The 115,343-nt window shown below is 70.1% G+C and carries 96 protein-coding genes, 3 tRNA genes, 2 other RNA genes and 1 riboswitch (1 of these 102 running past the window's edge); of the genes, 40 read left to right on the top strand and 61 right to left on the bottom strand.

Going from position 1 to position 115,343, the window contains the following annotated elements; translation table 11 throughout:
* The 5 genes in view from hisH to M9914_09155 are tightly spaced (each overlapping or abutting the next) and all read left to right on the top strand, a layout consistent with a single transcriptional unit that may run on beyond the window.
* On the top strand, positions 1-585 hold the 3' portion of the coding sequence (gene hisH / locus M9914_09175; protein ID MCO5174349.1) for an imidazole glycerol phosphate synthase subunit HisH. Its footprint begins 54 nt before the window's first position; 585 of the gene's 639 nt are visible here — the last part of the coding sequence; the start codon falls outside the window, past its left edge; the stop codon is at positions 583-585.
* Entirely contained in the window at positions 582-1,265 is a 684-nt protein-coding gene (locus M9914_09170; protein ID MCO5174348.1) for an SPOR domain-containing protein, read from the top strand. Before hisH ends, M9914_09170 begins: the two co-directional genes overlap by 4 nt.
* Entirely contained in the window at positions 1,262-2,182 is a 921-nt protein-coding gene (rapZ, locus tag M9914_09165; protein ID MCO5174347.1) for an RNase adapter RapZ, read from the top strand. The genes M9914_09170 and rapZ overlap by 4 nt, the downstream gene beginning before the upstream one ends.
* A complete protein-coding gene (gene yvcK, locus M9914_09160; GenBank protein MCO5174346.1) occupies positions 2,179-3,528 on the top strand; it encodes a uridine diphosphate-N-acetylglucosamine-binding protein YvcK in 1,350 nt (449 codons plus the stop codon). The genes rapZ and yvcK overlap by 4 nt, the downstream gene beginning before the upstream one ends.
* Complete coding sequence (locus tag M9914_09155) at positions 3,525-5,597, top strand: hypothetical protein (protein ID MCO5174345.1); 2,073 nt, start codon at positions 3,525-3,527, stop codon at positions 5,595-5,597. Before yvcK ends, M9914_09155 begins: the two co-directional genes overlap by 4 nt.
* Positions 5,598-5,649: 52 nt before the next feature.
* On the opposite strand, the gene murA is transcribed toward M9914_09155, so the two are convergent.
* Positions 5,650-6,945, bottom strand: coding sequence for a UDP-N-acetylglucosamine 1-carboxyvinyltransferase (murA, locus tag M9914_09150; protein MCO5174344.1), 1,296 nt, complete (start codon positions 6,943-6,945; stop codon positions 5,650-5,652).
* Between the two features lie 305 nt (positions 6,946-7,250).
* Between murA and M9914_09145 the strand changes: the two genes are divergently transcribed.
* Positions 7,251-7,460 carry a transcriptional regulator gene (locus M9914_09145; GenBank protein ID MCO5174343.1) on the top strand — a complete coding sequence of 70 codons (210 nt, stop codon included), beginning with the start codon at positions 7,251-7,253 and terminating at the stop codon, positions 7,458-7,460.
* Positions 7,461-7,478: 18 nt separating this feature from the next.
* Positions 7,479-9,329, top strand: a complete 1,851-nt coding sequence (locus M9914_09140) for a PQQ-binding-like beta-propeller repeat protein (GenBank protein MCO5174342.1) — start codon at positions 7,479-7,481, stop codon at positions 9,327-9,329.
* Positions 9,330-9,473: 144 nt separating this feature from the next.
* Here M9914_09140 and cimA read toward each other — a convergent pair whose 3' ends face one another.
* From cimA to ilvB, 5 genes are all read right to left on the bottom strand, one after another.
* Positions 9,474-11,123 (bottom strand): citramalate synthase, encoded by a 1,650-nt coding sequence (gene cimA, locus M9914_09135; GenBank protein MCO5174341.1) that lies wholly within the window; start codon positions 11,121-11,123, stop codon positions 9,474-9,476.
* Positions 11,124-11,132: 9 nt separating this feature from the next.
* Complete coding sequence (locus M9914_09130) at positions 11,133-12,689, bottom strand: 2-isopropylmalate synthase (protein ID MCO5174340.1); 1,557 nt, start codon at positions 12,687-12,689, stop codon at positions 11,133-11,135.
* Positions 12,690-12,792: 103 nt separating this feature from the next.
* The gene (gene ilvC / locus M9914_09125; protein ID MCO5174339.1) at positions 12,793-13,791 is read right to left on the bottom strand and encodes a ketol-acid reductoisomerase; all 999 of its coding nucleotides are present in this window, start codon (positions 13,789-13,791) and stop codon (positions 12,793-12,795) included.
* A gap of 84 nt (positions 13,792-13,875) precedes the next feature.
* Entirely contained in the window at positions 13,876-14,391 is a 516-nt protein-coding gene (gene ilvN, locus M9914_09120) for an acetolactate synthase small subunit (GenBank protein ID MCO5174338.1), read from the bottom strand.
* Complete coding sequence (gene ilvB, locus M9914_09115) at positions 14,388-16,094, bottom strand: biosynthetic-type acetolactate synthase large subunit (GenBank protein MCO5174337.1); 1,707 nt, start codon at positions 16,092-16,094, stop codon at positions 14,388-14,390. The genes ilvN and ilvB overlap by 4 nt, the downstream gene beginning before the upstream one ends.
* A 407-nt stretch (positions 16,095-16,501) precedes the next feature.
* Between ilvB and M9914_09110 the strand changes: the two genes are divergently transcribed.
* The 5 genes from M9914_09110 to lon all read left to right on the top strand — a co-directional run bounded on the left by M9914_09110 (position 16,502) and on the right by lon (position 23,245).
* On the top strand, positions 16,502-16,822 hold the full coding sequence (locus tag M9914_09110) for a stage V sporulation protein S (protein MCO5174336.1): 321 nt from the start codon (positions 16,502-16,504) through the stop codon (positions 16,820-16,822).
* A gap of 88 nt (positions 16,823-16,910) precedes the next feature.
* Positions 16,911-18,245: an RsmB/NOP family class I SAM-dependent RNA methyltransferase gene (locus M9914_09105; protein ID MCO5174335.1), complete on the top strand. Its 1,335-nt coding sequence runs from the start codon at positions 16,911-16,913 to the stop codon at positions 18,243-18,245.
* 36 nt (positions 18,246-18,281) lie between these two features.
* Positions 18,282-19,334, top strand: coding sequence for an MBL fold metallo-hydrolase (locus tag M9914_09100; protein ID MCO5174334.1), 1,053 nt, complete (start codon positions 18,282-18,284; stop codon positions 19,332-19,334).
* Complete coding sequence (locus tag M9914_09095; GenBank protein ID MCO5174333.1) at positions 19,331-20,707, top strand: MBL fold metallo-hydrolase; 1,377 nt, start codon at positions 19,331-19,333, stop codon at positions 20,705-20,707. Before M9914_09100 ends, M9914_09095 begins: the two co-directional genes overlap by 4 nt.
* A gap of 138 nt (positions 20,708-20,845) precedes the next feature.
* Positions 20,846-23,245: an endopeptidase La gene (gene lon / locus M9914_09090; GenBank protein MCO5174332.1), complete on the top strand. Its 2,400-nt coding sequence runs from the start codon at positions 20,846-20,848 to the stop codon at positions 23,243-23,245.
* A gap of 9 nt (positions 23,246-23,254) precedes the next feature.
* Here the strand turns inward: lon and M9914_09085 are convergent, their stop codons facing one another.
* From M9914_09085 to M9914_09070, 4 genes are all read right to left on the bottom strand, one after another.
* Entirely contained in the window at positions 23,255-23,938 is a 684-nt protein-coding gene (locus M9914_09085) for an inosine/xanthosine triphosphatase (GenBank protein ID MCO5174331.1), read from the bottom strand.
* Complete coding sequence (locus M9914_09080) at positions 23,939-24,976, bottom strand: class I mannose-6-phosphate isomerase (protein ID MCO5174330.1); 1,038 nt, start codon at positions 24,974-24,976, stop codon at positions 23,939-23,941.
* The gene (locus tag M9914_09075; GenBank protein ID MCO5174329.1) at positions 24,976-26,346 is read right to left on the bottom strand and encodes an FAD-binding protein; all 1,371 of its coding nucleotides are present in this window, start codon (positions 26,344-26,346) and stop codon (positions 24,976-24,978) included. Before M9914_09075 ends, M9914_09080 begins: the two co-directional genes overlap by 1 nt.
* Before the next feature lie 78 nt (positions 26,347-26,424).
* Complete coding sequence (locus M9914_09070; GenBank protein MCO5174328.1) at positions 26,425-27,996, bottom strand: ABC transporter substrate-binding protein; 1,572 nt, start codon at positions 27,994-27,996, stop codon at positions 26,425-26,427.
* Between the two features lie 246 nt (positions 27,997-28,242).
* On the opposite strand from M9914_09070, the gene M9914_09065 reads away from it, so the two are divergent.
* The gene (locus M9914_09065) at positions 28,243-28,872 is read left to right on the top strand and encodes a histidine phosphatase family protein (protein MCO5174327.1); all 630 of its coding nucleotides are present in this window, start codon (positions 28,243-28,245) and stop codon (positions 28,870-28,872) included.
* A gap of 55 nt (positions 28,873-28,927) precedes the next feature.
* Here M9914_09065 and M9914_09060 read toward each other — a convergent pair whose 3' ends face one another.
* From M9914_09060 to M9914_09045, 4 genes are all read right to left on the bottom strand, one after another.
* The gene (locus M9914_09060; GenBank protein MCO5174326.1) at positions 28,928-29,818 is read right to left on the bottom strand and encodes an ABC transporter permease; all 891 of its coding nucleotides are present in this window, start codon (positions 29,816-29,818) and stop codon (positions 28,928-28,930) included.
* A gap of 98 nt (positions 29,819-29,916) precedes the next feature.
* Entirely contained in the window at positions 29,917-30,972 is a 1,056-nt protein-coding gene (locus M9914_09055) for an ABC transporter permease (protein MCO5174325.1), read from the bottom strand.
* Positions 30,973-31,169: 197 nt separating this feature from the next.
* The gene (locus M9914_09050) at positions 31,170-32,738 is read right to left on the bottom strand and encodes an ABC transporter substrate-binding protein (GenBank protein ID MCO5174324.1); all 1,569 of its coding nucleotides are present in this window, start codon (positions 32,736-32,738) and stop codon (positions 31,170-31,172) included.
* Between the two features lie 232 nt (positions 32,739-32,970).
* The gene (locus M9914_09045) at positions 32,971-33,669 is read right to left on the bottom strand and encodes an ABC transporter ATP-binding protein (protein MCO5174323.1); all 699 of its coding nucleotides are present in this window, start codon (positions 33,667-33,669) and stop codon (positions 32,971-32,973) included.
* A gap of 84 nt (positions 33,670-33,753) precedes the next feature.
* Between M9914_09045 and M9914_09040 the strand changes: the two genes are divergently transcribed.
* Positions 33,754-34,461 carry a Crp/Fnr family transcriptional regulator gene (locus M9914_09040; protein ID MCO5174322.1) on the top strand — a complete coding sequence of 236 codons (708 nt, stop codon included), beginning with the start codon at positions 33,754-33,756 and terminating at the stop codon, positions 34,459-34,461.
* Positions 34,462-34,539: 78 nt separating this feature from the next.
* Here M9914_09040 and M9914_09035 read toward each other — a convergent pair whose 3' ends face one another.
* Positions 34,540-35,196: a GNAT family N-acetyltransferase gene (locus M9914_09035; GenBank protein ID MCO5174321.1), complete on the bottom strand. Its 657-nt coding sequence runs from the start codon at positions 35,194-35,196 to the stop codon at positions 34,540-34,542.
* Complete coding sequence (locus M9914_09030) at positions 35,193-35,759, bottom strand: phosphoglycerate mutase family protein (GenBank protein MCO5174320.1); 567 nt, start codon at positions 35,757-35,759, stop codon at positions 35,193-35,195. Before M9914_09030 ends, M9914_09035 begins: the two co-directional genes overlap by 4 nt.
* Before the next feature lie 152 nt (positions 35,760-35,911).
* Here M9914_09030 and M9914_09025 point away from each other — a divergent pair, with 152 nt between their 5' ends.
* Together M9914_09025 and pruA are read left to right on the top strand one after the other, a co-directional pair.
* Positions 35,912-36,856: a proline dehydrogenase family protein gene (locus M9914_09025; GenBank protein ID MCO5174319.1), complete on the top strand. Its 945-nt coding sequence runs from the start codon at positions 35,912-35,914 to the stop codon at positions 36,854-36,856.
* 67 nt (positions 36,857-36,923) lie between these two features.
* Complete coding sequence (pruA, locus tag M9914_09020; protein ID MCO5174318.1) at positions 36,924-38,471, top strand: L-glutamate gamma-semialdehyde dehydrogenase; 1,548 nt, start codon at positions 36,924-36,926, stop codon at positions 38,469-38,471.
* On the opposite strand, the gene M9914_09015 is transcribed toward pruA, so the two are convergent.
* From M9914_09015 to M9914_08995, 5 genes are all read right to left on the bottom strand, one after another.
* Positions 38,468-39,271 carry a hypothetical protein gene (locus M9914_09015; GenBank protein MCO5174317.1) on the bottom strand — a complete coding sequence of 268 codons (804 nt, stop codon included), beginning with the start codon at positions 39,269-39,271 and terminating at the stop codon, positions 38,468-38,470. The two genes, pruA and M9914_09015, sit on opposite strands and share 4 nt — an antisense overlap.
* A 133-nt stretch (positions 39,272-39,404) precedes the next feature.
* Positions 39,405-40,082, bottom strand: a complete 678-nt coding sequence (locus M9914_09010) for a hemolysin III family protein (GenBank protein ID MCO5174316.1) — start codon at positions 40,080-40,082, stop codon at positions 39,405-39,407.
* The gene (locus M9914_09005) at positions 40,079-41,383 is read right to left on the bottom strand and encodes a nitrate/sulfonate/bicarbonate ABC transporter ATP-binding protein (protein MCO5174315.1); all 1,305 of its coding nucleotides are present in this window, start codon (positions 41,381-41,383) and stop codon (positions 40,079-40,081) included. The genes M9914_09010 and M9914_09005 overlap by 4 nt, the downstream gene beginning before the upstream one ends.
* Positions 41,384-41,387: 4 nt before the next feature.
* The gene (locus tag M9914_09000) at positions 41,388-43,142 is read right to left on the bottom strand and encodes an ABC transporter permease subunit (protein ID MCO5174314.1); all 1,755 of its coding nucleotides are present in this window, start codon (positions 43,140-43,142) and stop codon (positions 41,388-41,390) included.
* 78 nt (positions 43,143-43,220) lie between these two features.
* Positions 43,221-43,979, bottom strand: coding sequence for a sulfite exporter TauE/SafE family protein (locus M9914_08995; GenBank protein ID MCO5174313.1), 759 nt, complete (start codon positions 43,977-43,979; stop codon positions 43,221-43,223).
* A 139-nt stretch (positions 43,980-44,118) separates the two neighbouring features.
* On the opposite strand from M9914_08995, the gene M9914_08990 reads away from it, so the two are divergent.
* Positions 44,119-44,766: an SOS response-associated peptidase gene (locus M9914_08990; GenBank protein MCO5174312.1), complete on the top strand. Its 648-nt coding sequence runs from the start codon at positions 44,119-44,121 to the stop codon at positions 44,764-44,766.
* A gap of 329 nt (positions 44,767-45,095) precedes the next feature.
* Here M9914_08990 and M9914_08985 read toward each other — a convergent pair.
* From M9914_08985 to M9914_08935, 11 genes are all read right to left on the bottom strand, one after another.
* Positions 45,096-45,170: transfer RNA gene (locus M9914_08985), tRNA-Thr, on the bottom strand.
* A gap of 79 nt (positions 45,171-45,249) precedes the next feature.
* A tRNA-Phe gene (locus M9914_08980) sits at positions 45,250-45,325 on the bottom strand.
* A 70-nt stretch (positions 45,326-45,395) separates the two neighbouring features.
* Positions 45,396-45,471, bottom strand: a tRNA-Asp gene (locus M9914_08975).
* Positions 45,472-45,712: 241 nt separating this feature from the next.
* Positions 45,713-47,644 (bottom strand): 1-deoxy-D-xylulose-5-phosphate synthase, encoded by a 1,932-nt coding sequence (dxs, locus tag M9914_08970; protein ID MCO5174311.1) that lies wholly within the window; start codon positions 47,642-47,644, stop codon positions 45,713-45,715.
* A gap of 13 nt (positions 47,645-47,657) precedes the next feature.
* Positions 47,658-48,410, bottom strand: coding sequence for a hypothetical protein (locus M9914_08965; GenBank protein MCO5174310.1), 753 nt, complete (start codon positions 48,408-48,410; stop codon positions 47,658-47,660).
* 136 nt (positions 48,411-48,546) lie between these two features.
* Positions 48,547-49,770 carry a phosphoribosylamine--glycine ligase gene (purD, locus tag M9914_08960; GenBank protein MCO5174309.1) on the bottom strand — a complete coding sequence of 408 codons (1,224 nt, stop codon included), beginning with the start codon at positions 49,768-49,770 and terminating at the stop codon, positions 48,547-48,549.
* Positions 49,767-50,489: a phosphoribosylglycinamide formyltransferase gene (gene purN / locus M9914_08955; protein MCO5174308.1), complete on the bottom strand. Its 723-nt coding sequence runs from the start codon at positions 50,487-50,489 to the stop codon at positions 49,767-49,769. The genes purD and purN overlap by 4 nt, the downstream gene beginning before the upstream one ends.
* Positions 50,486-51,517 (bottom strand): MBL fold metallo-hydrolase, encoded by a 1,032-nt coding sequence (locus tag M9914_08950; GenBank protein ID MCO5174307.1) that lies wholly within the window; start codon positions 51,515-51,517, stop codon positions 50,486-50,488. The genes purN and M9914_08950 overlap by 4 nt, the downstream gene beginning before the upstream one ends.
* Entirely contained in the window at positions 51,514-52,293 is a 780-nt protein-coding gene (locus tag M9914_08945; protein ID MCO5174306.1) for a fumarylacetoacetate hydrolase family protein, read from the bottom strand. The genes M9914_08950 and M9914_08945 overlap by 4 nt, the downstream gene beginning before the upstream one ends.
* A 34-nt stretch (positions 52,294-52,327) precedes the next feature.
* Complete coding sequence (locus M9914_08940; protein MCO5174305.1) at positions 52,328-54,385, bottom strand: ATP-binding cassette domain-containing protein; 2,058 nt, start codon at positions 54,383-54,385, stop codon at positions 52,328-52,330.
* Positions 54,386-54,557: 172 nt separating this feature from the next.
* Entirely contained in the window at positions 54,558-55,655 is a 1,098-nt protein-coding gene (locus M9914_08935) for an ABC transporter ATP-binding protein (GenBank protein MCO5174304.1), read from the bottom strand.
* Positions 55,656-55,753: 98 nt separating this feature from the next.
* Between M9914_08935 and M9914_08930 the strand changes: the two genes are divergently transcribed.
* Positions 55,754-56,020: a type II toxin-antitoxin system Phd/YefM family antitoxin gene (locus M9914_08930; GenBank protein MCO5174303.1), complete on the top strand. Its 267-nt coding sequence runs from the start codon at positions 55,754-55,756 to the stop codon at positions 56,018-56,020.
* Positions 56,021-56,072: 52 nt separating this feature from the next.
* Positions 56,073-56,387, top strand: coding sequence for a type II toxin-antitoxin system RelE/ParE family toxin (locus tag M9914_08925; protein ID MCO5174302.1), 315 nt, complete (start codon positions 56,073-56,075; stop codon positions 56,385-56,387).
* 92 nt (positions 56,388-56,479) lie between these two features.
* Here M9914_08925 and ssrA read toward each other — a convergent pair.
* From ssrA to M9914_08910, 3 genes are all read right to left on the bottom strand, one after another.
* Positions 56,480-56,836, bottom strand: a transfer-messenger RNA (tmRNA) gene (gene ssrA / locus M9914_08920).
* Between the two features lie 91 nt (positions 56,837-56,927).
* Positions 56,928-57,206, bottom strand: coding sequence for a hypothetical protein (locus M9914_08915; protein MCO5174301.1), 279 nt, complete (start codon positions 57,204-57,206; stop codon positions 56,928-56,930).
* 6 nt (positions 57,207-57,212) lie between these two features.
* A complete protein-coding gene (locus M9914_08910) occupies positions 57,213-57,503 on the bottom strand; it encodes a DUF1778 domain-containing protein (protein ID MCO5174300.1) in 291 nt (96 codons plus the stop codon).
* Between the two features lie 136 nt (positions 57,504-57,639).
* Here M9914_08910 and M9914_08905 point away from each other — a divergent pair, with 136 nt between their 5' ends.
* Positions 57,640-59,184, top strand: coding sequence for an ABC transporter ATP-binding protein (locus M9914_08905; protein ID MCO5174299.1), 1,545 nt, complete (start codon positions 57,640-57,642; stop codon positions 59,182-59,184).
* 45 nt (positions 59,185-59,229) lie between these two features.
* On the opposite strand, the gene M9914_08900 is transcribed toward M9914_08905, so the two are convergent.
* The 3 genes from M9914_08900 to M9914_08890 form a co-directional block, all read right to left on the bottom strand.
* Positions 59,230-60,423, bottom strand: coding sequence for a homoserine O-acetyltransferase (locus tag M9914_08900; protein ID MCO5174298.1), 1,194 nt, complete (start codon positions 60,421-60,423; stop codon positions 59,230-59,232).
* A gap of 25 nt (positions 60,424-60,448) precedes the next feature.
* On the bottom strand, positions 60,449-61,777 hold the full coding sequence (locus M9914_08895; protein MCO5174297.1) for an aminotransferase class V-fold PLP-dependent enzyme: 1,329 nt from the start codon (positions 61,775-61,777) through the stop codon (positions 60,449-60,451).
* A gap of 407 nt (positions 61,778-62,184) precedes the next feature.
* Positions 62,185-62,306, bottom strand: a riboswitch (SAM riboswitch).
* Positions 62,307-62,406: 100 nt separating this feature from the next.
* On the bottom strand, positions 62,407-63,078 hold the full coding sequence (locus M9914_08890; GenBank protein ID MCO5174296.1) for a hypothetical protein: 672 nt from the start codon (positions 63,076-63,078) through the stop codon (positions 62,407-62,409).
* 119 nt (positions 63,079-63,197) lie between these two features.
* Here M9914_08890 and M9914_08885 point away from each other — a divergent pair, with 119 nt between their 5' ends.
* A complete protein-coding gene (locus M9914_08885; protein MCO5174295.1) occupies positions 63,198-64,319 on the top strand; it encodes a DegT/DnrJ/EryC1/StrS family aminotransferase in 1,122 nt (373 codons plus the stop codon).
* 103 nt (positions 64,320-64,422) lie between these two features.
* Here M9914_08885 and M9914_08880 read toward each other — a convergent pair whose 3' ends face one another.
* On the bottom strand, positions 64,423-65,745 hold the full coding sequence (locus tag M9914_08880; GenBank protein ID MCO5174294.1) for a hypothetical protein: 1,323 nt from the start codon (positions 65,743-65,745) through the stop codon (positions 64,423-64,425).
* A gap of 91 nt (positions 65,746-65,836) precedes the next feature.
* The gene (locus M9914_08875) at positions 65,837-66,322 is read right to left on the bottom strand and encodes a hypothetical protein (GenBank protein MCO5174293.1); all 486 of its coding nucleotides are present in this window, start codon (positions 66,320-66,322) and stop codon (positions 65,837-65,839) included.
* A gap of 220 nt (positions 66,323-66,542) precedes the next feature.
* Here M9914_08875 and M9914_08870 point away from each other — a divergent pair, with 220 nt between their 5' ends.
* The 4 genes from M9914_08870 (at position 66,543) to M9914_08855 (ending at position 70,253) form a co-directional block, all read left to right on the top strand.
* Positions 66,543-67,331: a class I SAM-dependent methyltransferase gene (locus M9914_08870; protein MCO5174292.1), complete on the top strand. Its 789-nt coding sequence runs from the start codon at positions 66,543-66,545 to the stop codon at positions 67,329-67,331.
* A 147-nt stretch (positions 67,332-67,478) separates the two neighbouring features.
* The gene (locus tag M9914_08865; GenBank protein MCO5174291.1) at positions 67,479-68,321 is read left to right on the top strand and encodes an inositol monophosphatase; all 843 of its coding nucleotides are present in this window, start codon (positions 67,479-67,481) and stop codon (positions 68,319-68,321) included.
* 161 nt (positions 68,322-68,482) lie between these two features.
* A complete protein-coding gene (locus M9914_08860; protein ID MCO5174290.1) occupies positions 68,483-69,412 on the top strand; it encodes an acetamidase/formamidase family protein in 930 nt (309 codons plus the stop codon).
* A gap of 88 nt (positions 69,413-69,500) precedes the next feature.
* Positions 69,501-70,253, top strand: a complete 753-nt coding sequence (locus tag M9914_08855; protein ID MCO5174289.1) for a hypothetical protein — start codon at positions 69,501-69,503, stop codon at positions 70,251-70,253.
* Between the two features lie 28 nt (positions 70,254-70,281).
* On the opposite strand, the gene M9914_08850 is transcribed toward M9914_08855, so the two are convergent.
* Positions 70,282-72,516 (bottom strand): S8 family peptidase, encoded by a 2,235-nt coding sequence (locus tag M9914_08850; GenBank protein MCO5174288.1) that lies wholly within the window; start codon positions 72,514-72,516, stop codon positions 70,282-70,284.
* Positions 72,517-72,870: 354 nt separating this feature from the next.
* On the opposite strand from M9914_08850, the gene M9914_08845 reads away from it, so the two are divergent.
* From M9914_08845 to M9914_08820, 6 genes are all read left to right on the top strand, one after another.
* Complete coding sequence (locus M9914_08845; GenBank protein MCO5174287.1) at positions 72,871-73,302, top strand: MbcA/ParS/Xre antitoxin family protein; 432 nt, start codon at positions 72,871-72,873, stop codon at positions 73,300-73,302.
* On the top strand, positions 73,299-73,778 hold the full coding sequence (locus M9914_08840; GenBank protein ID MCO5174286.1) for an RES family NAD+ phosphorylase: 480 nt from the start codon (positions 73,299-73,301) through the stop codon (positions 73,776-73,778). The genes M9914_08845 and M9914_08840 overlap by 4 nt, the downstream gene beginning before the upstream one ends.
* A gap of 175 nt (positions 73,779-73,953) precedes the next feature.
* Positions 73,954-74,511, top strand: coding sequence for a hypothetical protein (locus M9914_08835; protein ID MCO5174285.1), 558 nt, complete (start codon positions 73,954-73,956; stop codon positions 74,509-74,511).
* Positions 74,512-74,839: 328 nt separating this feature from the next.
* Positions 74,840-75,613: a hypothetical protein gene (locus M9914_08830; protein MCO5174284.1), complete on the top strand. Its 774-nt coding sequence runs from the start codon at positions 74,840-74,842 to the stop codon at positions 75,611-75,613.
* Positions 75,614-75,825: 212 nt separating this feature from the next.
* The gene (locus tag M9914_08825) at positions 75,826-76,227 is read left to right on the top strand and encodes a hypothetical protein (GenBank protein ID MCO5174283.1); all 402 of its coding nucleotides are present in this window, start codon (positions 75,826-75,828) and stop codon (positions 76,225-76,227) included.
* A 79-nt stretch (positions 76,228-76,306) separates the two neighbouring features.
* A complete protein-coding gene (locus M9914_08820) occupies positions 76,307-76,870 on the top strand; it encodes a TetR/AcrR family transcriptional regulator (protein MCO5174282.1) in 564 nt (187 codons plus the stop codon).
* Here M9914_08820 and M9914_08815 read toward each other — a convergent pair.
* Positions 76,822-77,586, bottom strand: a complete 765-nt coding sequence (locus M9914_08815; protein ID MCO5174281.1) for a cyclase family protein — start codon at positions 77,584-77,586, stop codon at positions 76,822-76,824. The two genes, M9914_08820 and M9914_08815, sit on opposite strands and share 49 nt — an antisense overlap.
* 108 nt (positions 77,587-77,694) lie before the next feature.
* Here M9914_08815 and M9914_08810 point away from each other — a divergent pair, with 108 nt between their 5' ends.
* Positions 77,695-77,961: a ribbon-helix-helix domain-containing protein gene (locus M9914_08810; protein MCO5174280.1), complete on the top strand. Its 267-nt coding sequence runs from the start codon at positions 77,695-77,697 to the stop codon at positions 77,959-77,961.
* Positions 77,962-78,005: 44 nt separating this feature from the next.
* Here M9914_08810 and M9914_08805 read toward each other — a convergent pair whose 3' ends face one another.
* From M9914_08805 to M9914_08760, 10 genes are all read right to left on the bottom strand, one after another.
* Positions 78,006-78,218: a hypothetical protein gene (locus tag M9914_08805; protein ID MCO5174279.1), complete on the bottom strand. Its 213-nt coding sequence runs from the start codon at positions 78,216-78,218 to the stop codon at positions 78,006-78,008.
* A gap of 211 nt (positions 78,219-78,429) precedes the next feature.
* Complete coding sequence (locus M9914_08800) at positions 78,430-80,532, bottom strand: DUF4900 domain-containing protein (protein MCO5174278.1); 2,103 nt, start codon at positions 80,530-80,532, stop codon at positions 78,430-78,432.
* The gene (locus M9914_08795) at positions 80,523-81,410 is read right to left on the bottom strand and encodes a prepilin-type N-terminal cleavage/methylation domain-containing protein (GenBank protein ID MCO5174277.1); all 888 of its coding nucleotides are present in this window, start codon (positions 81,408-81,410) and stop codon (positions 80,523-80,525) included. The genes M9914_08800 and M9914_08795 overlap by 10 nt, the downstream gene beginning before the upstream one ends.
* The gene (locus M9914_08790) at positions 81,410-81,826 is read right to left on the bottom strand and encodes a hypothetical protein (protein ID MCO5174276.1); all 417 of its coding nucleotides are present in this window, start codon (positions 81,824-81,826) and stop codon (positions 81,410-81,412) included. The genes M9914_08795 and M9914_08790 overlap by 1 nt, the downstream gene beginning before the upstream one ends.
* Positions 81,827-81,886: 60 nt before the next feature.
* The gene (locus M9914_08785; GenBank protein ID MCO5174275.1) at positions 81,887-82,288 is read right to left on the bottom strand and encodes a hypothetical protein; all 402 of its coding nucleotides are present in this window, start codon (positions 82,286-82,288) and stop codon (positions 81,887-81,889) included.
* Between the two features lie 338 nt (positions 82,289-82,626).
* Positions 82,627-84,474: a DUF4900 domain-containing protein gene (locus M9914_08780; protein ID MCO5174274.1), complete on the bottom strand. Its 1,848-nt coding sequence runs from the start codon at positions 84,472-84,474 to the stop codon at positions 82,627-82,629.
* Entirely contained in the window at positions 84,471-85,418 is a 948-nt protein-coding gene (locus M9914_08775) for a prepilin-type N-terminal cleavage/methylation domain-containing protein (GenBank protein MCO5174273.1), read from the bottom strand. Before M9914_08775 ends, M9914_08780 begins: the two co-directional genes overlap by 4 nt.
* Positions 85,393-85,848 (bottom strand): prepilin-type N-terminal cleavage/methylation domain-containing protein, encoded by a 456-nt coding sequence (locus tag M9914_08770; protein ID MCO5174272.1) that lies wholly within the window; start codon positions 85,846-85,848, stop codon positions 85,393-85,395. The genes M9914_08775 and M9914_08770 overlap by 26 nt, the downstream gene beginning before the upstream one ends.
* Entirely contained in the window at positions 85,845-86,294 is a 450-nt protein-coding gene (locus tag M9914_08765) for a prepilin-type N-terminal cleavage/methylation domain-containing protein (GenBank protein ID MCO5174271.1), read from the bottom strand. Before M9914_08765 ends, M9914_08770 begins: the two co-directional genes overlap by 4 nt.
* Positions 86,295-87,641: 1,347 nt before the next feature.
* The gene (locus M9914_08760; GenBank protein MCO5174270.1) at positions 87,642-88,022 is read right to left on the bottom strand and encodes a prepilin-type N-terminal cleavage/methylation domain-containing protein; all 381 of its coding nucleotides are present in this window, start codon (positions 88,020-88,022) and stop codon (positions 87,642-87,644) included.
* Between the two features lie 309 nt (positions 88,023-88,331).
* Between M9914_08760 and ffs the strand changes: the two genes are divergently transcribed.
* An RNA gene (gene ffs, locus M9914_08755) (signal recognition particle sRNA small type) lies at positions 88,332-88,428 on the top strand.
* A gap of 19 nt (positions 88,429-88,447) precedes the next feature.
* Here the strand turns inward: ffs and M9914_08750 are convergent.
* Entirely contained in the window at positions 88,448-88,975 is a 528-nt protein-coding gene (locus M9914_08750; GenBank protein ID MCO5174269.1) for a low molecular weight phosphotyrosine protein phosphatase, read from the bottom strand.
* 669 nt (positions 88,976-89,644) lie between these two features.
* Between M9914_08750 and M9914_08745 the strand changes: the two genes are divergently transcribed.
* The 5 genes from M9914_08745 to M9914_08725 all read left to right on the top strand — a co-directional run bounded on the left by M9914_08745 (position 89,645) and on the right by M9914_08725 (position 91,947).
* On the top strand, positions 89,645-90,166 hold the full coding sequence (locus M9914_08745; GenBank protein ID MCO5174268.1) for a helix-turn-helix domain-containing protein: 522 nt from the start codon (positions 89,645-89,647) through the stop codon (positions 90,164-90,166).
* Positions 90,167-90,240: 74 nt separating this feature from the next.
* Positions 90,241-90,489 (top strand): type II toxin-antitoxin system Phd/YefM family antitoxin, encoded by a 249-nt coding sequence (locus tag M9914_08740; protein ID MCO5174267.1) that lies wholly within the window; start codon positions 90,241-90,243, stop codon positions 90,487-90,489.
* A gap of 62 nt (positions 90,490-90,551) precedes the next feature.
* Entirely contained in the window at positions 90,552-90,902 is a 351-nt protein-coding gene (locus tag M9914_08735; protein ID MCO5174266.1) for a hypothetical protein, read from the top strand.
* A gap of 147 nt (positions 90,903-91,049) precedes the next feature.
* The gene (locus tag M9914_08730; protein ID MCO5174265.1) at positions 91,050-91,577 is read left to right on the top strand and encodes a nucleotidyltransferase domain-containing protein; all 528 of its coding nucleotides are present in this window, start codon (positions 91,050-91,052) and stop codon (positions 91,575-91,577) included.
* Positions 91,555-91,947, top strand: a complete 393-nt coding sequence (locus tag M9914_08725) for a DUF86 domain-containing protein (protein ID MCO5174264.1) — start codon at positions 91,555-91,557, stop codon at positions 91,945-91,947. The genes M9914_08730 and M9914_08725 overlap by 23 nt, the downstream gene beginning before the upstream one ends.
* Positions 91,948-92,241: 294 nt before the next feature.
* Here M9914_08725 and M9914_08720 read toward each other — a convergent pair whose 3' ends face one another.
* From M9914_08720 to M9914_08685, 8 genes are all read right to left on the bottom strand, one after another.
* Positions 92,242-94,590 carry a bifunctional (p)ppGpp synthetase/guanosine-3',5'-bis(diphosphate) 3'-pyrophosphohydrolase gene (locus M9914_08720; protein ID MCO5174263.1) on the bottom strand — a complete coding sequence of 783 codons (2,349 nt, stop codon included), beginning with the start codon at positions 94,588-94,590 and terminating at the stop codon, positions 92,242-92,244.
* 51 nt (positions 94,591-94,641) lie between these two features.
* Complete coding sequence (locus M9914_08715) at positions 94,642-95,775, bottom strand: LptF/LptG family permease (protein MCO5174262.1); 1,134 nt, start codon at positions 95,773-95,775, stop codon at positions 94,642-94,644.
* Entirely contained in the window at positions 95,772-98,006 is a 2,235-nt protein-coding gene (locus tag M9914_08710) for a hypothetical protein (protein MCO5174261.1), read from the bottom strand. The genes M9914_08715 and M9914_08710 overlap by 4 nt, the downstream gene beginning before the upstream one ends.
* A 25-nt stretch (positions 98,007-98,031) precedes the next feature.
* Positions 98,032-98,703, bottom strand: a complete 672-nt coding sequence (locus tag M9914_08705; GenBank protein ID MCO5174260.1) for a hypothetical protein — start codon at positions 98,701-98,703, stop codon at positions 98,032-98,034.
* Between the two features lie 479 nt (positions 98,704-99,182).
* Positions 99,183-100,421, bottom strand: a complete 1,239-nt coding sequence (locus tag M9914_08700) for an insulinase family protein (GenBank protein MCO5174259.1) — start codon at positions 100,419-100,421, stop codon at positions 99,183-99,185.
* Positions 100,418-101,656 carry an insulinase family protein gene (locus tag M9914_08695; GenBank protein ID MCO5174258.1) on the bottom strand — a complete coding sequence of 413 codons (1,239 nt, stop codon included), beginning with the start codon at positions 101,654-101,656 and terminating at the stop codon, positions 100,418-100,420. The genes M9914_08700 and M9914_08695 overlap by 4 nt, the downstream gene beginning before the upstream one ends.
* A 78-nt stretch (positions 101,657-101,734) precedes the next feature.
* Positions 101,735-102,568, bottom strand: coding sequence for an indole-3-glycerol phosphate synthase TrpC (gene trpC / locus M9914_08690; GenBank protein MCO5174257.1), 834 nt, complete (start codon positions 102,566-102,568; stop codon positions 101,735-101,737).
* 122 nt (positions 102,569-102,690) lie between these two features.
* The gene (locus tag M9914_08685) at positions 102,691-103,017 is read right to left on the bottom strand and encodes an acylphosphatase (GenBank protein ID MCO5174256.1); all 327 of its coding nucleotides are present in this window, start codon (positions 103,015-103,017) and stop codon (positions 102,691-102,693) included.
* Between the two features lie 341 nt (positions 103,018-103,358).
* Here M9914_08685 and M9914_08680 point away from each other — a divergent pair, with 341 nt between their 5' ends.
* A complete protein-coding gene (locus tag M9914_08680; protein MCO5174255.1) occupies positions 103,359-113,543 on the top strand; it encodes a translocation/assembly module TamB domain-containing protein in 10,185 nt (3,394 codons plus the stop codon).
* A gap of 158 nt (positions 113,544-113,701) precedes the next feature.
* On the top strand, positions 113,702-115,285 hold the full coding sequence (gene pckA / locus M9914_08675) for a phosphoenolpyruvate carboxykinase (ATP) (GenBank protein MCO5174254.1): 1,584 nt from the start codon (positions 113,702-113,704) through the stop codon (positions 115,283-115,285).
* The last annotated feature ends 58 nt before the right edge of the window (positions 115,286-115,343 follow it).

Genomic DNA, 115,343 nt, shown 5'->3' with positions numbered 1-115,343 from the left:
GAGCGCGCCTTGGCGGTCGCCGGGCTCGCGCCCAGGGTCGTGTCGGAACCCGCTGCCGTCGGCGAGCCGGACCTGCTCGTCCTCCCCGGCCAGGGGCACTTCGGGCAGGTGGCTCGCGCTTTCAGGGCCTCCGGCTTCGAGGCGGCGGTGCGGGAGCACGTGGCGAGCGGCCGGCGGTTCCTCGGCATCTGTGTGGGCCTCCAGCTCCTGCTCGAGGGGTCTGACGAGGCGCCCGGGGAGCCCGGGCTCGGCCTCCTGCCCGGCTGGGTCAGGCGCTTCCCGCAGGGCGTCGCGCCGGTGCCCCAGATGGGTTGGAACCGGCTGACGAAAGGCTCCGACTTCCCGCTCCTGGCCGGGGTCGACACGGGGGCGTACGTGTACTTCGCGAACTCCTACTACGCCGACGTCGGGCTCGAGGACCGCCCCGCGGCCAGCGCCACCACCGAGTACGCCGGCGTGAGCTTCCTCTCCGCCTTCTCCCTAGCCAACGTCCACGCCACGCAGTTCCACCCCGAGAAGAGCCAGGCCGTCGGGCTGCGGGTGCTCTCCAACCTCGCCTCCGGCACGCCCGGAGCCGCCGCGTGAGCGCACGAGCGGCGGCGTGGCTGCTGCTCGTGGCGCTGCTCGGCGGGTGGGCGGCGGCGCAGGAGGGCGGCCCCCGTGCCTGGGCCGTGCAGACCGTCGCGCTGCGCGACTACCGCGAGGCCCAGGCGGCTGCGGCGGAGCTGCGCCTCAGGGACTTCGACGCGTACACGGAGTTCGCCATGCAAGACGGCATGCAGTTCGTGCGGGTGCGCGTCGGCTGCTTCACGAGCCGCGAGGCCGCGGAGGCCATGGCCGACGCGTTACGGGGTCGCATCACGCGGGAAGCCGCCGTGGTCGAGTACACGGACGGCGGCCCGGCGCGCTCATGCGCGACGAGCACGGTCGGCTTCGTCAAGCCGTCGGAATGGGAGCCCGTGCGCGAGCCGGGCGCGGTCCCGGCCTTCAACGTCAAGGTGAGCGGCCTGGGCGCGCGCGTGATGCACGACGGCAGTCGTTGGCGCCTGGAGCAGGGCTACGGCCCCATCCCCCCGGTCGGCGAGCTGCCGAGCGCCGAGTTCACCGAGGCCGTGCGGGGCGGGGTCCGCTTCGTGGCGGAGGTCGTCGACGGCCACACCCATATCGTCTGCCCTGGCCGCCTGCTTGCGCAGATCGGTGAGGTCGCGATCGTCGAGCAGGGCGACCTGCTCGTGGCGTGCGACCTCAAGAGCGAGGCGCCATGAGCCGCGGCGAGCAGGTGACCGAGAGCGGAGCGGAGCAGGAAGTGGCGGCCCGTCCCCTAGTCGTCCTCACGGGCCTGAGCGGCGCTGGCAAGACCTCGGCACTCCATGCCCTCGAGGACCTCGGCTTCTACACGGTCGACAGCCTGCCTCCCAAGCTGTGGGCGACGTTCGTCGGCACGCTCGGGGGCGACTGGAAGGGCATCTGCATCAGCATCGACATCCGCGTGCGCGAGCTGCTCGCGGACGTCCCTGACGCCGTGGCCGAGCTCAAGGAGCGCGGCCTCACGCCGCGCCTCATCTTCCTGGACGCTTCTGACGAGGTGCTCGTGAAGCGCTACAACTTCACGCGCCGCGCGCACCCCATGGCGGCCGGCACGCTCACGGCCGACCTCGCGGCCGAACGCGTCGCACTGCAGCCCCTGCGGGCCCTGGCCGACGACGTCATAGACACCTCGAACACGGACGTCCGGACGCTCACGCAGCTCCTGTGGGACCGCTTCTCGGGCGGGGTCGGCACGCTGCTGCGGCTCGTGTCCTTCGGCTTCAAGCGCGGCATACCCACGGATGTCGACGTCGTACTGGACGTGCGCGGCATGCCGAACCCCTACTACGCCGAGAGGCTGCGGCGCCTGCCAGGCACGAACGCCGACGTGCAGGAGTACGTGTTCACGCCGGAAGCGTTGGAGCTCTACCACCAGATCCGCATGCTCGTGCGCTCGCTCGCGCACTTGGCGGAGAGCTCCGGCCGCAACACGTACACCGTGGCCGTTGGCTGTACGGGCGGTCAGCACCGCTCGGTCGCGGTGGTGGAGCGGTTGAGCCAGGACCTGGCCGGCGCGTACCGCAGCAAGCCGCAACACCGCGACCTCGCCGCCGCGCTCGAGGAACACGGACCCGGCAACGGGGGGGCTCCTTGAGGCGTCCGGCCGCCCTGGGCAGGTTCCTCCTGTGGCTGGCGCCCGGCATGGGCGTCAAGCGCCACCTCGCGGTCGCCATGGCCGGCGGCATGCTCGCGCTCCTCGGCGTGGTCGCGTGGAGCCTGTGGGCCTTCGACGAGGAGCGCAGGCAAGTGGCGGAGCCTCTCGAGCGGGCGCTCGGGTCCGGCGCCTGGGACGCCTTCGGTGGTTGGATCGCGGCCGGCACGGCGCTCGCCGGCATCGTGATCGTGGTGATGGCGGTCGGCCGCCTCAACCGGTCGCTACTCTCCAACTGGCTCCCCCACCCGGACGACGTGGCGCTGCTCCTCAACCGCAAGGTGGTGCTCGCCAAGGGGCCGCGGATCGTCGCGCTCGGCGGCGGCACGGGCCTTTCCAACCTCCTGAGGGGTCTGCGCAAGCACACGACCAACCTGACCGCCGTCGTGGCCGTGAGCGACGACGGCGGCAGCTCCGGGCGCCTGCGGGTCGCGTTCGACATGCCGGCGCCGGGCGACCTCACCGACTGCATGGCCGCGCTCTCCGATAACGAGTCGGAGCTCGCCCGCCTCCTGCAGTACCGGTTCACGAGGGGGGAGGAGCTGCGCGGGCATACCTTCGGCAACCTCCTCATCACGTCCGTCACGGAGGTGGAGGGCGACTTCGGGAACGCGCTGCGGTCCATCAACCGCCTGCTCGACCTCTCGGGCAGGGTGTACCCTGCGACTGCACAGCCCGTGACCCTGGTGGTCGAGAAGGAGGGCGGCGAGACGGTGAGGGGGGAAGTCAACTTGCGTTCGGTGAAGGGCGCCGTGGTGCGCATGCGAACGGAACCTGATCAGCCGGAGGGTTTGCCCGAGGTGGAGCGTGCGATCCGCGCAGCCGACCTCATCGTCCTCGGACCGGGAAGCCTCTTCTCCAGCACCATCCCCCCGCTGCTCGTGCCGTCGGTGCGCGAGGCCATCAACAAGAGCCGCGCCACGCTCGCCTACGTGTGCAACATCATGACCGAGGCGGGCGAGACGGACGGCTTCGATGCCTTCGATCACGTCGTCGCCATCGAGAAGCATGGGGTGAGGGCGCCTGACGTGGTCCTCTGGAACTCCTCGCCCGTCGACCAGGCGCGCCTGGCCAAGTACTCGGAGGAGGGTGCCGAGCTCGTTGGCCGCGCGCGTTCCAGCCTGGACCTGGCCGGCGTCTTCGTTCTCGAGCTGCCGCTACTCGGCAGTGGCGCCTACGCGCAGCACGACAGCGACAGGTTGGCGACGGTCCTCGCCGATCTGGCCACGAGGGGCGACAGGTCGCTCAAGGTAGGTAAGACTGTGCGGGTGACCGGAGTGACCCCGTGATCCTCCCCGCCATCCTTGCCCTGGTAGCCCTCAGCGTCGCCGACCCGAGCGGCGACGCGTTCGGCGACGGCACCCTGACGCCCCCCACCGCGCCCGTCTACGCCGATACGGCCGTCTTCGACATCCGGGCCGTCGACCTCACCGCCGTCTCCGGCGGCACGCGCTTGAGCGTCGCCCTCGGCTCGCTCGGTTCGGCGGGCGGCGGCGCCGGCGCAGGCGCCGCGCGTAGCGAGGATGCGCCTGCGCCGGTAGACGAGGAAGGCGATCCCGCGCCGCCGGACGGCGGCCAGCAGGACGAGCTGGTGGCGGAGGTGCCACTGACCGGGTTCTTGCCCGCGGTCGTCGATGTCTACCTGGTAGGCGCCGGCCCGGGTTTCACCGCGACGCTCCCGGGACCGGACCTGGACTTCCCGACCGGCACGGCGTGGCAGTACGCCGTGCGGATCAGCAGCGACGGCGCCTACCTGGTCGCCTATCCCGGCACGCCCGTGGCGCCGGAGGCCAGCGGGGGCACAGCGCCGGGTGACGACCCCACGGCGGTGGACACGGGTGAGGACGCGGCGACCGGTGGAGGCGATGAGACGGGCCAGGGGGTCGCCGAGCCCGGGCCCGGCGACATGCCGAGGCTCGCGCTGGCGGTCAACCGGCGTGGGCGCGACCTGGTCGTCTACCTCCCCGTCACGGTGGCCGATGACACGCGCGTCCAGGCCATGTCCGGCGTGTACGACCCGTTCTCCTCGACGGGCTGGCGCGGTCTCAGCCCCACGCCGTCCCCCTGGGCTTTCTCCGGCGCCAACGCGCAAGTCAGCCCCGTCATAGACCTGCTGTCCGCCGACCCCGAGGCCCAAGCGTCCGCCATCGCCACGGGCGTGCTGCCACGGCAGTCCGAGGCCAGGGCGATCAAGTTCACGCCGTGGCCGTACGTGATGGTGATCGGCCTGCTCCTCGCCCTGGGCGGCCTCGTCTCGCGTAGCCGCGTCAAGGTCGGCGAGAAGGACGCCGTCGGCGCTGCGGCCGTGACCGCCGATGCCGCGACGGCGGCCGGTGTGGCGACGGCCGGAGCGGCGACGGACGCCGGTGCGCTGACGGACGCTGATGCGCTGGTGGACGCCGATGCGCTGACGGACGCTGATGCGGCTATGCCCGCTGCAGCGGCGACCGCTGTTGTAATGTACCCGGCTGTCACGGACCCGACCGTCACGGACGAGGGTGCCGCGGCACCCACCGCCTCGGAGGCCGGCGGCACGGACGCTTCGGTGCCCGTGGAGGCCGCTCCGGCGGACGTGATGGCCTCGGACGCGGCGGAGAGCGGTTCGCCGGAAGGCGAGCCGGACCCAGCGTTCGGCGGCGAGTGGGAAGATCCCTCGGACGTCGACCCCCTCGCCGGGTTCGCGGCGGCGCCACGGGCCGCCGCGGGTGAGGATGGCGCCCCCGATCACGGCCTCGATGATCCCCGCGACGGCGATGACGACGATGACGACGACCTCTACGACCCGGTGGCCACGGCGGCCGACGTCCTGGCCGCGGAGGTCGCAGCGGCCGACGAGGCCGGCGCCGCCGACCAGGAGCTACTGGTCGACGACACCGACGAGCTCGTGCTCGACACGGGCGAGCGCGAAGCCGCCTTCATCGGGCTGTTCGGGCAAGAGGGCGACCCGGCAACAGCGCCGGCCGCCGAGCCTGGCGAACAGCTTCCCGGCCCGGCGCCGGAGCATCATGCGACGGGGCCCGAGCCGGAGCCCGAGCCTACGGAGGCGCAGGCGGCGGAGAGCGCCAAGGACCCGTTCGGCACCGAGGCAGGCAACACGTTCTTGCTGCCCATCGACGACCCGAGCGCCGTCGAGGACTTCATCGACGAGCTGGGCGGCGAGGAGAGCTTCTGGCACCCGAGCACACGCTCCGCCTATCGGCCCCCGACCCTCGAGACCGCTCCTGAGCTCGCTGAGGTCGCCGAGGGTGCCGAGGACGCCGAGGCGACTAGGGCCGCCGCGGCGTCGCCCGGCGACGCACCGGCGCCCGGGCCCGGCACCGGCGGCAGCGAGCCGGACGAGGACGCCGACCCGGCCTAGGAGCGCGCTCCGGGGGCGCCTCGTTACTTACCTGTCGTCACTCACTCGTCGCTCAGTTGCCGTACGTCCCGGTAGCGGTCGACGCCTGCTTGGCCACGGCGAGTTCCACCCGCGCGCCGAGCGAGCGCAGGCGCTCGGCGACGCGCTCGTAACCGCGGTCGACGTAACGCATGCCGCTGACCTCGCTCAACCCTTCCGCGGCCAGTGCGGCCACGATCAGGGCTCCGCCGGCGCGGATGTCGGCGGCGTGCATGGCCGTGCCTTTGAGGGGCCCGCCGCGGATCTCCAGGCACTGGTCCTCCAGGACGAGCCTGGCACCCGCGCGCACGAGCTCGTCGACGTGCGTGAAGCGGTCGGGGTACACGTGGTCGCGGACGTGGCTCAGGCCCGGCAGCGTGGCGAGGTAGGCGGAGAACGGGGCCTGCAGGTCCGTCGGGATGCCGGGGTATTCCCGCGCCTCCACGTCGATCGGGCGCAGGGGTCCGGTGGCGTCGATGCTCACGCTATCCTGGCCGCGCGTGACGACGACCCCAGTGCGCTCGAGGGCGTCGAGGACGGCGCTCATGTGCTCGGGCGCCGCGTCCGTCACGGTGATCCGTCCGCGCGTCGCGGCCGCGGCGAGGAGGTAGGTCCCCGCCTCGATGCGATCGCCGATGGGCCGGTAGTCGACGCCTCGGAGCCGCTCGACGCCCCGGATACGGACGGTGCTCGTGCCGGCACCCTCGATGTCGGCGCCCATGGCGCGCAGCATGTTGGCGAGGTCCGGGACCTCGGGTTCGCGGGCGGCGTTCTCGATGACGACCTCGCCGGCGGAGAGCGCCGCGGCTAGGATGACGTTCTGCGTGCCGCCGACGGTCGGGGACTCGAACGCGACCGTGCCGGACAGCTTGCCGTGCCGGAACGCGTAGAAGTCGCCGTCCTCCTCCTGGATGCTCGCGCCGATGGCCTCGAAGGCCGTGATGTGGCGATCGACGGGGCGGGGGCCGAAGGCGCAGCCGCCGGGCATGCTCACCCGGGCTTCGCCCGTGCGGCCGAGGAGGGCGCCCATGATCACGAACGAGGCGCGCATCTTGCTGACGAGCGAGTACGGCGCGTGGTGCGAGACGAGGTTAGCGGCGTGGAGGTGGAGGTCGTGCCCCTCCCAGCGCGTGGCCACGCCTACGTGGCGCAGGATCTCCTCGCTCACGAGCACGTCGGAGAGCTGCGGGACGTCCCGCAGCACCACCTGCTCGTCGGTCAGGAGGGCGGCCAGCATGAGGTAGAGAGCCGAGTTCTTGGCTCGGTAGGCCGCTATCTCCCCTATGAGGGGCGTTCCTCCTCGCACCAGTAGGATGTCGTCTTGCGGCATCTCGTTCTCCAAGGGGCGCGCTTCTGGCGCGCTCGCCGACTAGTCGAACGCCGGTCGCGCCGGCGAGGGGGCGTTGGCAGGTAGAGTCATCTCAGCACGATGTGCAAGTTACACACGACCCTCAGGGGCAGTGTATGCTGCTAGGTACGTCGCGTCAAGGACATGCTCATGTTGCTGTAGACTTAGGAGCGGTCCACGCTACGCCGCATGGGGAACCATGCGTGGCGGACGCTGTTCGTGGTCCGCAACCGCACGCGCTCCGGTCAGTTCACGCCCGGGCGCGGCGGCCCTTCGGAGGGAAGGCCTTGGCCAAGCGCGAGAAGAGCAAGCGGCTCCAGGTAGTCATAACCGAAGAGCAGGACTCGCTCCTCACCAAGACGGCGTACCAACTCTCCAACCCGGAACGGTTGGTCTCGAAGTCCGAGGTCGTGCGCCTGGGCATCGAGATGCTCAACCGGGCCGTGGAGCAGGGCGAGCTCGACCCAGAGATCCTGAGAGCCCTCGACGAGGCCTAGACCGGTCCTGGCGTAGGCATGTTCGAGCCTGGAGAGAGAGTCGACGACCGTTACGAGGTCCTCGGTCCCCTAGGGGTCGGGGGCATGGCGCACGTGTTCCGCGCGCGCGACACCCACCTCGAGCGCACCGTCGCGCTCAAGGTCCTCCGCCCGCACCTGACGGAGGCTGACAGCGAGAGGTTCAGGCGCGAGATCCGCGCGCTGGCACGGCTCAATCACCCCGGCATCGTGGCCATCTACGACCTCGGCCTCGGGAAGCACGTCTACTTCGCCATGGAGCTCATCGAGGGCGGCCCCATGACCGACCTGGGTCCGTACGAGGGCGATCCCGAGAGCGTCGACCGGCTCCTCGGCGCCGCGATCACGGTGGCCGAGGCCCTCGGCTACGTGCACCGCCTCGGCATGGTCCACCGCGACCTCACCCCCCGCAACATCCTCGTGACGGCGCACGGGACCCCCAAGGTCATGGACTTCGGCCTCGTGCAGCTCACCGAGACGTCTAGGGCGCTCACCCGCACGGGCTTCACCCTCGGCACGCCGCAGTACATGGCCCCGGAGCAGGCCACGGGCGAGCCCACCGGCGCCGCGACCGACCTCTACGCGTTCGGGGCCGTGCTGTACCGTGCCGTGACGGGCAAGGCGGCGTTCGACGCCGACAACGACCAGGCCGTCCTCTACCAGCACGTTTACGGCACCCCGACCCACCCGCAGGAGCTCAACCCTCAGGTGCCCGACTCCCTGGCGCGCCTCATACTGGCGCTGCTGGAGAAGGACCCCAACAAGCGCCCGACCTCGGGTTGGGCGGTGGCGGACACGCTGCGCGCCGTCCGGGCCGCGGAGCTGCAGCGCGCCCCCCAACGCGCCCAGGCCGGCCCTGGGCGCACGGGGGCGTACCCGACCGGCCCGGCGAACGCCGCCGCGCTCCAGCGCCTCTGGACGGTAGCGCTCGACGAGGGGCCGCAGTTCCCGTCCGGCCTCTCCTCCTCCGCCGGCTTCCTCCTCGTGGGGCAGCGCTCGGACTCGCTGGCCGTAGTGCGCCCGGCGGACGGTGGGCTCCAGACCTCCTTCGCGTTGCACGACGAGGCGAGCCAGCCGCCGCTGGTCATAGGCGACACGCTGTACGTCGTCAGCCGCGACGGGGCCATCAGGGCCGTCGCCTGGCCCCGCGGGGAGGTGGCGTGGCAACGCCTCGACGACGAGGTCGTCGGCGCGGCGCCGTACGGCGGCGACCTCCTCCTGGCGGTGGCGGACGGGGTCGCAAGGTGGACGCCTGCGGGCGACGAGCGCTGGCGCGCCGCGCTCGGCGCCCCCCCGGCGGCCGCGCCCACCCTGCATGCCGGCCTGACCCTCGTCCCGACGCGCGACGGCTGGCTCCACGCCGTTCGCACGGAGGCGGGCGCCCCCGCCTACAAGGTCGAGGTGGGCGCTATCACGGCGCCGCCCTCCGCGGCGGGCGGCCTCCTGTTCATCCCGGTGAGGCAGGGCGAGGTCCACGCGTTCGACCTGGCCAAGCGCGAGGTCGTCTGGAGCTACGACCTGGAGGGCGAGCAGTGGAGCACGCCCGTCGCTTGGCAGCAGTACGTGTACGTGGTGTCGTGGGGGCAACGCCTGCACTGCCTGGCGGCGCGCAGCGGCGACGACGTCTGGACCCGCCCGCTGCCCGCCCCCGTCACGGCCCCGCCCGTGGTGGCGGCCGGCAACCTCTACGTGGTCACGGAAGGGGGCGACCTGATCGTGCTCGACGCCCGCAGCGGCCGCGTGCTGCTGCTCGACCGGGTAGCCAACGCGGCCATCCAGGCGCCGCCGTTGCCGCTCGGCGAACGCCTCTTCGTGGCGGCGCTCGACGGGACCCTGGCCGCGTACGGCTAGCCGCGGCTGGTAGCCGGACCCTAAGCGCCGTAGCGGCCGGCCCGGAACTTCGGGCCGGCCGACTCGTCACTGCTGGTGGAGAGGTCTTGGGAGCGGCGGGCGGCCCTTCGCAGCCCTACCGCCTCGTCACCGCGAGCGAGAGGCTCAGGCGCTGGCGGCCAGCCCGTGATCGCGGTCGGTCAACACGGGCGCCACGCCGTCCGTCACGAGCTTGTACTCGTAGGCGTCGAGCAGCGCCTCGTACGAGGCCTCGATGATGTTCGTGCTCGCGCCGACGGTGCTCCAGGTCGTGGTGCCGTCGCCCATCTCCACCTGCACGCGCACGACGCTCGCCGTGCCCGTCTCGGGGCCGGAGAGCACGCGCACCTTGTAGTCGCGGAGCGTGAGGCCGCGCAGGGCCGGATAGAAGGAGCCGAGCGCCTTGAGGAGGCCGCGGTCGAGGGCGTTCACGGGCCCGTCGCCGGAGGCTGCGCTATGCTCCTCATGGTCGCCGACGCGTAGCCGAACGGTGGCCTCGCAGCGTGGGGCTCCGACCGTCTTGTCGATCATCACGGTGAAACCGTCGATGTGGAAGTAGGGCTCGAAGCCGCCCTGGAGCTTGCGCGTGAGGAGCTGGAAGCTCGCCTCGGCCCCCTCGAAGGCGTAGCCCCGCGCCTCCAACTCCTTGATGTGGGCGACCACGGCGCGCGTGTCCGTGCTGCCGGACGTGAAGGCGCCCCCCTCCCTCCCCTCGCCGGCCGCCTCGCCCCACTCCGCGAGCTTGGCGACCACGTTGGCGCGACCCGACAGGTCGGAGACGAGGACCCTGCGCCGGTTACCGACGCTCTCCGGCTCCACGTGCTCGTACGTCTGCGGGTGCTTGTTGACGGCCGAGACGTGGATGCCGCCCTTGTGGGCGAAGGCGCCGTCGCCGACGTAGGCGGCGCGTACGTTTGGCGCCAGGTTGGCGCGCTCGTCGACGTAGCGCGACAAGCCCTTGAGCTCCTCGAGCCGCTGCGGTTGGGGCCTGCCGAGCTTGAGGGCCAGGTTGGCGATGATGCTGACGAGGTTGGCGTTGCCGCAGCGCTCGCCATAACCGTTGATCGTGCCCTGGACGTGCGTGGCGCCTGCCTGCACGGCCGCGAGCGAGTTGGCGACGGCCAGCTCGCCGTCGTTGTGGGCGTGGATGCCGACCGGCACGGGGCTGAAGCCCACCACGGCCCGCGTGGCCGCGTGGACGCGCTCGGGCAGCGAGCCGCCGTTCGTGTCGCAGAGCACGACCCGCTCCGCCCCGCCGGCTAGTGCGGCCCGCAGCGTGGCGACGGCGTAGTCCGGGTCGGCGGCGTGACCGTCGAAGAAGTGCTCGGCCAGGTAGAGCACCCTTCGCCCCTGCGCGCGCAGGTACGCGACGGACGACTCGATCATCGCGAGGTTCTGCTCCAGGGTCGCTCCGAGCGCGTGCTCGACGTGGTACGTCCACGACTTGCCGAAGATGGCCAGCACCTCGGTCCCTGCGTCGAGCAGGGCCCGTAGGTTGCCGTCATCCTCGGGAGCGGCGTCCTTGTGCCGCGTGCTGCCGAAGGCGGTCAGCTTCGCGTGCTCCAGCCGCACGCCCTTCATCTCGTCGAAGAAGCGCGCGTCCTTGGGGTTGGAGCCGGGCCAGCCGCCCTCGATGAAGTCGACGCGGAACGCGTCGAGACGCTTCGCTATCGCCACCTTGTCGTGCTCCGTGAAGTGCACGTCCTGACCCTGCGTGCCGTCACGCAAGGTCGTGTCGTAGATCTCGACCCTGGCGGCCGTCGGATCGGCGCTCATGTGCTCACCTCAGGGTAGGGCCATGGTGACGGCTTTCGCCTCCACCTTGGCGCGGCCGACGCCGGCCGCCAGCTTGTTGATGACGTCGACGTAGGCGAGCACCGAGGAGTGGACGACGTCCGTCGAGATGGCGCGGCCGTATAGCGTCCGCCCGTCCGCCGTGGCCCGGATGGTGACCTCGCCGAGGGCGTCGGTGCCGCTGCCGATGGCCTTCAGGTCGTAGCTCTCGAGCTCGAACGGGATGGGGGCGAGCGTCGCGAGCGCCTTGTAGGCGGCGTCGACCGGCCCGGAGCCGGTGGCGGTCGCCTCGAGGAGCTCGGCGGGCGTGCGCAGCCGCACGAGCGCCTGCGGCGTCATGCCGCCCATGCCCGACTGGAACTGGAGGTGGTCGAGCTTGTACGTCTCGGCGACCTTGACGATCTCGTTCTCGACGAGCGCGCGCAGGTCGTCGGTGGTGACGCTCTGCTTGAGGTCCGCGAGCTCCTTGAACTGCTTGAACAGCTCGTTGAGCTGCTCCGCGGAGAGGTCGACGTAGCCGAGCTCACCGAGGCGCTGCCTGAAGGCGTTGCGCCCCGAGTGCTTGCCCATCACGAGGACGCCGGCCTCACGCCCGACGAGCTCGGCGTTCATGATCTCGTAGGTGCTCTTGTTCTTGATGACGCCGTCCTGGTGGATGCCGGCCTCGTGGGCGAACGCGTTCTCCCCGACGATGGCCTTGTTCGGCTGCACGAGCATCCCCGTGTAGCGCGACACGAGGCGGGATACCCGGTAGAGCTCGCGGGTGTTGATGCCGATGTCGTGCCCGAAGTGGTCGCGGCGCGTGTAGAGGGCCATGGCGACCTCCTCGAGCGACGTGTTCCCCGCCCGCTCGCCGATGCCGTTGACGGCCACCTCGACCTGCGTCGCGCCGTTCTCGACGGCCGCCAGCGTGTTCGCCGTGGCGAGCCCGAGGTCGTCATGGCAGTGGGTCGAGATGCTGACGCCGCGCGCCTCGGGCACGTTCGCGAAGATCGACCGGATGAGCGCACCGTAGTCCTGCGGCGTGCCGTAGCCCGTCGTGTCGGGGATGTTCACGGTCGTGGCGCCCGCCGCGATGGCCGTGCGCACGAGCTGGTACACGAACTCCGGGTCGGCGCGCATGCAGTCCTGGGCGGAGAACTCGACGTCGTCCGTGAACGTCTTGGCGTACTCGACCATCTCCTGGGAGAGCGCGAGGACCTCCGCGCGCGTCTTGCGCAGCATGTACTCGAGGTGCACGTCGCTCGCGCTGGTGAAGATGTGGATGCGCCCGCGGTCCGCGGGCTCGATGGCCTTCGCGGCGCGCTCGATGTCGAGCTTGTGCGTCCTGGCCAGCGCCGCGATGACGGGACCCCGGACCTCGCGGGCGATCTTGTCGACGCACTCGAAGTCGCCCTCCGACGTGATGGGGAAGCCGGCCTCGATGATGTCGACGCCCAGCTTCGCCAGCGCGAACGCGATCTCGAGCTTCTGCTGCGTGTTGAGCGCGACGCCAGGGCTCTGCTCCCCGTCGCGCAACGTCGTATCGAAGAACTTGATGTACGACATGCCCTCTACCTCTTCCCTGCTCGTTCGCCGCGGCCGGACGCCGGCGCGCGGGCCGTCGAGCGGTGTACTCACCTACGCACGCCCAAAGCGGGCGTGCCCCTCGTCAACGCTTGCCTCCTATGAACGGCATCATCTTCCGTAGTCGGGCGCCGGTCCGAGCGAGGAGGTGCGCTTCCGTCGCCTTGCGGCCGGCCTTGAGCCGCGCTTGGCCGGTGACGTTCTCCATGAGGAAGTCGCTCGCGAAGGCGCCGCCCCGGATGTCGGCCAGCACGCGCTTCATCTCCGCCTTGGTCTGGTCCGTGACGATGCGCGGGCCCGTGCGGTAGTCGCCGAACTCCGCCGTGTTGCTCACCGAGTAGCGCATGCGCTCCATGCCGCCCTCGTAGATGAGGTCGACGATCAGCTTCATCTCGTGGACGCACTCGAAGTAGGCGATCTCAGGGTCGTAGCCGGCCTCGACGAGGGTCTCGAAGCCCGCCTGCATGAGGTGGGTGACGCCGCCGCAGAGCACGGCCTGCTCGCCGAAGAGGTCCGTCTCCGTCTCCTCGCGGAAGCTCGTCTCGAGCACGCCGGCGCGTGTGCCGCCGATGGCCTTGGCGTACGCCAGACCCAGGTTCTTGGCGTTGCCGCTGGCGTCGACGTGGATGGCGAGCAGGCACGGCACCCCGCCCCCCTCGGTGTAGACGCGCCGCACGAGGTGCCCCGGGCCCTTCGGGGCGACCATGAAGACGTCGACGCCCTCCGGAGCCGTGATCTGGCCGAAGTGGACGTTGAAGCCGTGCGCGAACAGGAGCGCGTTACCCGGCCGCAGGTGCGGCTTGATCTGGGCCTCGTACACGGCCTTCTGCACCTCGTCGGGCAGCAGGACCATGATCAGGTCGCCGGCCGCGGCGGCGTCCGGCACCTCCATGACCTTCAGGCCCGCCGCCTCTGCCTCGGCCCAGGACGCCGAGCCGCGCCGCAGGCCGACGACGACGTCCGCGCCGGACTCCTTGGCGTTGAGGGCGTGGGCGTGCCCCTGGGAGCCGTAGCCGAGCACGGCTATCGTCTTGCCGGAGAGGTGCTGGAGGTTGGCGTCAGAGTCGTAGTAGATGTTTGCCATGTGTCTTAAGTTCTCCTCGTGCCGCTGGCGGCGGCGTGGTGACGTGGGGTCCTAGGGTCTTGGGGCGATAGCCGAGCAGGTCGGTCAGCCGGCCGCCGTGCGTTCCAGGGCGATCCTGCCGGTGCGGATGAGCTCGACGATCCCGAACGGGCGCATCTGCTCTATGAAGGCGTCCATCTTGTGCTCGTCGCCCGTCACCTCGAAGACGAGGGCGGTCCGGGCGACGTCGAGGATGCGGGCCCTGAAGTCCTGGGCGATCTGGCGGATCTCGACGCGCTCGTCGGGGTTCTTCACGGCGACCTTGAGGAGCATCAACTCGCGGTCGACGGACCGGCCGGTCGTGTGGTTCACGACGGTGAGCACGTCGATGAGCTTCTGGAGCTGCTTCTCGACCTGCTCGATGGTGTCGTCGGGGCCGCTCACCACGAACGTCGTCCTGCTGACGCCCGGGCGCTCCGACTGCGCGACGGAGAGCGACTCGATGTTGAAGCCGCGGCGCGCGAAGAGCCCGGCGATGCGCACGAGTACGCCGGGCTTGTCCCTTACGGCCACGCTGAGCACGTGGCGCTTGCTGCGCGACCCGTTGGCGGAGCCGCTCACCGAGCCACCGGTTCCGGCTCACGGACCTCATGGGCGTCGGGCTCCTGGTCGCCGAGGATCATCTCGTCGACGCCCGCGCCCGCAGGCACCATCGGGAAGACCTTCTCCGCCTCGTAGACGAAGAAGTTGAGGAGCACGGGCTTCTTGGCCGCGACGGCCGCTCGGATGGCGCTCTTCGCCGTGTCGCGGTCGTGGATGTTGTGGCCCTCGATGCCGTACGCCTCGGCGAGCTTGGCGAAGTCCGGGTTGGAGTCGGCGAGGTAGATCTCGCTGTAACGCTGGGCGTGGAAGAGCTCCTGCCACTGGCGGACCATCCCGAGGACGCCGTTGTTGAGGATGGCGATGACGACGGGGAGGTTCTCCTTGTACAGGGTGGCCAGCTCCTGGATGTTCATCTGGAGGCTGCCGTCGCCCGCGACCAGGACCACCGTCTCGCCCTTGCGCGCGATGGCGGCGCCGATGGCGGCGGGGAGGCCGAAGCCCATGGTGCCGAGGCCGCCCGACGTGATGAACGAGCGCGCCTTGGTGGTCGGGAGCATGCGCGCGGCGAACATCTGGTGTTGCCCGACCTCCGTAGCCACCACGCACTCCCCAGCGGTCGCCTCGCGCAGCATCGCGAGGACCTCCTGCGACACGAGCGGCTTGTCGAGCGTGTACTTCTCGGGGTACGTGGCCTTCCAACCGGCGAGCGTCTCGCGCCACTCGCCGATGTCGAGCGGCCCGAGCTCCTGCGTGAGGCGCGGCAGCACGTCGCGCAGGTCGCCGACCACCGGCACGTGTGCCTTGACGAGCTTGCTGATCTCGGCCGGGTCGATGTCGATGTGCACGACGGTGGCGTTGGGAGCGAACCGGCTGATCTTGCCCGTCACCCGGTCGTCGAAGCGCAGGCCCGCCCCGAGGATGAGGTCGCAGTGGCTGATCGCCTTGTTCGCGGACACGGTGCCGTGCATGCCGGGCATGCCGAGGGACTCGTCCGCGGCCGGCGGGTAGGCGCCGATGCCCATCAGCGTCGTGATGACGGGGATGCCGGTGCGCTCCACCAGCTCGGCCACCTCGCGCGGCGCGACCTGGCCGCCGCCGCCGACGATCATCACGGGGCGCTTGGCGGCCCGGATGGCCTCGGCCGCTCTGCGGATCTGGCCGGCGTGCCCGACGATCGTCGGCTTGTAGCCGGGCAGGTCGATCTCGGCGTCGAGGGAGCCGTCGTACTTGGCCAGCTGCACGTCCTTGGGAACGTCGACGAGCACCGGGCCGGGCCTGCCGGTGGAGGCGATATGGAACGCCTCGGCGAGCACCTGGGGGAGCTCCTCGACGCGCTTGACGAGGTAGTTGTGCTTGGTGACGGGGCCCGTGATGCCGTAGACGTCGGCCTCCTGGAACGCGTCGGTGCCGATGAGGCCGCTGGCGACGTTGCCGGTGATCGCCACCACGGCCGAGGAGTCCATCATGGCCGTCGCGAGGCCGGTCACCAGGTTGGTCGCCCCCGGGCCGGACGTGGCGAAGCAGACGCCGACCTTGCCGCTCGCACGGTAGTAGGCGTCGGCCATGTGCGCGCCGCCCTGCTCGTGCCTGACGAGGACGTGCTTGATCGGCGAATCGTAGAGCGCGTCGTAGATGGGCATGATGGCGCCGCCTGGATGACCGAATATCACCCCCACGCCATGCCTCTCGAGGAGCTTCATCACGACTTCCGAACCTGTCATCCTCTTACCTCCGAGGGCAGCTGCCGTCGTTGCCTCTATAGCGAGACGTCCGAAACGAAAAACCCCGCCGTGCTCGAATCCGGCGGGGCTCAGTGGCAGTCTTGACGTTGACTAGCCGGCACGACCCCGCGAGCTGGTAATTAGTAGGCCCCAGCTGGTGATCGCTCCCGACAGAGAAACCGTCATTGGCGGGCACTATACGTGCGTTCCGCTCACGGTGTCAACCCGCCCGGCGAGTTCACGCCGTGGCGCTCGGCGTTCCTGGCGCCTAGCGCTTGGTGGCGGTGTATAGCCGTTCGCATAAGCGTCCGCGCGAGGGCGCCCTCGCGCGGCGAAGTGACGGCGACACATGGCTCCGGGCTTCGCTTGGCGCACAATCAAGCAGTCCTGCTGCTGGGAGGTCCGCCATCGAAATCCTACGCGTCTCCGGATCGTCTCGCCCGAACTCCGTGGCCGGCGCCATCGCGGCGCTCCTACGGAGCGAGGGCGAGGTGGAAGTCCAGGCCATCGGCCCGCAGGCGGTCAACCAGGCCGTGAAGGCCATCGCCATCTCCCGCTCCTACCTCGAGAACGACCGGCTGGACCTGTACGCCGTTCCGTCGTTCGTGCGGCTCGAGCTGCTCGGCGAGGAGCGGACGGCGGTGCGCTTCCTCGTGACGTCCAGGCCGGTCGCGGAAGGCGGCGGGCTCGATCCGGCCGGGGTGCCCGAGCCGTCGGTGACGAGCTAAGCGATAGCACCAACGGGTGGCGAGTCGGCCTGGCCACCCGCAGAGGGCGCGTCCACGCGCCGGAGCGCACGCGCGGTAACGTGGTCGCGTGGACGGCACACGCTCAAGAACGGCGGCTGGTGGACGCACGCGAGGCGCCGCGGCGGGCGACGAGCCGCGGCGCATGGCGCTGGCCGTGCTTGGGCGCATGCGCGGCGGCGCCTTTCTCGCTCCTACGCTCCACGAGTACTTGAGCGCCGCGCCGCTCGGTCGCGCCGATCGCGGGCTCGTCACCGACCTCAGTTACGGCGTCGCCAGGCGCATGCTCGAGCTGGACGCGGTGTTGGCACCCTTGCTCAAGCGCCCCGATCGCCTGCCGCCAATAGTGATGGACGCGTTGCGGTTCGGCGCCTTCGAGGTGCTGCACCGTGGCACGCCACCGTACGCCGCCGTCGACGCCTGGGTCGGCATCGTCAAGAGCGAGGCCCCGGGGCTCGCCGGGCTCGTCAACGCAGTCCTCAGGCGTGTGGCGCCGCTGCCGGCTGCCCGGCCGCCCGACGCGGCTGCCGCTCTACGCGCCTCGCTGCCCGCCTGGTTGTACGAGCGCTTCGCGGCCGCCCTCGGAGAGCATGCCCCGGGGGCCGCGGCGGCCATGCTGGAGCCCGAGCCGTTGTGGCTGACCGCGTTCGGGCCGGCCGCCCGGACCGCCCTGGAGGCCGACGGCGCCGTCGTGTCGGCCTACGGGACGGTGCGGGAGGGTCGACCCCACTCGTTGCGGGTCATGGCGCCCATGAGCGTCGACCGGCTCGCGGCCTTCACCGCCGGCCTCGTGCAACCTCAGAACCCCGCCTCCTTGCAGGTCGCGCTGCTCCTCGACCCACCGCCGGGAGGTCGCGTCCTCGACCTGGCGAGCGGCAGAGGCGTGAAGAGCGCCGTGCTGGCCGCGCTGGGCGCCGAGGTGTGCGCCGTGGAGCTCGACCCGCGCCGCTCGGCCGCCGCGGAGCGCAACCTGCGGCGCCTCGGCTTGAGCGTGAAGCACTTGACCGCGGACCTCACGCGACCGCTCGACGTCGCCCCCGCACCCCAAGTCCTCCTCGACGCGCCCTGCAGCGGCACGGGGACGTTGCGGGGGCACCCGGAGATCAAGCTCCGGCTCACCCCAGAGGACATCGCCTCCGCGGCCGAGACGCAGGCGCGCATGCTCGCGACGGCGGCGGCCGTGGTCGCGCCCGGCGGCCTGCTCCAGTACGCCGTGTGCGCCCTGACACCGGAGGAGGGTCCGCTGGTCGTGGCGCGGTTCCTGACCTCGAGCCATGGCGACGGGTTCGCCTCGGAGCAGTTCGAGCTTCCGCTCCCGACGCATGCGGTGGACCACGGCCGGTACGTTCTGCCCTTGGCCGGGCTCGACGGCTTCTACGTCGCGCGCTTGCGTAGAGCGGTCTGACCGGCACGGAGGGGCCGCCGAACGGTACCCTGGCGCATGTCCAGCGAGGGAACGCGTAACGCCGCGCCCGCGGCCGTCGCCGAGCCGGCGACCGGTCAGAGGCCCACGTCCGTGCAACTCTCAGAGCGGGTCCATGCCGTGCTCGGGGGTGTCAACTGCGCCATCGTCGATGTCGGCGATGGCCGCGCCCTCCTGATCGACAGCGGTCAGGACAAGGAGTACGGACGCAAGGTCCGTAAGGCTCTCGACGCGCTCGGCCTGGAGCTAGCCGTCATCCTGGCCACGCACTCGCACGCCGACCATTACGGCGGCAACGCCTACCTCCTCAGGCAGTTCCGGGAGGCGCGGGTCTGGGCCCCCGAGATCGAGGCCGAGATCATCCGCACCCCGGCGCTCGAGCCCATCTACCTGTTTCACGGCGCCAAGCCACTGCCTGAACTCACGGGCAAGTGGTTGCAGGCCGAGGCCTCCCCTGTCCACCGCGTCCTGACCGCCGGCCGTGACACCGTCGGCGGCGCGAGCTTCGAGCTGCTCGACGTGAGGGGCCACGCCCACAGGCAGCTGGCCGTGCTCGTCGACGACGTGCTGCTGGCCGCGGACGCGGTGTTCGGCGCGGAGACGCTGGAGAAGTACCCCATCCCGTTCGCCCAGGACGTGGTCGGACAACTGCGGGCCTTCGAGACGGTGGCCGGCGTTGACGCCAGGGTTCTCCTCCCCGGTCACGGCGCCCCGACCGAGGACATCACAGGCGTCGCAAATAGCAACCGCGTGGCCGTTCTGCGCGCGGCCGACGCCGTCCTGACGGCCTGTGCCGCGCCCGAGGCGCGCTCCGGCGCGAGCACGGAGGACGTGGTGGCCGGCTCCGCCGAGAGCCTCGGCGTCGCGCTCGACGACCTGGCTCGCTACCACCTCAATTTCTGCGTCGTGTCCGCCCACCTCGGCCGCCTCCGGGAACTGGGCGAGATCGTCTGCGCGTTGGAGGCCGGGCGCCTCGTCTGGCGGCGGGCGCGCCGCGCCGCCGAAGAGCCTGAAGGCCGGTCCGCGCCGGTCGCCGGAGCCGCGCGACTCGAGAAGGGCGGCGACGCATGAGGTTCACCAGCGCCGGCGCCGCGCGCACCGTCACGGGCAGCTGCCACCACCTCGACCTCGGCGACTTCCAACTCGTGGTCGACTGCGGCCTCTTCCAGGGCGGCGCCGAGCTGGACGCCCTCAACCGCGCGCCCTTCCCTTTCGAGCCGCGCGACCTCGGCGCCGTGCTCGTAACCCACGGGCACCTCGATCACGTCGGTCGCCTGCCGCTCCTAGTGAAGGCGGGCTACGCGGGGCGCTTCCTCGCCACCAAGGCCACGGCCGACGTGGCCGCCATCATCCTCCGGGACGCCGCCAAGCTGCAGGAGGAGGACTTCGAACGGGACCTGCGTAAGGCGCGCCGCGCCGGACGCGAGTCCGAGCTGCAGGGTCCGCTCTACACCCTGGCGGACGTCGAGGCAGCCATCGCGCGTTTCCAGAGCGTGGCGATGCACGAGCCTGTGCGCGTCGCCGACGGCGTCACGGCCACCTTCAGACCGGCCGGGCACATCCTCGGCAGCGCCTACATCGAGCTGCGGACGCGCGAGGCGCGCCTCGTCTTCTCCGGCGACCTTGGCAACCGCGAGAGCAGCATCCAAGCGCCGACGGAGCCGCCGGACGCGTGCGACGTGCTCGTCATCGAGTCCACCTACGCCGACCAGACGCACCCGAAACGCGCCGAGACGGAGGCACGCTTCCGGGCAGCGCTAGCGCGGTCGCTCGAGAAGGGCGGCAACGTCATGATCCCGACATTCGCCGCGGAACGGGCCCAGCAGGTCCTCTACCTCGTCAACCGCCTGATGACCGCCGGGCAGGTCCCGAAGCTGCCGGTCTTCCTCGACTCGCCGATGGCCGCGAAGATGACGCGCCTGTATCAGGAGTGCGCGTGCGACTTCCGGCCGGAGATAGCGGACCTGATAGACGCCGGCCAGGACCCGTTCGAGCCGCCGACGCTCCGTTACGCCGTGACGGCGGACGAGTCGAAGGCCATCAACGAGGTCACCGGCGGGGCGGTCGTCATCGCGGGCTCCGGCATGCTGACCGGCGGCCGGATCAGGCACCACCTCAAGCACAACCTCTGGCGCGAGGAGGCGACCCTCATCGTGGTCGGCTACCAGGCGCACGGCACGCTCGGCAGGCTCCTCCTGGACGGCGCCAAGCGCGTCAAGCTGTTCGGCGAGGAGGTGGTGGTGCGTGCCGCCATCGAGAACATCAGGGGCTTCTCGGCCCACGCCGATCACGACGACCTGCTCGCGTTCATGACGCCGACCGGCGCCACGCACGTGCTCCTCGTCCACGGCGAGCCGGAAGTGATGGACGGTTTCGCGGCGGAGCTGAGGCACAGCGGGCGCCGCGTGTCCTTGCCGGAGTTCGGAGTGCCCATCGACCTGTGAGCCGTGGGCGGCGCCTTGCGCCGCGTGCCCCTGCGGGAGTTCGGGGCGCCCAGAGACCTGTGAGCTCCTGAACGCTGGCCGGGGCCGCAGTCAGCCACATTACGGAGCCGACGGGCGGATTGGGGGTTTACTAGCGCCATGGATTGGGAACTGCCAGTTATCGCGCTTCGCAGCCAAGTCGTGCTGCCGCGCACGCTCGAGAACGTGGACGTCGGTCGGCCGAAGTCCAAGCGCGCCCTCGAAGAGGCGCAGGCGGGCGACAACCGCGTGCTGCTCGTCGTCCAGCGCGACTCGCGCATAGACGACCCGAACGAGACGGACCTCTACTCCGTCGGCACCCTCGCCGTGGTCAAGCAGGTCATCCGCCTCCCCAACGACACGCTCCAGGTACTCGTCGAAGGCCGCGACCGCGCGACCATCGAGGAGTACGTGCATGGCTCCGCGTTGCGGGCCCGCGTCTCCACCATCACGGAGGTGGGCGTCGACAGGCAGAACGAGAAGGTCCTCGCGCTCGTCGAGCAGGTCAAGGTCGCCTTCGGCGAGTACGCCCAGCAGAACAAGAACATGCGCCTCGACTCGTTCCACCTCGAGAACCTCCGCGCCATGAAGGAGCCCGGCTCGCTCGCTGACGTGGTGGCCAAGTTCGCCACGTGGGACGTGGCGGACAAACAGGCCGCACTCGAGGAGGCCTCCGCGGTCAAACGCCTCGAGCTCGTCTTCGGGTTCCTGACCCGTGACCTCGAACGGTTCGACACGGAGAAGGAGATCAGCGCCCGCGTCAAGCAGCAGATGGACTCGAACCAGCGCGAGTACTACCTGCGCGAGAAGATGAAGGCCATCCAGAAGGAGCTCGGCTCGGGCGAGGAGAGCGAGGGCGAGGAGCTGCGCGCGAAGGTGGAGGCCAAGAACCTGCCCGAGCACGCCAAGGAGCGGGCCCTCAAGGAGATCGACCGGCTCGAGAAGATGGCCGGCGGCTCGCCGGAAGCCACCGTGGTGCGCACGTACGTCGACACCCTCCTGGAGCTCCCGTGGAGTGAGATCGACGAGGAGCACCTGGACATCGGCAACAGCCAGAGGGTGCTCGACGAGGACCATTACGCGCTGGAGGAGCCCAAGGAGCGCATCCTCGAGTTCCTGGCCGTGCGGCAGCTCACGCGGGACGTCGAATCGGCCGACTACAAGGCCCCCATCCTCTGCCTCGTCGGACCGCCCGGGGTCGGCAAGACGAGCCTAGGGAAGTCCATCGCGCGCAGCCTCGGGCGCAAGTTCGTGCGCATGAGCCTTGGCGGCGTGCGCGACGAGGCCGAGATCAGGGGCCATCGCCGCACGTACATCGGCAGCCTCCCCGGTCGCATCATCCAGGGCATGAAGACGGCCGGGACGATCAACCCCGTCTTCCTGCTCGACGAGGTCGACAAGATGACGGCGGACTTCCGTGGCGACCCGTCGTCCGCCCTCCTCGAGGTCCTCGACCCCGAGCAGAACAACACGTTCGCCGACCACTACCTCGAGATTCCCTACGACCTCTCCAAGGTCATGTTCATCACGACGGCCAACAGCCTCTCGACCATCCCCCGGCCGCTCCTCGACCGCATGGAGGTCATCCAGATCCCCGGTTACACGCTCGTCGAGAAGCTGGAGATCGCCAAGCGTTACCGCGTGCCACGTCAACTCCGCGACCACGGTCTGGCCGAGCACTTAGCGTTCGACGACGGCGCCATCCGCCGGGTCGTCACCGAGTACACGCGCGAGGCCGGGGTGCGCAACCTCGACCGGCTCATCGCCAAGGCTGCACGCAAGTCCGCCAAGGAGTTCCTCACGACGCCCTGGGAGGGTGTGCGCAACGTCGACTCCGACGCTGTGCGCGTCCTACTCGGCGTGCCGCCCTACCGCGACGAGCAGGCCGAGAAGCAGCCGCAGGTCGGCCTGGCGCACGGGCTCGCCTGGACGTCCGTCGGCGGCGTTACGCTCGACATCGAGACCGTCGCCGTGTCCGGCAAGGGCGTGACGACCCTTACGGGCCAGCTGGGCGACGTCATGAAGGAGAGCGCTCAGGCCGGCATCGCGTTCCTACGCAAGCACGCCGAGGAGTACGGTATCGCCCCCGACTTCCACGAGAAGCGCGACCTGCACGTGCACGTGCTGGAGGGCGCCACGCCGAAGGACGGTCCGTCCGCCGGCATCGCCATCGCGAGCGCCGTGGTCAGCGCCCTGACCGGCCGGCCGCTGCGCGGCGACGTCGCGATGACGGGCGAGATCACGCTGCGCGGCCGCGTCCTGCCCATCGGCGGCGTGAAGGAGAAGCTCCTGGCCGCCCACCAGGCCGGCATCGGCACGGTCATCCTGCCCAAGGACAACGAGGCCAACCTGGAGGAGGTCCCCAGCGTCATCCTCGAGGACCTCGAGGTCGTGCCGGTTAGCGACTTCCGCCAGGTCCTCGACATCATGCTGATGCCGGAGGAGCAGGCGGAGAGCGCCGCGGCGTTCGTGCCGCCGGCCGCCGACCGCTCGGGCGCGCAGCCCGTCACCCCCGGCTGACCGGCTGGGCTACACCCCGCGCGGCTCCGGCGCCAGCCACGGCGTCAGGGCCAGCAGCACCGCCTGCACGTACAGGTCGGACCGCGACACGAGGCCCCGGGTGAGCACGCCAGCTGCCCCGGGGCCATCTTTCGCCCGCTCGAGCCCGTAGGCCGCGTCGAGCGCCGTGCCGAGCTCCTGACCGGACGAGACGCGCTCCGCGAGGAAGGCCGGCACCTCGAACGTCGCGCTGCGAGCCGTGCCGAGCCGACCGGCGCGGTCCGTGACGACGACCCAGGCGCTCGTGTATTGCCCGCCGCGCGCCGGCCCGCTCCCGCCTGGGCCCGCCTGAGCGTCGCCGACCCCTGCCTGAGCGCCACCCGCCCCACGCTCGGCCTCGCCGCCGCTCACGCCCGCCTCGATCCCGACGCCCAGCTGCGCGCCCGGCACGAGCGCCAACGCGCCGCGAGCGCGGTTGAGGGCTCCGGCGTACGTCTCCTTGTCGCCCAGCGGCTGCGCGGGCACGCCGGAGGGCGCCTCGACGTGCGTCACCGCTACGAAGCGCCCGTGCACGCACCGCAACGCCGTCTCGACCGCCCTGACCTTCGCCGGGCTCGTGGACCCTAGGGCCACGTGGCGCATGACCGCGAGCACGCTCTCGGGTGGTGGCTCGTGCGTTCCCGCAAGCGCCGCGACCGGCCGCGTGTCGGCCATTCAGCCCCCCTCCCCTACGGTCGCCCTCAGCACGTCGGCGTCGCCTTCCAGTGCGTAGCTCCCTAGGCTTGCCGGCAAGACGACCGCCGCGCCGCGCCCAAGCGCCAGCGTGCGACCGGCGGCGGACAGGCGCGCGGAGCCGCCCGTCAGGACGATGAGCTCGAGCGAGCGCTCCGTCGTGGCGCCCAGGAGCGGCGGGCCTGCCGTCAGGCGGCACGCGTCGAGCACGAACTCCGGCAGCTCGACCGCCCGCCGCCAGCGGTCCGGCTCAGGCGGGGCGCTGCCAGGCGCGTAAGGACCGCCCGTCAGGTCCGCGACGGCCAGGGCCCGCTCCACGTGCAGCTCGCGGTGCTTGCCGTCGGCCCCGGCTCGCCCGTAGTCGTAGAGCCGGTACGTCAGGTCGCTCGCCTGCTGGATCTCGAACAGGAAGCACCCGGCGCCGACCGCGTGCACGGTGCCGGCGGGGTTCACGACCACGTCGCCCTCGCGCACGCCGACGCGGTGCATCAGGTTCACGAAAGTGCCCTCCGCCAGCGCCGCGCGCGCCTCCGCCTCCGTGACGTCGCGCACGAAGCCGCGGAGCACGGACGCCCCGGGCTCGCACTGGAGCATCAGCCAGGCCTCCGCCTTGCCGAGGTGGCCGCTGGCGGCCTCGACCCGTGCGGCATAAGCGTCGTCCGGATGCACTTGCACGGAGAGGTCGGAGGCCGCGTCGAGGAACTTGGCCAGTAGTGGCACGCGGGCGCCGTAACGCTCGGCGGGGGCCGACCCGACCAGCGCCGCTCCGTGCGTGCGGGCCAGTTCGCCGAGCGTCAGGCCGGCGTACGGGCCGTTCTCGACCAGGTTGCCGGCGTCGACGAGCCAGCACTCCCCTAGCGGTTCCCCGGCCGGCCCGCTCACCGGGACCTGGACGGGCCCCCCGCCGTACCACTCCGCGAGGCGCGCGCCGCCCCAGACGCGCCGGTACAGGTGCGGGCGCAGGAGCAGCGGGTACGGCTCGAACGGTCGCGCCGGGCCGGAGGCGCGCTCGCGGACCATCACCTAGGCGCCCCTCCTGGCAGCTTCTTGCCCGGGTTCATGATGCCGGCCGGGTCGAGCGTCGCCTTGATGGCCTGCATGAGCCCGAGCGCCTTGCCGTGCTCCCGCTCCATGTACTTCAGCTTGCGCAGGCCGACGCCGTGTTCGCCCGTGGCCGTGCCGCCCGCGTCGATGGCCCGGTGCGTCATGCGGTCGACCACGCCCTGTGCCAGCGCCCGCTCGCCGGCGTCCGCGACGTAGAGCGTCAAGTGGAAGTTCCCGTCGCCGACGTGGCCGACGACATGCACGTCCAGGCCGTGCTCGGCGCAGTCGGCCATGGCGCTCGCCACGGCGGCGGGCAGCTCGGAGATGGGTACCGCCACGTCGGTGATGATGCTGTCCAGCCCCGGGTGCGCGGCGTTGGCCGCGAACAGCATGGTGTGGCGCGCTTCCCACAGCCGCGCCCGCTCGCCGGCGTCCGTGGCCGCCTCGAAGGCGGTCGCGCCGGAGTCCGCGGCCAGCTCGCGGGCGATCTCCACCTCGGCGGCTATGCCCGCCGGGTTGCCGTGGAACTCTAGGAAGATGGTCATCTCCTCCGGGAAAGCCGTGCCGGAGTAGGCGTTGACGGCCCTGATGCTGATCGGGTCGATCAGCTCGCAGCGCGCCACCGGCACGCCGGCCTGGATGAGCCTGGTCACGAACGAGGTCGCGCTGAAGGCGTCAGGGAACGGGAGCCTGGCAGCCGCGGCGGCCTCGGGCAGGCCCACGAGGCGCAGCGTGACCTCCGTGATCACCCCGAGGGTGCCCTCCGCGCCCGTGAACAGCGCGCAGAGGTCGTAGCCGCTCGCGGACTTCCTGGCGCGGTTGCCGAGGCGCATGACCTCGCCGGTGGGCGTCACCACCTCGAGCGCGAGCACGTAGTCGCCGGTAGTCCCGTAGCGTACGGCGGCCGTGCCCGACGCGTTCGTGCTGACCATGCCGCCGATGGACGCGTGCGCGCCCGGGTCGATCGGGAAGAAGAGGCCGTGCCGACGAACGTGGTCGTTGACGCGGGGGTACGTGACTGCCGGCTGCACGACGATGAGGAGGTCCTCGGGCCGCGACTCGAGGATGCGGTCGAGGTGCCCGAGGTCGAGGGATATGCCGCCGGCCACGGGGACAGTGTGGCCTTCCAGGCTCGAGTTGGCAGCGACCGGCGTGATCGGCACGCCCCGCTCGGTCGCGAAGCGCAGCACCCTGCTCACCTCGTCCGCGCTTCGCGGGTAGACGACGACTTCGGGCATGACCCCCGCGGCATAGGACTCGCCGCGCGAGTGCTGGGTCAAGGCGGCTGTGGTCGTGTCGACGCGGTCGGCGCCCAGTAGGAGCGAGAGTTCGTCTGCGATGGTCATGCGCCCCACTGTAATGCGAGGCGCCGGAGAGCGTCTTGGGGGCGCCGATTGCTCGGCGCCCCCAAGCTCATCGCCGCCCTACTCGGTCTTCGTGACGCCGTGAAGGTCCACGGAGCTGAACCCGAGCGGGCTGGGGATCCAGCCGTGGACGTTGGCCCGCGTGGCGTTGAGCGAGCGGTTGTGCGCGACGGGCATCGCCATCGCCTGGTCGGCGATGATGTCGTTCACCTTGGCGTAGAGGGCGGCGCGCTCGTCGGGGTCGGCGATCTGGCGAGCCTCCGCGAGGGCGGCGTAGACGTCGGCGTCCGCCCAGCCGCTGCGGCCGACGGCCGAGGGTCCGAAGAACGTGAGGAGGAAGTTGTCGGGGTCCGCGTAGTCGGCGTTCCAGCCGATCATGTACATGGCGAACTTGCCCGCGCGGTAGTCGGCGCCGTAGGTCGTCCAGTCCTCGGTCTTGAGCTCGACGTTGATCCCGACGTCCGCGAGGTAGGACGCGATGGTCTCGGCGATGGGCTGCGGCGACAGGAAGTAGGGGCGGCTCACCGGCATGTACCAGAACTCGATGTCGAAGCCGTTCGGGAAACCGGCCTCCGCCAGGAGCTCCTTGGCGCGCTCGGGGTTGTACTCGTAGGGCCAGGGCTCGCCGTGACCGAAGAGCGAAGGCGGCAGGAGGTCCTGCGCGGTCACGCCGAGGCCCTCGTAGAACGCGTCTACGATGGCGTCGCGGTCGACGGCGTGCATGATGGCGCGGCGCACGAGGACGTTGTCGAGCGGAGCGTGGTCGATGTGGATGGCGACGTAGCCGACGTTCAGCTCCGAGCTGGCGACCTGGACGACGAGGTTCGGGTCGGCCTGCACGGTAGCGAGGTCGTCGGACGTGAGGAGCACGGCGACGTCGATCGTGCCGGCCTGCAGCTCGGCGAGGCGGGCGGTCGGCTCCTGGATGCCGCGGAACACGACGCTCTCGACGCCGGCGGGGCCGCCCCAGTAGTCGTCGTTGCGCTCCAACACTACGCGTTCGCCCTCGGTCCACGAGACGAACTTGAAGGGGCCGGTGCCGACGGCGCCGAAGCCCGGGGTGCCGTAGGCGACGCCGGCCGCCTGGATGGCCGCCGGGCTACCGAACTGGAAGTAGACGGCCGCCCACAGGGCCGGCAGGAACGGCGCGGGTTGCGTCAGGTGCATGCGCACCGTGTGGTCGTCGACGACCTCGACGTCGGCGATGAGGTTGGAGCCGCTCTCGATGGTGCCGCCGAACGTGGCGTCCCACATGGCGAACGTCTTCCCGTCGGCGCGGTTGCCGGCCGGGTCGTCGGCGTGGTTGAGGCGGTCGATGTTGAACTTCACGGCGGCGGCGTCGAACGGCGTGCCGTCGTGGAAGCTCACGCCCTGACGGAGGTCGAACGTCCAGACCGTGCTGTCCTCGTTGGCGCTCCACGAGGTGGCGAGGGCGGGCACGAGGTCGGTGGAGCCGGGCGCGAAGTCGACGAGGCGCTCGGCGATCTGGCGGCTGACGACCAGCGAGTTGCCGTCCGTGGTGTCGACGGCGTCGAGGGACGTTGGGAAGCCGGAGACGCCGTACACGAGCGTCTGCGCCTGCGCCAACCCGAGTACCAAGAACAGTGCCGCGACGAATGCTGCTTTCTTCATCCTGCCTCCTGTAGGCGGTAGGGGGCTCGCCGGCAACGGTACGCTCGACCATCTGGCTGATGGTTGTCGGGCAGGTGCTCGAAGACGCCTCCACCTGTTGGTTATGCAGGCGATGCTACCACGCCCCGGCTCGCTGATTCGCGTGAGGGCCGTAAGCCGCACGCGACCCGTCGCCGGTCTCCGGCCTCGTCCCGATCGAGCGGGCCGTGCCACGGCGCACCCCGCGCGCGCGTTACACTTCGCCGGATGAGATGCGAGAAGATGCTGGAGCTGTGGCTGATACGCCACGGCGAGACCGACTGGAACCGCGAGGGGCGCGTGCAGGGGCGCAGCGACAACGCCCTCAACGACCTCGGCCGTGCGCAGGCGCGCGCCCTCGGTGCCAGGCTGGCCGCCACCGCTTTCGACCGCGTCTACGCCTCCGACCTGAGCCGCGCGGTCGAGACGGCCCGGCTCGTCTTCCCCGGTCGCGCGCCCGAGCTCGATGCCCGGCTACGTGAGATGGCCGGTGGGGTGCTCGAGGGCAAGACCGTGGCCGAGATGTCCGAGAGCGAGCTGCGCGTAAGGGCGCTCAGGGGCTCCGGGCGGGTCGACGTGCGGCCGGAAGGCGGCGAGTCGTACGAAGACGTGATGGTCCGCGTCCGCGACTGGCTGGGGGAGCTACCCGGGCAGGGTCGCGTGGCGTGCGTGACGCATGGCGGCGTCATCCACACGGTGCTCAAGGTCGCCTTCGGTCACGTGGCTGGCGCGCCGGGCGGGCCGACCATCTTGATAGCGAACGCCAGCGTCAGCGTGGTGCGGCTCGGTGCCTGGACAGTCGTCGAGCGGGTGAACGACCACGCTCATCTGGAGGCGCTCACGCTCGCCCCACGCTAGCGCCGATCGACCGGAGGGACCGGACTCCGGCGCAGAGCTCGCGGAGCGAGGCCGGTCAGATGTTGCGCAACCGCGGATCGAGGATGTCGCGGATCGCGTCGCCGAGCAAGTTGAAGCCGACCACGGCCAGGAAGATGGCGATGCCTGGGAAGATCGACATCCAGGGCGCCCTGAGGAACTGCGAGAAGCCGTCGCGGATCATCAGCCCCCACTCCGGGGCCGGGGGCTGCGCGCCGAGGCCGAGGAAGCCGAGTGCGGCGACATCCAGGATGGCGGTGCCGATGGAGAGAGTGAGTTGAACTATGAGCGGGGCGAGCGAGTTGGGCAGTACGTGCTTCAGCACGACCCTGGTGCCCCCCGACCCGAGCGCCCTGACGGCCTGCACGTACTCCGACTGGCGCACCTGCATCACGACGGAGCGCACGATCCGCGTGTAGATCGGCACCTGTGTGATGGCGATCGCGATGAGCGCGTTGGTCAGGTTAGGACCGAGCGTCGCCACGATCGCGATGGCAAGCAGGATGCCGGGGAACGCCAGGAGGATGTCGACCAGCCACACGATGACGGTGTCGAGCCAGCCGCCGACGTAGCCCGCGATCAGCCCAAGGAGAGTGCCTATGACGACCGCGAAGGCGACGGCGATGAGGCCGGCCCGGAGGCTGATGCGGCCGCCGTGCAGCACGCGCGTGAAGTTGTCACGGCCGAGTTCGTCCGCGCCGAACCACCGCTCGGCGCTCGGCGGGCTGAGCCGCGCCCTCAGGTCGCGGTCGCGCCTGGCGTCGTACGGCTTGAGCACGGGTGCCAGCACCGAGATCAGGACGAGGAAGACGACGATGGCGAGACCGAGGACGCCCGTGGGGTGGCGGAAGAACCGCCGTACCAGGTCGTTGCCGCGCTTGTGGCTCGTCGCTTCGAGGCCGTTCTGGGTCGTTGTCGCGGCGTCCATCTACCCTCCTCCGTCGGCGTTGTCGGTAGGTCGGATGGCAGCGGTCTTGCGCACTGGACCCTCGTACGGCTGCTGGCGGTGAGGTCGGGCGGTCTCGATCATGCGTACTGGATCCTCGGGTCGATCAGCGTGTAGGAGAGGTCGACGAGCAGGTTCACGAACACGAACAGGGTGGCCACGAAGATCACGCCTCCCTGGATGATGGGGTAGTCGCGGGCAGCTATGCCGTCGTAGACCCACCGTCCTATGCCGGGCCAACTGAAGACCGTCTCCGTCAGGATGGCGCCGGACAGGAGCGAGCCGAAGCTCAGGCCGATGACCGTGATGACGGGCAGCAGGGCGTTGCGCAAGCTGTGCTTGCGTACCACCGTCAGCTCGGCGAGGCCCTTGGCGCGGGCCGTGCGTACGTAGTCCTGGCCGAGGACCTCTAGCATCGCGGAGCGGGTCATGCGCACCACGATGGCGAGCGGGATGGTGCCGAGCGCTATCGCAGGCAGGACCAGGTGCCTGGCGGCGTTCAGCGCGCCCTTGAAGTTGCCGGCGAGCAGGCCGTCGAGCACGTACATGCCCGTGATGGGCTGGATCGAGGTCGACACGGAGAGCCGGCCGGAAGGCGGCAGCCAGCCGAGCACGACCGCGAAGACGTAGATGAGGATGATGCCGAGCCAGAAGACGGGGAACGACACGCCCGCGATGGCTACCAGCATCACGCTCGTGTCGGCGAGGGTGCCCCGGCGCAGCGCCGCCCACGTGCCGGCGGGGATGCCGATGGCGACGGCGAGGAGCATGGCCGCCAGCGTGAGCTCCAGCGTCGCGGGGAAGCGGTGCAGGAGGCTCTGCGTGATGGGCACCAGGGTGAGGATCGAGCGCCCCAGGTCGCCGCGCAGCATGCCGCCCATGTAGTCGAAGTACTGCGAGTCGAAGAGGTCGCCGAGCTTGCCGGTCTCGCGGTACTCGGCCGTGTTGAAGAACAACGGTCGGTCGAGCCCCAGATCGGCCCGTAGCCGCTCGATGAGGTTCGGGGCCGCGCGCTCCCCGAGCATGGCGATCGCCGGGTCGCCGGGGATGATGCGCGTCAGGAAGAAGATGAGCAGGGTGACCCCGATCAGCACGGGGACGAGACCCAACAGGCGGCGGACGATATACGCGGTCAAGCGCTTGCTCCTAATAGGACCCGGCGAACGGGCGCGCTAACGGGGCGATACACCCGGCGCCGCCAAGTCGATCAGTGATTCTTGCAGCAACATAACCCGGACGGGTCGGGGCCGCCCCGGGCAGGGCGTCCCCGACGCTCCCGGCATGGGTTTGGGAGCGCGTGACTCGCGCTCCCAAACACCTTCACGGTTTGTGCTTACTGCGCCTTCGTGACGGAGTGCAGGCTGACGGAGCTGAAGCCGAGCGGGCTGGCGACCCAGCCGTCGATGCCGACGCGCGTCGCGTTCAGCGAGCGGTTGTGCGCCATCGGGATCGAGATGGCCTGGTCCGCGACCGTGTTCACGACCTGCGCGTAGAGCTCGGCGCGGCGGTCCTGGTCGGCGATCTGGCTGGCCTCCTGGATGATGGCACGGGTCTCTGGGCTATCCCAGCCCTGGTCGGTGAGGGCCGAGGGACCGAAGAAGGTGCGGAGGAAGTTGTCGGGGTCCGCGTAGTCGGCGTTCCAGCCGATCATGTACATCGGGAACTTGCCCGTCTGGTAGTCGGCGAGGTAGGTGGCCCAGTCTTCCGTCATGAGCTCGGCCGTGATGCCGACGTCCGCCAGGTACGAGGCGATCGTCTCGGCGATGGGCTGCGGGGCCGGGAAGTACGGGCGGCTGACCGGCATGTACCAGTACTGCGTGGTGAAGCCGTTCGGGAAGCCCGCCTCCGCGAGGAGCTCCTTGGCCTTCTCCGGGTTGTACTCGTACGGCCAGTCTTCGCCGTGACCGAAGAGCACGGGTGGGAGGTGGTCCTGGGCGACGACGCCGAGGCCCTCGTAGAAGGCGCTCACGATCGCGTCGCGGTCGATGGCGTACGCCACGGCGCGGCGGACGAGCACGTTGTCGAACGGCGCGTTCGCCTGGTGCATGGAGATGTAGCCGACGTTGAGCTCGGTGTCGGCGATGGCGGTCTTGAGGTTGGGGTCGTTCTGGACCGTGGCCAGGTCGTCGCTCGTCAGGTTGACGGCGATGTCGATGGTGCCGGCCTGGAGCTCAGCGAGGCGGGCGGTGGGCTGCTCGATGCCGCGGAAGACGATGCGTTCGACGCCGGCGGGGCCGCCCCAGTAGTCGTCGTTGCGCTCGAGGACGATGCGCTCGCCCTCGATCCACTCGACGAACTTGAAGGGGCCGGTGCCGACGGAGCCGACGTTCGGCGTGCCGTAGTTGACGCCGGCGGCCATGACGGCCGTAGGGCTGTTGAACTGGAAGTAGGCGGCGGCGAACAGCGCGGGGAGGAACGGAGCCGGCTGGGTGAGGGTCAGCTGGATCTCGTACTCGCCGGTGATGGCGACGCTCTCGATCAGGTTGCCTTCACCGATCGGACCACCGAAGACCCAGCCCCACGGCACGAAGGTCTTGCCTTCGGCGCGCCCGCTGTACGGGTGGTTCGGGTCGTTCCAACGGTCGAGGTTGAACTTGGCCGCCTCGGCGTTGAACGAGGTGCCGTCGTGGAACTTGACGCCCTGGCGGAGCTCGAACGTCCATACGGTGGCGTCGTCGTTGGCGCTCCATGAGGTGGCGAGGCCGGGGATGAGGTCCGTCTTGCCGGGCGCGAAGTCGACGAGGCGCTCCGTGACCTGACCGCTGACGACGAGGGAGTTGCCGTCTTGGGAATCGACGGCGTCGAGCGAGGCGGGGAAGCCGCTCGACCCGAACACGAGGGTCTGCGCGCTCGTCAGCCCGAGCGTGAGGAGTAGAGCGAGCAGCAGTACCAGTCTCTTCATGTAGCCTCCAGTTTCCACGACGTGGTCGGCATGGGGCCGCCTTGGCGCTTTCGTATCGGTGACGCGCTCGCGGCCCTCGCTGTACCAACGTTCGACGCCTGCGATGCTAGCACGTGAACTACCGCACACTAGGCGCCCATGCTTCAGCTTCCGTTCACCTGCTTGACGAGTGGAAGTCCTGCTGCCGGGCCTACGCACGTACGGCCACCGGCGGCCTCGGTGGCGATGGCGCTCAGGCGACCGTTGGCGTCGCCCCTACGACCTCGGTCGGCCCCAGCCGCCCGGCGACGAGTCGGAGCTTGCGCACGCCGGGGCGGTCGACGAGGCGCTCGTCGTGCGTCACGGCCACCACGGCCGTGCCCTCCTCGGCGGCGAGGGCTACGAGCAGGTCGAAGACCTCCTCTGCCCTGGCGTGGTCGAGGGAGCCGGTCGGCTCGTCCGCGAGGATCACCTTCGGTCGCAGGGCGAGGGCGCGCGCGACGGCCGCGCGCTGGCGCTCGCCGCCCGAGACCTTGGAGGGCGGATGGTCGAGGCGTCCGCCCAGGCCGACGCGCGTCAGGAGGGTGGCGGCGCGCTCCTCGTCCGGCTCGCCGAGGATGCGCGACGGCATGGTGACGTTCTCGAGCAGCGTGAAGTCCTGCAGCAGGTAGTGGTTCTGGAACACGAGCCCTACGTAACGCGCCCTGCGAGCGGCCAGCTGCCGCGGAGCGTGCTCGTGCACCGGGAAGTCGCCCCAGTAGATCTCGCCCGCGTCCGGCCTGTCGAGACCGCCCAACAGGTGCAGCAGCGTGCTCTTGCCGGAACCGGACGGCCCAAGGACGGCCACCACCTCGCCCGCCCGCACGGTCAGCGACACGCCCGCCAGCACCTCCACCGCCCCGCCGGGGGAGTCGAACCGGCGTTCGAGGGCGCGACTCGCAAGAACGGGCATCACGGGGTTACTATACGGGCCGGTCGCGAAAAGTTGCTCCACACCGCGCCCCGACCTGGGCCGTGAAGCCACCTGGAGTCCATTGTGAACAGCGATGCCGAACGACTCGAGATCCTGGAACTGCTGAAGCGGGTCCCCCTCTTCGTCGGCGCACCGGACAGGGCGCTGGACATCGCTGCCGCCGCCGTGCGCAAGCGGGGTTACGAGGCCGGTGTCACCATGTTCCAGGAAGGCGACAAGGGCGAGGCCCTCTACATCATCGCCTCGGGTCTGGTGAAGCTCTCGAAGGTCGACCTCGGAGGTCACGAGAAGACGCTCGCCATCCTGCAGTGCCCGGAGTACTTCGGCGAGATGGCGCTCCTGGGCGAGTCGACCCGCAGCGCCACGGCCGTAACCCTGAGCGAGGTGCAGGCCTACCTCCTCTTCAACGACGACTTCCGCAAGCTCATCGCCGACTACCCGGCCATCAGCCTGAACCTGAACGCCACCTTGGCGGAGCGGCTCCGCGGCATGGACGACGAGTCGCAGGTCCTCTCCTACAAGGACGCTCAGGGGCGCGTGGCCTACGTGCTGCTGAAGCTCTACCAGGGAGGCGTCGTGGAGCACGAGGAGGAGCGCGCGCTCGTGCGCCTCACGCACCAGGAGCTGGCGAACCTGGCGGGCACGTCACGGGAGACTGTCACGCGCGCGCTCAAGGCCCTCGAGGTCGAGGGCGTCATCGAGACGCGCCCGAAGGAAGTCTTCATCACCGACCCGGCTGGGCTTGACGAGATCCTCCACGGCATCCGCTGAACCACTTGCGGCTTCCGTCCGACGCTATCGGCGGTAAGCGCGGCGCGAACGTGCCCGACCGTCATGCCGCTTGCGTCGTCAGCCGCTCTGGATCGCCGCGCGTTGGCCCTCGAGGCGGCGCGCCAGCCTGCCCAGTAGGCGCTGCTCCACCTCGGGCCAGTCGAGGTCCGTGATGCCGTACACCATCGTGTCGCGAACGTAACCGTCCTTGGCGACCTGGTGCCGTCGCAGCACCCCCTCGAAGCGGGCGCCGAGCGCGAGGATGGCCTTCTGGGAGCGCACGTTGCGTGTGTCCGTGTGGATCTGGACGCGGTGCATGCCCAGAGCCTCGAACGCGAAGCGCAGGAGCAGGAGCTTGCTCTCGATGTTCACGCCCGTGCGGAACGTGGCCGGGTCGTACCAGGAGAAGCCGAGCTCGCAGCGCAGGTGCCTGAAGTCGATCTCGCTCAGGCGGCTCGTGCCGACCACCTTACCGGCGGCGTCGAGGATGGCCACCGGGTAGGCGTGGCCGGCGTCGCGCTGAGCGAAGACCGCGCCGAAGTACTTGTCGGCCGCGGCCGCGTCCGTCGGGGTGGAGGTCAGCCGGAACTCGTCCGGGTGCGCGAAGGCGATCCTCAGCAGGTCGGGAAGGTGGCGCTGCTCCAGCGCCTCGATGCGCACGAGTGTCCCGCCGAGGACCGGTCGCGCCGTCAGGGCGGCCGGTCCGGTCGGCGCGCCGGCGGCGCCGGCCGTCACCGCGGCACCCGCTCGCCGCCGTGAGGCGCCCGGAGCGGACCGTCGACGTCGAGGTCGAACGGGACGATCTCGGCGTGGTCCACGAGCCGCTGCACGCCGACCAGGCTGCCGATGACGACACCGTGGGTGACGACGACGAGCGTCTGGAAGCGGCGGTAACGCTTCAGCACGGCCAGGACGCGGTCGCGCACCTCATCGACCGACTCCCAGGGCGCGTCCTCCTCCATGCGCGTGCCGGAGAGGCTCTGGCGGGCGCGCTCGAAGCTCTTCGGGTCGATCTCCGCCAGCGGGTCCTTCTGCGGCAGCCACTCGTGCAGGTCGTGCTCGACGTACAGGGGCTTGTTGATGGCGCGGCTGAGGAGCGCGGCGGACTCCAGGGCGCGCGTGTAGGTGCTGCACAGTATGGCTTCGGCCTCGCGGAGTCGGTAGTCGCGAGCGATGGTGTCTATCTGGATACGCCCCAGGGCCGTGAGGGGCGCGAACTCCTTGGCGACGCCGCGGGCGCCGCGCGCCTCGACGAGGCCGTAGTCCGTCTCACCGTGGCGTACGAAATAGAGTCTCACGTAACTCCTCACCTGAAGGCGGTCGCCCCGCCGAGCGGCGGGCTTGAGCCAAGTTATCAGCGGGGGCCTACCGCCACTGTTCGAATGTTTACTCCCCCTCGCCCGACCACAGGTCGTGGGCTCTCTCACAGGTAGAATCGCCTACGGAAGACATGGACCTGGCCGCTATCTACCGCAACGCCACCCTGGCCATCGCCGGCGCGAAGCCCGTCAAGTCGGTGATAGGCCGCTACGGCTGGCGCCTCGGCGTCGGGCGCTTCGTGGCGGGTGAGGACATCCGGTCCGCCGTGCCCGCGCTTCTCGCCATCCAGGCGAGCGGCAGGCACGTGATCCTCGACCTGCTAGGCGAGTTCGTCGAGAGCGAGAGCGCCTCGCGGGCGGTGGCGGACGCCGTGAAGGAGTGCGTCGCCGTCGCGCGCGCGAGCGGCGTGGAGCCGTACTTCAGCGTCAAGCCGACGCAGCTCGGCCTCGGCGTCGGGGCGGAGCTCGCGCTCGAGCTGGCCGACGGCGTCGCGAGCGCCATCGGGGCCGCCGGCGGCCACCTCTGCCTAGACATGGAGAACACGCCTTACGTGAGCGGCACGCTCGACCTCTACGAGGCCTTGAGGCGTGCCGGGCACCACCACGTGAGCACCGTGCTGCAGAGCTACCTCTTCCGCACCCCCGACGACCTGGACCGCCTGATCGGCCTTGCCGGCACCTACCCGGACGTCACCACGGCTTTGCGGCTCGTGAAGGGCGCCTACCGCGAGACGGCCGAGCACGCCATCCAGGACGTGGCCGGCATCGAGGAGGCCTACCGCGCCCTCGCCTACCGCGCCCTCGGGGCGGGCCTCAAGCTCAACGTCGCCACGCACGACGAGGGCCTGCAGCGCGAGCTGCTCGCTTACGCCCATGGCGCTGCGCTTGGCCAGGACCGGTACGAGGTGCAGATGCTCTACGGCGTGAAGCCGCAGCTCCAGGAGCGTCTCAGCGCCTCCGGGCTGCCGGTGCGCGTGTACGTCCCTTTCGGATCGGATTGGTACGGCTACTTCAGCCGCAGGCTGGCCGAACGCCCCGCCAACCTCGCCTTCGTGGCGCGCGGGCTGTTCGGCTGAAGACGATCGACCGCCGCGCCCCCCCTAGCTCCAGGGGCGGTGCCATCACTCAGGGAGGACCACCTAGATGCTCTTCGAACCTTATCGCAACGAACCGTTCGCTGATTTCTCCGATCCCGCCACCCTGGCGAGCTTCAAGCGCGCCCTCGAGGGCGTGAGGGCGCAGCTGGGCCGCGACTACCCGCTCACCATCGGCGGCGAGCATGTCGTGACGGGAGCCTTCCTCGAGTCGTACGACCCCTCCAGCAAGGACCGGCTCGTCGGGCGCGTCGCCAAGGCCGACCCGCGCGAGATCGAACGCGCCATGGACGCGGCGTGGGAGGCCTACGCCGACTGGTCGCGCTGGGGCATGGCCGAGCGGGCGCGGCTGCTCGTCAAGCTCGCCGCCATCATGCGGCGCCGGCGCGAGGAGCTGGCCGCCTGGCTCGTGTTCGAGGCGTCCAAGAACTACCTCGAGGCGATCGCCGACGTGGCCGAGGCCATCGACTTCTGCGAGTACTACGCGCGCACTGCGCTGCCCCTCGCGGAGCCGCTGCCTACGTACGACCATCCAGGCGAGGAGAACACGACGACCTTCCAGCCCATGGGCGTCGGTCTCGTGATCCCGCCGTGGAACTTCCTGCTGGCCATCCTCGTCGGCACCGCCGTCGGCCCCGTCGTCGTCGGCAACACCGTCATCATCAAGCCCTCCCCCGCCACGCCCGTCATCGCGGCGAAGTTCATGGAGCTCGTGGCCGAGGCCGGCTTCCCTGCCGGCGTCATCAACCTGCTCACGGGCGACGACGCCGTCCTGGGCGACGCCCTCGTCGACCACCCGCGCACGCGCTTCGTCAACTTCACGGGCTCCGTCGCGACGGGTGTGCGCATCTTCGAGCGCTCGGCCAAGGTGCACCCCGGCCAGCATTGGCTCAAGAGGGCGTTCCTCGAGATGGGCGGCAAGGACGCGCTCATCGTCGACGCCTCGGCGGACGTCGAGCTGGCGGCCGCCTCTGCCGTGGCCAGCGCGTTCGGGTTCCAGGGCCAGAAGTGCTCCGCCATGAGCAGGCTCATCGTGGTCGACGCCGTGTACGACGCCGTGTTGGAACGCGTGAAGGCGCTCACCGAGGCCTTGAGCGTCGGGCCGGCCGACGAGAACCACGACGTCGCCGCCGTCATCAACGAGCGGCAGTACGAGAAGATCCTGGGCTACATCGAGACGGGCAAGAGCGAGGCGCGGCTCCTGACGGGCGGAGGCCCGGCGGGTGGCGACGGCTGGTTCATACGGCCGACGGTGTTCGCCGACGTGCCCGTCGGCGCGAGCATCGCGTGCGACGAGATCTTCGGGCCGGTCGTGAGCGTGCTGCGCGCGCGCGACTTCGACCACGCCCTCGAGATCGCGAACGGCAGCATGTACGCCCTCACGGGCGGCGTGATCAGCAAGGACAGGCGCAACCTCGAGAAGGCGCGCCGCGAGTTCCAGGCCGGCAACCTCTACCTCAACCGCAAGATCACGGGCGCGCTGGTCGGCGTCCAGCCGTTCGGCGGCTTCAAGATGTCCGGCTCGAACACGAAGGCGGGTGGCCCCGACTACCTGCGCAACTTCATGGAGATGAAGACGGTCACCGAGCGGTTCTAGCTCGGTGGACGGGCTCGTGCGCGCGCCGACCCGGTGACACGGTCGGCGCGCACCCTTCTAGGCATGCGGCGCGGGGCGTCCTGGCGCCCCGGCGTGCCCTGTCTCCCGGAGCCGCCTAACATGCCGCAGCCGAGCCTCACCCTCAGGCTCGGGTTGGGAACCGTGAACGCCACCCCGGCCTGTTGCGGCGTGAAGCCGATGCCGTCCGCCTGCAACTCGAACAGGAACTTGTCCGGCTCGCCCAGCGCCGCGCCGTCCGGGACGTAGAAGAGCAGCTCGTGGGTGAGCCCGCCGCCCTGTGGCAGGCTCGCGAACGTGAGCTGCTGGACGTCGTAAGGGTCGGCCTCCAGGATCCTGCCGTCGGCGAGCACGAGCTGGATGCCCTCGCCCGTCGGGTCGGCGCCGGCGTCCACCGGCATCAGCGTGGTGGTGGTGCCGTTACGCAGCTCCACGGTGACCCCCCAGCCCCGCCTGTCGCCCGTCAGGCGCTCCACGCCCGTCACGCGCACGCGCCAGACGCCGTTGAAGAGGTCCTGACGGAGGCAGCCCTCCACCGACTCCCGTTGATCGGCGCCGCCGGCCGCCTTCGGGGGTAGGGTCAGTGCCAGGGCGCCGCCGTCGAAGGTGGCCACCACGCCGACGTCGGTGAGGGCCTGGAGGGGCACGTACACCACGCCGTTCACGGTCACGGCCGTGAGCGACGACCGCGCGCCGTCGACCGTGACGGTGTACTCCTGGGCGAGGCTGGTGCCCGCGAGGGTGGAGAAGGTCAACGTGATGGCGATGAGGGTCCGTTTCACTGTGCACCTCCGGGGCGCGGTCGCTGACGTGGGACGCTACGCACCCGCGGCCCGCCGAGCCTGGCATGGGGCAGCCTAGGGCGGTGCGGGTTATACGCGGGTTATAGGGTGTGTCGCGCCGGCCGCGCATGGGTCATACGCCGACGCCTAAGCGCACCATCATCACGAGGTGGCAGCCCCAGCCCGCCAGCACGAACAGGTGCCAGAGCTCGTGGAAGCCGAACACGCCCGGCCACAGGCGGGGTCGCTTGAGCGCGTAGATCACCGCGCCCACGCTGTAGAACAGCCCGCCGAGACCGAGCCAGACGGTGTTCGCCGTGCCGAGCGACCTTGCCACGGGCACGATCGCGAGGACGACGAGCCAGCCCATGGCGAGGTAGAGGGCCGTGCTGAGCCAGCGCGGGGCGTTCAGCCAGAACGTCTTGAACACGAGGCCGCCGACGGCGCAGAGCCAGACGAGCGCGAACAGCCACCAGCCCAAAGTGGCGCGCTGGGGCTGCAGGGCCACCAGCGTGATGGGGGTGTAGGAGCCCGCGATGAGCAGGTAGATGGCTCCATGATCGAAGCGCCTCAACCACCGCTCGGCGCCGGGCCCGGCGCGCACGGCGTGCAGGAGGGTGCTCGCCGTGAACAGCAGCACGGAGGTCGCGCCGAAGACCAGGAACGCCGCCACCGCCATGGCGTCGCCCCGCGCCAGGACCGCCAGCGCTACCGTGGCCCCGACGGCCAGGACGGCGCCGGCCAGGTGGGTGAGGGCGTTGACGGGCTCCTTGAAGGCCCGGACGAGCGCCCTGCTCCAGGCGGCGTTCACACCGGCTCCTTCTCCAAGCCGAGAGTCCGGGTGCCGTCGTCGTACTCGACGAGCTCGGCGTAGCGGCTCCAGGTGATCGCCGTGCGCAACGTCTCCTCGGCAGCGTGCGGGGCGAGCCCCTGCTCCAGCTCAGTCAGCAGCTTCCCGTAAGGGGCGCGATGCTCGGGAGCCGCCTCCAGGACCTCGAGGAGGTGGGCGACCAGGGGCACGCGGCCGACGAGGGCCTCCGCGAACAGGGCCTTGCGGTCGTCCCCATCGGCTTCCTCGAACCGCCTCCCGGCGCCGGTGATGATCATGTCGCCCCCTTCCAAGCGCACGAACCCTAGCAGCTGCAGAGCCTCCGCCGCCGGGAAGAGGTCGTCGACCTCCATGCGCAGCGCGTGCGCGAACACCGGCAGGTCGGCATGGCCCGAGTACGGGCGCTCGACCAGCGCCTCGATGAGGCCGGCCATCAGGCCGGGCGAGGCGTGCGGAAGGTGCCGGAAGAGCTCCTGGACACCGGCGGGTGGCGTAGCCGCACGCGGCACGGTGAGCCCGGCGAGCTCGGAGTAGAGGCGTTCGACGAGCCTCCCGAAGCGCGGGTCGGTCTTGTCGCGGGGGTGGGGCAGGTCGACGGCGACCTCCGCCGCCACCCGGCCGGGCCGGCTGGCGAAGACCAGGACGCGGTCGCACATGAGGACGGCCTCCTCGATGTTGTGGGTGACGAGGACGATGACGGAGGTGGGCAGGCGGCCCGTCGACCAGAGCTCGAGGAGCTCCCCGCGTAGCGCCTCGGCCGTGAGCACGTCGAGGGCGGAGAACGGCTCGTCCATCAGCAGGACCTCAGGGTGGACGACGAGGGCCCGCGCGATCCCCACGCGCTGGCGCATGCCGCCGGAGAGCTCGCGGGGGAAGGCCTGCTCGAAGCCGTCGAGGCCGATGAGGTCGATGGCTTCCATGGCGCGCGCCCGCGTCTCTTCCCTGCTCGCGCCGAGCGCCTGGAGGCCCAGCTCCACGTTCCCGAGCACGGTGAGCCACGGGAGGAGGGCGAAGCTCTGGAAGACCATCGCCACGCCGGGCGGCGGTCCCACCACGGCTTCGCCCCGGTACGCGACGGAGCCCGCGGTGGCCTGCGTCAGGCCCGCTATGACCCTGAGGAGCGTGCTCTTGCCGGAGCCGGACCGGCCGACTATGCCGACGATCTCTCCCCGGCGCAACGTGAGCGAGACGCCCTCCAGGACCACGAGCGGCTGCGCGCCCGGGCGAGCGAAGGTCTTGCCGACCCCCGCGAGCCGTACGATCTCCATGTCGGCCATCTCCATGCCCTCACTCTAGGCGGAAGCGCCTGGCGACATGCCGTCGCAGCGGCTCCCAGACCGCGCGGTTGATGAGTACGACGTAGAGGCTCATCACGGCGATGCCGAGCACGATGCGCGCGCCGTCGCCGTCCGTCGTGGCCTTCACGATGTAGGCCCCGAGTCCGGCCGCCTCGATGGTCTCGTCGCCCCAGTGGACGAGCTCGGCCACGATGCTGGCGTTCCAGGCGCCGCCGGAGGCCGTGACGACGCCGGTCAGGAAGGTCGAGGCGACCGCCGGCAGGGCGACCTTGCGCCACCAGAGCCAGCCCCGCACGTGGAAGCCGGCGGAGACGTCGCGTAGCTCGCTCGGTATGCCGGCTGCGCCGGCCGCGACGTTGAAGAGGATGTACCACTGCGTCCCCAAGATCATCAGCGGGCTGAGCCAGACGTTGGGGTCCAGCCCGTACCTGACGATGGCCCAGACGGCGAGCGGGAACAGGAGGTTGGCGGGGAACGCCGCGAGGACCTGCGCGGCGGGCTGCACGAGCGCGCGCAGGCGCGGGCGCAGGCCGACGTGGACGGCGATCGGCACCCATACCAGGCTCGCGACGCCCACCAGCACGAACACGCGCAGCGCCGTGTAGGAGCCGAGCACCACCACGCGCCACGCCTCGGCGGCGGACACGGCGTCGCCGAGGTAGCGCCACGCCAACACCAGGCACGTGAGCGCGGCGCCGCCGGCCACGCAGCCGAAGACCGCGTCCAGGCGGCGCTCCCTCGCCGGGTCGCTCGGAAGCGCCGGGCGCGGTGGCGCCGTCGGTCTCCGGCGCGGCGTCGACGCCGCCAGGCGCGCGACCACGCCGCGCACCAGGCGCGAGCGCGTCAGCGCCCGGTAGACGACGGAGGCCTCCTCCTCGCCCCCGCCGTAGCCGGTGTCGTACCGGAAGCGCGCGGACCACGCCACGAGGGGGCGGAAGAGGAGCACGTCGTACGCGAGGATCACGCATGCCATGGTCAGGATCGCCCAGCCGACGGCGGCGAGGTCGCGGGCCGCGAGCGCCGAGGCGATGTAGGTGCCGACGCCGGGTAGGTCGATCGTCGTGTTGCCGACCGCGATCGACTCCGCGGCGACGACGAAGAACCAGGCGCCGGACATCGACACCATGGCGTTCCACACGAGCGGCGGCAGCGCGTAAGGCAGCTCGATGCGCCAGAACCGGGCCGAGGCGCCGAGCATGAACGAGCGCCCGACCTCCTCCAACTCCTTAGGGACGCTCAGCAGCGACGCGTAGAGGCTGAAGGTCATGTTCCAGGCCTGGCTCGTGAAGATGGCGAACAGCGCCACGAGCTCGGCGCCGAACACGCGACCGGGCGTGAGGTTCAAGAAGAACAGGGTGGCGACGGACACGAAGCCTAGAACGGGCACGGACTGCAGGACGTCGAGAAGCGGGATGAGGAAGGCGCCCGCCCGGCGGTTCTTGGCGGCTAGGGTCGCGTAGCCAAGGGTGAACAGGAACGACGCGCCGAGGGCGATGACCATGCGCAGGCTCGTACGCGCCGCGTACCACGGCAGCGAGCGGGGATCGAGGGAGCGCGCGCCGGCCTCGGCCGCGCCAAGCTCCGCGAACGCTCCTCTACCGCCGAGCGCCACCAGCGCGAGGACGGCCAGCAGGACGCAGAAGGCCACGGCGTCCCAGACGCTCAGCCTCCCCCGCCCGACGGCGACGGAGACCGGCAGAACGGTCAGGCTGGGGCCTGAAGGGGTGCCTCGGCGCCGATCCATCGTCTCTATCCATCAGGGTCGAGTCGCTCCCTCCGGCGGTGCCGGGACGCCCTGACCACGTCGGCCGGGGCGGGCGCTTCATGGCGTCGGCTTGCGCCTCGGAAGCAGGTACCGCGCTCCCGTCCATAACAGGATAAGCCCGAAGATGATCTGAAGCGGCCGCTCGGGCGTGAGGAGCGCGAGCTTGCCGCCGCCGAACGCGCCGATGGCGACCCCGATGATGAGGCCCACCGCGAGCTTCGGGTCCAGGCGCCCGGCCCGGGCATGCACCAGGGTACCGGCGATGCCCGCCGGGATCATGACCGCCAGGCTGGTGCCTTGCGCGATGTGCTGCGGCAGGCCGAACGCGAACACGAGCAGCGGCACGACGAAAGCGCCGCCCCCGATGCCTAGCAGGCCCGTCAGGGTGCCGGACATGAGGCCGAGGAGGAGCGCGGAAGGGATCCGCCAGGCGCCCCCGATGCCCGTGCCGGAGACCTCGAGCCCGGAGATGAGCAAGACGGCGGCGGCGACGAGCAGACCACCGAAGATCTTCTTCAGCAGACCGGCGGGGACCTTCGCCGAGTAGGCCGCGGCGATGATCGAGGTGACCACGGCCGCCACGCCGACGGTGACGGCGATGCCCCAGTCCAGCTTGCCATCGCCCGCGTAGGCCCAAGCCCCGACGAGCCCGGTGAACACGACCGCTATTAGGCTCGTGGCGTGCGCCTTGTGCTGGCTTATCTTCGCCCAGCCGGTCATGAGCGGGATCATGACGACGGCTCCCCCGAGGCCGACCATGCTCCCGAAGAACCCGCCTGCCAGACCGATGATGAGAGCGTGCCATGAGAGAGACATCACGCGAAACCTTACACCCAAAGGGGTGGGAGCGCGGCGGGAGCGGCTCGGCGAGCCGGAACGCGACCGCCGCTCGTGCCGCAGCCTCCCCACGCTAGGCCCGGCTCGCGCTACCATCCTCGATGACATGTGCGGGCGCATGGGAAAGATCGACAAGGACGTACAGGCGCTGATAGACGAGCTTGGCCCGGACGGCTACTACCGCCGCATACTGACCGCCATGCAGCAGGGCGGGCTCGGCTTCAACCTCGCGCCTACCGAGCAGATCGCATTCGTAGCGCAACCGCACGGCGTGGAGACGACGCTCGTCGGCCGCTGGGGCTTGGAGCCCGGTTGGGTGCGCGACCCCGCGCAAGTCAAGAGCACCCTTTTCAACGCCAGAGCGGAATCCGCGGCTGAGAAGCCGTCCTTCCGCGACGCGCTGCGGCGTTCCAGGTGCGTCGTCCCGGTCAGCGGCTTCTACGAATGGCAGCCGATCGAAGGCGCCAAGCGCAAGCAGCCTTACTGGATCGCGCGGCAAGACGGCCGACCCCTCATCATCGCGGGCTTGTACGCCCTGCACGAATGGGGAGCTTCGTTCACCCTCCTGACGACCAGCCCCAACGCCCTGATGGCGCCGATCCACGACCGCATGCCGGTCATCCTCGACCCGGCGGACGTCGACAGGTGGCTCGACCCCGAGTTGACCGACCCCGCCGCCGTCCAGGACCTGTTGCGGCCGTGCCCGGACGAGTGGCTCACGGCCAGGGCGTTGACCAGGCCCGTGGGCGACTGGGAGCCGGAGTGAGTGACCGCCCGAGATCCATGTGCGCATGGTGTGGCGAAAGGACGTAACCGGTCGACGCAAATCCCAACCGTTAGTGGAGGCGGACTTCACGGGAAGGATGGCCTATAAGCGACCGGACCGCGGTCACGCCGGGGCCGAGTACCGAGGGATCAGAAGATAGAACCACCAGTCGTCGGTTCCCACGCGAGACGCAGCAGGACTGACGAGGGAAGCGGGTTCGCTCCAAGCTTCCGACGAACTTGTGGGTACAACTGGGGGTACAGAGCCGCCGAAGTGATCATGGTAAGAAGAAGCCCGTTCAGAACCATCGTCCTGAACGGGCTTTCTCGTGGAGCCAATGGTCGGATTTGAACCGACGACCTGCCGATTACGAATCGGCTGCTCTACCGCTGAGCTACATTGGCGCGCCTGGGGCCCTACCACAGCCGCTTCAAGCGCGGAGCGCCGCTCGCCTGTGAGTGGGTTGACGGCGCCCGCGGTCCGTGGTGGCCAGGGGCAGAATCGAACTGCCGACACTGCGATTTTCAGTCGCATGCTCTACCGACTGAGCTACCTGGCCTTGCCCCTCCGGCAGCGGGGAGCGCGCCCCAAGATTCGAGTACGCGCTCGCCCGGCTGGCCTTCGGTCGGTGGCGGAGCCGACGGGATTTGAACCCGCGACCTTCTGCGTGACAGGCAGATATGCTAACCGCTACACTACGGCTCCGCGCTGCGCCTGGTTGCCGTTCCCGTCGGTATTACCGGCCACCAAGGCGAAAGCAAGGATACCTGGCGGGCTCGCGGCGTGTCAATCGCGCGCTCGCGTTTCCGGCGCATCCTGCTCCCCCGGCTCCGGTTCGGGTGTGTCTTCAGCGGCACGGGCTCTGCCAGGCCACCCGCCACCGTTAGTGGGCTCTGAGCTGCCGGGGTCGCCACTTCGCCTCGTACTAGGCCGCGTGTCTAGACGGTCATATGGCCGCGGCGCGTCCATCCCTCGCGCCTGGACCGACGCCGAGCCTCGCCAGCGCCCGACCGATCGCCTTCGGCCCGTACCCGAGCTCCTCGTGCTGCGCCACCGGATCGCCGTGCGGCACGGTCGTGTCCTGGACGCCGAGGCGCACGAGCCGCGTCGCCACGCCGGCGTCGGCGAGGGCCTCCAGGACGGCGCTGCCCAGGCCGCCGACCACCGTGTGGTCCTCGACGGTCACGATGGCTTTCGCGGGGCGCACCAGCCGCAGCAGGAGCTCCGTGTCGAGCGGCTTGACGAAGCGGGCGTTCACGACCGCAACGCGGGGGTCGTCGGCCGCGGCCGCGAGGGCGTAGTCGACGGTGGGGCCGATGCCGAGCACGACCACGTCTGTGCCGTCCTTGACGACCTCCCAGCTCCCCCACCGGACCTCCGGCCACTCAGCGAAGGGCGTGTCCGCAGCCGGCGCCACGCTCCCCCTCGGCCACCGGATGGCCTTGGGGCCGCCGAGGCGGTGCGCGGCCTTCAGCATCCCACGCAGCTCGGTGGCATCGCGCGGCATGCCGATGCCGACGTGAGGCACCGTGCGTAAGTAGGCGAGGTCGTAGATGCCCTGGTGCGTGGCGCCGTCGCCGCCGACGAGGCCGGCACGGTCGATGGCGAAGATGACGTCCAGCTCGTCGAGGGCCACGTCGTGCACGACCTGGTCGAAGGCCCGTTGCAGGAACGTGGAGTAGATGGCGACGATCGGCTTCTCACCGCGCAGCGCGAGCCCGGCGCCCACGGTGACGGCGACGTCCTCGGCTATCCCGACGTCGAGGTAGCGGTCGGCGTGCGTCTTGCTGTACTCGACGAGCCCGCTGCCCTCGCGCATGGCCGGGGTGATGACCCACACGCGGTCGTCGGCTTGCGCCATGGCGGCGGCCGCGTCGCCGAACGCGCTCGACCACGTGTGGCTCTTGCCCTTAGCGACGGGGTGCTTGGGGTCGAAGGTGGAGGCGCCGTGCCACGTGATCGGGTCGGACTCGGCCACCTCGTAGCCCTTGCCCTTGCGGGTGACGATGTGGAGCATCGTCGGGCCGTCCAGCTCGCGGATCTTGGCGAGGTAGTAGAGCAGCTGCGGGATGTCGTGCCCGTCGATCGGCCCGACGTAGCGCAGGCCCATGGCGTGGAACGGGTTGTTGCTGGCGGGGTCGAAGAAGCGGCGCGCGGCCTTCTTGGCGCGGCTGCTCAGGTCGCCGAGCGGCTCCCAGACGCGCGTGAGGCCCGCCTTGGCGCGGTCCTCCGCCCGCTGGAACCACGGCTGCACCTGCAACGTGCGCATGTAGTGGTTGATGGCGCCCACGTTCTCGCTGATCGACATCTCGTTGTCGTTGAGCACGATGAGCATGCGCGGCTTGAGGTGGCCGATCTGGTTGAGCGCGGCGAGGGCCATGCCGCCCGTCAGGGCGCCGTCGCCGATGACGGCGGCGACCTCGTAGTCGTCGCCGCGGGCGTCGCGGGCGAGCGCCATGCCGAGCGCCGCCGCGAGGCTCGTCGAGGCGTGCCCGACGGTGAGGGCGTCGTGCTCGGACTCGCCGATGGATGTGAAGCCGGCGAGGCCGCCGCCCGTGCGGATCGTCTCGATCCGGTCCTTCCTGCCCGTCAGGATCTTGTGGCCGTAGGTCTGATGGCCGACGTCCCACACGACGCGGTCGCGGCGCGTGTCGAACAGGTAGTGCAGCGCGACGGTCAGCTCGACGGCGCCGAGGCTCGAGGCCAGGTGACCCCCGGCGACGGAGCAGACGCGGATGACCTCGGAGCGGAGCTCTTCGGCCAACTCCGGCAACTGGGTGGGCTCGAGTCGCTTCAGGTCTTCCGGCTGGTCGACGCGCTCCAGGAGCCCGGTGGGCGGAGGCTTGGCCGGGGGGGTGTTGGCGGGGTCGGAACTCATGGCGCCTTCCGGCTCACGGCTCCTGAGGGGCCAGGGCGGACACGTTCGTGCCGACCAGCACTTGGTTGGACCGTAGGCGCACGTCGCCGAGGTACGGCGAGAACCACGACTGTTGCGTCAGCTCTTCGGTGACGGCGCCGTTCTCGTCGATGGTGCGGCTGATGAAGTCGATGACGTACACCTCCAGCTCGCCGGCCGGCACCGTCACCTTGCGCTTGTCGACGACCATGTAGGTGTAGTCGACGGCTAGGGTGAGGTCCTGCTTGCCGGCGTCTGCGCTGATGTGGACGGTCGTCTTGCCCGTCCAGAGACCGCCGACGCGGAGCTCGGCCTGCGAGGGGTACTCCCTCAGCGGTGGGTCGAACGTGTAGGTCGTGCCCAGGCGTTCCTGGCGCTTGAGCCACACGCCGTCCGCCCGGACCTGGCGGTAGCTCGTCTCGTCGAGGCCGCGGCCCCGCGCGTGCCAGGCCACCCAGACCTCGCCGTCGACGACCGTCGGACCGACGATCTGCACCGAGGTGCGGGGGTCCGTGAGGCGGGCGCCGTTGGGCAGGTACTCCCAAGTCGCGCCCGTCTGGTTCGGGTAGAAGGAGATGGGCTCCGTGAGCTGCTCCACGCCTACGCGCGGGGCGTCCCCGCTCGGCGCGCAGGCGGCGAGGAGGAGCGCCACGAGCCCTAGGAGGGTGGCGGCGCGGGCGACCTGAACGGGTTGACGACCGGGCCTGGGCGCGTCAGGGCTGGCCGTGAGCCGGGGGGCGCTATGCATAACGCGAGTCTACCGTGCCGTCGGTCCGCCGGAGCGCTCGTGCGCATTAGCACAAGCGGATCGGTAGTGCGTTGCGTCACAAGCAGGCGCGGACGCGACGAGCTACCGCCCGGCGCGCGGGGCGGCCGTATGGGAGTCACGCGCCGATGTCCGTGCGGTACTGCGCCCCCGGGAAGGAGATCCGCTCGACGGCGGCGTAGGCGGACGCTCGCGCCTCGGCGGCGGTGGCGCCGAGGCCGACCACGTTCAGCGCCCGCCCGCCCGACGTGACGTACTCGCCCGGCCCACCAGCGGGCGCGAGGCCGCCGGCGAACACCATGACGCCCTCCCCGAGGTCTTGCGGCACGCTCACCGGCACGCCCGCCACGGGCGCGGCCGGGTAGCCGGGCGCCGCCATGACCACGCAGGCGGCGTGGGCGGCTCGCCACGCGATGCTCATGGTCGCCAGCTCTCCCCTGGCCACCGCCCGGAACAGCTCCGGCGCGTTCGAGGCGAGCAGCGGGAGCACGGCCTGCGCCTCCGGGTCGCCGAAGCGGACGTTGAACTCCAGGACCTTCGGGCCGTCCGGGGTGAGCATCAGGCCGATGTACAGGACGCCGCGGTAGAAGAGCCCCTCGGCGGCGAGGCCCGCGACGACCGGCTTGACGACGGTCTCCTCGATCGTGGCGAGCAGCGCGGGGTCGGCCAGCGCGACGGGGGCCACCACGCCCATGCCGCCGGTCATCTCGCCCGCCTCGCCGTCGCGCAGGCGCTTGTGGTCGCGCGCGGTGGGCAGCAGGCGGTACGTGGCGCCGTCCGTGAGGAGCATGAGGGTCAGCTCGCGACCGCTCAGGCACTCCTCGACGACGACCTCGCGGCGCGCGCCGCTTCGCGTGTCGGCCGCGCCGGCACCGCCCGAGAACACGGCGCGCACGGCCGCCTCGGCCTCCTCCAGCGTGCCGGCGACGGTGACACCCTTGCCGGCAGCCAACCCCGAGTCCTTCACGACGATGGGGGCGGTAGCGGTCCTGAGATAGGCAAGGGCGTCGTTAGCATTATCAAATGTAGAGTACCATGCGGTCGGCACTCCCCACCGCGACATAAACGCCTTGGCCACCACCTTGGAACCCTCGAGCGCAGCCGCCTCGCGCGACGGCCCGAAGACGTCGAGACCCCTGCTGCGCAACACGTCGGCGAGCCCGGCGACGAGCGGAGCCTCCGGCCCGATGACGACCAGGTTGGGCTCGCGCGCAGCGATGCGCTCGGCCAGGGCCTCCACGTCGGGGTCTGCGCCCACCAGCGCCACGTCTGCCCCGCCCGCGCGAAGCACCCAATCCAAGGCGTGCTCCCGGCCGCCGCTACCTACGACTACGACCCTCATCCGTTCTCTCCACGATCGTCATGACGCCAGGCGCCAGTGAGCAGCAGGCGGAGGGCCGCCGGGTACGCCTCGTGCTCCGCGGCGAGGACGCGCTCGGCCAGGGTGTCGGCATCGTCGCCGGGCAACACGGGCACCTTGCGTTGCAGTATCACCGGACCGGAGTCCACCCCAGCGTCTACAAGGTGCACGGTGCAGCCGGACTCCTTCACGCCGGCCGCTATGGCCTGCCCGTGGGCGTCTAGCCCCGGGAAGGCGGGGAGCAGGCTCGGGTGGACGTTCACGAGCCGTCCCGCCCAGCGCTCCGTGAAGCCGGCCGACAGCAGCCGCATGAAGCCCGCGAGGCAGACGAGGTCAACCCCACGGTCGGCGAGCAGGCCGTTCGCCGCTGCCTCGAAGGCGGCGCGGTTCGGCCAGGGCGCGTGTACGGCTTCCACCCCCGCGGCGCGCGCGCGTTCCAGCGCCAAGGCGTCGGGCCGGTTGCTGACGACCAGCACGACGGAGGCGAGCTCGTGGCCGGCCGGGAACGCGTGCAGGAGCGACTGGAGGTTGGTCCCGCGCCCCGAGGCGAACACGGCCAGGCGTGCGGGGCGCCCGAGCGGGAAACGAGTGGGCGCGCCGGACGCGGCGGCTGCCCGCTCGGGGACGGCTAGCGACCGAGGCAGGGGGCCCGGGGACGCGGCCCCCGGATCGTTCGACGACGCCTCCATGACCGCGCTCATGCGAGCGTCAGCCGCTCAGGGTGCAGCTTGGTGAAGTAGCGCTTGAGGCCGGACACGGTCATGGCGGCGTCCGACGTGATCTTGTAGCGGAGCCGGATGCCGGGCAGGACGCCGGCCGCGGCCAGCTCCGCGTCCTCGAGGCGTTGCACGCGGGCAACGAGCGCGGCGTCGTCTTCGCCGGCGTTCATGCCCGTCAGGACGGCCTCGCTCCACTCCCGGTTGCGCTCGACGACCGACCGTAGGTGGGCCGCGGCCGCATGGCGTCCGTCCACCTGCCCGAAGTGGGTGAGCACGAGCCGCTCGGGCGCGGCCGCCACCATGCGCTCGACGCTGCCTCGCCACGCCTCGAGGTCGAGGTCGGGCGGCGGCAGGGCCGGACGCAGCAGGTCGGTCCCGCCGAGGCGCACGCCGGCGCTGTCGCCGGTGAAGAGCGTGCCGTCGTCCAGGAGGTAGCTGACGTGGTGGGAGGCGTGGCCCGGCGTCGCGATGACGCGCACGCTCAGGCCGCCGATGTCGAGCCGCTCGCCCCCGGCGACGGCCAGCACGCGCTCCGAAGGCACCGGGAGCATGACGCCCCAGAGCTTGGTGAGGGCGTCGCCGTACACGCGCAGAGCGCTCGCCATGAGGCGGCTCGGGTCGATCATGTGCGGCGCCCCGGCCTCGTGCACCACGAGCTTCGCGTCCGCGCCCTCGAGGAGGGCGCCGGCGGCCGCCGCGTGGTCGAGGTGGATGTGGGTGAGCAGGACGTAGCGTAGGTCGCTAGGCCCCAAGCCCGCCTCGTGCAGGCCGGCGCTGACGGCGGCGCGGGTGCTGCCCGGCCCGCTCTCGACGAGCGCGAAGCCGCCGCTCGGGAGTGGGAGGGCGAACACGGCGATGGTGCCCGGGTTGCCCAGGTGGCCCGTGTCGATCTGCAGCACGCCGCCGCCCAAGTCGCGCACCCGCGGGTAGTCGGGTGGCACCGCGTCATCGGGCACGTTGTCGACGGCCTTCCTGCCGGTCGCGGCGTCCAGCCCCTGCGGCAGGGTCATGCGCTCGGCGGTGGGAGCACCTCGGCCGCGACCTGGTTGGTCAACGTGCCGACGCCTTCCACGCTCACCTCGACCGAGTCCCCTACCTTGAGCTTGCCGACGCCCTCGGGCGTGCCCGTGAGCACGACGTCACCGGGGCGCAGCGTCATGAACCGACTGATGTAGGCCAGCACCTGAGCGACCGGGAAGATCATGTCCGACGTCCTGCCGTCCTGCCGGACCTCGCCGTTGACGCGCGTGGTGATCCGCAGGTCGGCGGGGTCAAGGTCCGTCTCGAGCCACGGCCCCACCGGGCAGAAGCCGTCGGCCGACTTGGCCCTCACCCACTGGAGGTCGGCGCGTTGCTTGTCGCGCGCCGTCACGTCGAGGGCGCACGTGTAGCCGAGGACGTGGTCGAGCGCCTCCTCGACCACGACGTTGCGCAGTTCCCTGGCGATGACGACGGCCAGTTCGCCCTCGTACTGCAGGTCGTCGGTCCAGGCCGGGTAAGGCACGTCGTCGCCAGCGCCGCTCAGGGTGTTCAGGCCCTTGAGGAACAGCCCCGGCTCGGTCGGCAGCCCGGCCTTGTCGTTGCCGAGCTCGCGGATGTGATCGGCGTAGTTCCTGCCCACGCACACGATGACGTTCGGCTCGCACGGGGGCAGCAACGACACGTCGCTCAGCGGCACGCGGTGCCCGCTCGGCGAGCCGAGCATGTGCGTCAACTGGTGGATCATCCCGCCTTCGAGCTCGCCCCAATGGACCCCGTCGAAGCTCCGGTAACGAACGCGTTGCATCTTTGTCCTCGCCTCCTAGACCTGACTGCTCTCGCTAGCCGCTCTTGCCGCCGGTCGCGGCGGCGGCGCTCAGCATGTCCGTCGTGTCTTCCCACTCCGCCATGTGCTGGAGGAGCCGCGCTTCCAGGATGGCATGCTCGGCACCCAGAGCGGCGAGGAGCTCCGCGGTGGACGGCGGAGGCCCGGCCGTACGCCAGTCGCCGACGCCGAGCGCCGCCAGGTCGGAGGCCGTGAGGGTCATCGGCGAGCCGAGCAGGCGCGTCACGTCCGCGAGCAGCTCCTCCACCTCGGCGATCTCGCCCTCCAGCGCCGCCAGCCGCCTCTCCAACTGCCACCGGGAAGGGGTCGGCGAGCGCGCCTGCCAGCCGCCGGCTCCGCGGCGGTAGCCGGCGGCGGCGCCGTCCTCCCCACGGTCGTCGGCTACGGCTCCCGAGCCTGCCCCGCGCGTGCCGCCCCGCGCGCCCTCGCTGGACGCGACGATCGCGCCCGGGTGCGCCTCCCCGCGCTTGCGCACGTAGTAGTGCCAGTCGCCGGCGTAGTCGGTGAAACGCCCGTCCCTTACCTCCCAGACGCGTGTGGCTAGCTTGGAGAGGAAGCGCCTGTCGTGCGACACGAGGATGAGCGTGCCCTCGTACGCGTCGAGCGCGGCCTCGAGCGCTTCTATCATCTCGACGTCCAGGTGGTTGGTCGGCTCGTCGAGGACGAGCAGGTTGCGGCGCGCCAGGGTCAGGTCGAGGAGCGCGAGGCGCGCCCGCTCGCCGCCCGAGAGGTCGTTGACGCGCTTGAACTGCGCCTCGTACGGGAACAGGAAGCGCCCGAGTGCGTTGTGGGCGTCGGCGTCGCCCATGCGCTTGAGGAGCTCCTCGAAGAGGGTGGCGTCGCCGTCGACCCCCTTCAGGCCCTGGTCGTAGTACCCCACCCTCACCCGCACGCCCGTGCGGACGACCCCGAGGGGGTGGTCGGACGCGTGCTCGCCGAGCAGCAGCCGCAGGAGGGTGGTCTTCCCCGCCCCGTTGGGCCCGACGAGCGCGATGCGCTCGCCCTGCCGCACCTCGAGGGTCAGGTCGTCCAGGAGCTTGCGCCCGCCGAAGCTCTTGCTCAGGTGCTCTGCGGTCATGACGATCGAGGCGCTCGCCTCGCAGTCGAACGTGAAGCGCGTCGTGCGCTCCTTGCCCCTCACCTCGTCGATCATCCCGACCTCGTACCGGTCGGCCCTGCGCTCCATGGCCTTGGCGCGCCGGTGGAGCTTCTCGCTCTGGCCGGCCCAACGCTTCATCTGCTCGGCGGCCGCGTCGAGGCGCGCCAGCTCGCGCTCCTGGTTGGCGCGCGTCTGGGCCTGGATGCGCTCGGCCTCGGCCCTGGCCGCGCGGAACGCGGTCGGGTTGCCGGCGCCGACGCGGAGCTCGCCCCGGCTCACCTCCGCCGTGCGGTCGCAGGCGCCGTCGAGGAACGCCCGGTCGTGCGAGACGATGAGCGCCGCGCCCGGGTAACGCGCCAGGTGGCCTTCGAGCCAGGCGCGCATCTCGATGTCGAGGTGGTTGGTCGGCTCGTCGAGGAGCAGCACGTCGGGCTGGGCCATGAGCAGCCGCGCGAGGCCCAGCCGCGTGCGTTCGCCGCCGGAGAGGCTGGCGACGAGCTCGTGGTGGCGCTCCTTGAACCCTAGTGCGCTGAGCACGGCGTCGCGTCGCGCCCGGCGCGCGTAGCCGCCCCGCCGCTCGAAGGTCGCGTGGACGACCTCCCACCGGTGGTAGCGCTCGGGATCGTCGAGGCCGGCGGTCTCGAGGGCCTCGAGCCGCCTCTCCAGCTCGTCCAGCTCCGCGAACGCGCGCTCGCTGATGCCGACGACGGTCTCTCCGGGCTCGAAGCGCGGGTCCTGCTCCAACATGGCGATGACCGTGCCCTCGGCCCGGTAGACGCCGCCGGCGTCTGGCGCCTCGGCGGCCATGAGCAGGCGCAGCAGCGTACTCTTGCCGGCCCCGTTGCGGCCGATGAGCGCCGTGCGGTCGCCGTCCCTCAGCTCCAGCGTGGCGGCATCGAGCACGACCTGCTCGCCGTACGCCTTGTCGACTGAATGAAGGGCGGCCAAGAGCATCACGGTAGTCTACCGTTGCCGCTCCTGGCCGCTAAGTCTCTGACGCGCCCCGATGGCGGAACACGGCCGGTCCGGGCCCTCGCCCAAGCGCCGCGGTGGGTCCGCCGCACGGCGACGGGCCGGCCCGTGGAGGCGCCGACCCGTCGGTCCCGCTAGCGCGCCGCCGCGGCGCTCACGAGAACCGGATGTTCTTCTCGTTCTCCATGTCGAAGGCGTGCAGCGAGTCGAGGCGCGCGAGCAGCTCGACCGAGTCGCCGGGCTTGACGTTGGCGTGGGCGTCGACGCGTGCGACGACGCTCTGGTCGCCGCCCACTGAAGCGATGATGTGGGTCTCGGCGCCAAGGGGCTCGACCACGTCGACGGTGGCGCGGATGATGTTGTCGCCCTCGGGGATGTCCGTGAAGCCCTTGAGGTCGATGGCCTCGGGCCGGATCCCGACGTAGACCTTCTTGCCGTTGTACGGGGCCAGCTTGGCGGCGAGCTCGCCGTTGGGCTTGAGGTCGAACTGCGGGCTCTTGAGGCGGCCGTCCTGGACGGTGCCGACCATGAAGTTCATGGCCGGCGAGCCGATGAACCCGGCGACGAACTTGTTGACGGGGCGGTCGTACAGGTGGATGGGGCTGTCGACCTGCTGGATGTAGCCGTCCTTCATGACGACGATGCGCGTGCCCATCGTCATGGCCTCCACCTGGTCGTGGGTGACGTACACGGTCGTGACGCCGAGGCGCTGGTGGAGCTTCGTGATGCTGGCGCGCATCTCGACGCGCAGCTTGGCGTCGAGGTTCGAGAGCGGCTCGTCCATGAGGAAGACCTTGGGCTCGCGCACGATGGCGCGGCCGAGGGCCACGCGCTGGCGCTGGCCGCCGGAGAGCTCGCGGGGCCGGCGCTCGAGGAGGTGCTCGATCTGCAGGATGCCCGCGGCCTCCCTGACGCGCTTGTCGATCTCGGGCTTGGGGGTGTGCCTGAGCCGCAGGCCGAACGACATGTTCTGGTACACGTTCATGTGCGGGTACAGGGCGTAGTTCTGGAACACCATGGCGATGTCGCGGTCCTTGGGCGGGACGTCGTTGACGATGCGGTCGCCGATGCGACACGTGCCCTCGGAGATCTCCTCCAGGCCCGCGATCATGCGCAGGGTGGTCGTCTTGCCGCAACCGGACGGCCCGACGAAGACCATGAACTCCTCGTCCGCGATGTGCAGGTTGAAGTCCGAGACGGCGGTGACGTTGCCGAACCTCTTGTAGACGTGCTCCAGGACTACCTCGGCCATGTGGCCCTCCCAACGTATGGTCGTTCTTGCGGCGAGCGTAGCATCCGTCCGCGCGGCGAAGGTTGCGCTTGGACCCGAATACGGTCTAGATTCGTACCATGCGCCTAACGGATCGTGTTCGCTCCATCAGCTACCTCAAGGCTCACGCGGCGGAGCTGCTGCGCGAGCTCGTCGACGACCAGGAGCCGCTTGTCATCACGCAGAACGGCGAGGCGAAGGCCGTTATCCTCGACATCGCGAGCTACGACCAGCTCCATGAGACCGCCGCCCTCCTCAAGCTGCTGTCGTTGGCGGACAGGCAGGCCGAGGAAGGGATGCTCGAGTCGGCGGCCGACGCCATCGCCGCCTACCGGTTGGACGGGTGATGGTCTCGACGCTCCAGGCGGCTCTCGAGAGGGTCGGACGATGAGGCCCGTGATGCTCACCGACGGCGCGGCCCGCGACCTCGACGAGTGGTACGCGGCAGCCTACGCCCGCGGAGGCGCGACCGAGGCGACCCGAATACTGGACCGAATAGAGGTCGTCATGCGGACGTTGGCGGAGGGCACCACGCGCGAGGAGACGGTGCCGGAGCTCCGGCAACTGGGCCGGCGCGCCGAGCGCCAAGTCGTGACGGACGAGGGGCTGCGCGTCGTCTTCAGGCCGAGCGCGGAGCGGGTGCTGGTCGTCCTGCTGGCGCCCGTGCGACGCTCGTTCCAGGCGCTGCTCGAACGGCGGCTGCTGGACGGTTGAGGGGAGGCCCGGGCCCTCGCGCACCGGCCATGCCGGACGCGCGGCCCATGGCGAAGCCCGCGGCCTCGTGTCGGGCCGCGGGCTTCGCTGTCTGGTGGAGGCGGCGGGAGTCGAACCCGCGTCCGGAACCCCCTCAGGTGGGCGTCTACGCGTGTAGCCGAGGATCGGTTGTCGGCGCTGGGCTGGCTCTTCGGCCGGCGCTGCTCAGCGCTTAGACGTCATAAGTCTCGCCTTCGGGCCAACGTCCGAACCCTAGGGCCAGCCCACTTCAGGACGTTCGGTCCGGCGAGCCATGGGCGGGGCTTCCGGGGAACGCTAACTGCGATTAAGCAGCCAGAGCGTAGTTATTGTTGCCAGTTAATGGCGTGGCAGCTTGTTGACGCGGCCAGCTGCCTCCGCGACGCGCAACCTCACCCTTGGACGAGCCCCGTCGAAACCGTGTCGCCCCCGGGCGGTAAGCAAAGCGCGCTACGCTCGCGCTTGACGGGATTGTAGCAGACCGGGAGCACCACGCCCGTCGCGCGCGCTGCGTGGCTGAAGCTAACCGAACAAAGCTCGGATGCTCGCCATGGGTAGGTAAAGGCGCCGAGGGTCGTCCGCGAACGGTAGGAACCCGTACCTCCGGTAGAACGCGACCGCCGGATCGTCATCGTCATGCGGCAGGAGCACGTACGTGATCGCGAGGCGGCGTTTCAGGTCCTGTCCGGCCTGCCTCTTCAGGTACGCGTCGAGCGACGCCTCGCCACAGGAGAACGCCGCCCGATCGTGAACGTTCGTATCGAGGAGCGCCACCCTGAAACGGGGCCGGGCACGTGGCATACGGCGCTAGCGTTCCACCTCGGCGTAGTAGCGACTCCTCGCGGCACGCAGGGCCTCGTTCGGCTCCGGCGGATCGAGCAGCGCCGCTGTGAACGCCAAACCGTCTCGCGCACTCAACTCGACCTGCTCGTGCGCCCGCCGGGTCTTGTCCGCCTGCTCCAGAGCGGTCGAGATCAGGAAGTCGCTGAGGCTGACGCCCCGTACGGCCGCCGCGCGCTCCAGCTTCTCCTTGGCGTGCTTCGTCGCGCGAGCCTGGATGCGCTCGGACCTGTTGTCCCGAGGCGTGTCGAAAGCCATGGGGCCCCCCTCCTCGCACGCGGTCACCTTCGACTGCGACACGCTCAATGTACGCCAGTCTGGCTCACATCGTCAAAGCGCGTCCGCTCTCGCAAGCCCGACCGTCCAGACCGCAAGCGGCCCCTATACTGTCCTCATGCCCAAAGCAGTGAGGATGCTCGGCATCTCCAAGCAGTTCCCGCTCGTCAAGGCGAACGACGCCGTCGACTTCGAGTTGGAGTGGGACGAGGTACACGCGCTCATCGGCGAGAACGGTGCCGGCAAGAGCACCCTCATGAAGATCCTCTACGGCATGCAGCCGCCCGACTCCGGCACCATCGAGGTGAACGGCGAGCAGGTGATCATCCACAACGCCCGTGACGCCATCGACCTCGGCATCGGCATGGTGCACCAGCACTTCATGCTCGTCGAGCCCCTCACGGTGGCGGAGAACCTGGTGCTCGGCTCCGAGCCCCGCATCGGGCCGATGCTCGATCGCCGGGCGGCCGTGCGTCGCACGGAGGAGCTCATCGCCGAGTTCGGTTTCGACCTCGCGCCCGACACGCGCATCGAGGACCTGCCCGTCGGCCTGCAGCAGCAGGTCGAGATCCTGAAGGCCCTGTACCGCGAGGCGCGCATCCTGATCCTCGACGAGCCCACCGCCGTCCTCACGCCGCAGGAGACGCGCGGCCTCTTCCGCTTCCTGCGCGAGTTCGCCGCCAAGGGGAACGCGGCCGTGTTCATCAGCCACAAGCTCGACGAGGTCATGGAGATCTGCGACCGGATGAGCGTCATGCGCGACGGCCGCATGATCGGCACCGTGAACCGCGCCGACACGGACCAGCGCCGGCTCGCCAACATGATGGTCGGGCGCGACGTGCTCCTGCGGGTCAAGAAGCGCCCCGCCACGCCGGGCGCGGTGGCCCTCGAGGTCCGCGACCTCGTACTCAAGCATCCGGTCAAGCCGCGCAACGTGCTGGACGGCGTCGGCTTCTCCCTGCGGCGTGGCGAGATACTGGGTGTCGCCGGCGTGGAGGGTAACGGCCAGTCGGAGCTCGTCGAGGTCATCACCGGCCTGCGCAAGGCGGACTCCGGCGCGGTGCTCGCCGAGGGCAAGGGTGGCGGCATGCGCGACCTCACGCGGGACGACGCGCGCGAGCGCCATCAGTTCGGGCTCAGCCACGTGCCGGAGGACCGCAACGGCAGGGGCCTCGTCACTGCGTTCTCGGCCTCGTTGAACTCGATCCTCGGCGACCACTACCGCGCGCCTTACGCGAGCAGGGCGGGCCTGCTGCAAGACGACGCCATCGAGGGGCACGCCAGGCGGCTCATCAAGGACTACGACGTGCGCCCGACGGACCCCAACATCACCGTGAGCAGCTACTCGGGCGGCAACGCCCAGAAGCTCATCGTGGCGCGGGAGCTGGAGCGCGAGCCGAGCGTGCTGATCCTCGCGCAGCCGACGCGCGGCGTCGACATCGGGGCCATCGAGTTCATCCACCAGCAGATCGTGGAGGCGCGCGACGCCGGTCTGCCGGTCCTGCTCGTCTCCGCCGACCTGAACGAGATCATGAGCCTGTCCGATCGCATAATCGTCATGTACGAGGGCCGCGTGATGGGCGAGCTGAGCCAGGACGAGGCGACCCCGGAGAAGCTCGGCCTCATGATGGCGGGCTCCACCGCCGAGGCGGCGCCCGCCTAGCGGGTCGGCGACTCGACCGCGCGCCGACGAGGTCGTCGGTCCGGCCTAGTCGCCCGCGAGGAACCTGCGGAGCTGGGCGGCCACCTGGGGGTACTCGATCAGGAACGCGTCGTGCCCGTGCGGTGAGGACAACGTCACGTAGCGCGCGTTCGGCATGCGCTCCACGAGCGCCTTGGCCTCCGCCTCCGGGTAGAGCACGTCGGAGTCGATGCCCATGACGAGCGCGGGCATCGCGATGCCGGCCAACACCTTGTTGAGGCTGCCGCGCCCCTCGGAGAGGTCGTAGTCGTCCATGGCGCGCGTGAGGCTCAGGTAGGTGTTCGCGTCGAAGCGCTTCACGAGCTTCACGCCCTGATACTCGAGGTACGAGGCGATCTGGAACGAGGCGTCGAGGGCGCGGTCGGCCGAGGCCTCCTCTCCGACGCCGACGCGCTCGCGGCCGAACTTCTGCTCGAGCGAGTCGTAGGAGCGGTACGTGAGCATGGCGATCGCCCTTGCGAGCCCAAGACCCGTCTCCGGCTGATGCTCAAGGGGGTAGCGACCGCCCTGCCAAGCCGGGTCGGCGGTGATGGCGCGCCGGGCGACCTCGTTGAGACCGATCGCCCAGGCCGAGTGGCGGGCGCCGATGGCGATGGGGGCGATGGCCCTGACCATCTCGGGGTGCGTCACGGCCCACTCGAGGACCTGCATGCCGCCCATGCTGCCGCCGACGACCGCGCGCAGGCTCTTGACGCCGAGGGCGGTGAGCAGGCGGTGCTGGGCCGCGACCATGTCGCGGACCGTGTAGTGCGGGAAGTCCGGGCCGTAGGGGCGGCCGGTGACCGGGTCGATGCTGCTCGGGCCGGTGGTGCCGTAGCAGCCCCCGAGCACGTTGCTGCACACGACGAAGAAGCGGCGCGTGTCGATCGCCTTGCCCGGCCCGATGAGCGGGTCCCACCACCCCGGCACGTCTTCCCTGTCCGTCACGCCGGCCGCGTGGGCGGAACCGGTCAGGGCGTGTTCGATGAGGACGGCGTTCGTGCCCTGCGAGTTCAGCTCCCCGTAGGTCTCGTAGGCCACGGCGACGCGCTCGAGGCGCCCGCCCCGCTGGAGCTCAAGGGGCGCATGCGGGGTCGCGACGTCGAGGAGCTGCGGGCGCACCCTGCCCACGCTGCCCTGCGGCCCGGAACTGGCCCGGGCGAGCAGGGCGGCGTGGTCACCCCAGGTCTCGTGAACGAGGACGCGGCTGCCGCTACTCATATGGGCGCCTGGGCGTGGCCTGCCCTCAGTCCGCCGCGGCGGCCGCTCGGAAGGCGCCGGCTGCCGCCAACGCTTGAGCGAAGTCCTCGATGAGGTCATCGATGTGCTCCAGGCCGGGCGTGACGCGGATGAGACCGGTCTGCACTCCGGCGGCGATCAGCCCGGCTTCGTCGAGCTGCGAGTGCGTGGTGCTGGCGGGGTGGGTGACTGACGTCTTGGCATCGCCGAGGTTCACGAGGCGCGAGGCGAGCTTCACGTTGTCGATGAAGGCCTGGCCGGCCTTGAGGCCGCCCTTGATGTCGAACGTGAAGACGGCGCCCGCACCCCTCGGGAACCACGAGTTGGCACGCGCGTAGCTGGGGTGGCTCGGCAGCTCCGGGTAGCTGACGCTCTCGACCTCGGGCTGCCTGCCCAGCCACTCGACGAGCTTGCGAGTGTTCTCGACCTGGCGGTCGACGCGCAGGCTCAGCGTCTCTAGGCCCTGCAGGAGGAGGAACGCGTTCTGGGGGGCGAGCGCCTGGCCCTGGTCGCGCAGCGTCTCGACGCGCGCCCGGATGGCGAACGCGATGTTGCCGAACGGCGAGCCCTTGCCGAACACCTCGGAGAAGGTGATGCCGGAGTAGCTGGGGCACGGTTCGGAGAAGCCGGGGTAGCGGCCGTTGCCCCAGTCGAAGGTGCCCATGTCGACGGCGACGCCGCCGAGCGCCGTGCCGTGCCCGCCGATCCACTTGGTGGCGGAGTGGATCACGATGTCCGCGCCCAGCTCGCCGGGCCGGAAGAGGTAGCCGCCGGCGCCGCCCGTGTTGTCGACGACCACCGCGACGCCCCGGGCGTGAGCGATCCTGGCGATGGCCTCGATGTCCGGGATGCGCAGGCTCGGGTTCGGGATGGACTCCAGGTAGACGGCCTTCGTCTTGTCGTCGATGAGGCGCTCGTACTCGGCCGGGTCGTCCTCGCCACCCACGAACCGCCCCTCGATGCCGAGGCGCGGCAGCGTGATCCCGAGCATGTTGTGCGACCCGCCGTAGATGTTGGGCGACGAGACGATGTTGTCGCCGGCCTCGGCCAGCGTGGTGAACGTGAGGAACTCGGCGGCGTGACCGCTGGCCGTCGCGACGGCGGCGAGGCCGCCCTCGAGCGCCGCGATGCGCCTCTCCAGCACGTCGTTGGTGGGGTTCATGATGCGGGAGTAGATGTTGCCGAACTCCTGCAGGCGGAAGAGGCGGCCGGCGTGCTCGGCGCTGTCGAAGTTGTAGGACACCGTCTGGTAGATGGGCACGGCCCTGGACTTGGTGGTGGCTTCGACGTTCTCCTGGCCGGCGTGGACCTGCAGTGTCTCGAAACGGTAAGGCATGTCTAGAGCTCTCCTAAGGAAGGCGGCTGCGGTGGCCGCTGTCGCGCTTGCTCGGCAAGGGCGTGGGTCGTGGTCGCTTCAGCCGCGACGCCGGCTCGTGGTCGGTGCGTCCAACTGAGGGGTTCGGCTTGTGCGATATGGCACTAGCAAATGGCTAGTGCGAATGTGAAATTCACGCCCCGTGGCATCAGGCCTCATGCCACCGTAACGGCGGCCAGGGCGTGCTGCGGCCTACGCCGCGAGGGGCATTCGCCGGCCGTGGCACGGCGGCGCGCCACTCGAGCCGGGCCAGCGGGCGTTCGACTTCCGGGAACGTCTGCCGAGGGGCGCGGCGGCTAGCAGGCCGGGCCTGGCGTGAACGCAACCATGTCTGTCGTCTAGAAGCATGCCAGCCCTCCTCCACGGAACCGTTATCTTCCCGGTGGCTCACCATCGTGGCTGCGCCCCGGCTGGAGTTAGCACCCGCCTGAATGAAGGCTGGTTGCTGCGGCGTCTTAGGGCCAGGTCCCTCGGCCGCTCTGGATAAGGCCGTCGGTGCGCACACGCGCAGGGCGGCTCGACCGTCGGCGCGCTTGGCGCGCGCACGAGCGATTGGTCAGTACAACATACGAGCGCCTCTCAGCGCAAGCTCACCGGTAGTCCTTCAGCGCGACCCAGCCCATCCCGGCCGGGAGGTCGCGCACCGTGCGTAGCACGCCCCGCACGCCGTCGCCGGCGGCCTCGAACTCGTAGGCGAGGCGGTTCCAGCCCGCGCCGGCGGATAGGTCGTAGGTCACTTCCTGACCGTCCGCCCCCACGCACGTGCCGCGCACGGTGACCCTCTCGCTCACGTAGAGGTAGTAGCCGAGGGCGTCCCCGACGCGCACGTCGCTCTTGTCGGCCTCCAACCGCGTCACGAAGTCGGCGCTGGAGGCGAGGATGGCCGAGACGGGCGTCTTGGTCATGTCGAACGCGGCCACCGTGTTGACGAGGGCGTGGTCGACGCCCGCCGGCGAGAGCTGGAACCCCTGGCCGCCGGAGACGCAGAGCTTCTTGAGCTCGAGGCTCTGGAGGGCGTCGCCAGTCACGCTGCCGGGCAGCTCGATCTGGAACTCACCCGTCGCGCTGATCGGGCCGAAGGCGATCACGCCGCTCGCGGACACGTCGAGGTGAGAGAGCCAAGCGACGATGGTGCCCGCCTTCCCGGTCGGGTTCGGGACGTTGCCGCTCAGCGCGAGGGGTCTTTGCGCCCCCGCCGCCATGGAGAACAACGCGGCTGTCAGTGCGAGGGTACGAACGGGGTCGAGCAAGCGCCTGGGCATCACGGCTCCTTACGAAGGTGCGCGGCCTCTTGGAGGCCATGGTCCGAGTATATGGAGGGGCGTGCCGCCGCCGGATGGGGCATTGGTCCTAGGCGCCATTTGGCCCTATGCTTGGGCGCGTGCCGCCCGTCACCAAGTACCCCATGGTCGACCTGCAGAGCGAAGTCAGCGAGCTGTGGAGCGAGCTCTCCCCCGCCGTCGAACGCGTGTTGCGTAGCGGCCAGTTCATCGGCGGCACGGAGGTCGAGGCCTTCGAGCGCGAGGTAGCGGGGTTCCTGGGAGCGCGCCACGTCCTCGGCCTCAACTCGGGCACGGACGCGCTGCTCCTCGGCCTCGAGGCCCTCGGCGTGGGGCCCGGCGACGAGGTAGTGACATCGCCGTTCAGCTTCTTCGCCACGAGCGAGGCCATCTTGCGCCTCGGCGCGAAGCCCGTGTTCGTCGACGTCGACGAGGAGACGCTGAACCTGTCGCCCGCCCTGCTCGAGGAGGCACTCACGGAGCGTACGCGCGTAGTGCTCCCCGTGCACATCTTCGGCTTGCCGGCCGACATGGGAGCGATCATGCGGGTGGTGGAGCGGCACCGGCTGCCGGTGCTCGAGGACTGCGCCCAGGCGTTCGGCGCGCGCGTCGGCGGCCGCAGCGTCGGCTCCATCGGCGTGTTGGGCGCCTTCAGCCTCTACCCCACCAAGAACCTGGGCGCCTACGGCGATGGGGGCCTGGTCACGACCGAGTCGGACGAGCTGGCGGCGCGCCTGCGCAGCCTGCGCAACCATGGCTCCACCCCGCAGGAGAAGTACCTGCACGAAGGCCTCGGCTACAACTCGCGGCTGGACGCCCTCCAGGCCGGCATCCTGCGCGTGAAGCTGCGCCGCCTAGAGGCGTGGCAGGCGCGGAGGCTGGAGCGCGTGGCGGCTTACCGTGCCGCGTTGGCCGACCTGCCGGGCGGTGACGACGGCCTCATGCTCCCCCCGGACCGACCGGAGCACCGCTACCACCAGTTCACGCTGCGCTTACCGCCCGAGCGCAGGGTGCGCTTCGAGGACGGCCTACGCGGGCGTGGGGTGGCGTTCACGCGCTTCTACCCCATCCCCCTCACGCGGCAACCCATGGGGGCGAACTTCGGCGCCGCGCCCGTCGCCGAGAAGGCGTGCGAACGAGTCGTGTCGGTCCCCATCCACCCGTGGCTGCCCGACGAGGCCATCGCGGCGGTAGCAGAGGCGGCGCGGGCGGCTTTCGACTGAGGTCGAGCACCGCCCGCGCCGCCTTGGCGCGCTTTCGGTTGGGCCCGCTCGCCCTGCGCGCGGTCGGGGAGCGAGGGCCTGGTTCAGCCCAGGCGCGCGGGGTTCAGCGGACCTCGAAGGCCAGCGTGAAGGTCGGCAGCTCCTCGCCGGGGTGGTCGCGCCAGTTGAGCATGGGCAGTTGCAGGTAGGTGGCGTTGGCGGTGGCCGTGTTGGGTGGGGCGCCGGGGCCGGCCAGGTCGCCCTGGTAGATGGCCGGGTAGAGGCTGATGAAGTGGGTGCCGACCCGACCGGGCGCCTTGAGGTGGATCGTCACGTCGCCCTGGCTGTTGAAGCCGCAGCCGTAGCCTATGAAGCCGTTGTCCATCAGCAGCGTGTAGATGTTGGCGGTCTCGGTCCAGCCGACGCCCTTGATGGTGATCGTGATGTCATCGCCGGGCGCCACCGGGCCTTCCGGGGCGAAGGTCACGGACGGCGTGACGGTGTACGTCAGCGACGCGCTGACCTCGCCGCTCGTCGCCGTGAACTCGTGCTCCCCACCGAGGTCGTCCGGCGTGGTGAGCTCGAAGGTCGCCTTGCCGTCGGCGTCGGTCGCGGCGCTGCCGAGGGGCAACTGCACGACGTCCCAGCCTCGGCCGCTCAGGCGGTTGCCCCGCACGGCGCTGAAGGCCAGCTCCACCTCGCTGTTCGCCGGGAAGCCGAAGACGTCGAGCGTGAGCGGGCTGCCGACGGTGCCGCTCGTGTAACGGGAGACCACCGCGGGCAGGGTCCCGACCGCGAAATCGGCCGTTTGCCTGGGTAACACCTGGTCCTCGAGGGGTGGCCATGCGGCCGGCGGGCCCTCGGTCAACTCGAACAACACGGACTGGACCGTCGGCACCTGCGGCATGTAGATGGGCGCCTGCTGCTGGTTCAGGTACGGCACGGGGTGCGTGCCGGAGAGCACTTGGAGCGTGTGCATGCCGGCAGGGCCGGCGGCCGGGATGACGGCGACGGCCGTGCCTTTGGAGGTGACCGCCGAGAGCCAGCCGCTATGCGCGCCGTCGTACAGGAGGTGCCAGACCGACTCCCAGAAGCGGTAGCCCACGCCAGTCAAAGTGACGGTGATGGGCGTGCCGACCGGGCCGGACGCCGGCGAGATCGTGAGGTTCGGCACCACGACGAAGCCTTGGCGCGCGGCCGTGGTCTCGCCCTGCACGACGAACACATTGTGCAAGTAGCCGTAGTCCTCGGGTACTTGGAACCCGGCGGTAGCGCCGCCTGCCGCGTCGGCCGTCAGCGTGGCGATCACGACTCGCGTCGTTTCCGCGCCGACGCCCATGAACTCGCCGTCGGCCACGTTCCACGCGGCGTCTGCGCTCTCCCATACGAGGTCGTAGGTCTCGCCGGCAGCCAGGCCCGTGGCGGTGGCCGTGACGGCGGTGCCCACGCTGCCCGACGACGGGGAGAACGCGAGTCGCCCATCCTGCGCGGCGGCCTGCCCGATGAGGCAGGCCGCCGCCAGGGCTAGGAGGGTTCGCCTAATTCGCCGGCTCAACGATGCTGATCGCGCCCAACCCGAGGGCGGCGCCCATGGGCGAGTAGGTGGCAGTGTTGCCCGCGGCGTCGACCACCTGGAGCGTCCAAGCGTAGTTGCCCGTGGCGAAGTCGGCCGGGATCTGCCAGCCGCCCGCCCAGAAGAACTCGGCTTTGTCACTGCCCGGAGGGTGGGGCATGAAGTGGAGTTCGGCCTTCTGGTTGTCGTCGAGCACGCCGAAGACCTGGATGCCGAGGGACTCGACCTGCTCGGGGGTAAGCACCTCGCCGGTCTCGGAGTCGAACACGTACGCGCGCCACACGATCTGCTCGCCCTGCTGGAAGACGCCGTTGAAGACGCAAACGGCCCCAGTCGCCCCGATCGCGCCGCGCACGACGTCGGCTTGCACGAAGTACGCCGACTTCGCCCAAGCCCCGCTCAGAGCGGCCAGCGCGACGCAGGCGAGGAGAGCCCTGCGACTTAGTCTCATGAAGTTGCTCACCTTGCACCTCAACCTTTCCGGTGCCCGGCCTGCTGTAGGGCGGTCGCCGAGCGTGTCCTGGACGGCCACCGGCTTCCCTGGTCGAGCTTCCAGGTCGTCAGTTTAATCCTTTACGCGGCCCGGCGTGCGGTGACTGGGCGATCGGAATCGTCGCCGTCGAGAGTGCCGGCCTACGCGCCCGACCAAGCCTGCTATCCTTGCGGCACCCATGCTAGAGGCTTACAGGACGCCCGACCGCCTTCGGGCGCGCATCGCCTTCCATGAGCGTTATGCCGGCAAGGGCGAGGACTTCCATCGCTGGCTCTTCTCCCTCGTGTCCGAGCGTGTCGAGCCGGCGGCGGACGCGCGCGTCCTCGAGGTCGGGTCGGGCACCGGGCGGCTCTGGACGATGAACGCGGAGCGCGTGCCGCCCGGATGGCGCATCACGCTCACCGACGCCTCCGAAGGCATGACGGCGGCAGTGAGCGGGGCGGCCGCCGACGCCGGGCTGGCGGTGAGCGTCACGCGCGCCGACGTCCAGCAGCTCCCCTTCGACCCGGACGCGTTCGACCTCGCTTTCGCGAACCACATGCTCTACCACGTGCCCGACCTCCCCCGGGGCATCGCCGAGCTGCGGCGCGTCGTGCGCTCGGGCGGCTGGCTCGTCGCCGCCACGAACGGCGAGGCGCATCTGGCCGCCGTGCGCGACCTCGTGGCGCCCCTGGCGGACGTGGCGACCCTGCACGGCGTCGAACCGCTCTCCTTCACGCTCGAGAACGGCGCGGCGGCACTCGGCGGCGCGTTCGGGGAGGTCGAGGTGGTGCGCATGGACGACACGCTCGAAGTCGCCGATGCCGAGGTCCTGCTCGCCTACCTGCGCTCGATGGTGTACCTGCCGGACGAGCCCGGCCCCGAGGTGATCCGGTGCGTGAGCGAGTTCGAGGAGTCCGTCAGGCGGCGGCTCGCCGACGGCCCGTTGAGCGTGAGGCGCAGCACGGGCTTCTTCCTGGCGCGCTGACCTCGGGCCTCGTGGCGGCGCCTTGACGAGGCGCAGGCCGACGGTAGCGGGCGACGCAAGATGCCCTTACACAGCCCGCCTCGGCGCGTACCGCGCTTGGCGGGCGCCGGTTGAGCGCCTCACGAGAGCTGAAGTAGCATCTGCGCCATGGGAACCGTCCTGACGCGCGCCGAGCTGCTTGCCATCAAAGACGTGGTCGTGCCCTTGGCCGAGGAAGTCGGTCGCTGGGCCAAGGCCGAGTGCGAGGCGCACTACCGCGGCCAGGCCGACGTGAGCGTGAGCTCCAAGACGTCGCCCGGCGATGTGGTCACGCGCGTCGATTACGAGTCGCAGCGCCGCATCGCCGAGGCCCTGGGCGCCGCCTACCCGGGCTTCGGGCTGCTCGGGGAGGAGAACGGCCTGGCCGAGTTCGACGACGGCGCCCCCGTGTGGGTCATCGATCCGATCGACGGCACCCACAACTTCGTGCGCAGCTACCCCGCCTTCTGTGTGTCCATCGGCCTGGTGCAGGGTGGCGAGAGCGTGCTGGGCGTCATCTACCACGCCGCCGACGACGAGGCGACCTGGGCCGTCACGGGCGCCGGCACCTGGCGCGGCGGCGTCAGGCTCCAGCGCGAGGACGACCGGCCCCTCTCCCACGCGCTCGTGACCACGAACTTCACGCCCTCCATGCTCGAGGTGCCCGCGCAGACGACATTCTTCGAACGTGTCGCGGCGGCCTCGGCGGGCGTGCGCGCGAGCGGCTCCTGCTGCCGCGACTTCTGCTTCGTGGCCGACGGCCGCGTGGACCTCTTCTGGCAGTTCGGCTTGAGCCCTTGGGACGTGGCGGCCGGCATGGTGATCGCGCGCGAGGCCGGCGGCGCCTGCGAGGTCTGGCAGGGCGGCGAGGACTGGCTGCGCTCGAAGGTCACCGTGGCGGCCGGCACCAGGCACGCGGTGGCGGACGCGCGTGAGTTCGCCACCGGCCTCGGTCTGATGGGCCTTCGCTAGCCGGGGAGCCGGATGGACCGCCCCGCATCTCACGGAAGCTGAGCTGCTCCGTGTTCCCTTCGAGAAACCCGTGGTCCGTAAGCTTGCGAGAAGCCTTGCCTACCGCCACAGGCAACTGAGCAGCTAGGCCAAGCCAACCCCGTGAGAGACGAGGTAAGCGTGTGAGCCAGTACAAGACCATCCACCACCATCACCACCATTTCGGCTGGGACAACGCCCTGAAGCCGGTGCTGCGCGTCGAGCCCGGCGCGGAGCTCGAGGTCCACACGGTGGACTCCTCCGGCGGCCAGCTCAGCGCCACGTCGACGGCCGAGGACGTCGCCAAGCTGGACTTCGAGAAGGTCAACCCCGTCACCGGACCGATCTACATCGAGGGCGCCGAGCCGGGCGACGCCGTGGCCGTGGACATCCTGGACTTCACGGAGAGCGGTTGGGGCTGGACGGGCATCATCCCCGGCTTCGGGCTGCTGGCCGAGGAGTTCACCGACCCGCTGCTCAACATCTCTCGCTACGACGCCAAGCGCGTGGAGTTTCAGCCGGGCATCCACATCCCGACGCGGCCGTTCACGGGCACCATCGGCCTCGCCCTCCGGGAGCCGGGCAACCACAGCGTCGTGCCGCCCCGGCAGCAGGGTGGGAACATGGACATCCGCGACCTCACCCGTGGCAGCCGCCTCTACCTGCCGGTCGCGGTGCCCGGCGGGCTGCTGTCGATCGGCGACACGCACGCGGCGCAGGGCGACGGCGAGGTGTGCGGCACGGCCATCGAGACGGCCATGACGGTCAAGGTGCGCCTCGGCCTCATCAAGAACGCGGAGTTCCCCAGCCCGCGTTACGAGCTCGGGGCCGAGTTCGCCACGGAGCCGTACCCGAAGGGCTTCTACGGCACGATGGGGGTCGCGCCCGACCTGTTGCAGGCGACCAAGACCGCCGTCTACGCCATGATCGACCACCTCACCACGGAGTACGGCATGGACCCCGACCTCGCCTATGCCCTATGCAGCGTGGCCGTGAACCTCCGCATCAGCGAGGTCGTCGACGCGCCGAACTGGGTGGTCTCGGCAGTGTTGCCGCGGCACATCTTCGTGTAAGTCCGTCTGGCGACCAGTCCGGGCGGCGAGTGACAGACCTCATCTCGCCCACGGCGCTCGGGCCGTTCAATGGCCCGAAGGAGCCGTCATGCACTCGACCAACCGCCCGCTCAGCAAGCCGACCTGGAAGATCGGCATCCTCCTCGTGCTAGTGGGTGTGGCGCTGTTCATCGGCTACGTCGGGGCCGCCGTCATCGGCGCGGTGGCGCCCGGCACCGTGGCGTTCGCCAACGACATGGCGTGCGGTGGCGGCACCGCGCTGCACCACTCCTACGGCTACTCCTACAAACCGGGCCAGACCGGCGTGAGCCAGGTCTTCTCCTGCCAGCTGCCGGACGGCACGATCGAGGACGTCACCCTCCAGACCTTCCTGTACGCCGGACTCGTCTTCAGCGGAGGCGCGTTCGTGGTGCTCGCGCTCCTGGCCCTCACCGTGCTCCCGGCCTTGGGCCGGGCCCTACGGAGGCGGATCGGCGGGCGGCTCGACGACTTCATGGCGCCGACGGGGGTCGGGGCCACCGGTGCTTTCGGCGGCCTCGACATCCAAGGGATCTACGACAGGGCCAGCGCGAGGAAGGCGCAGTCGTCGAGCGCCACGCCCGTGTTCGTCAACGGCAAACAGGTGGACCTGGACCCCGAGGCACAAGCGAACCTCTACCGTACGGTGGCGAGCGTCGCCGGCGCCGCGGGCGACCGGGACGAGCGTGCGACCGCCGGCTCGAAGGCCGACGGTCGCACGGTGGCGGAACGCCTGGAAGAGGTGGAGCGGCTCTACCGGGACGGGCGCCTCACGCGGACCGAATACGACGCGGTAAGGACGCGCATCCTAGCAGACCTGTGACCGGCGCGCCCGGCGACCTCGTTCACCGCTAGTCGCCGGAGCCGCCTCCCCGGAGCGTGTCGAGCCACTCGTCGGGCCACTGCTTGGCGCCGCCCTCGAAGTACTGCGACACCTCGATGGGCAGGGTGTAGCTCTTGCCCGCCTCGACGGCCACGAGCTGCTCGTGGAAGCCGACGTAGTCGCCCGTGTCGATCGTGGAGTTAGCGTTCACGTCGATCCAGGCGCCCACGATCGTCAGGCCGGGCGCGGCCCGGAAGTCGTAGCTCGTGAGCAGCCCGCCGGACTGCTGGCCGCCGCTCAACACCCACTGTCCACTCACGGCGATGTTCGCCTCGACGGTGGTCGGGCCCGTGACCGCGGCAGCGTCGGGCAGCTTGGTGAAGCGCGCCGGCGGGCCGACGTAGTCGACGCCGTCGACCGTGAACAGCAGGCGCACCTGGTACTGGCCGGGGGCGGTGAGGGCGTCGCGGTCGACCTCGAGCGCCGTGATCACGCTAGCGCCCGGCGCCAGCGTGCCGGAGTACGGGTAGCCGCTCACCATGTAGAGCGCGCCGCCATCACCACCGGGGACCTCCGCCGGGTTGTCGTCGGCGTCGAGGAAGCCGTAGAGGGTCCAAGCCACGGCCGTGCCGCCCGTGTTCGTGACCTTGAACGTCACGACGTCTACCGAGGAGCCGAAGTCGAGCACGGCCGGGTCGAACGCCAGGTCGCCGACTATCGGGGTCACGGTACCGTCGCGGACGTAGGCCAACGCCGCGGCCGCGTCTATCAGGCCGGCGCCGCAGTCGTCCGAGCCGAGCGTTCGCGACTCGCTGGTGCCGTAGCTCTCGCATTGGGAGCTGCTGAGCTCGTGGGCCGTCGTGCGCAGGGCCGCCAAGGCCCCGGCCGTATCCAGGTCGGGGTTGAGCGCCTTCATGAGGGCGATGACGCCCGCGACGTGCGGCGCGGCCATCGAGGTGCCCTGGTAGAAGGCGTAGTCCCAATCGCTGACATCCGTGTTGTAGACGAGGCTGAGGACGCCGTCACGCAAGTTGTCGCCGTTGTAGTCGACGCTCGTGTTGCCGCCCGGCGCCATGACGTCGATGCGGGAGCCGTAGTTGGAGTAGGGCGCGCGCGCCCCGGAGTAGTCGGTGGCGCCAACGGTGATGACGCCGCCACAGCTCGCGGGGGTGAAGTCGCCGGCGTTCATGTTGTCGTTGCCGGCCGCCACCACCACGATGGAGTGCATGGAGACGAGGTCTATGGCCGCCTGGAGGTCGGGGAAGCACGTCCCTTGCCCGCCGAGGCTCATGTTGATCACGTCCGCGGGGTTGGCGTTAACGGGCACGCCCGCGACGGTGTAGCCGGCCGACCAGAGCATGGCGTCCATGATGTCGACGAAGGTCCCGCTACCGCCCTTGCCCAGGGCACGGGCGCTGAAGATCTTGGCGTTCCAGTCCACGCCCGCGACGCCCGTTCCGTTGTCGGTGCTGGCGCCGATGGTGCCTGCCACGTGGCTGCCGTGGAAGCTCCCAGCGAGGTCCGCGTCGAAGGGGTCGGAGTCGCGCCCGTCGCCGTCCATGCCGCTGGTGGGGTCGGTGATGAAGTCGTAGCCAGGCAGCATGCGCGACGGGGCGAAGTCGGGGTGACGGTTCGCCGGCACGGTGGAGCTGTACAGGATGCCGCTGTCCACAACCCCGACCACCACGCTGCTGGAGCCCTTGGTGATGTCCCAGGCGGCCTCCATGCCGATCTGGTCGTAATGCCACTGGTACGAGTAGTACTCGTCGTTGGGCGCGGCCAGAGCGTGGAAGATGTAGTTCGGGTGAGCGTAGAGGACGTCCGGGCGCGCGTTGAGCTCGCGCGCGGCGGCGAGCGTCGCCGCGACCTGATCGCCGGCAGCCTGCGCCCCGAGGCCCGCCGGGAGGCGGTAGAGCGCCGAGTCGCCGACGCCCACCTCGCGCACGAAGTCGAGCCGTCCGCCCGTCGCCTGAACGCTCATGGGGGCGAGGCCGGCGGCCGGTTCGGCGAAGCGGACGATCAGCTCCCCCGGCACGAAGTCCGTGAGCGACTCGTCAAGTTGCCACGTGGCCAGGAGCGCGCCGAGGTGCCCGGTGCCCGTGGCGCGTTCGAGCCCCCCGGCGCGATCCGTGCTGCCGGCCACCGTGATCGTGCCCGTCAGTCTCGCGTCCGAGGGCGGCGTGGGGCCGGAACAGGCGGCGACGACGAGCGCGGCCACCAAGAGCAACCCCGCGAACAGACCTGTACTCCGCTTCACCTTCATAGGGCCTCTCCTAAAGCCGGCGCGTGTGCCGCACCGGGTGTCACGACGTTCGGGGCGCTTGAGCAGTTGCGACCGCGGCACGAGACAGCGCGGTCCCAAGAGGTCAGGATCGCGCTGTGAGTGCGGCCAGGATACGGTATCCGGGTGGGGTCTTGGCCCGCAGTCTCCTGATCGGTCCTTAACCGATGCCCGTGAGGGGCTCGCCCTCGTACCGTTTCACCTTCAGCTTCCGTGGCGAGAGGCTGCGACTAGCAGCGGGAACTGGCGGAACCAGGGCTCTCAGGCACGCCGCGTTCGAGTCATCTATGCCCAGGGCCGGTTGCCAGGCGTGCGAACGCAACATATGATGTTGCCATGACCGTCCTACTGCGCCGGGTCGAGGACGCGCTGTTCAACCAGGTGCTTGGCGAGGATGCCAAGGCGGTGGAGGATGCCGTCATCGCGAACGAGCCGATCGGCGAGCCGTCCGTTACCGCCGTCGTCGAACGCATGTCAGCCGTCATGGGCGCGAGCATCGGCGACACGTTGCGCGCGATGGGCGTGTCGCGCACCAAGGCCAGCCGGAACCCCGTCATGAACGTCCAGGTCCTCGACCGCACGGGCGCTGCGCTCAAGTGCTTCGCGCGGATCGCGGCCATGGTAGGCGAGGACGCGGCGGCGCGGTGGCTGGGCAAGGCCAACCCACACCTCGAGGGCTTCCGGCCGCTCGACCTGCTCGCTACCGAGTTGGGCCGAAGCCGGCTTGACGAGCATATCGCAGCGCTGGAAGACGGCGCCTTCCTTTGATCTCGGCGTTCCGCCTGGCGTTCGCAGACTCGGTTGCCACGGCGTTCGGCCCACGCGGGGCGGAAGGGCGATGGAACAGCCGCGGGACCGTAGTGGTCTACACCGCTGAGCATCCGGCGCTCGCTGTCCTCGAGATCATGACCGCCTGGAACGACTACCAGGACTTCAGCGGTTACCACCTCTACCGCTGCGAGTTCGACGCGGCGATGGTCGAGGACCTTGTCGAGCGCGTAGTCCGTGGGAGCGTCGACCCTACCGACAGGGCGACGACACGAGCGTTCGGCGATCTCTGGACCATGGAACGTAGGAGCGTGGCGTTACGAGTACCGTCAGTCGTTGCCCCGCATAGCCACAACTACCTGCTCAACCCGGCTCATCCCGACTTCGAGGACGCGGTGGCCCGCCAGGGCCTCGGACCCTTACGCTTCGACCCCCGCCTCGTCGAGCTGGTCAACGAGGCCAAGCGGAAACGCTGAGCAGGGCGCTAAGCAAGACTTCACACGCGCGGTAGGCTCCGCAGGAAGCCGCAGAACTCCCCTGCCAGACGCCAGGGCGGCGGCGGCCCTGTGCACTTTCTCGCCGTTGGCGCCGAGCAGGGCGTGATACAGTCCGGCAGTCGTCATGGACGGTGTACTTAGGAGGAGTTTGCTAATGAAGCGTTACCTCGCGCGGACCCTGCCTGTCCTCGCTCTCGCCGTTACCCTGTCCGCCTGTTCCATGTTCGCAGCGCCCAACGCCAACCGGCTGCTCTTCGGGCTCACGCCCACCAACGAGCTGGGCTACGAGGTGTCCACTGGGGGCGAGATCACCATCACGAACCGCAACATGGTCATCTCGACGCGCGCCGGTTCGCCCGTCACCACCGTCACCGGCTACCACGTCGAGTACTACAACGCGAGCGGCGCGCTCGTCGGCGCCACCTACGATGACCCGCGCAGCTTGAACATCACGCTGCCCGCCGGGTTCACCTGCACGGCGCCCGATCCGGTGCTCGGCTGCACCTCACTCTCGGCCGGGGCCCGCCCGGGCCCGGGCACGGCGGTGGAGGTCGCAGGCGTGAGCAGCCAGTTCCTCAACGTCGACATCGCCCAGCAGCACATCGGCGCCGGCTTCCCGTCCGGGTGGTACGCCGCCATCACCCTCTTCTACGACAACGCCTTCGGCGCGTTCAGCCAGACGTACAACGTGGCGATCGTCGCACCGAACTAAGCACTGTTCACTTCTGGTATGCCCGGCGCCCCCGCACCATAGCGGGGGCGCTTCCTTGCGTCGGGCTACGGGCTGAGGCCGCCACAGGGTGACCCTCTCGACCGCAGCGTGCGAGCCGCCGCCGAAGCACGCGACCGACCGCCCCGCGCGTAGGGCCGACGCCGGCGGCCCCGTGGCACTCTTCACTGCGGCGCTAAGAAACACGTAAGGTTTCCCTCGGAACCCCGTAAGAACAGTGCGCGTATAACGGACGCGTACACGACACACGGACAGACCCCGGAGTAGTGCCGGCCGCACGGCGCCACCCGGGAACACGGAGGGAAACACGATGAAGCTGATCGCCAAGACCGGAGGGCTCGCGCTACTGTTACTCCTCCTCGGAGCCTGCAGCACCACGGCCCCCGCCACCCCGCAAGGCCACCGGCCCCGCCTCGCCCTCACCGTAACGCCCGACTACCTGCGAGACGGCGAGGTAGGCACACCGTACACGTTCACGTTGCGCGCCACGGGCTTCCGCGATGGCGACGAGACGGCCACCTTCAAGTGGAACTTCGCCGGCGGCAGCACGGGCGAGCAGGAGGTGACGGTCGTCGACGGCGCCGCCGAGCTCGACGTCACGCAGTCGTACTCCGAAGCCGGGGTGTACGCCTTGGTGGCGGCAGTCGAGAACAGTGGCCGCTCCGCCACCGCGTCGGCCATAGTCAGCATCGGCGGGGCCACCCCGGAGCGCGAGATCGTCCTGGCCACCTGTGGCGATTGGGTGAGCCAGAAGTCGGGAGCCTACGGCGTGACGATCGACCGGTGGGACATCAGCGCCTTGCCCGTCGGCGCGGTCTTCGACATCAAGTTCGACACCGTCGGCATCCCCGATCGCATCCTGGTCGTCAAGCCCGACGGCACCTTGGCGCACGACACGGGCTGGCGTGGGGACGCGAAGTACGACGGCGACGCCCTCTACCCCGGCGGCGTGGTCGGCCCGAAGACGGGCGAGGTGCCGAGCGTCTTCAAGAAGACTGGCGGCAACTCGTTCACCATCGAGGTGCTCGGCCCGGACCCGCGCACGCTCTGGAACTACGAGGTGAGGTGCAGGACCGGGGTCTAGGTAGCGCATCGCACCCGGCTCCGACAGCGGCTCGCCAGCTTCGGTCCGTGACTCGCGCTTCCCCAGGGGCTCCCACCTTCAACGGTGGGCGCCCCTGGCCTGTCGCGGGGTGAAGGCACTTGACACCGGGCGGTCCACGGTTATGATACTTACCGACCGGTCGGTAAGCCAGGTGGCCGAAGCCGCCCGCCGATCGGGTTAAGGAGACAACGATGCTCGACTCGATCTGGCTACCCCCGACCGTTCACATTTGGAGCGGCATGCTCGTCCTGACCGCCACGCTCGCGGCCGTCGTCTACACCGCGGTGCGCGCTTGGCGCAGGCGCGATCTCGGCCCTGCCGGCAACGCCATCCTGATCTTCGCCCAGCTGACGCTCATGGCACAGGCCGTCCTCGGCATCAAGCTCCTCGACCAGGGGCTCGGCCCGTTGCAGCTGTTCATCCACTACCTCGGGGGGCTCGGGCCGCTACTGTTCTTCCTCGTGTACTACTGGTTGCCCAGCCCGGTGCGCACCAGGCGTTGGCTGTCGTTCGGCGTGGCCGCTTCGGCCTTCCTGTTCGCCGTGATGGCGTTCGGGATCGGGATGAGCTACGTCGCTGGTCAGGTGGCCTGAGACGGGCGGGCCGGCCGAGCTTGAGAGCGCGCGCGGCGGCACGCGCGAGCGGGCACTCGAGGTAGCCACCGCGCTCTTCGTGGCGCACGGCTACGCGGGGGTGGCCATGCGCGAGATCGCCGAGCGGCTGGACGTCTCGAAGGCGGCCCTCTACCACCACTTCCACGACAAGGAAGCGCTGCTCCTCGAGGTCCTGATGACCGGCGTGCAGCGCGCGGGCACGATGGTGGCGGAGGCGACCGCGTCGCCCGGCGACACTCGTGCCCGCGTTCACGCCCTCCTGAGCGCCATGGCCCGCGACCGGCACCAGCAGTTCGACGCGATGAAGCTCGCGGAGCGCGAGGCGGCCAACCTCAGCGAGGCCGCGCGCGCCACGATGCTCCGCGCCTATCGCACCGAGTTCCTGGGGCCCATAGAGCACGTGCTGCGCCAAGGCCAGGAGGCCGGCGAGGTCCGCCCGGACCTCGAGCCGGCCTGGCTGACCCGCGTCCTCCTGACCCTGGCGCAACCACTGCTATCGGTCGACGCTGCGGCGTTGGAGCGCACGGCCGCAGCGACGACCGCGCTGTTCTTCGAAGGTGCGGGCGCCCACCCTCAGGGCACGAACGCCAGGACCGAGACGGGCGTGCCCGACCCTTCGTAGAGCCGCAGGATGCCGATCACGATAGTGGTGCCCGTGGCGGGCAGCTGGTCGAGGTTCGTGAGGTTCTCCAGCACGATGCCGTTGCCCGCCAGCACCTGCGTGTTGGTCGCGTACTCCTCGTCCTGGCCCGGGTCCACCCCGTGCGTGTCTATGCCGACGCCCGCGATGCCCCGCTCGCTGAGCAGGAACGCGGTCGTCTCGCCCGCGAAGCCCGGGAAGTGCATGCCGCCATCGACGTCCTCGTTGAAGAACGCCGCCGGGTCGGTCCACTTCGCTTGCCAGCCCGTGTACGCGATGACCACGGAGCCGGCCGGCACCGGGCCGTGCTCGGCCTCCCACGCCGCGATATCGTCCAGGCTGACGGCGTGGTCCGGGTCCGCCGCCGCCTGAGCACGCACGTCGATCACGACGGCGGGCACGACGAGCGACTCCGGCGCGTAAGCGTCTATGCCCACGCCCCCCTCGTGGAAGCTGTTCGGCGCGTTCATGTGCGTGGCGCTGTGCTCGCCGATGGAGAAGCGCCGGAGGTAGTAGCCGTCCGTCTCGAACTCGGCCACGGGCTCCAGCTCGACCGGCGGGTCGCCGGGCCACAGGGGGATGTCGGTGCTGACCACGTGGCTGAGGTCCACGATGCGCGTGAACTGGATGCTGCGCGGGGCTTGAGCCGCCGCGAGGGGCAAGAGGGCGAGGGCGAGCACGGCTAGCGACTGTCTCATGGGGCCTCCTGGCATGTTGGCGGAGTGTACCAGCCGGGATGCAGCGCGCTCGCTAGACACGGCCGATCCTCGATTGCCATATAATCACTTTGATTCGAGGCGATTCGGATGGCCACGAAATCTAGAGTCTTGACCGCCCACGTTCCGCTCGCGCTCGCTGACAAGGTCGACGCCATGGCAGCGAGACTCGAGCGCTCACGCGGATGGGTGATGAAGCAGGCGCTCGCTGCCTGGGTAGACCTGGAAGAAGAGCGCCACCGGCTGACGCTAGAGGCTCTAGCCGACGTAGATGCGGGATACGTGATCGACGACAAGGCGATCAGGGCGTGGGCTGAGAGTCTCGCTACGGACGAGCCTCTGCCGCCACCCGTCTGATGAGGATCAAGTGGACCAGGCGGGGGGCCTCGGACCTAGTGCGCCTACACGAGCAGCTGGCCTCCGTCGCGCCCGCCGCCGCGGCACACGTCATACAGCAACTCTCCGGGGCACCCGCCCGCCTGCTTGAGCACCCGCGGATCGGCGAGAAACTGGCAGCATACGAACCGCGCGAGGTCCGGCGGCTCATCGTCGGTGATCACGAGCTGCGTTACGAGATCACTGCCGGGACGATCTTCGTTCTTCGGCTCTGGCATTGCCGTGAGAACCGCAGCTTCGCTCCGACAGGTAGAGGATCTGCACGTAGCTAGTTCCCGCCATCGGTGTCCTTGGAGTGACCGGCCCGACTCCGTTCACTGGGCTACGGCGTACGGCTCCAGCACCCGGCACCTCAAGAGGAGAACCCTCGGCCAACCTGCGGCCGAGGGTTCCTGGTCCCCCTCTCACGCCACGTAACGCAGCTCGTGCTCAGTCGTACAGCTGTTCCCTCTGCCCGAAGGTGAAGAAGGTGACCGTGGTGACGTCGTCGACATTGGTGGACGGGAAGAACGGCGGCGCCATGCCGCGGCCCATGCGGGGGTCGTACGTGTAGATGCGGTCGTAACCGGTGCGCGTGGCGTTGGCACCTCTGCCACTGAAGGTGCCGAAGATGCCGCGGCGCTCCTGGATCATGCCGCCCATGAGGTAGAAGCCGCCGGCGTCGGTCTGGTCGTACTTCTCGACCTTGACCTCGTTCTGGGCACTCATGAGGACGGCATGGACCTGCACGTCGTCCGGAGCGTTGTAGGCCTTGGTGTCGCTACCCGAGTTCGTATGGCCGTGCCCTACGAGGATGTTGCCAGACTGCGTGTAGACACCGAGGACGTTCTGCGCACCAAGGTTGTTGCAGTTGGCACTGTTGACGGAGCGGTCTGCGTTCCTCGTCGGGATGCTCGTGCAAGGCGGCGACTCGTACTTGATATCTCCGGTGATGCGGATGTTGCTGTCGCTCGCGAGCGTGATCTGGGCGAACGCGGCCACGGCCGGGGCGGAAGTATCGGGGTTGCCGGCGGTCGTACGGGCTGGTCCTTGGAACTGCTGCACCGCCCCGTTGACGTAGACGACGCCGTTGAAGGTGCGGCCGCTGGACCTTACCGACCAGGTCTTCGTGTTGTTGTTGTAGACCTCGACCGTGCCCGCGGCGTTGAAGCGGTAGACGGTGCAGGAGTTGGAGTTGTTCGACGTACAGCCGCGCACGTACTGGTAGGTGGCCGCCGGCGTCCAGACGCCGTTCACCCTGGTGGGCGTGACGCTGCTGACGTTGCCGTTCCAAGCTGCGCTCGTGCCGGCGAAGAACTCTAGGCTCTCCAACGCGCTGTTGAAGTACAGGCCCTCGTCGGCACGGCCTACGCCCTGGGCGATGTCGCGCTGCAGGTAGTTGTTCTGCGGCAGGTCGATCCTGGGCGAGTCCCAGCCCACGCCCCCGGCGAACTTAGGCTCGTTGCCCCCGAAGTTCGGGCTGGAGCCGAGGACTGTATCGGGGATCAGGTCGAGCTTCCGCGTCTTGCATTGCCATTCCGTTATCTCTTCTCGGCGGTAGAACGGGCCGCTATCGCTCCAGGACTTGGCATAATAGCCATAACGGCCCTTCTTCTTCTTGTATACGTAGCCGCCACTAGCATCCTGAATGTAGTCGTACCTGCCGGTGCCGACCCAACCGCAATCGTACTGCTCAGTGTGCTGGTAGTCATAGAGGTACGCGCCCCGGTCGATCGTGGAGCAGCTGGCATTGTTGCACCCCGCGCTGCTCACGCTGCCACCGAACCACGGGTCGTAGGCAAGGGCGAAGTGGCCGTTCGTGTGGACCGGACCATCGATCATCGTCTGGTCGGTGAAGTAGATCTTGTCGATGGTCTGGTTGTTGGCGCCTACGCTCACTTCGCGGTTCGTGAAGTACGCCCACATCGAGAAGTTCGCCTGACCGACCTCGAAGCGGTACTCGCCCTGGGTGACGATGTTGCGCCGGTACTCGCCAAGGCTCGCCTCGGATACGAGCACGAAGGGCAGCGCGTAGGTCTGAACACCCGCGCCGTCGGCGTTGCGGCGTGGCCCAGACACGTAGCGAGGAGCGGGTAGTCGCACGTCGGACGGCAAGGCCTGCCCGCAGGCGGCCGAGGAGAAGTAGAGGCGAAGCTGGATCTCGGCGCCCGTATCGGTCGGCATGATGGGGTTGTCGCAGATCAGGCCGTCCACCGCCGGCTGGAGCCGGTTGGTCACCGCGGTCAGCCTCGTGATGACCGATGAGGCCGTCGGAGTATCGCCGCTGCCCTCGCCGAACACCCAGGGGCCCGGCGTGCTCGTGTAACGCACCGCGTCCCTGAGCATGGTGTTCACGTCGTTGGCCAGGAGAGCCCCCGCCACGTTGCTACCGCCGCGAGCCAGTAGCAGCGTCTGTACGATCGCGGCGTCGTCCCTGCTGTGCCGCATCTCGTTGATCGTCCGGCTGAAGAGCAGGGTACCGATGCCGGCAACGAGGACGAGGGCGAACAGGGCGACGATCATCGCCACGCCGCGCTGAGAGCTTAGCCGCACGGTAGGACCTCCATGAGGGTGAAGTGCGAGTTGGACGTCAGGTCGACGTAGCCGGAGTAGGTGCGCTCGATCTCACGGTTGCCGCTCTGCTCCGCCGAGGTGATGACCATCTGGATCCGGTCGAGGATGTAGGTGTAGCCGCTGCCGTCCACGTACTTGCGCGTCGGAACGCCGCCGCTCATGTACGGCGTGTCGCGCACGAGGGTGGGGTTGGTGGCGCTGGCCGCCCCCGTGTTGTAGGTGTACTCGAGCCTGAGCTCGTCCACGTTGAACGCCAGCGGCTGTTCGGAGCCGCCACCCGTGCTCTGGTAGATGGTGCGGTCGTCGGCGTCATAGCGCAGTCCGAGCTGAGCGATCTCGAAGAGCTGCACGCCGCCCGCCCAGTCGATGGTGTTGCGGCAAGAGCCGTGGTTCAGCTGGAAGCGGTTGTTGCCGAGGTCAGAGACGCTGCCCACGGTGAAGACGACCCCTTGTCCGGCACCGTTCACCATCACGACGCGCTGGCCCTGGAGCAAGGTGGCCTCCGCTGAGCGCGCGGCTATCACGCTGCTGGACGCCAGCGAGAAGTTGGCGCTGCTCTCCACGGGAAACCCCGCCGCTCCGGAGAGGAGCATGAACGAGATGCTGGTCTGGCCGGAGGCGTAGGGCGTCGCCGTAACGCTCCCGAAGACGGCGCTGCGGATGTCCTGCGTGACTACCTCGACGACGCGCCGCAGCCTTGCCTGGGCGGAGGTGATGACCTCCTGGTCGGACTGGATGCGGAGCGAACTTACGATCCCGCTGTAAGCGATGGTCATGACGACGCCAAAGATGGCCATGGCGATGAGCAGCTCCACGAGGGTGAAGCCCGCTGCCTTGGTGTTTTGCACGGTGCGCATCAGTTGATACCTGGCAAGCTCTCGCCGCTGGCCGCGCCCGGACCTGGCCCCGCCGTATCACCGGAAACGCAGGATTCGTCGCCTCCGTTGTTCCAGCAGACCGTCACGCGGTAGTGCGGGATGGTCGTGCCACCGAGGCCGATCCTGGGGAACTCGGCGACCTCGGCGCGGTAGAGGTCCGTGTCCGCGAGGTTGCTCTCGCGGCTCAGGTCGGTGAACGACGTCGCGAGGGTGCCGTAGTCCCAGGAAGTGCCGCCCAGCTTGGAGATATCGCCACCGGCTATACGCCGTCCGAGGTAGTTCATGACCTGGGCGGCCTGTGAGCGGTTCCCGGCGGCGTGGTTCTGCCGCATGCTCGACATCATGGTGAAGGAGACGGCGGCAAGGACGATGCCGAGTACGGTGATCGCCATCATCACCTCGATGAGGGTGAAGCCTCCCGTCCGTCGTTGGTGAGTGTGAACCGGTCGCACGGCTTACTCCTTCTCCGCGATCACTTCGCCGATGATCGAGACCACGAGCCTGGTCGTGCCCTTGGAACCGGTGACGGTGATACCGTCCTCGACCAACGCGAAGCTGGCGTCGCTGATCTTCCCCGGAGGGGTGAAGACGAGCGTAGGTAAGTTGGTCGTCACTCCGTTGGGTAGCTCTTCCGTGCGGATCAGGCGTCCGCTGCCGACCTCGCGCACCTCGACGTTGCGCCCCACGAGCTTCAGCTCGGTGTTACGACCGCGCGCGGAGGCTGCGGAAGCGCCTTGCCATACGGACTGCTGGATGGACCTGATGGCGGCCTTCTCCTGTTGCGTATCGAGTGCCCCGCGCCCCATGAACGCGAACAGCGCAAGAAGTACGCCCAGGATGGCCAGGATGACGAGCATCTCGATAATCGTGAAGCCGCGTTTCGACCGCGCTTCGCGGCGGGACGTAAACAGGCGTTCGACGGGTTCGGTTTCGGGTCCCCTGGGCTCCGCGTGCGGCGGGGGAACGGCCGGGAGGTCTTCCATAGGCCGGAGTCTATGCGCAGCCTCCTGCGTTCCTCACCCCCTGCTAGGGGATACGCGTGGTGAACGGGGTTCCTGGTACCGCAGTGTGAAGTTGACCACAGCCGACAGCGGGAACTCTGCGAGCCTCGTAGGACCCACGAAGAACGCGTCGCAGGGTCACAGATTGACCCTGCGACACGCGCCTCTAGCGGGCTGCGGAGAAGGTGACGCCGCTAGTACTCCCTGAACCCCAGGGCGACGGGGATCAGGGTCTGCACGTCGAACGTGCGCACCGTCGGGAAGTTCGGTGGGGCAACGGCACCGTTCGCGAAGCGCAGGTCGTAGTCGTAGGTCTCGATGTAGCCTGTCCGGAGCGAACCGTTGTTGTTGATGGTGCCGCGGAACTGATCGACGGACTGGATGAGGCCGCCGAAGAGCCGCAGCTTGCCCTGAGCGGCCCGGGTGTTGTAGTTCTCCACCGTGAGCCCTCTGTTGGACCTGCCGGCCAGGTAGGAGCCCCACAGGAACAACTCGTCGGGGGTGCTGGTCGTGATCTCCACGTTGTCGTTCAACGACATCACGCCGAGCACCGTGTCTACGCTGTTCCCCGCACCCACGTTGCACCTCGGGTTGGCGGCCAGGTAGGCGCTGCTGCCCAGCGCCGCCGGGTCGCACTCGTAGACCAGGTCGCTGCGCAGCCGTATCGCGTTCACGGCCGTGATGTTCAACTCCGTCTCCAGGGCCAGGGCCGGGCGGATCTGGCTCGGTACCGGATGGTCCGGGGCGTTGCTCCCTACCGCTCCGGTCCTGCCGGGGCCGATCAGCGAATCGATCTGGCCGGTCACGTAGATCTGGCCAGTGGGGCCGCCGGACCCGACCGGCGTGGTGCCGTTCGGCAAACCCGTGTAAACGGTCGTCAAGCCGCCTGGGGTGGTGGTCACCCTGGTCTGGTTCGTAAGGTAGTTGAGCTCGATGGTCCAGGTGCGCGTACCTTGTCTGACTTGGTAGACCTGCCGGCCGTCCCTGCTGCTGCCATCGAGGAGAAGCTCGGTGACGCCGCCCTGGATGTAGATGCCGCCCGTGATGACGCCACCTGAGTTGGGGAGGTACACACCGTTCGGCAGCACGTTGCCGGCGTTGCAGACCCCGGGGCCCAGAGCCGTGCAGATCTGGGCGGCGCTCGGCGAGCTCGTTACCTCAGGGTCCAAGCCCAGCGCCGCGCGCTGCTGCGACATGGCGGAAGTGGGCAGGTCCACGGAGGGGGCACTCCGCGTGAAGCCCTTCCTGAAGTCTGGAACCGTGCAGGGCGGCCTGGAGTCTCCTCGGACGTACGTCGGGTTGCCCCCCGAGCAGGTCCCGCCGGCGTTCCAGAAGTAGGCGCCGTCAGCGGCCGTCGTCACCGTATCCATGAAGACGGGCTTGCCCCAGAACCCCCAGTTGCCGTTGGCATGCACCGGTCCGTTGAAGACCGTCCCCGTGGGAAAGAACCCGTTGTTGCCCTGGGCGTTGTCTACCAGGAACAGGTACTGGGAGAGCGAAGGTTTGCCGAGCTGGATCTCCAGTACACCGAGGTCCTCGACGCGGCGCACGCCATCAGCGGCGGTACCCGTGGACACGACGCGGTAATCGACCAGGTAGGTCTGCGAGGAGCGCGAGCGGGTGCCGCCGCGGAAGTTCTTGAACTCGTAGGCCACCTGCGCGGAGCCGATGCCGTTCAGGTTCGCCGCGGCGACGGTCTGGAACGAGGCGTTGAGCGCCGCTTGGATCCGGTTGCTCGCGTCCGTCCAGCGCGTGGAGTTGATCACCCATTGGGTCTCTGGGTTCGCGTTAACGGTCATCAGCCCGCGCAGCTCCGACCGGATGGTGGGCTGGGCGGCCACGCTCATCGCGTAGCGTCCGTACGTCTCCCCCGCCTCGGCTATGGCCCGGGCCTGCATCTGCACCACGGTGGCCCGCGCCTGCCTGAGGTCGGAGACGGACATGAACGCTAGTAGGGCGATGATCGCGGAGACGAGCACTAGCGCGATCAGCGACGTGACCAGCGCGAAACCCCGTTGCCGTGTACCGGTTCGTATCCTCATCGTCTGAACTCCACCGTCTCGGTAAGCGTGAACTCGCCCGGCGCTCCGGTCGAGGGCAGCGGCCCGGGCGTGCGCCCTGTGATCGTCACGCGGGCGGCGCGGATCTCCTCACCTATGTAGGTGTCTGTCGTGTCGCGCGGGTTCACCGTGTAACCTCCGCCCATGGCAGTTGCCGCCGCCGCCAGGTCGTCGTAGAAGACGAGCGTCGAGGCGGCGGCCGTTGGGTCTACCGGAACGCCGTACTCGAAGCGCAGCTCGGCGATGTCGAAGGCCACGATGCCGCTTTGGGCGCGCTCCGCGCTCAGGCCCGTGCGGCGGTAGAGCACCTGCCGGGACGCGTCCACCGGGTCGGGTTGGAGGCTGTAGGTTGCCAACGCCGTGCGGAACACGTAGTTCGTCGTGGACCAGATGCCGCTGATACTGTCTGCCGCGTGGCGTATGCGGTCGCGGTTGCCGCTTCCCGTCGTAGAGCAAGGCTGCGCATGGTTAGCTAGGAGTTCGACTTGCGTGATCTCGACCAACTGCGAGTTGGAGCCGTTGGAGACGATGGCCAGATCGCCCACCTGGAATTGGCGGGCATCGCAGACGTTCGTCTGCGTCACCCCGGAGAACGTGACCCCCGGATTGGCCGCGACGGTGGTCATGACCCCGTCTGTGGTAACGACCGCGATCCGATCACCGGAGCTACAAACGCCGTAAGAACACGCCGGGCTGTTCCAGAGCCGCGTGAAGGCCCCGGCGCGGATATCCTGCGATACCAGCTGCATGGCCGCGCGGACGTTCTGCTGCACCTCCACCAACTGGGTCTCACGGGCCTTCGTCCTCAAGGAGGTCGTGAGCGCGTAACCGGCGATCCCGAGGACTATCAGGGCGATGGCCGCGGAGATGAGCATCTCCACCAGCGTGAAGCCGGCTGCCTTACTGTTCGATGAGTGTCGAGACATCGAAGGTCCCCTCGGCCTGGTTGGTTCGTCGGTAGGTGGTCGCCACGTCCACCCGCCAGATGAGCGGATCCGTGGTGAAAGTGGTCGTCCTCACGCTGTACGAGAAGGGTTGCCACTCGGCGTTCAACGCCGCCGGGTTCGGGTCGGCCGCCGCAACGAACGTCGGGTCCGCGCCGAAGTCGTAATCGTACGGGTAATCCACACCCGCCGAGAACGTCGAGAAGTCCAGCGACTTCGCGCGGAACCGGTCGAGCCACACTTCGGTGGCTGCCACGGCCTGCGCCCGGATGCGGTTGTCGGCGCTGGATTGCATGGACGAGATGATGATGGGTACGGAGGCCGCGACCACCACCGTGATGATCATCAGGGCGATGAGCACCTCGACCAGCGTGAGGCCCTTCGTGCGCTCAGGCTGCCGCACGCTTCTCACCAGACCCTCGAGATGCCGCTCATGGCCGGCATGACCGACTTCGTGGTGGTGCCATCCGAAACGCGGAACGTCAGGCCCGCCGGGGAGAAGGTCGCGAAGCCGCGCGAGTCGAACTCCACCGTGTAGTTGGTGTACGGCGCCACGAACGCAACGCCGCTGCTCAGCGTCTTGGTGGCCTGCGTAACCCAGGTTGCGCCTGAGCGCCTAGCCAACGCGTACTGGCTGCCCGACAGGACCGTAAGGCGGTGGCTGTCGCCATCCTTCGTAGCCTCCGTCCGGATGCGGTTGATGTCTTGTTGCAGGGTGAAGACGGACGAATCGACCGCTTCGCGCTGCCTCAGGCCAGCGAGACCCCAGCTTGCCAGGCCCGCGAGGATGCCGAAGACGGCAAGGACTATAAAGACTTCAATCAATGTGAACCCGGCCGCGTGTTCTCGTCTCTTCATGAGACTTCGCTGCATTGAGACTTCTCCTCCCCCCGTTCAATCGTTGCGATTGCCATTCCAACGAGTCAGTTTGTGTCTCTACCATAATGGAATGCAGCGGCAGCCACGTTCACCCCCGACAAGGGGAGCGCTTGGCCCCCTCCCATGGCCTCCAAGAGCGGTTACGATTACTTCAACTTTTCGGTGCCCGAACGAAATGCACTGCTTGTAAGTCTGTGAGTAGCTGGTCCGGGCCTGGCTGCCACGCCGGGGCTACTCCCCTCTGGTAGTCAAGGCCGACTGCCCGGGGGCAGTCCCATCAATTATGGCTCTTTAGCGGTTATGGTAACCTAAAGCTTAGAGCCTATGGACGCCTTTTCTGTCATCGTTGCATTGACTCTCTTCATCGCGGCCGTAGCTCGGACGCGTTCCTGGATTCCAGTTGTTGCTTTGGTTATCTTTTTGGCCTTGGCGCTTTGTTTGGCTTCGCTTCTTGGATCCGGCCACATCTCGCCAGCCTCATTCGTGTTCGTTTACCGAGTCACTGGCCTAGCTACTCAATTGGTCTACATGTGGGCGATCTTCAACCCATTTACCTTCAGAAGCTTCTTTCACGGCGAGGGCCAGACCATAGAGTACGGCTATGGCCGCAGGAACAGCTATCCCGATAGCCAGCGCCAGCATACGAAATGGTCAAGTCGCATAGACGTAATGAGGCGTGAAGGATTCGTATTTAAGGCGGATTCCGACGATGGAGTGAGGCCAAAGGATGATTACTATCCGTAACGAATGACGCATTGCATTTCGCCTCCGATGGAACGCTAGCGCTGTAGGTAGTTAATAGTCGGCCGGAGCTACCGTAACTGGCCCTGGTCCCCAATGGTTGCCCACCCTCTCAGGTGGAGCCGTTAGGCTCCTGAGAGAGGTGTCTCGGCCAAGTAAGCGTCGGAGCAATAGTCCTGCCTTCAAATCGAAAGTGGCGTTGGAGGCGGCACCCGAGGAGCGCATCACCGCCGAGATCGCCTGCGAGTGAGGCGTGCACGCTAACCAGGTGAGCGCCTGGAAGCGGCAGTTGCTGGACGGCGCTGTGGGCGTGTTGGAGAGCCCCGCCGATATGCGCGCCGATGGGGAGGCGTTCAGCAATGATGGGACTGACCCCACCTAGTCTCCAGGGATCGTTGCAACGCTCGCTGCCGGCGCTTCTGCCGGTGCCTTCCTACTCTTACAACGCCTGCCCGCAACGAACGTAAGCCGTAGGCGTATCAGAATCAAGGTGCTTCCGATACACATGACGCATGCCTCTAAGTATGGCGATAAAGAAAGCGCCCGCCCCTCACCGGGGCGGACGCTTGAGAAATCTATCGCTACTTAGTACTGGAGGTCAGGAATCGGTCCGCCGCCCCTGGACGCTACAGTAACCGTGTAGCGCCTAGTACCAGGAGCGTACGAGATGGCGCAACTAGTGACCGCATTTGGCAACGCTGCCGCACCGCCTTCAGCAACGAGCAATGCATCGGTGCAGGTCGTAATGCCCTGAAGAGCAGTCTGGGCAGCGGGCGTAGTAGCAGCCGTATCCGCCGCAGCCAGCCACGTCACAACATTCCTCTGAAAGGCCGTCGTGGCGGTGTCATTCGCACGATTACGAGCATTGAGTAGGTTCGGAATAAGCACCGCGGCGAGGATGCCGATGATCGCGATAACGATCAGCAGCTCGATGAGGGTGAAGCCTTGCGTCTTACGGTTGCGCATGATGCGCTCCTTCCGATACGGCGTCCGGGATGATGGATGGATGATGACCCGTCCGCCTGGTTAGTACGGCACGAGCTTTGCCCGTGCTGAGAGGAGCCTAGCAAGGCATCCTTACGCAGTTCTTACATTTCCCATGAGCTGGCTGGGCGCCCTCCTGGGCTCGGGCCTAACGACCCTGCTCCACACGCCATAAATCGACGTTTGTGAGGTACCCCACAACCCTCATGAGGAGCTCGGAACCGTCCGGTCGACCCCCGGACGGCCGGTCTAGCGCCACCCCCTCGCCGCCGTGTTACCATCCCTTTCGCCCCACCGGCCCAACGCGGTGGCGACCCCCGAACCAGGTCAGGTCGGAAGAAGCAGCCTTAAGGGGTGATCGTCAGGTGCCGTTGGCAACCGGTGGGGCTTTCCCCTTCCCCACCGCTTCATCGATCTTCGAGCCTCGCTCGTACCTCGGCCAGCAGCCCGTCGCTCGCGGCCTCGATCAGGTCGAGCACGTGCTCGAAGCCTTCCGGCCCGCCCACATACGGGTCGGGCACCTCCACCTCGCGCACGCCGGGTGCGAACTCCAGGAACAGCCTCACCCGCGCCCGCTGCCCCTCACCGGGCTCCGCCCCGCCCAGCGCGCGCAGCGTGGTGTTGTAGTTGCCCTTGTCCATGACCAGTACGTAGTCGAAGCGCTCGGCGTCGTAGGTGCTCAGCTGGCGGGCGCGCAGACTCTGCATGTCGTAACCGCGCCGCGCAGCTGCCGCCACCGAGCGCGGGTCGGGCTGGTCCCCCACGTGGTAGGCGTGAGTGCCGGCCGAGTCGACCTCTACCAGGTCCGCTAGGCCGGCCTCCGTCAGCTTGGCTCGGAAGACCGCCTCCGCGGTGGGCGAGCGGCAGATGTTGCCCATGCAGACGAACAGGATCGCCAGTTTGGCGGGCGGTTGCGCCCTGGACGCGGCCATCATCGGCTGGATGGTAACCCTTCGAGCTTCTAGCCGCACCCGCACCTCCCAGCGGCCCCGAGCACGAAGCGTTCGTGGGGGCCTACCTAGGCGTCTGCCGCCAGAACTCGCGCGAGCAGGTAGCCGCAGGAGACGGAAGCCGGCCTCACGGCCGCGTCCAAGGCGGGCGGCAAGGGGGTCGAGGCGGTCACCGGGCGCGGCACGATCGTTGAAGCGGCGGGTGCGCAAGAGGAAGGGGGCGGTCGAGGCCGGCGCCGATGAGCCCGCCAAGAGGAAGTGGCGGGTGCCGCGAGCGGACAAGAAGGGAGGCTCCCTGGGGTACTGCCTACTTGACCTTGTCTTGTGTCTAGGTATAGCTTAACAGCAGCGCGCTGGCTTGCAAGCATCCCGATATGAGCGTTGCATTGCGCTTTGTCCGCCATTCGGGAAGCGGTCCTGGGCTGCTTCAGGTGAACCGCGACCTACGCGAGGTGGGCATAAAGGCGGTGCCCGAGTCTATCTGGCGTTTTGGAGCGTCGATGACATCGTGATATTCAACGCGGAGATCAAGCCACCGGGAAGCTCGGCTCCGAGCTCGGACAAGTTCCGACAAGCCCAGCGGTTGTTGCGGGACTATGCCGCCGGAACCTTGGTTGCTGAGCGCAACCATTCGTTTGGAACGGAGGATGAGCAATGAGTCTGAAATGGGATGAACGCACCTCGGGCGGCCTCCCTCAGCACGCCGACGCTCCTGAGCCCCGAGAAGACAACGACGACGATTACGATTACGATGCCGAGACGCTAGCGGTGATCAACGAAGTCAATGCCATGTTCACCTCGGAAGAGGTCGAAACCGGCATCATCAACCGGGAACTGCCGGCCGAAGGGGCGATCGCCTACGCCAGCTTCCAGGAGTTCTGGGACGATGTTTTGGTTGACTTCTTGGAAGACTCCATCGGCGAAGCGCTACGCACCATGCGCGAACGGCACGAGTTCAGCCTGAGCGACGCGGCCGAGGCCCAGGGCATCAGCCGCGCCCGCGCGCACCAGATCGAGCAGCCGAGCGCCAACCTGCGACTGGACACCATCCTGCGCGCCGCTTCCGCCTACGGCTACCACGTGCAGGTCGTGTTCACGCCGAAGGACGGGTACGGTCAAGCGGTGGTCGCCAAGCCGGCATGGGTGGATACGCCGGACGCTGAGAGTGGGACGTAGGCATGGGACGGTCTTGCCAGGGTAACACGAGATCATCTGTAGCACCTGGTGCTACGGTGTGCTACGCTAGTCGTATGCGACGGATAAGCCAACGCGAACTGCGGAACCAGAACGCCGCGGTGATGGACGAGGTGGAGCGCGGGGAGACCTTCCGCATCACCAGGCGTGGCGTCGAGGTCGCTGAGTTGCGTCCACCACCAGTTGACACGTTCGTATCGACGATCGAGCTGAGGCGACGCCTCGCCCGGTTCCCGGCCGGCGACCTTGCGCAGATGCGCCGTGAAGCAGACCAGTTCTTCGGCGATGACGATCGCGTTGGATGAACAGGCCACCGGCAGGTGAGCCGAAGGGCCTACTAGATACATCGGTCGTGATCGACTATTCCGTGATCCCAGAAGGCGCTCTTCCCCGTAGGGCGTCCATCTCCTCGATCACCTTGGCGGAGCTCTCGCAAGGTCCCCATCTCACGGACGACCCCGGCACGCGGGCGCTCCGTCTGGAGCGGCTGCAGGAGCTCGAGTCAGCGATCCCTTCGGTGATCCCCTTCGGAGCGGCCGAGGCTCGGATCTACGGGTCTCTCGTGGGCCTCGTCGTCGCTTCCGGACGTCTTCCCCGGGCTAGGCGGCTCGATCTGATGATCGCGGCCACGGCCGCGGCACACGACCTGCCGCTATACACGCGCAACGGACCGGACTTCCTCGGCCTGGAGGGCCGGGTGCGTGTCGTGGCCGTCTGAACTGGCAACGGGTGGTTGAGAGACAGACCGACGCACGCGCACCTCGGCGACACCGCTGACGCTAAGGTGCCAGCAGCTACGCGTCGGACCTAGCAGGTGAGCCGCAGGCGTTGGGGACGCTGTTGGCTGGAGTACCATGACCACACGATGAGCCCTGCCACGATGCTTGCCCAAGCCGTCACCCATACCGTGAAGGCGCTTGAGCGGTACTTCGCGGAACAGGACGACGTGGCCGTGGCGTATCTGTTTGGCTCGGCCACGAGGAACGAGCGGTGGAGGAGCAGCGACATCGACATCGGCATCGTGTTCATCGCGGCCACGGATGGGCCCAGGCGCCTGGAGCGCCGGATAGAACTAGCCCTACAGCTCGAGAAGCTACTACGTGTACCAATCGACATCGTCGACCTCGATCTCACTTCGCCGACCTTCAACCATCACGTCCTATTCAACAAGGTAGTCCTGAAGGGGAGAGGTGACCCGGCCCGCATCGCGTTCGAGGTGGCTGCGAGGCGCGCTTACTTCGACATGCTTCCGTACCAGCAGCGCTATCTGGCCGCGAGGCTGGAACGTCTGCGTCGAGGGGAGGGATCGGATGGTCGACAGGGCGCTAGTACTAGAACGGTTGAAGCTGCTAGAAGGCTACATAAGCGACTTGGAGGCAGTCCAGGCGATTAGCTTCGCGGAGTTCGAGGAGAACAAGGTCATGCGCCGGTTCGTTGAACGGACACTGCACTTGGCGATCGAGGCATGCCTCGACATCGGGTCGCATATCATCTCAGCGTCCGGCTACCGCGAACCCCTGTTTGGGCGCGAAGTCATGGATATCTTGATGGAGAACGGCTGGCTCACCAGCGAGGACAACCGCCACCTCGCCGGAATGGTGGGCTTCCGCAACATCCTCGTTCACGACTACGCGACCATCGATTTGGACATAGTGTTCCAGACCCTGCAGAATCGGGTACAGGACCTCAGGCGCTTCGGCGATGCCGTCCTAGCGCCGCTGGAACAGGGCGGCCTCATCGGCGATGACGACCGCGCCTGTTGAACGGGCAAGCGGCAGGTGAGCCGAGAGGCCGACTGCTACATCCCCCTCGGAGCTGCCGCGGTCCGGGTCTACGGGCAGGAGGTCCTCATCACCGTCCGCGGGCGCGTCAAGGCGCGGTTGGTAGCCGCCGGGCCCAGCCCAGAGGCTGGCGGCATGGCCCGTTGGGTCGATAGGCTCGCTGACTTGAGGAAGCGCCATGGCACCGGAAAGTCGTCGCCAAGCACCGAAGCGATTCTCGAGGAGTCGCGGGAGGACCGGTTCTGAAGTATTGAGGCACCTCGGCGTTGGCCGCCCTCAGGCTTTCAGCCCGGGCCGGCTCCGGTAGACGCGCGTCACGTCCGCGATCCGCCCCACGCTCTCCTTGATGAACTCGATCTCGGCCTGGTCCTTCACGTCCACGCGGAACATGATGCGCGCGCGCATGGCGCCCTGCACGTCGGCCGCCACGCGGCTGGCGCTCTTGTTCATGCCGCTGATCACGTCGAGCACGTCCTTGAGGAGGCCGGGGCGGTCGATGCCTAGCACCTCGAAATCAACGGCGAAGACCTCGCCCGCCGGCGCGTCCCACGTCACCTGCACGAAGCGGTCCTGCTCCGTGAGCATCAGGTGCTTGACGTTCGGGCAGTCCACACGGTGCACGCTGATGCCGCGGCCGCGCGTGATGTAGCCGATCACGTCGTCGCCCCGCACCGGGCTGCAGCAGCGCGCCAGGTTGGCCGGGGCGTCCAGCCCGTCCACGTACACGCCGCTCACGCTCTTCTTCGGCGCCTCGGCGGCGGGCGAGGGGCGGCGCTCCTTCACGAGGTCTGGCACGAGCGCCTCGACGACGGCCTTGGCCGACACGCGGCTGGCGTCTATCGCCAGGAGGAGCTCGTCGACGCTCTCGGCGTTGATGAGCTGCTTGGCGACCTCCTCGAGCTTGGCGCGCGACGTCAGCTTCGCCACCGGCAGGCTGCGCCGCCGCAGCGCACGCTCCAGCGAGCGCCTGCCGCTGTCGAGCTGCATGGTGCGCGCCTGCGCGCGGAAGTAGTGCTTGATCTTCTGCTTGGCCCCGCGCGTCACTACGATGTTGAGCCAGTCCTGGCTCGGCCCGTACTGGCTGGAGCGGTTGGTGAGGACCTCCACACGGTCGCCGGTGGCGAGCTCGTGGTTGAGCGGCACGATCTCGCCGTTCACGCGCGCCCCGATGCACCGGTGCCCGATCTCCGTGTGCACGTGGTACGCGAAGTCGATGGGCGTGGAGCCGCGCGGTAGGTTAACCACGTCGCCCGCCGGGGTGAAGACGAGCACGCGCTCGCTGAGGAGGTCGGTCTTCACGGCGTCGACGAACGCGTCGGCGTCCTCGGAGCTCGTGTCGACCTCGAGGAGCTGCTTCATCCAGTCGAGGCGCTTCTGGATCTCGGCGGTCTCCTCCACTCCCTCCTTGTAAGCCCAGTGCGCCGCCACCCCGAACTCGGCCACCTCGTGCATGTGCCGCGTGCGGATCTGGACCTCGATGGGCTGGCCCAGGAGGCCGATCACCGTCGTGTGGAGGCTCTGGTAGCCGTTGGGCTTCGGCACCGCGACGTAGTCCTTGAAGCGCCCGGGGATGGGCGTCCAGAGCGAGTGGACGATGCCGAGGGCCCGGTAGCACACGGCCTTCTCGGCCTCCTCGTTGGGCAGCGCCTGGTCGCCCTCGCCCGGGTCGAGCACGGCCCGGATGGCCATGAGGTCGAAGATCTGGTCCAGGTTGCGGTGGTCGCGGAGCATCTTGCGGTGGATGCTGTACAGGTGCTTGCTGCGGCCGGAGAGCTCGAACTTGAGGCCCTCCTGCCGCAGGCGCTCCTCGAGGAGCTTGATGCTCTTCTTGACGTACGCCTCGCGCTCGGACTGGCGCATGCGCACCTGCCGCTGCAGTTGCAAGTAGCGCTCGGGCTCGAGGTAGCGGAAGGCGATGTCCTCCAGCTCGTTCTTGATGTGGTTGATGCCGAGGCGGTTCGCGAGCGGCGCGAAGATCTCGATGGTCTCCTCGCTGATCGAGAGCTGCTTGTGCGGCGGCATGAAGCGCAGCGTCCGCATGTTGTGCAGCCGGTCGGCGAGCTTGACGAGGATGATGCGCACGTCGCTCGTCATCGCGAGGAGCATCTGCCGCAGGTTCTCGGCCTGCTCGTTCTCGTACACGCGCACGGCGAGCTTGCTGATCTTCGTCTCGCCCTCGACGATGCGCCTGACCGTCTCCCCGAACCGCTCCTCGATCGCCTCGAAGGTGGCGCTCGTGTCCTCGACCGTGTCGTGCAGAAGCCCGGCCATCAGGGCGCTGATGTCGAGGTTCATCTCGGCGAGGATCTCCGTGACGGCGACGGGGTGGTTGATGAACGGCTCACCCGAGCGCCGCAGCATGCCGCGGTGGTGCTCCTCGGCGAACGCGTACGCCTCGGCCAGCTTGGCGGCGTCCGGCTTGGACAGGTAGCTCGTGGCGTTCAGGAGGCTCTTGGGCACGGTCGGTCCGACCGTCCTGCTTCGCTCTGGCTCCTCAGCCGGCGCGGCGCTACCGCCCCTGTGGCCGCCGGCCGAGGCTAGTGAGCCCGGTGCGTCGTCGGCTTGCTCGGAGGCGGCGTTCTCGGGGCCCATCAGGGTGTCGAGGTTACCACTCGCGGCGCTCACGGCATGGCTTCCGCCGTGGCGACCGCCGAGCCCGCGGGCGTTGGCCCCGGGTCACCGCACGCGCCGCGCCAGCAGCACCAGGCCGAGGCCCGCGAACACCAGGTTGCCGAGCCACGCCCCCAGCCACACGGGCAGTTGGCCCGTCTGCGCGAAGAGCTGGCCGAACGTGTAGAAGAGGTACCACAGGAGCGTCACCACGAGGCTCAGGCCGAACGCCACGCCGCGCGTGCGCGCGTAGGTCAGGCTGAGCGGCACGGCCACGAGCAGCAGCGCGAGGTTCGTGAACGGCTCGGCCAGCTTGCGGTGCATCAGGGCGGCCGACCGGCGCCGCTCCGTGGCAGAGGCGGCCGCGCGGTGCGAGTCCTCCCACAACTGCGTTATGGAGCGGTAGTCCTCGAAGCCGCCCGCGCCGAAGCGCGTCACGAGCTCGTCCAAGGTCACGCTCGTCGTGAGCGTGAGGGCGGAGCTCGGGTCGGCCGGCACGTTGCGCAGGCGTATCAAGCGCGCGAGCGCGGCCGCAGGGTCGCCCGTGGCATCGTCCAACGCCGAGAGGTCGAAGCCGTCTATCCGGTAACCGGTCAGCACGAGGTTCACGCCCTCGAAACGCCCCTCGTCGGCCCGCAGCAGGGTAAGGGTGTCGCCGTCCCAGCGCTCGATCCTCACGTCGCGCATGAGAGTGCCGCGCTCGGCCGCCGCCGCGAAGTGCAACGTGAAGTCGTCGACCGGCAGGGCCTGCTGCGCCAAGCGGAACAGACCGGTCTGTCCGGAGGTGAGCTCCCAGTACTGCCGTGTGACCATGGTGTTCGTCACCGGCAGCACCCACTGGTTGATGGCGAGCACGGCCAACGCGCACACCATGCCGAGCCCGACGAACACCCCCGCCACGCGGCGGACGGGCACAGCTCCGGCCTGCAGGGCCAGGAGCTCGTTCTCACTCGCCAAGCGGCCGAACGCCAGCAGCACCGCCAGCACGAGGGCGATGGGGAGCGTCTGTACGAGCGCCTGCGGGAGCTGAACGAGCAGCCACACCCCCAGCTCCAGCACTGGGGCGCCCACGATCCATTGCAAGCGCGGGATGGTCACGCTCACCACCGCGAGGCTCGCGTAGAGCACCAGGCCGAAGAGGAAGGGCGGGAGGCTCTCCCTCAACAGGTAGCGGTCTATGCGGGAGAGGAACGTCCTCATGGCGTGCCGGGCATGATACCCGGGTCCGTCCCGGCATCGTCGCCCGGGTCGAGGGGGTCGATGCCTGTCGAAGCATCGTTGCCCTCGCCGTCCTCGACGGGCGCCGGCTGCGTAGGCGTGGCCGTGCCGCCGGCGCCGCCGGGGCGCCGCTCGAGGTCGACGGCGATCGAGGCCCCCCAAGCACCGCGCGTGTTGAGCGCGCCCAACGTGAACGACCCGCAGCAGGTTATGAACGTGGCGTCGAGACCGTAGCCGCTCAGCTTGGGCGAGCCGCCGCCGAGCAGGCCGACGAGATCGACCGCCACGAACGGCCGCAGCTCGACGGACTCGAACGCGAGCGGCACGCCGGCGCGCAACTCCAGGCGCTCCAGGCCGCTGGAGGCGGCGAGCAACCCGTACTGGGCGTTGAGGCCGAGCTCCAGCGAGCCGTACGGCGCCCCGGCGGCGAGCACGGGCCAGCCGTGACGCATGGCGCTCAGGTCGACCTCGACGAAGGCAGGCACGTCGGTAAGCGCGTTGACGAGGCCGGCCGTCTCGACGGTGGCGGCCAGGCCGACGGTCCACGGCTCGGCAGCGAGCGACAGGCTGCCCGTGCCCCTGAGGCGCTTGAAGCCGACGGGCAGGCTCGGCGTGGCGAACGCGTCGTACGTGACGGAGAACGCCAACCTGCCGCTCAGCGGCCCGGCGATGCCGCCCTGCACGGCCAGGCTGCCGGTAGCCCGCTGCAGCGCCGTGAGGCCGTCGACGGCCGTGCCGAACGGAGAGGCGGCGTTCGTGAAGCGCGCATCGTAACCGAGGCTCGCGGTGACCGGCCCCGTGCTCAACCGCCAGGTCGGGGCGACGCGCAGGCCCCACTGCGTCGCGGAACCCACCGTCACGCTCTCGCCCCAGACGTAGGGGTAACGCGTGACCTGCGCGCGGGCCTCGACGCCGAACGTGCCGAGCGGCACCCCCCCGGCCCGCACCGGGCCGGTGCCGGCCGTTAAGGTCGTGCTCACACCGAGCCGCGCGCCGGCCACCTCGGGCTGGCTGGCGCCCGCATGCTCGGTGAGGGCGGTGATGGCCGCGAAGGCCTCGGCCGCCACCGCACCGTTCAAGGCGGGCACCGGCAAGCTCGCTTCGAGCCCGACGCGCCCCTCGTGCCTGGCCCTGCGCGCCGGCGCCGCGCCGCTGCGGGCGCTCACCGCCAGGGTCAACCAGGGCTCGAGCGGCGTGCTCACGCCGACGTCGAGGTACGGGGCGCCGGCCTCCAACCCGACGGTGCCCCGCACGCGCCCGCCGTCCGCGGCGGCGCGCAGGAGGGCGACCGGCGCCGTCTGCCCGGGCCGGTTGACGCCCGTGGCGCCTAGCTCGAGCGTCACGCCGTCCGCGAGCGGGATGCCGACCACGCGCACGCTCAGCCCCTCCCCGCGCTGCGCGGGGCTGGTGGAGCTCGCCTCCACGTTGGCCACCTTGACGGGGAACTCGAAGTCGGCGAAGGTCCTGTCGTTCACGTCGACCTCGTCGCGCAGCGGGATGCGGAGGTTGCCGACGCGCAACAGACCCTCCTTCAGGTGCACCGCGCGCCCGTCAAGATCGATGGTCGCCACCCTGCTCTCCACGGCGAACGGTGGCGGCTCAGGGCCGATGCAGGTCGTGACGCCGGCGCCCTCCACCTGCAGCACCGCGCCCTGCAGCGTGGCGAGCTGGCCCGTGACGGCGAAGGAACTGCCCGTGAACACCAGGTCTGCGAGGGTGAACGCGCCCGTGGCCAGTTCGATGTCCAGTTGGCCCGCGCTCCCGCCGACGTCCGGCCCGGTGAAGCGCGCGCCCGTCAACGTCAGGTGTTCGACGTTCGCAACGAGGTCCTCACCCGACATGCGCCAACCCTCCATGTACAAGGTCGGCTGGGCGGCCTGGATGAAGATGTCGGTGCTCAGCTTGCCGACGTGGACGCGGTCGGCGAGGACCGTCCACTCACCCCCGACGGCCGTTACGCACACGCCGCCGTAGAACTCGGCCGTGTCCGCCGCCGCGTTGCTGCTGAACTGCTGGTAATAGACGGCCAGGAAACCCGGCAGGGTGATGGAGGCGGTGCGCGGCCCGCGAGAGCACTGTGCGCTCGCCACCCCGGCGACGCCGAGGAGCAGCAGGGCGACGGCCAGCCGGGCGAGCATGGAGCGCGCCCCGCGCCGTCGCGCCGCCACGGGGCGTGACGCGTGCTGTTGTGCGGGCGCCGGGCGAGGCTTCACCCTGGAATCATGACCCGTCGAGGGGTCAGAGGTACGGTGCGAACCGCTCCAGCAACTCGGGGGCCGGTTCCGTGGCCGCGTCGTAGGCCGCCTCGCCGGCTTCCTTGACGACCAGGCGCAGGGCGAGCACGCCGCCACCTTCTGGCGACTGCAACGCGAAGACGCCGCCCTCGAACGTGTACTCGCCGTCCAGGAGCACGTCGCCGCTCGCCACGTCGAGGAGCACCCGCTCGGACTGGAAGCGCGGGTTGCTGCCCGTGACGCCACCGGCGAAGACGGCGACCTGACCGGCCGCGTGATAGGTGAGCTCGGCAGCGTTCACGGTCAGGGCCTCACGGGTGAGGCTCAGACCCCCGGTGGCCGTGAGCACGCCAGCCACCAGGTCTATGCGCAGCTCCTCGGCGTCGACCTCCCCGAAGGTGCCGGCCACGCGGACGCCCCAGGCCTCCACGTACACCCCGGCGAGGTAGACGATCCGCTGCGCCTCGAGCGCGACGCCCGTGTCCTGGTCGACGATGCTGCCCCCGTCGGGGAGGGTCGTGATCCCGGTGGTCATGTCGTACTGCTGGGCGCCGGCGGGCGTGACGGTAAGGGCCGCGAACGGGGCCGCGGCCACCGCCGTGGCGACGAGCATGGCCGCGAGGACCGCGGACAGTGCATGGGCGAGCTTGCGTGGGGAGGATCGAAGCGCTCGCATGCCGGAGTCTACAGATCGACCCATTAGAAGCCCGCTCCAGCGCCTTAAGGGAGCGTTCACACGCCGGCCGACCGTTCACGCAGGCGCCACGTCGGCCAAGCCGAGCCAGCGGGATCGACGCCCAGCCCCGGGCGACGGAACCGACCGAACGACCGCGCACTTCGGGGCTCCGCGCACCATGTGGGACTCAACTTAGGTTGAGCGATAACCTTCGTTAAGCGTGGCTCGAAGCGAAGGTTAGCGAACAACCTTGGTTCACGACCAAGGCTCATTAGGAGGACCTCGGCGCTCACCGGCCAGGACGGCCGACGAGCAGCGCCGCGACCGGCCACACCACTAACCCATGCCCGCGCCAGCCAAGGCGGGCTCCCAGTGACGCCCCAATCCGCCCCATCAAGCCCTCGCCGTCCACAACGGCAAGCAAGCGGCGGAACGGCCGCCGCCGCGGCCCCAAGCCCGCCGGGCCGGCGGTGCGGCCATCAGGCGTCGGGGCCGAGCGTCAGGACGTACGCGTCATCGAACGGTCGCTCGGCCAGCAGCTCCAGGCCGGCGGCGAGCGGGGTGGTCATGACCTCGTCGACCATCCGGGCGAGGCTCTGGTACTCGCCGAGCGTCTGGTACGTGGCCGCGAACGACATGAGCCTGCCCATCGGCGTCTCGGCGCGCATCGTCAGGCTCGTGGCCGTGCGCAACTGCGCCCTGCGCCATTCGGCGTCGCTTACGCCTGCGTCCTGCGCCTCGCCCAGCACGCGCAGGTAGCTCGCGATGACCTCCTCGGCGCGCTCAGGGGCGGTGCTCAGGTAGCCGACGAAGGCGCCCGCGCCCTCGCTCGCCTCATGGCCGAGCGACGCGTTGTCGGCCAGCCCCTTGTCGACGAGCTCCCAGTAGAGCCGGCTCCCGTCGCCCGCGCCGATGACGCTGGCGAGGAGCCCAGCCGCGTAGCGGGCCTTCGTCGTCTCGGCGGGCACGCCGGGGGCGTAGAAGGCTGCGTGCAGGCGCTTCAAGGAGGCGTCGGTCAGCCGCTCGCGGCCGCTCGCGGGTACCGCGGGAGGGCGGTCGCGGGTGGCGTCGAACGCCGGCCACGTGCCGGCGCGCTCGCCGACCTGCTCGAGCACGGCGTCCAGGTCGTAGTTGCCGGCGAGCGCGAGGATGACGTTACCGGGCAAGTAGCGGCGCTCGAAGTAGGCGAGCATCTGGTCGCGGGTGAGGGCCGTGATGCTCTCGCCCGAGCCCAGGACGCTGTTGCCGAGGGGGTGCGCGTTCCAGAAGCGCTCGTTGGCGTGCTCGAAGAGCCGGCGGCTGGGGCGGTCCTGGTACATGGCGATCTCTTCCAGGATCACCTTCTTCTCCATGTCGAAGTCCGCCTGGCGCAGGCTGGGCCGCATGAGCTCGGTCAGTACGTCGAGCAGCGAGAGGGCGCGGCTCGCGACGACCGCGCCGTAGTAGACGGTGCGCTCCTCGCTGGTGAAGGCGTTGTAATCGGCGCCGAGCTCGTCGAAGGTGCGGTTTATGTCGTCCGGGGTGTAGGTCTCGTTGCCCTTGAAGAGCATGTGCTCGAGGAAGTGCGACACACCGGCCACCTCGGCCGTCTCGTCGCGCGAGCCGGTGTGCACGAGGTAGCCGATGGCCGTGCTGGCGGCCTGGGGGTTGTGCTCGCCGATGACGGTCAGCCCGTTGGCGAGGCGCACCTCGTCGAACCGCAGGTCGAGGCCCTTCACGCGGCCGGTCCCAACGTGACGACGGTCGGCTGCGGGACGGGGTTCGCCGCCAAGTAGCGGTTGACCTGGCTCAACGTCACTCCATCGATGCGGGCCGTGATCTCGGCGGCCGTCCGCGGTCGTCCGAAGAGCACGACGTCGTTGCTGAGGCGGCCCGCGGTGGCGCCGGAGGCCTCGCCCGCCATGACGATGCTGGAGAGGAGCCCGGTGCGCGCGCGCTCCAGCTCGGCGTCGGAGACGCCCTCCGCGAGGCGCGCCAGCTCGGCGAGGAAGACCTCGAGGGTCTCGCTCGCCCGCTCGGCGGTGGTGCCCGCGTACCCGAGCGTGTAACCGAAGCCGCGTAGGGCGCGGAAGAAAGCGCTCACGGAGTACACGAGGCCGCGCTTCTCGCGCACCTCCGTGAAGAGCCGCGCGCCCATGCTGCCCGAGAGGACCTCGAGGGCGAGGAGGTAGACGTACATGTCGTCCGTGCCCGGCGCCGGGCTCGGGAACGCGAGGCCTATCTGGACCTGGCTCGAATCGGCATCGACGTGGTGGCGGCCGACGGGCGCCACCCGGGCGGGCGGGACCGGCACGGTGCCGCCGCCCCAGGAGCCGAAGGCGGCGGTGACGGCCTCGACGAGGCTCTCCCACGTGCCACCGCCGGCGAGGCCGAGGACCGCGCCTTGCGGCCCTAAGCGCCGCGCGGCGTCCTGGCGCACGCCTTCCGGCGTGAGGGCGGTGAGACCCGCCTCCGTGCCGTAACCGCTGCGGCGTTGCGCGCTGGCGAAGAACTCGGCCTGCAGGGCCTCGAAGAGGCGCTGGGTCGGGGCGTCGTCCAGGGACGCGAGCTCCTGCAACGCGAGGTCACGCGCCGCCTCGAACTCGCCGTCCTGCAGACGCGGCTCCCTGACGGAGGCGGCCAGCAGGTCCAGCGCCGGCGCGGCCACGGACTCGAGGAAGCCGAAGGCCAGGTTGCTCGCCTCGCGCCCGCTCCCGCCGCCACGGCGCACGCCGAGGTCGAGGAGGGCGTCCGTGTAGGCTCGCGAGTCCAGGTCGCCGGCGCCGCGCTGCAACCACTCGTGCAGCACGTTGGCGGAGCCCTCCTGTCCTTCAGGGTCCGTCGTCGAGCCGAAGGGCAGCGACAGGGTCGCGCTCACCGTCGGCAGCCACGGCATGGGCGCGTAGACGACGCGCAGGCCGTTGGGGAGCGTCAACTCGTGAAGGGCGCCGATCGGCGCCGCAGTTAGCGACATGGGCGCAAGTATAGCCGTGGGCCTCGCGGCTCGGCGCTTCGGGTCTCACCACGCCGGACCTCGGCCCCGGTCTGGCGCTCAGGTTCGCTCGGCCCCGCCCCGGAGCCTGCGCAGCGCCCCCGTGAGGTCGCCGCTGCCTGCGAGGCTCGTGCCGACGAGCACGGCGTCCGCCAGGCCCGCCACCGAGGCGAGGTCGGCGTTGGTCGCGTAACCCGACTCCGCCACGCTCACGCCGGCGTAGCCCCGCTCGCGAGCGGCGGCGATCAGCTTCGGCGCCGTGCCGAGGTCGACGGCGAGCGTGGCCAGGTCGCGGTTGTTGACGCCGAGCACGCGCGCACCGGCCTCCAACGCCACCGCGAGCTCCCGGGCGTCGTGCACCTCGACGAGCGCCTCTAGCCCGAGCCCTTCCGCGTACCGCAGGTACTCGCCCGTGGCCTCCCCGAGGACGCTGACCATCAGGAGCACTGCGCTCGCCCGGGCCGCGACGGCCTCGCGCACCTGCTCGGGGTGCACGACGAACTCCTTGCGCAGCAGGGGCAGCGGCACGGCGACCGCGACGGCGCGGAGGTGCCCGAGGTCGCCGCCGAAGTGACGCGGCTCCGTGAGGACGCTCAGGGCCGCTGCCCCGCCGGCCAGGTACTCGCGCGCGGCGCGCACCGGGTCGAGCGGCGCGATGTGCCCTTGCGACGGGCTCGAACGCTTGATCTCAGCGATGAAGGCGAGGGGCGTGAGGCCGGCGGCCTCCGCCTCGCGCTTGGCGGCGAGGAGCGCCGCTGACAGCTTCGGGCGCGGGACGCCGCCCTCCGAGCGCTCCTCCGGAGCCTCCTCGCGAGGCGGCGAGGCGCGGTCCCGAGCCCCGACCCGGGGCGCCGCGGCATAGTCGGCCGCGCGTTCGCGGGCGATCCTGCCCAAGACGCCGGGGATGGCGGCGAGGTGCGGCTCCGTCAGCGGAGCCGGAGCCGCAACAGGTGGCGGTGCGGACGGACCGGCTCCAGCGCCATGCTCCCCGGTTCCGACATCGCGGCGTCCCGCCATCAGTAGGTCCTGAACTCCGGCGCGCCCGCGAGGCTCGGCGGGGTGGCCGACCAATCGACGTCCACCCTCTTCACCACCGCGTGCGCCGGCCCGACCCGGAGGTGCTTGAGGAGCACCATGAGGTCGCCGTAGCGCCCCTCCGCGACGATCTCGACGCGACCGTCCGCCAGGTTCTCCGCGTGCCCGCCGATGCCGAGCTCGGTCGCGTAGCGGCGCGCGAAGGCGCGGTAGCCGACCCCTTGCACGTCGCCCGACACGATGGCGGTGAAGCGGCACGGGTCCCCTTGCGCGGGCGTCTGCGTGGGCTTTTCCGTGCTGGGCGCCATGAGTGGGGGCATGTTACCCCGTGGCCCGTTCACTTTCGTGGTCGGCCGAAGGTCGACGCGCGCTTCGAGGCCGGTGGACTCCCCCGTGCCGACTAGGAACTCGACTAAAGGTAGTCGCTAACCTTCGCTAAGGACCGGCGTTAACCAAGGATATCGCTCAAATCTAGTTGAGATACTAGGAGAGCGTGGAGACCCTAGGGTGTGCCGTAGCCACCGGGGCGTTCTCACATCGTCGTGGTAGCGTGCGGCGCACGTGAAGCGCGTAGGGAACGGGGTTCCTGCCGCCCATAGCACCCCATCCCCGAGCTCCCCCCAAGAACGGGAACTAGCCGCCTGACGCGATGCCCCGCAGAACGCTGCTCACCGCCTTAATAGTCACCCTCGTGCTCGGGGCGGCGGCTCTGGCGCCTGGCATCGGCGCCGTGCGCGATGGTCTGCTGCGCTACCTGATTGCCGCGGCCGAGCGACAGGGTGTGAGCATCGCCTACTCCGCGAGCAGCGGCAACGCCTGGAGCGGCGTCACCCTCTACGACCTGCGCGTCGACGCCTTCGGCTCGCACCTCACCTTCGACCGGTTGCGCGTCGGCTACTTCCTGCCCGCCCTGCTGGGTGGCGAGCTGCCCCTCGACGCCGAGGTGGAGGGCGCCGCGGGTGAGATCGACCTGTCCGACCTGGACCTCGTCGCGAGCGGCGGCTCGGGGCCGACCGTCGGGTTCGCACCACGCGTGCGGCTCGGGCAGGTGCGCCTCATCGGCTCGACGGTGAGCGTCAAGCAGATCCCTTTCACCCTGCCGGACGTGACCATCTCCGACCTCACCCTGGAGAACGGCGCCGCCGGCCTGCTCATCGGCGGTGAGCTCGCCACCGCCGAGGGCGCCGCGCGCCTCAGCGGCACGCTCGACCCGAACACGCTGAACTTCACCGGCGTCGTCGAACGCGCCGACGTCACCCTCACCAAACACTGGTGGCCGGGTGCCGTCGGCGGCACCGTGACCGGCACGCTCGCCGTCGTCAACGGTCGGATCTCGGGCGACTTCGCCCTCGAGGGCGGCAGCGTCGCGGACCTCGGCATGACGGCCGAGGACGTCTCCGGCACGGTGAGCCTCCGCTACCCGGTCCTGACGGCCGACCTGCGCGGGCGCGGCATGGGCGGCGAGGTCAGGGCCTCCGGCACGGTCGACATCGGGGCGGAGCGCTTCGCCGTCACCGGCCAGGCGACCCCCTCGCTGGCGGCGGCCGTGGCCTGGCTGCTCCGCGGCCAGTTCGCGGGCGAGCTCCCCTTCGAGGTCGAGGGCGACACGACCATCGACCTGGCGGTGAGCGGGTGGAGGACCGTCGAGTTCACGGGAACGGCCCGCGCCGACGGAGCCGTCAACGGCCTGGCCGCCTCCGACATCGACGCGCGCTTCAGCCTCAAGGGCAAGGCCCTCGACGTCGACTCGACCATGACCCTGGCGGGCGGCCCGGTCTCCCTCACCGTGACCACAGGGGCGCGCGGCGAGCAGCTCCTGCGCGTGCGCGCGAACGACCTGGACCTGGGCACCTTCGAGTACGCCGGCCTCCGGCCGGGTGGCACGCTGCGGTCCGTGAGCGTCGACCTGCCCATGGGCGGCAACCCGCAAGGGCGGCTCGCGGCGGTGTGGGCGGGCAACGTCGCCGGGGCGGAGGTCGACCTCGCGCTCGACGGGCGCCTGGACCCGGACGGCTGGCAGGCGTTCGTGTCCGGCGGCGGCGAGCCCGGCATCGAGCTCTCCGGAGCCGTGGTGCTGGCGGACGGGCGGCTCGACGGCGGCCTCAACCTCCGGAACGTACACTTGGACCTCCTCGGCGCGCCCGTCGACCTCGCCCTGAGCGCCTCGGGCGCGCCGACCGACCTGGCCCTCCGGGCGGAGGTGAACGGACGCGAGCCGGTCACCCTTGCCCTGGCGGGGCTCGACCTGAGCGCGGCCGCCGGCGCCGCGCCCGTGGACCTACGCGGCTCGCTCACGTCCCGCTTGACGAGCGGCGCCTTGGGGCCGATCGAAGGGCGGTTCGGACCGGTTGCGCTCGAGGCCGCGGTCGGCACCGCCCCCTTGCGGGTGGAGGCCGACTTCACACTCGATCCCGTCGTAGTCGGGAGCAGGGCCACCACCGGAACCGACGCCCCGGCGAGTGGCAGCGCAGACGACGATCCGAGCCCGGCCAACCGGCCGACCTCGGACGTCCGCGCCACCCTCGCGGTCCCGACCGGCCACGCGACGTTCGCTAACGGCGTCCTCACCGCCAACGCCACCGTGGCCATCGCCGACGCGCTGGCAGGCCCACTGGCGCTGGACGTGGGCTCCCTGCCCGCGGACCTGAGCGCCGGGGGCGGCGGCTGGGCGCTGGCGCTCGGCGAGCCAGGCGGGCCTCTGACCCTGCGGCTCGGCTCCGACGAGCCTCTGAGCCTCGTGGTCACCGACCTGCCCACGCGCCTGGAGGGCAGCGAGCGCGAGGCGAACGTGAGCGCGAACCTGAACGAGACCGACGACGGCTACGCCTTCACGATGGTCGTGCCACGCGCGGCCGAGGCGGTCGGCGTCGCGCTCCCCCTGGACCTGACGTTGCACGGTCGGTTGGCGCCGGCGCGCGGCGCCGTCACGGCCACCGGCACCCTCGGCGAGCTGCCCCTAGCGGTCGACGTGGACTGGGCCGCTGCTAGGCGCGTGGCGGTCACCGCCGCCGGGCTGAACCTCGACTACTCGTTGGCCGGCGGCGCCTGGTCGGCCACGGGCGCCGCCGAGGTCGAGGCGTTGGCGCGCGCCCTCGGGTTCGGCGAGACGGGCGCAACTGGCACGGTGACGCTCGACATGCACGGCGAGGGCGGGTCCGGCGGAACGTTGTCGGGGCTGGTGGACGTGACGCTCCTGGAACCCCTGCCCGTGCGCCTGCGAGGCGTGGCTGCGGGCGACCGACTCGCCCTGACGTTGGAGGGCGACGCGGCCGGGCTGCCGGTGAGCGGCGCGGGGGCGCTGAGCCTGAGCCCGGCGGAAGGCGACGGACCGACCGGCGCCATGACCCTGGCGGTGGGCCCCCTGACGGGTATCACGGTCGACCTGTCCGGCGCCCGCGGCAGCGGCGAGCTGACGGACCTGGCGCTCGGCCCGGTGAGCGCCGCTCCCTTGGCATGGGCCCTCGACTTCTCGTGGAGCGAGCTGGCCGGTGGTCTGAGCCTCGGTGGCGAGCGCCTCGCCGTACGCAACGCCGGCGGGCAGTGGCGCCTCGCCGGAGCGCTCGCCGCGACAGCGACGTACGCGGGCACGGAGTACCGGGCCACCCTCACGCCCGGCGCCGTCGGCGAGACGACCGCGACCCTCTCCGAGGTCGCCGCGTTGCCGCTGAGCCTGACCGTCGTCAACACCGCCACCGGCGCCCGCCTAGCGGAGGCGAGCGGCACACCGGCCGACCTGACCGTCACCGTCGACGCCGCCGCGGCGGAGCTCGCCGCCATGCTTCCGGAGCAGTTCCGGCCGGACTGGCGCGTTACCGGAGAGGCCACCCTCGACCTCCTGAACGGCCCCCGCTACCGGGCGAGCATCGACCTCGTCCCGTCCGCCGCGCAGGAAGGCGAGGAGCCCCTCCGCGCCCGCCTCAGCGGCACCGGTGCACGCGCCGACCTGGTGCTCGAAGGGGCCGGGGTCTACGTCAGCAATGAGGTCGTGCGCGGCGCGGGCCGGCTCAGGCTGAGAGCGGACGACGCCGCGCTCGACCGCTACCTCCCCGCCGGGATGACGGGGACGCTCGGCGGCACGCTCGTGCTGGAACAGGGCCGGTGGCTCGGCGCCCTCACGGCGCAGCTCGCCGGCCCGCTGACGGCGACGGTCAAACTCACCGGGCAGGGCGAGGAGCTGCGCGTAGCGGCCGACGCCGCCGCCACCGGAGACGTACGCGCGAGCGCCTCGGGCACCTTGGCCCCTCGACTCGCCCTCACCGGCACGGCGAGCGCCCAGGACGGTCTGGCGACGGCCACGTTCACCTGGGGCGACGGCCTGAGAGGCGAGCTTCTCACGCGCCCCTTGGAGCTCGGAGACGCCGCGAGCCTGCCCGGCATGGCGTTCGACTTCGCTCTCGACCAGGCGACCGGCACCGTGACGCTGAGCGCGCGCGCGGGCGCGGCCGGCGCCCTCACCCTCACCCAGGGCGCCCTGGGCGGCCGGCTCGTCGTGAGCGCGCGGACGGCGGCCGGCCCCGTGACCGTGGAGCTCACGCCCAGCGGGACGCTGGCCGACGCGCGCGTCCAGGCGGCCGTGAGCGGCGCGCTCGAAGGTAGCGCGGAAGCCTCGCTCGCGGCCGGCGTGAGCACCGAGCTGCTCGTTCCCGCAACCAGTCTGGCGGCGGTGGAAGGGTTGGGCGTCGTCTCGTCGGTCATGTCGGAGCCCGCGCGGCTCGCGTTCACACTGGACCCTGGCGGTTCTTGGCGCGCCATGGCCGCAGCCGCCCTCGAGGCGGACGGGCTGCCAGGCGACCTCGAGCCGGCCGTCAACGCCGACCTGGACGGCCACGGCCTCGCCTACGCCGGGCGACTGACGCTGGCGAACGGCGGCGCCGAGATCGCCGCCGCGAGCGTGACCGGCGAGGCCGCCGACCTGCGGGCCGAGCTCGACCTCGGCGCCGTGGACTGGCGGGCGCTCGGCGCCGCCGTCGGCCTTGACCTCGAGGTTACGGGCGACGGGCGGGCGACCCTGACCACCCGGCCGTTCGCCACCGAGCTGGTCCTCGACCTGAACGCGCGGCTCGGCGACAACGTCCTGCGCCTGACCGGCTCCGCCCCCGACGACCTGCGTGTCGGCTTCCACGGCCCGGCCGGCGAGCTGGACGGCCTCTTGGCGTGGGAGCGCGCACCGGGGGCCCTCCCGGCCGCACACCTCTCGGGCACGTTCGCCGGCGCCCCCCTTGACCTCCGGGTGGCGGGCGACGGCGCGGGGGGAGGCACCCTAGCCGCCACTTACGGCGGAGCCTCGCTGAGCGCGCGGGTCGGCCAGGGCACCGGAACCGCCGAGCTCGCCGCGCCGACCGGCAGCCTCGCGCCCGTCGGGCTGCTCGCGAACGCGTCCGTGGCGTGGGGCGGCCAGGGCGTGGCGCTCACGGCGCTCGACGCCGCCGTGTCCGGGCTCCTGCCGGCCGACGACCTGCGCCTCACGCTCTCCGGTCCGGTGACGGCCGCCGGCGCCGGCCTCGGGGACGCTCTGCGGGAGGACCTCCCGGGCTTGGCGCTGACCGGCACGCTCGCCGCCGGGCCCGACCTCGAGCCGGCCACGCTCGCCGTCGGCCCGCACGAGCTCCGGCTCGCCTGGCGCGAGCTGACCGCCACGCTCGGCGCCTCGTCGTCCGACGGCCCGGCCGCGCTCCTCGACCTCCCGAGAGCCCGCCTGGCGTTGACGGGCTCAGCCACGGAGGCGGACGTCGCGGACCTGCTCTCGCTCTTCCCCGCCGCCTCCCGGGCCCTGGCAGACCTGCGGGTCGAGGTCACGTCCGCCGAGCTCGCCTGGACGCGTGCGACGGGCTTCGCCGGCGGCCTGACGGCCACCGCCGCCCACGCGGGCCTGCCCGAGGCCCGCGCCGAGCTCTCCGCGACCGGCGCCGGCGGGCTCTTCGCCCAGGCGACGCTCCGGCACGAGCGCGTGGCGGGTCCTGCGGCCGAGGCTCGGCTCGAGCTCTCGGCCGACCCGCTCGCGGACCCGAGCGTCGGCGGCACGCTCACGGCCCACGTGCCGCTGGCGGCGGTGGCGCCGCAGGTCGGCGGCTTCCTCGCCGAGCTGGGCGCCGACCTGCAGCTCGGCGGTACGTTGACAGCCCCGACGTTGGTGGGCACGGCCCGCCTGGCAGGCGACGTGGCGGCCTCCGGCCCGGTGACGTTCGCCGACGGGCGGCTCACGGTAAGGCTCGACGGGCCGGCGCTGCGCGCGCAGGGCGCGGCGACTCTCGGGGCCGACCCCACGTGGGGGGCCGACGTGGTGCTGACCGACCTCGACATCGGCGGCTGGCTCGGCCAGGTCCGCGAGCCGCGCCTGAGCCTCTCGGCGAGCGTGGACGACTCGGGCGTGACGGTGAGCGACCTGCGTCTGGCGGCGCCGCGCTCGCTCGTGACCGGCTCCGGCAGCCTCGGCTACGGCGCGGGCGGGCTGCGCCTCAACCTGAGCGCCGCCGTCGACCTCGCCGACATCGCCGTGAACGGCACCGAGCTCACCGGCACGTTGCGCGGACCGGTGGCGATCGCGGCGACCAGCCTCGACGACCTGGGCGGCGCGACCATCACGGCGGCCCTCGACGCCACGACGGTCGGCGCGGGCGGGCTCGGCGGGAGCGTAAGCGGCACTTTGTCGCTTGGCGGCTCGCTCGCGGACCCGGCCCTCAACGCGGACCTGCGAGGCGACGGCCGCGTGCGCGGCACGCTCACCGCCAGCGCGCGCCCCGCCGCCGGCGAGGTGCAGCTCGCGAGCGATCTCACGTTCGGCCAACTCGCCACCGACCTGCGCGCCAGCCTCGGCGGCGGCGAGGCGCGGGTATCCGGCTCTGCACGCTGGGGCGAGGCCGTGCTCCTGCTCTCCGACGTCGAGGAGGGCGGCGAGGGCGCGGTCCGCATGACGGGCGCCGGGCGCTTGAGCGGCTGGACGGCCAGCGTGGCCTCCAACCTCGGCTGGGCGCGCCTCGAGGGCGACCTGGCTACCGTCCAAGCGAACCTGACCGGCGCCCTCCGGCTGCGCCTCTCCGGCGACGGCGCCGGTCCGTGGCTGCAGGGGACGGTCGCGGGCGCGTCGGTGGCAGGCGTCGCGCTCGGCGACCTGACCGCCTCTTCCGAGGCGCCCCTAGGCACGATCTCGGTGACGAGCGACCACCTCGCGGGCGAGTTCGACGTCGGCACCGGGCGCTGGAGCGCCGAGCTGACGGAGCTCACGGTGGCCGCGGACACGCGGCTGTCCGCTAGCGGGAGCGGGACGCTGCAGGGCGGGGCGCTCACGGCGCGGCTCTCGGGCCCGCAGCTCGAGCTCGAGGCTCGCCTCGCGAGCGCCGTCGGCGCCATCGAGGCGAGCTTGAGCGGGCAGGCGTTCGGCGGCGGACTGGAGCTGAGCGCCGCGCGCGCCGCAGCCTCGCAGTCGTGGAACGGCACGGCCGGTTACTCGGGAGGAACGCTCGGGGGCTTCACGCTGGACGCCACCGGCACCGTCCAGGGCGAGGGGGCGCTGCCCCAGCTGGTCCTTCTCACGCACGCCGTCGGCCCCCTCACGCTGGACGGTCGCATGGCCGTCTCCACCGCCGGCGTGACCCTCGACCAGTTCGTCGCGGGCGGTCCGCTCACGCAAGGCGTGCGCGTGCAGGGCCGGGTCTACCCCGACACCGACTTGACGCTCGCCACGCTCCTCGAGGCGCCTCGCCCCGGCGCCACGGCCTCCCTGCCGACGAGCTCGCAGGTCAGGCTTCGCACCGTGCTCGGCGCCGGCCTCACGGCGGCGGGAACTGCGCGCCTCGAGCTCGGACCCGCCAGGGTGACGCTGGGGGGCCACGACTCGGCTCCCGTGCTCGCCGCGCAGGTCGTCGGACTGCCAGGGTTGCGCGCCCAGACCGAGCTGCGCGCCAACGACCTCATCCAACTCGTCACGGGCGTGGTGGCGCACGGGCTCGAGCTGACGGGCACGGACGACGTGACCGGCTCGCTGCGTATCGACCTCACACCCGAACCGAGCGTCACCCTCCAAGGCCTGAGCGCAGCGGTCGCCGGCCTGGACGTGAGCGCCGACGGCACCGTCGCCGTCGGGAACGCAGACATGCGCGCAGAGGTCGTCTTCCGCACGGACCTGCAGCTCATGGGCGGCGAGGGCGACGACCCCGGCGAGTACCGCCTCCCCGTCGCCGTCACGGCCAGCGGCGGCCGGTGGCGCCTCGAGTACGACGGGCCGCTCGGGCTCCTGCACGGCACGTACGACCAGGCCGGCGGCGCTGTCGGCCTGGACGCCGACCTGCGGATCGGCGGCGGTCGCGTGAGCTCGCGCCTGGAGCACTCGGACGGCGAGCTGCGCGGCAACGTCCAGGTGGACGGGGTCCACCTCGCACCTGCGGGCCTCGGGGCCGTCTCCCTGGCCGTCGACAGCACCGTGGCGGACGGGCGGATCGGTGGGAGCGTCGTCCTGGAAGGCGAGGCAGGGCGCCTGACGCTCACCGGGTCGTGGGGGCTGGCCGGCATCCTCCCCGAGAGCGTCGTGACCGGCGCGCCGAGGGGCGGCCGCCTCGAAGCGCGCCTCAGGACCCTCGAGCTCTCCAAGCTGCCGGTCGTCGCGGCGCGCGCGCCTTACCTGACGGGTGCGCTCACGGGCGTCGTGCAGCTGCGCGACGAGTTCGTGTTCGGCCAGCTCGTGAGCCCGGAGATCTCGGCCGCCGGCAGCACCTCGCGCCTGGAGCTGGACCTGAGCGGCTCCCTCTCCTCGCTGGACGCGAGCCTGCGGCTGAAGGGCGCCACGGTCTCGGCCAACCTGACCGGCAACCGCCTGAGCGGCCTCGGTCGCTTCGAGCGCTTCCCCGCGCAGTTCCTCGCGCAGGCCGTTGTGGGTCCGAGCGACGTGACCGCCGACACGACGGGCGTCGTGCGCTTCGAGCTCCCCTTCGCCGACCTGGGGAGCAGTTACTTGCGCCTCGCCACGGAGGAGGTCCGCCTCGAGCGCGCCGGCGTGCCGACGATCGGCAACCTCACGCTCGCGTTCGACGCGGGCAAGCTGGTCGTGGAGCGCGCCGACTTCGCCGGGCTCGGCAGCTGGGAGGCCCACGGGGAGCTCTCGCTCGACCGCTTCGACTTCCACCTCTCGGCCGATGACGCCGATTTCACGCCGCTCCTCGGGATCGTGCCGAGCCTCGCGCGCATCGGCGCCGGCGCCACCGGCACGTTCACCCTGGACGTCTCGGGCGACGCCGCCGCGCCGCAGGCGCGCTTCGCGAGCCCCGGGTTGGACGTCGCCCTGGCCGGCAGCCGCTACCGGCTGGCCGACACGGAGATCGAACTGGCGGGGGCGAACCTGAGCGTGGTCGCGCTGCTGAGCGGCGTCTCGCCGCTCGAGGGCGCGCTGAGCGTCGCCGGCGACGCGCGCCTCACGCTCGCGCCACTCGCGTTGACGGACGTCGCCATCGGTTTCGACGGCAGCCTCGACCTGCTCAACTTCGGCGTCGTTCAGGACCTGAGCGGCGAGCTCACCAAGGGCGCCGCCGGCGAGCTGCGTCTGGACGCCACCGGGCGCATGGGCGCCGGCGAGCTGGCGCTGACCGGCAGCTTGCTCCCCCTGGAGCTGAGCGCGCGTGGCACCGGCCTGACCGTCGCCTTCCCCGCCCTGCTCGTTGCTCGAGCGCTCGTCGACGCCGACCTGACCCTCGTTGGCGAGGCAGGCGGGGTCGCGCTGGGCGGAGCGGTCGTGGCCTCGGAGATCATCGTCGATCCGGGCGCCCGCGGCCCGGCCCCGGCCCCCGCCGGCGGCGGGCCGGCCGCCCAGACCCGGCCGGCCGGCGGCTCCGAGCCCGCGTCCGTCCTGCGCTTCGCCGACCTCGCCATCCGGGCGCCCCAGCGCGTGCTCCTCTCCACCAACCTCGGCTCGGGCGAGGCGGCGCTCGACCTCGTGCTGAGCGGCAACGCCGCCGACCCGAAGCTGACCGGCACCGCCCACGCGCTGCGCGGCAACCTGCGCTTCTCCGGCCGCGACTTCACGATCGACCGCGCCGTTGCCACGTTCAACCGGAGCGGGGGCGTCTACCCCGAGCTGGACGTCGCCGCGCACACGGAGTTCGACAAGTCGCGCGTCTTGAGCGCCGACAACCGGGTGTCGTTCGCGGCGCCGCGGGAGGGCCAGACGTTCGTCGTGGAGCTGGCGTTCACGGGCCAGATGGTCGCGGCGCCCGGTGAGGAGGGGGGCTTCCGCTTCGACCTGCAGCCGCGCGTGGCGTCCGACGCCCGCATCGACATCGAGGGCGAGGGCGTGCGGTCGTTCACGGACGCCGAGCTGATGTCGCTCATCACGCTGGGGCGGTTCGAGCTGAACTCCGGCATCGTCGCGACCGGCGGCCTCGGCCAGGCCGTCGCCCAGGGCGCGCTCGACACGGCCATCGACCTCTTCGTGATAAGCGAGCTGTCCAACGCGCTCAAGGAAGCGCTCGGACTGGATGTCGTCGAGATCAGGACGTCGGCCATCTCGAGCCTGATCGACGACGCCGCGCACCCCTTCGGCGTCTCGCTCCGCCTCGGCGGCTACCTGAACCCCGAGCTCTTCGCGAGCTACCGCATCGGCACCTACGACGGCACGGACGGGGCCTACTCCCTCACGAACGAGGTGATGCTCTCCTACGGCCTCGGGCCGCTCGACCTCGACGTCACGGCCCGCGTCGACCTCCCGACGGCCGGGATGAACGAGTCGGCGCGGCCGGAGATCGGCGTGGCGCTCTCGTACTCCTTCGGACCGACGTTCGGGGTCGACACGGGCGTGGTGCTCTCCACGCAGCGCAGCGCGTTCCAGGTCGGCCTGACGTTGCGATGGTGAGGCCCGTATACCAGTAGGGCCCGGGCGCGGTCTGGCCCAGTGGGCGCCGCTGGTATAAGTGGCGGGTGGCCAACCCGCCTCAAGGACCGCGGGACGCCGCACTAGCCCCTCATTCGACCCGCGGAGGTACAGCTCCCATGACCGACGATCCTCGAGGCGTGCATGACCTACCCAGCCCATGGCGGGACAGCCGCTTCGGCCTTACCCTCGGCGCCGGCGCCAAGGTGAGGCACAACCTGAACGTTCCAGAGCTCGTGGAGGAGGCCCTCGTACGCGGCGAGGCGCAACTGGCCAGCACGGGCGCGCTCGTGTCCGACACGGGCCAGTTCACGGGCCGCTCCCCCAAGGACAAGTACATCGTCGTCAACGCCGGTAGCGAGGGCGTCGCGTGGGGCGACGTCAACCAGCCCGTCGACCAGGCGCACTTCGATCGACTGCTGGAGGACATGAACGACCACCTGGTCGGCAAGGACCTCTTCGTCCAGGACCTGTCCGCCTGCGCCGACCCGGCCTACGCGACGAAGGTGCGCGTCGTAGCCGAGTACGCGTGGCACGGCTTGTTCGCCACGAACCTGTTCCGCGAACCCGTCGCGCCGCGCCAGGAGCCCGACTGGGTCGTCCTCGACCTGCCGAGCTTCAAGGCCGACCCCGCGCGGCACGGCTGCCGCAGTACCACCGCGATCATGCTCGACTTCGAGCGCCGCCTCGCGCTCGTCGCCAACACGGAGTACGCGGGCGAGATCAAGAAGGGGCTCTTCACCGCGCTCAACCTCGAGCTGCCCCGCCAGGACGTCTTTCCCATGCACTGCTCCGCCAACGAGGGCCAGGGCGGCGAGGTCACGCTTTTCTTCGGCCTCTCGGGCACCGGCAAGACGACGCTCTCCACGGACCCCGCGCGCCGCCTCATCGGCGACGACGAGCACGGCTGGTCGCGCACCGGCGTCTTCAACTTCGAGGGCGGCTGCTACGCCAAGGTCGTCAACCTCACCGAGGCGGCCGAGCCCGACATCTACGCCGCCAGCACGCGCTTCGGCACGGTGCTGGAGAACGTCAAGCTCGACAGCGCGCGCGAGCCCGACTACGCCGATACGTCCAAGACGGAGAACACGCGCGCGGCCTACCCCATCTCGTTCGTCGCCAACGCCTCCCCCACCGGCGTCGGCGGCCACCCGCGGGACATCGTCTTCCTGAGCGCCGATGCGTTCGGGGTCCTGCCGCCGCTCGCGCGCCTCACGGTCCCCCAGGCGCTCTACTACTTCCTCAACGGCTACACGGCCAAGCTGGCCGGCACGGAGCGCGGCGTCACGGAGCCCGTCGCCACGTTCAGCACCTGCTTCGGCGCTCCGTTCATGCCGCTCTCGCCGCTGGAACACGCCGAGATGCTGCGGAGCCGCCTGGCCGCGCACGCCCCGCGCGTATGGATGGTCAACACGGGCTGGACGGGTGGCGGCTTCGGGGTCGGCAAGCGGATCTCGCTGCGTTACACGCGCGCCATGCTCGCCGCGGCCCTGTCCGGCGCGCTCGACGGCGTCGAGACGATCGAGGACGCGGTCTTCGGACTGCACGTTCCGCGGCACGTGCCTAACGTCCCGGACGCCCTCCTAACCCCACGCGGCACGTGGGCGGACCCCGCCGCTTACGACGCGGAGGCGCGGCGCCTGGCCGGCATGTTCAGGAAGAACTTCGAGCGCTTCACGGCCGACGTGGCGCCCGACGTGGCGGCGGCGGGGCCGCAGGGTTGAGTGCGGAGCGGCCCGGCCCCGGGGCCCCCGGGCGCGGCGGCCCCCCCACCCCAACTCA

This window comes from Trueperaceae bacterium (assembly GCA_023954415.1).
GTDB lineage: Bacteria > Deinococcota > Deinococci > Deinococcales > Trueperaceae > JAAYYF01.
Note: the sequence above shows the minus strand (reverse complement) of the source record. Positions and strands in the feature narration are given on the sequence as shown.

Coding starts and splice junctions, on each gene's coding strand:
- rapZ (MCO5174347.1), top strand. CDS start 1,262: ATGAGCCGCGGCGAGCAGGTGACCGAGAGCGGAGCGGAGCAGGAAGTG.
- murA (MCO5174344.1), bottom strand. CDS start 6,945: ATGCCGCAAGACGACATCCTACTGGTGCGAGGAGGAACGCCCCTCATA.
- M9914_09140 (MCO5174342.1), top strand. CDS start 7,479: ATGTTCGAGCCTGGAGAGAGAGTCGACGACCGTTACGAGGTCCTCGGT.
- cimA (MCO5174341.1), bottom strand. CDS start 11,123: ATGAGCGCCGATCCGACGGCCGCCAGGGTCGAGATCTACGACACGACC.
- M9914_09130 (MCO5174340.1), bottom strand. CDS start 12,689: ATGTCGTACATCAAGTTCTTCGATACGACGTTGCGCGACGGGGAGCAG.
- ilvC (MCO5174339.1), bottom strand. CDS start 13,791: ATGGCAAACATCTACTACGACTCTGACGCCAACCTCCAGCACCTCTCC.
- ilvB (MCO5174337.1), bottom strand. CDS start 16,094: ATGACAGGTTCGGAAGTCGTGATGAAGCTCCTCGAGAGGCATGGCGTG.
- M9914_09100 (MCO5174334.1), top strand. CDS start 18,282: ATGTCCAGCGAGGGAACGCGTAACGCCGCGCCCGCGGCCGTCGCCGAG.
- M9914_09095 (MCO5174333.1), top strand. CDS start 19,331: ATGAGGTTCACCAGCGCCGGCGCCGCGCGCACCGTCACGGGCAGCTGC.
- lon (MCO5174332.1), top strand. CDS start 20,846: ATGGATTGGGAACTGCCAGTTATCGCGCTTCGCAGCCAAGTCGTGCTG.
- M9914_09085 (MCO5174331.1), bottom strand. CDS start 23,938: ATGGCCGACACGCGGCCGGTCGCGGCGCTTGCGGGAACGCACGAGCCA.
- M9914_09080 (MCO5174330.1), bottom strand. CDS start 24,976: ATGGTCCGCGAGCGCGCCTCCGGCCCGGCGCGACCGTTCGAGCCGTAC.
- M9914_09075 (MCO5174329.1), bottom strand. CDS start 26,346: ATGACCATCGCAGACGAACTCTCGCTCCTACTGGGCGCCGACCGCGTC.
- M9914_09070 (MCO5174328.1), bottom strand. CDS start 27,996: ATGAAGAAAGCAGCATTCGTCGCGGCACTGTTCTTGGTACTCGGGTTG.
- M9914_09065 (MCO5174327.1), top strand. CDS start 28,243: ATGAGATGCGAGAAGATGCTGGAGCTGTGGCTGATACGCCACGGCGAG.
- M9914_09060 (MCO5174326.1), bottom strand. CDS start 29,818: ATGGACGCCGCGACAACGACCCAGAACGGCCTCGAAGCGACGAGCCAC.
- M9914_09050 (MCO5174324.1), bottom strand. CDS start 32,738: ATGAAGAGACTGGTACTGCTGCTCGCTCTACTCCTCACGCTCGGGCTG.
- M9914_09045 (MCO5174323.1), bottom strand. CDS start 33,669: ATGCCCGTTCTTGCGAGTCGCGCCCTCGAACGCCGGTTCGACTCCCCC.
- M9914_09025 (MCO5174319.1), top strand. CDS start 35,912: ATGGACCTGGCCGCTATCTACCGCAACGCCACCCTGGCCATCGCCGGC.
- pruA (MCO5174318.1), top strand. CDS start 36,924: ATGCTCTTCGAACCTTATCGCAACGAACCGTTCGCTGATTTCTCCGAT.
- M9914_09005 (MCO5174315.1), bottom strand. CDS start 41,383: ATGGAGATGGCCGACATGGAGATCGTACGGCTCGCGGGGGTCGGCAAG.
- M9914_09000 (MCO5174314.1), bottom strand. CDS start 43,142: ATGGATCGGCGCCGAGGCACCCCTTCAGGCCCCAGCCTGACCGTTCTG.
- M9914_08995 (MCO5174313.1), bottom strand. CDS start 43,979: ATGTCTCTCTCATGGCACGCTCTCATCATCGGTCTGGCAGGCGGGTTC.
- M9914_08990 (MCO5174312.1), top strand. CDS start 44,119: ATGGGAAAGATCGACAAGGACGTACAGGCGCTGATAGACGAGCTTGGC.
- dxs (MCO5174311.1), bottom strand. CDS start 47,644: ATGAGTTCCGACCCCGCCAACACCCCCCCGGCCAAGCCTCCGCCCACC.
- M9914_08965 (MCO5174310.1), bottom strand. CDS start 48,410: ATGCATAGCGCCCCCCGGCTCACGGCCAGCCCTGACGCGCCCAGGCCC.
- purD (MCO5174309.1), bottom strand. CDS start 49,770: ATGAGGGTCGTAGTCGTAGGTAGCGGCGGCCGGGAGCACGCCTTGGAT.
- purN (MCO5174308.1), bottom strand. CDS start 50,489: ATGAGCGCGGTCATGGAGGCGTCGTCGAACGATCCGGGGGCCGCGTCC.
- M9914_08950 (MCO5174307.1), bottom strand. CDS start 51,517: ATGACCCTGCCGCAGGGGCTGGACGCCGCGACCGGCAGGAAGGCCGTC.
- M9914_08945 (MCO5174306.1), bottom strand. CDS start 52,293: ATGCAACGCGTTCGTTACCGGAGCTTCGACGGGGTCCATTGGGGCGAG.
- M9914_08940 (MCO5174305.1), bottom strand. CDS start 54,385: ATGCTCTTGGCCGCCCTTCATTCAGTCGACAAGGCGTACGGCGAGCAG.
- M9914_08935 (MCO5174304.1), bottom strand. CDS start 55,655: ATGGCCGAGGTAGTCCTGGAGCACGTCTACAAGAGGTTCGGCAACGTC.
- M9914_08930 (MCO5174303.1), top strand. CDS start 55,754: ATGCGCCTAACGGATCGTGTTCGCTCCATCAGCTACCTCAAGGCTCAC.
- M9914_08925 (MCO5174302.1), top strand. CDS start 56,073: ATGCTCACCGACGGCGCGGCCCGCGACCTCGACGAGTGGTACGCGGCA.
- M9914_08915 (MCO5174301.1), bottom strand. CDS start 57,206: ATGCCACGTGCCCGGCCCCGTTTCAGGGTGGCGCTCCTCGATACGAAC.
- M9914_08910 (MCO5174300.1), bottom strand. CDS start 57,503: ATGGCTTTCGACACGCCTCGGGACAACAGGTCCGAGCGCATCCAGGCT.
- M9914_08905 (MCO5174299.1), top strand. CDS start 57,640: ATGCCCAAAGCAGTGAGGATGCTCGGCATCTCCAAGCAGTTCCCGCTC.
- M9914_08900 (MCO5174298.1), bottom strand. CDS start 60,423: ATGAGTAGCGGCAGCCGCGTCCTCGTTCACGAGACCTGGGGTGACCAC.
- M9914_08895 (MCO5174297.1), bottom strand. CDS start 61,777: ATGCCTTACCGTTTCGAGACACTGCAGGTCCACGCCGGCCAGGAGAAC.
- M9914_08890 (MCO5174296.1), bottom strand. CDS start 63,078: ATGCCCAGGCGCTTGCTCGACCCCGTTCGTACCCTCGCACTGACAGCC.
- M9914_08875 (MCO5174293.1), bottom strand. CDS start 66,322: ATGAGACTAAGTCGCAGGGCTCTCCTCGCCTGCGTCGCGCTGGCCGCT.
- M9914_08870 (MCO5174292.1), top strand. CDS start 66,543: ATGCTAGAGGCTTACAGGACGCCCGACCGCCTTCGGGCGCGCATCGCC.
- M9914_08865 (MCO5174291.1), top strand. CDS start 67,479: ATGGGAACCGTCCTGACGCGCGCCGAGCTGCTTGCCATCAAAGACGTG.
- M9914_08855 (MCO5174289.1), top strand. CDS start 69,501: ATGCACTCGACCAACCGCCCGCTCAGCAAGCCGACCTGGAAGATCGGC.
- M9914_08850 (MCO5174288.1), bottom strand. CDS start 72,516: ATGAAGGTGAAGCGGAGTACAGGTCTGTTCGCGGGGTTGCTCTTGGTG.
- M9914_08845 (MCO5174287.1), top strand. CDS start 72,871: ATGACCGTCCTACTGCGCCGGGTCGAGGACGCGCTGTTCAACCAGGTG.
- M9914_08835 (MCO5174285.1), top strand. CDS start 73,954: ATGAAGCGTTACCTCGCGCGGACCCTGCCTGTCCTCGCTCTCGCCGTT.
- M9914_08830 (MCO5174284.1), top strand. CDS start 74,840: ATGAAGCTGATCGCCAAGACCGGAGGGCTCGCGCTACTGTTACTCCTC.
- M9914_08825 (MCO5174283.1), top strand. CDS start 75,826: ATGCTCGACTCGATCTGGCTACCCCCGACCGTTCACATTTGGAGCGGC.
- M9914_08815 (MCO5174281.1), bottom strand. CDS start 77,586: ATGAGACAGTCGCTAGCCGTGCTCGCCCTCGCCCTCTTGCCCCTCGCG.
- M9914_08810 (MCO5174280.1), top strand. CDS start 77,695: ATGGCCACGAAATCTAGAGTCTTGACCGCCCACGTTCCGCTCGCGCTC.
- M9914_08805 (MCO5174279.1), bottom strand. CDS start 78,218: ATGCCAGAGCCGAAGAACGAAGATCGTCCCGGCAGTGATCTCGTAACG.
- M9914_08795 (MCO5174277.1), bottom strand. CDS start 81,410: ATGCGCACCGTGCAAAACACCAAGGCAGCGGGCTTCACCCTCGTGGAG.
- M9914_08790 (MCO5174276.1), bottom strand. CDS start 81,826: ATGATGGCGATCACCGTACTCGGCATCGTCCTTGCCGCCGTCTCCTTC.
- M9914_08785 (MCO5174275.1), bottom strand. CDS start 82,288: ATGCTCGTCATCCTGGCCATCCTGGGCGTACTTCTTGCGCTGTTCGCG.
- M9914_08780 (MCO5174274.1), bottom strand. CDS start 84,474: ATGAGGATACGAACCGGTACACGGCAACGGGGTTTCGCGCTGGTCACG.
- M9914_08775 (MCO5174273.1), bottom strand. CDS start 85,418: ATGTCTCGACACTCATCGAACAGTAAGGCAGCCGGCTTCACGCTGGTG.
- M9914_08765 (MCO5174271.1), bottom strand. CDS start 86,294: ATGAAGAGACGAGAACACGCGGCCGGGTTCACATTGATTGAAGTCTTT.
- M9914_08760 (MCO5174270.1), bottom strand. CDS start 88,022: ATGCGCAACCGTAAGACGCAAGGCTTCACCCTCATCGAGCTGCTGATC.
- M9914_08750 (MCO5174269.1), bottom strand. CDS start 88,975: ATGATGGCCGCGTCCAGGGCGCAACCGCCCGCCAAACTGGCGATCCTG.
- M9914_08745 (MCO5174268.1), top strand. CDS start 89,645: ATGAGTCTGAAATGGGATGAACGCACCTCGGGCGGCCTCCCTCAGCAC.
- M9914_08740 (MCO5174267.1), top strand. CDS start 90,241: ATGCGACGGATAAGCCAACGCGAACTGCGGAACCAGAACGCCGCGGTG.
- M9914_08730 (MCO5174265.1), top strand. CDS start 91,050: ATGAGCCCTGCCACGATGCTTGCCCAAGCCGTCACCCATACCGTGAAG.
- M9914_08715 (MCO5174262.1), bottom strand. CDS start 95,775: ATGAGGACGTTCCTCTCCCGCATAGACCGCTACCTGTTGAGGGAGAGC.
- M9914_08705 (MCO5174260.1), bottom strand. CDS start 98,703: ATGCGAGCGCTTCGATCCTCCCCACGCAAGCTCGCCCATGCACTGTCC.
- M9914_08695 (MCO5174258.1), bottom strand. CDS start 101,656: ATGTCGCTAACTGCGGCGCCGATCGGCGCCCTTCACGAGTTGACGCTC.
- M9914_08685 (MCO5174256.1), bottom strand. CDS start 103,017: ATGGCGCCCAGCACGGAAAAGCCCACGCAGACGCCCGCGCAAGGGGAC.
- M9914_08680 (MCO5174255.1), top strand. CDS start 103,359: ATGCCCCGCAGAACGCTGCTCACCGCCTTAATAGTCACCCTCGTGCTC.